The 91,559-nt window shown below is 66.0% G+C and carries 77 protein-coding genes and 1 pseudogene (1 of these 78 only partly in view); 31 read left to right on the top strand and 47 right to left on the bottom strand.

The window, feature by feature from the left end; translation table 11 throughout:
* The 10 genes and pseudogenes from MRBLMU1_RS08740 to MRBLMU1_RS08695 all read right to left on the bottom strand — a co-directional run.
* A pseudogene (locus tag MRBLMU1_RS08740) lies at positions 1-495 on the bottom strand (flagellar hook-length control protein FliK); the annotation flags it as partial.
* 14 nt (positions 496-509) lie between these two features.
* Positions 510-839 (bottom strand): flagellar protein FliT, encoded by a 330-nt coding sequence (locus MRBLMU1_RS08735; protein WP_363499772.1) that lies wholly within the window; start codon positions 837-839, stop codon positions 510-512.
* Positions 840-842: 3 nt separating this feature from the next.
* Positions 843-1,277 carry a flagellar export chaperone FliS gene (gene fliS / locus MRBLMU1_RS08730; protein WP_363499770.1) on the bottom strand — a complete coding sequence of 145 codons (435 nt, stop codon included), beginning with the start codon at positions 1,275-1,277 and terminating at the stop codon, positions 843-845.
* A gap of 27 nt (positions 1,278-1,304) precedes the next feature.
* A complete protein-coding gene (gene fliD / locus MRBLMU1_RS08725; RefSeq protein ID WP_363499768.1) occupies positions 1,305-3,992 on the bottom strand; it encodes a flagellar filament capping protein FliD in 2,688 nt (895 codons plus the stop codon).
* 221 nt (positions 3,993-4,213) lie between these two features.
* Complete coding sequence (locus MRBLMU1_RS08720) at positions 4,214-4,600, bottom strand: flagellar protein FlaG (protein WP_363499766.1); 387 nt, start codon at positions 4,598-4,600, stop codon at positions 4,214-4,216.
* A 92-nt stretch (positions 4,601-4,692) separates the two neighbouring features.
* Positions 4,693-6,303 (bottom strand): flagellin, encoded by a 1,611-nt coding sequence (locus tag MRBLMU1_RS08715; RefSeq protein ID WP_363499764.1) that lies wholly within the window; start codon positions 6,301-6,303, stop codon positions 4,693-4,695.
* Between the two features lie 317 nt (positions 6,304-6,620).
* Positions 6,621-8,201: a GGDEF domain-containing protein gene (locus MRBLMU1_RS08710; RefSeq protein ID WP_363499762.1), complete on the bottom strand. Its 1,581-nt coding sequence runs from the start codon at positions 8,199-8,201 to the stop codon at positions 6,621-6,623.
* Between the two features lie 202 nt (positions 8,202-8,403).
* Complete coding sequence (locus tag MRBLMU1_RS08705; RefSeq protein ID WP_363499760.1) at positions 8,404-9,051, bottom strand: response regulator transcription factor; 648 nt, start codon at positions 9,049-9,051, stop codon at positions 8,404-8,406.
* Between the two features lie 39 nt (positions 9,052-9,090).
* Positions 9,091-10,269, bottom strand: a complete 1,179-nt coding sequence (locus tag MRBLMU1_RS08700) for a sensor histidine kinase (RefSeq protein ID WP_363499758.1) — start codon at positions 10,267-10,269, stop codon at positions 9,091-9,093.
* Positions 10,270-10,297: 28 nt separating this feature from the next.
* Positions 10,298-10,867, bottom strand: a complete 570-nt coding sequence (locus tag MRBLMU1_RS08695) for a hypothetical protein (RefSeq protein ID WP_363499756.1) — start codon at positions 10,865-10,867, stop codon at positions 10,298-10,300.
* Positions 10,868-10,980: 113 nt separating this feature from the next.
* Between MRBLMU1_RS08695 and greB the strand changes: the two genes are divergently transcribed.
* The 7 genes from greB to MRBLMU1_RS08660 all read left to right on the top strand — a co-directional run bounded on the left by greB (position 10,981) and on the right by MRBLMU1_RS08660 (position 18,501).
* On the top strand, positions 10,981-11,547 hold the full coding sequence (gene greB, locus MRBLMU1_RS08690) for a transcription elongation factor GreB (RefSeq protein WP_363499754.1): 567 nt from the start codon (positions 10,981-10,983) through the stop codon (positions 11,545-11,547).
* 140 nt (positions 11,548-11,687) lie between these two features.
* Positions 11,688-13,739: a hypothetical protein gene (locus tag MRBLMU1_RS08685; protein ID WP_363499752.1), complete on the top strand. Its 2,052-nt coding sequence runs from the start codon at positions 11,688-11,690 to the stop codon at positions 13,737-13,739.
* Between the two features lie 262 nt (positions 13,740-14,001).
* Positions 14,002-14,670, top strand: a complete 669-nt coding sequence (locus MRBLMU1_RS08680) for an NF038129 family PEP-CTERM protein (RefSeq protein WP_363499750.1) — start codon at positions 14,002-14,004, stop codon at positions 14,668-14,670.
* 92 nt (positions 14,671-14,762) lie between these two features.
* Positions 14,763-15,707: a hypothetical protein gene (locus tag MRBLMU1_RS08675; protein ID WP_363499748.1), complete on the top strand. Its 945-nt coding sequence runs from the start codon at positions 14,763-14,765 to the stop codon at positions 15,705-15,707.
* Between the two features lie 56 nt (positions 15,708-15,763).
* The gene (locus tag MRBLMU1_RS08670; protein ID WP_363499746.1) at positions 15,764-16,708 is read left to right on the top strand and encodes a hypothetical protein; all 945 of its coding nucleotides are present in this window, start codon (positions 15,764-15,766) and stop codon (positions 16,706-16,708) included.
* A 52-nt stretch (positions 16,709-16,760) separates the two neighbouring features.
* Positions 16,761-17,702, top strand: coding sequence for a hypothetical protein (locus tag MRBLMU1_RS08665; protein WP_363499744.1), 942 nt, complete (start codon positions 16,761-16,763; stop codon positions 17,700-17,702).
* A 196-nt stretch (positions 17,703-17,898) separates the two neighbouring features.
* The gene (locus MRBLMU1_RS08660; RefSeq protein ID WP_363499742.1) at positions 17,899-18,501 is read left to right on the top strand and encodes a transposase; all 603 of its coding nucleotides are present in this window, start codon (positions 17,899-17,901) and stop codon (positions 18,499-18,501) included.
* A gap of 102 nt (positions 18,502-18,603) precedes the next feature.
* Here the strand turns inward: MRBLMU1_RS08660 and MRBLMU1_RS08655 are convergent, their stop codons facing one another.
* The 5 genes from MRBLMU1_RS08655 to MRBLMU1_RS08635 all read right to left on the bottom strand — a co-directional run bounded on the left by MRBLMU1_RS08655 (position 18,604) and on the right by MRBLMU1_RS08635 (position 25,021).
* The gene (locus tag MRBLMU1_RS08655) at positions 18,604-20,946 is read right to left on the bottom strand and encodes a RelA/SpoT family protein (protein WP_363499740.1); all 2,343 of its coding nucleotides are present in this window, start codon (positions 20,944-20,946) and stop codon (positions 18,604-18,606) included.
* Between the two features lie 117 nt (positions 20,947-21,063).
* Positions 21,064-21,267 (bottom strand): DNA-directed RNA polymerase subunit omega, encoded by a 204-nt coding sequence (rpoZ, locus tag MRBLMU1_RS08650; protein WP_008451304.1) that lies wholly within the window; start codon positions 21,265-21,267, stop codon positions 21,064-21,066.
* A gap of 24 nt (positions 21,268-21,291) precedes the next feature.
* Complete coding sequence (gene gmk, locus MRBLMU1_RS08645) at positions 21,292-21,930, bottom strand: guanylate kinase (protein WP_315221645.1); 639 nt, start codon at positions 21,928-21,930, stop codon at positions 21,292-21,294.
* A gap of 108 nt (positions 21,931-22,038) precedes the next feature.
* Positions 22,039-22,857, bottom strand: a complete 819-nt coding sequence (locus MRBLMU1_RS08640) for a DUF72 domain-containing protein (RefSeq protein ID WP_363499738.1) — start codon at positions 22,855-22,857, stop codon at positions 22,039-22,041.
* Between the two features lie 61 nt (positions 22,858-22,918).
* Positions 22,919-25,021 carry a beta-galactosidase gene (locus MRBLMU1_RS08635; protein ID WP_363499736.1) on the bottom strand — a complete coding sequence of 701 codons (2,103 nt, stop codon included), beginning with the start codon at positions 25,019-25,021 and terminating at the stop codon, positions 22,919-22,921.
* 147 nt (positions 25,022-25,168) lie between these two features.
* Here MRBLMU1_RS08635 and MRBLMU1_RS08630 point away from each other — a divergent pair, with 147 nt between their 5' ends.
* A complete protein-coding gene (locus MRBLMU1_RS08630) occupies positions 25,169-25,456 on the top strand; it encodes a putative quinol monooxygenase (RefSeq protein WP_363499734.1) in 288 nt (95 codons plus the stop codon).
* Between the two features lie 44 nt (positions 25,457-25,500).
* On the opposite strand, the gene MRBLMU1_RS08625 is transcribed toward MRBLMU1_RS08630, so the two are convergent.
* On the bottom strand, positions 25,501-25,692 hold the full coding sequence (locus MRBLMU1_RS08625; protein WP_363499732.1) for a hypothetical protein: 192 nt from the start codon (positions 25,690-25,692) through the stop codon (positions 25,501-25,503).
* A gap of 101 nt (positions 25,693-25,793) precedes the next feature.
* Entirely contained in the window at positions 25,794-26,684 is an 891-nt protein-coding gene (locus MRBLMU1_RS08620; RefSeq protein WP_363499730.1) for a YicC/YloC family endoribonuclease, read from the bottom strand.
* Positions 26,685-26,773: 89 nt separating this feature from the next.
* On the opposite strand from MRBLMU1_RS08620, the gene MRBLMU1_RS08615 reads away from it, so the two are divergent.
* From MRBLMU1_RS08615 to hemW, 6 genes are all read left to right on the top strand, one after another.
* Complete coding sequence (locus MRBLMU1_RS08615; RefSeq protein WP_363499728.1) at positions 26,774-27,796, top strand: serine/threonine protein kinase; 1,023 nt, start codon at positions 26,774-26,776, stop codon at positions 27,794-27,796.
* 50 nt (positions 27,797-27,846) lie between these two features.
* Positions 27,847-28,815, top strand: coding sequence for a PP2C family protein-serine/threonine phosphatase (locus tag MRBLMU1_RS08610; protein WP_363499726.1), 969 nt, complete (start codon positions 27,847-27,849; stop codon positions 28,813-28,815).
* A gap of 27 nt (positions 28,816-28,842) precedes the next feature.
* Positions 28,843-29,586, top strand: a complete 744-nt coding sequence (rph, locus tag MRBLMU1_RS08605; protein ID WP_363499724.1) for a ribonuclease PH — start codon at positions 28,843-28,845, stop codon at positions 29,584-29,586.
* Between the two features lie 82 nt (positions 29,587-29,668).
* A complete protein-coding gene (locus MRBLMU1_RS08600; RefSeq protein WP_363499722.1) occupies positions 29,669-30,694 on the top strand; it encodes a substrate-binding domain-containing protein in 1,026 nt (341 codons plus the stop codon).
* A gap of 81 nt (positions 30,695-30,775) precedes the next feature.
* A complete protein-coding gene (rdgB, locus tag MRBLMU1_RS08595) occupies positions 30,776-31,360 on the top strand; it encodes an RdgB/HAM1 family non-canonical purine NTP pyrophosphatase (protein ID WP_363499720.1) in 585 nt (194 codons plus the stop codon).
* On the top strand, positions 31,357-32,625 hold the full coding sequence (gene hemW / locus MRBLMU1_RS08590) for a radical SAM family heme chaperone HemW (protein ID WP_363499718.1): 1,269 nt from the start codon (positions 31,357-31,359) through the stop codon (positions 32,623-32,625). The genes rdgB and hemW overlap by 4 nt, the downstream gene beginning before the upstream one ends.
* A 39-nt stretch (positions 32,626-32,664) precedes the next feature.
* Here the strand turns inward: hemW and MRBLMU1_RS08585 are convergent, their stop codons facing one another.
* The 13 genes from MRBLMU1_RS08585 to pgi all read right to left on the bottom strand — a co-directional run bounded on the left by MRBLMU1_RS08585 (position 32,665) and on the right by pgi (position 51,156).
* Complete coding sequence (locus MRBLMU1_RS08585; RefSeq protein WP_363499716.1) at positions 32,665-34,398, bottom strand: methyl-accepting chemotaxis protein; 1,734 nt, start codon at positions 34,396-34,398, stop codon at positions 32,665-32,667.
* A 141-nt stretch (positions 34,399-34,539) separates the two neighbouring features.
* On the bottom strand, positions 34,540-35,619 hold the full coding sequence (locus MRBLMU1_RS08580; protein ID WP_363499714.1) for a patatin-like phospholipase family protein: 1,080 nt from the start codon (positions 35,617-35,619) through the stop codon (positions 34,540-34,542).
* A gap of 103 nt (positions 35,620-35,722) precedes the next feature.
* Positions 35,723-37,204: an efflux transporter outer membrane subunit gene (locus MRBLMU1_RS08575; protein WP_414646045.1), complete on the bottom strand. Its 1,482-nt coding sequence runs from the start codon at positions 37,202-37,204 to the stop codon at positions 35,723-35,725.
* The gene (locus MRBLMU1_RS08570; RefSeq protein WP_363499712.1) at positions 37,197-40,349 is read right to left on the bottom strand and encodes an efflux RND transporter permease subunit; all 3,153 of its coding nucleotides are present in this window, start codon (positions 40,347-40,349) and stop codon (positions 37,197-37,199) included. Before MRBLMU1_RS08570 ends, MRBLMU1_RS08575 begins: the two co-directional genes overlap by 8 nt.
* A 12-nt stretch (positions 40,350-40,361) precedes the next feature.
* Positions 40,362-41,552 (bottom strand): efflux RND transporter periplasmic adaptor subunit, encoded by a 1,191-nt coding sequence (locus MRBLMU1_RS08565; RefSeq protein WP_363499710.1) that lies wholly within the window; start codon positions 41,550-41,552, stop codon positions 40,362-40,364.
* Between the two features lie 281 nt (positions 41,553-41,833).
* Complete coding sequence (gene tal, locus MRBLMU1_RS08560) at positions 41,834-42,769, bottom strand: transaldolase (protein WP_363499708.1); 936 nt, start codon at positions 42,767-42,769, stop codon at positions 41,834-41,836.
* Positions 42,770-42,896: 127 nt separating this feature from the next.
* Positions 42,897-43,775, bottom strand: coding sequence for an EamA family transporter (locus MRBLMU1_RS08555; RefSeq protein WP_363499706.1), 879 nt, complete (start codon positions 43,773-43,775; stop codon positions 42,897-42,899).
* A 4-nt stretch (positions 43,776-43,779) separates the two neighbouring features.
* A complete protein-coding gene (locus MRBLMU1_RS08550; protein ID WP_363499704.1) occupies positions 43,780-44,184 on the bottom strand; it encodes a response regulator in 405 nt (134 codons plus the stop codon).
* 9 nt (positions 44,185-44,193) lie between these two features.
* A complete protein-coding gene (locus tag MRBLMU1_RS08545; protein ID WP_363499702.1) occupies positions 44,194-45,648 on the bottom strand; it encodes an ATPase domain-containing protein in 1,455 nt (484 codons plus the stop codon).
* A gap of 178 nt (positions 45,649-45,826) precedes the next feature.
* On the bottom strand, positions 45,827-46,681 hold the full coding sequence (locus MRBLMU1_RS08540) for an SIS domain-containing protein (RefSeq protein WP_090315036.1): 855 nt from the start codon (positions 46,679-46,681) through the stop codon (positions 45,827-45,829).
* 19 nt (positions 46,682-46,700) lie between these two features.
* The gene (zwf, locus tag MRBLMU1_RS08535; RefSeq protein WP_363499699.1) at positions 46,701-48,173 is read right to left on the bottom strand and encodes a glucose-6-phosphate dehydrogenase; all 1,473 of its coding nucleotides are present in this window, start codon (positions 48,171-48,173) and stop codon (positions 46,701-46,703) included.
* Between the two features lie 422 nt (positions 48,174-48,595).
* A complete protein-coding gene (locus tag MRBLMU1_RS08530) occupies positions 48,596-49,492 on the bottom strand; it encodes an SMP-30/gluconolactonase/LRE family protein (protein WP_363499697.1) in 897 nt (298 codons plus the stop codon).
* Between the two features lie 14 nt (positions 49,493-49,506).
* Complete coding sequence (pgi, locus tag MRBLMU1_RS08525; RefSeq protein WP_363499695.1) at positions 49,507-51,156, bottom strand: glucose-6-phosphate isomerase; 1,650 nt, start codon at positions 51,154-51,156, stop codon at positions 49,507-49,509.
* Positions 51,157-51,417: 261 nt separating this feature from the next.
* Here pgi and edd point away from each other — a divergent pair, with 261 nt between their 5' ends.
* Both edd and eda read left to right on the top strand, forming a co-directional pair.
* Complete coding sequence (gene edd, locus MRBLMU1_RS08520) at positions 51,418-53,340, top strand: phosphogluconate dehydratase (RefSeq protein ID WP_363499693.1); 1,923 nt, start codon at positions 51,418-51,420, stop codon at positions 53,338-53,340.
* Positions 53,341-53,343: 3 nt separating this feature from the next.
* On the top strand, positions 53,344-53,967 hold the full coding sequence (gene eda, locus MRBLMU1_RS08515) for a bifunctional 4-hydroxy-2-oxoglutarate aldolase/2-dehydro-3-deoxy-phosphogluconate aldolase (RefSeq protein WP_090315029.1): 624 nt from the start codon (positions 53,344-53,346) through the stop codon (positions 53,965-53,967).
* Positions 53,968-54,163: 196 nt separating this feature from the next.
* Here the strand turns inward: eda and MRBLMU1_RS08510 are convergent, their stop codons facing one another.
* Positions 54,164-55,057, bottom strand: coding sequence for a LysR family transcriptional regulator (locus MRBLMU1_RS08510; protein WP_363499690.1), 894 nt, complete (start codon positions 55,055-55,057; stop codon positions 54,164-54,166).
* Between the two features lie 84 nt (positions 55,058-55,141).
* On the opposite strand from MRBLMU1_RS08510, the gene MRBLMU1_RS08505 reads away from it, so the two are divergent.
* Positions 55,142-55,921, top strand: coding sequence for an NAD(P)H-dependent oxidoreductase (locus MRBLMU1_RS08505; protein ID WP_363499688.1), 780 nt, complete (start codon positions 55,142-55,144; stop codon positions 55,919-55,921).
* 11 nt (positions 55,922-55,932) lie between these two features.
* Here the strand turns inward: MRBLMU1_RS08505 and MRBLMU1_RS08500 are convergent, their stop codons facing one another.
* Complete coding sequence (locus tag MRBLMU1_RS08500) at positions 55,933-56,445, bottom strand: hypothetical protein (protein WP_363499686.1); 513 nt, start codon at positions 56,443-56,445, stop codon at positions 55,933-55,935.
* 72 nt (positions 56,446-56,517) lie between these two features.
* Between MRBLMU1_RS08500 and MRBLMU1_RS08495 the strand changes: the two genes are divergently transcribed.
* Positions 56,518-56,736, top strand: coding sequence for a DUF7661 family protein (locus MRBLMU1_RS08495; protein ID WP_363499684.1), 219 nt, complete (start codon positions 56,518-56,520; stop codon positions 56,734-56,736).
* Here MRBLMU1_RS08495 and MRBLMU1_RS08490 read toward each other — a convergent pair.
* The gene (locus MRBLMU1_RS08490; RefSeq protein ID WP_363499682.1) at positions 56,733-58,145 is read right to left on the bottom strand and encodes a cytochrome P450; all 1,413 of its coding nucleotides are present in this window, start codon (positions 58,143-58,145) and stop codon (positions 56,733-56,735) included. The two genes, MRBLMU1_RS08495 and MRBLMU1_RS08490, sit on opposite strands and share 4 nt — an antisense overlap.
* Before the next feature lie 112 nt (positions 58,146-58,257).
* Between MRBLMU1_RS08490 and MRBLMU1_RS08485 the strand changes: the two genes are divergently transcribed.
* Positions 58,258-59,103, top strand: a complete 846-nt coding sequence (locus MRBLMU1_RS08485) for a DUF6597 domain-containing transcriptional factor (RefSeq protein ID WP_363499680.1) — start codon at positions 58,258-58,260, stop codon at positions 59,101-59,103.
* A 149-nt stretch (positions 59,104-59,252) separates the two neighbouring features.
* On the opposite strand, the gene MRBLMU1_RS08480 is transcribed toward MRBLMU1_RS08485, so the two are convergent.
* From MRBLMU1_RS08480 to MRBLMU1_RS08470, 3 genes are read right to left on the bottom strand one after another with little or no spacing between them, the layout of a single operon-like run.
* Positions 59,253-60,221, bottom strand: a complete 969-nt coding sequence (locus MRBLMU1_RS08480; protein WP_363499786.1) for a diguanylate cyclase domain-containing protein — start codon at positions 60,219-60,221, stop codon at positions 59,253-59,255.
* A gap of 12 nt (positions 60,222-60,233) precedes the next feature.
* On the bottom strand, positions 60,234-60,860 hold the full coding sequence (locus MRBLMU1_RS08475; RefSeq protein ID WP_363499678.1) for a chemotaxis protein CheC: 627 nt from the start codon (positions 60,858-60,860) through the stop codon (positions 60,234-60,236).
* Entirely contained in the window at positions 60,857-61,234 is a 378-nt protein-coding gene (locus MRBLMU1_RS08470; protein WP_363499676.1) for a response regulator, read from the bottom strand. The genes MRBLMU1_RS08475 and MRBLMU1_RS08470 overlap by 4 nt, the downstream gene beginning before the upstream one ends.
* A 247-nt stretch (positions 61,235-61,481) precedes the next feature.
* Here MRBLMU1_RS08470 and rpiA point away from each other — a divergent pair, with 247 nt between their 5' ends.
* On the top strand, positions 61,482-62,159 hold the full coding sequence (gene rpiA, locus MRBLMU1_RS08465) for a ribose-5-phosphate isomerase RpiA (RefSeq protein WP_363499674.1): 678 nt from the start codon (positions 61,482-61,484) through the stop codon (positions 62,157-62,159).
* A 99-nt stretch (positions 62,160-62,258) separates the two neighbouring features.
* Here rpiA and MRBLMU1_RS08460 read toward each other — a convergent pair whose 3' ends face one another.
* On the bottom strand, positions 62,259-62,531 hold the full coding sequence (locus MRBLMU1_RS08460; protein ID WP_090315007.1) for an oxidative damage protection protein: 273 nt from the start codon (positions 62,529-62,531) through the stop codon (positions 62,259-62,261).
* 34 nt (positions 62,532-62,565) lie between these two features.
* Complete coding sequence (argA, locus tag MRBLMU1_RS08455; RefSeq protein ID WP_363499671.1) at positions 62,566-63,876, bottom strand: amino-acid N-acetyltransferase; 1,311 nt, start codon at positions 63,874-63,876, stop codon at positions 62,566-62,568.
* A 54-nt stretch (positions 63,877-63,930) separates the two neighbouring features.
* On the opposite strand from argA, the gene hrpA reads away from it, so the two are divergent.
* The 3 genes from hrpA (at position 63,931) to MRBLMU1_RS08440 (ending at position 70,182) form a co-directional block, all read left to right on the top strand.
* Positions 63,931-68,058 (top strand): ATP-dependent RNA helicase HrpA, encoded by a 4,128-nt coding sequence (gene hrpA, locus MRBLMU1_RS08450; RefSeq protein ID WP_363499669.1) that lies wholly within the window; start codon positions 63,931-63,933, stop codon positions 68,056-68,058.
* A 77-nt stretch (positions 68,059-68,135) separates the two neighbouring features.
* Positions 68,136-69,332, top strand: a complete 1,197-nt coding sequence (locus MRBLMU1_RS08445; protein WP_363499667.1) for an alpha/beta hydrolase family esterase — start codon at positions 68,136-68,138, stop codon at positions 69,330-69,332.
* A 238-nt stretch (positions 69,333-69,570) separates the two neighbouring features.
* Positions 69,571-70,182: a pyruvate-binding protein gene (locus MRBLMU1_RS08440; RefSeq protein ID WP_363499665.1), complete on the top strand. Its 612-nt coding sequence runs from the start codon at positions 69,571-69,573 to the stop codon at positions 70,180-70,182.
* On the opposite strand, the gene MRBLMU1_RS08435 is transcribed toward MRBLMU1_RS08440, so the two are convergent.
* Complete coding sequence (locus tag MRBLMU1_RS08435) at positions 70,179-71,183, bottom strand: alpha/beta fold hydrolase (protein WP_363499663.1); 1,005 nt, start codon at positions 71,181-71,183, stop codon at positions 70,179-70,181. The genes MRBLMU1_RS08440 and MRBLMU1_RS08435 overlap by 4 nt on opposite strands.
* A gap of 122 nt (positions 71,184-71,305) precedes the next feature.
* Positions 71,306-72,586, bottom strand: coding sequence for a putative Na+/H+ antiporter (locus MRBLMU1_RS08430; protein WP_363499661.1), 1,281 nt, complete (start codon positions 72,584-72,586; stop codon positions 71,306-71,308).
* A gap of 137 nt (positions 72,587-72,723) precedes the next feature.
* On the opposite strand from MRBLMU1_RS08430, the gene imuA reads away from it, so the two are divergent.
* The 3 genes from imuA to MRBLMU1_RS08415 all read left to right on the top strand — a co-directional run bounded on the left by imuA (position 72,724) and on the right by MRBLMU1_RS08415 (position 75,868).
* Positions 72,724-73,440, top strand: coding sequence for a translesion DNA synthesis-associated protein ImuA (imuA, locus tag MRBLMU1_RS08425; protein ID WP_363499659.1), 717 nt, complete (start codon positions 72,724-72,726; stop codon positions 73,438-73,440).
* The gene (locus tag MRBLMU1_RS08420; RefSeq protein WP_363499657.1) at positions 73,373-74,851 is read left to right on the top strand and encodes a Y-family DNA polymerase; all 1,479 of its coding nucleotides are present in this window, start codon (positions 73,373-73,375) and stop codon (positions 74,849-74,851) included. Before imuA ends, MRBLMU1_RS08420 begins: the two co-directional genes overlap by 68 nt.
* Positions 74,852-75,100: 249 nt before the next feature.
* Positions 75,101-75,868, top strand: coding sequence for an alpha/beta hydrolase family protein (locus tag MRBLMU1_RS08415; RefSeq protein ID WP_363499655.1), 768 nt, complete (start codon positions 75,101-75,103; stop codon positions 75,866-75,868).
* Between the two features lie 16 nt (positions 75,869-75,884).
* Here MRBLMU1_RS08415 and MRBLMU1_RS08410 read toward each other — a convergent pair whose 3' ends face one another.
* Positions 75,885-76,232 carry a hypothetical protein gene (locus MRBLMU1_RS08410; protein ID WP_363499653.1) on the bottom strand — a complete coding sequence of 116 codons (348 nt, stop codon included), beginning with the start codon at positions 76,230-76,232 and terminating at the stop codon, positions 75,885-75,887.
* Positions 76,233-76,302: 70 nt separating this feature from the next.
* Positions 76,303-78,183, bottom strand: a complete 1,881-nt coding sequence (locus MRBLMU1_RS08405) for a M61 family metallopeptidase (protein WP_363499651.1) — start codon at positions 78,181-78,183, stop codon at positions 76,303-76,305.
* 285 nt (positions 78,184-78,468) lie between these two features.
* Between MRBLMU1_RS08405 and MRBLMU1_RS08400 the strand changes: the two genes are divergently transcribed.
* From MRBLMU1_RS08400 to coaD, 5 genes are all read left to right on the top strand, one after another.
* Positions 78,469-78,927: an Hsp20 family protein gene (locus MRBLMU1_RS08400; protein ID WP_090314987.1), complete on the top strand. Its 459-nt coding sequence runs from the start codon at positions 78,469-78,471 to the stop codon at positions 78,925-78,927.
* Positions 78,928-79,160: 233 nt separating this feature from the next.
* On the top strand, positions 79,161-80,690 hold the full coding sequence (locus MRBLMU1_RS08395) for a DegQ family serine endoprotease (protein ID WP_363499648.1): 1,530 nt from the start codon (positions 79,161-79,163) through the stop codon (positions 80,688-80,690).
* Positions 80,691-80,742: 52 nt separating this feature from the next.
* Positions 80,743-81,402, top strand: a complete 660-nt coding sequence (locus tag MRBLMU1_RS08390) for a response regulator (protein ID WP_209716789.1) — start codon at positions 80,743-80,745, stop codon at positions 81,400-81,402.
* Positions 81,399-82,790, top strand: a complete 1,392-nt coding sequence (locus tag MRBLMU1_RS08385; protein ID WP_363499646.1) for an ATP-binding protein — start codon at positions 81,399-81,401, stop codon at positions 82,788-82,790. The genes MRBLMU1_RS08390 and MRBLMU1_RS08385 overlap by 4 nt, the downstream gene beginning before the upstream one ends.
* Positions 82,791-82,821: 31 nt before the next feature.
* Positions 82,822-83,982, top strand: coding sequence for a pantetheine-phosphate adenylyltransferase (coaD, locus tag MRBLMU1_RS08380; protein WP_363499644.1), 1,161 nt, complete (start codon positions 82,822-82,824; stop codon positions 83,980-83,982).
* A gap of 15 nt (positions 83,983-83,997) precedes the next feature.
* Here the strand turns inward: coaD and MRBLMU1_RS08375 are convergent, their stop codons facing one another.
* The 5 genes from MRBLMU1_RS08375 to MRBLMU1_RS08355 all read right to left on the bottom strand — a co-directional run.
* A complete protein-coding gene (locus tag MRBLMU1_RS08375; RefSeq protein ID WP_363499642.1) occupies positions 83,998-84,744 on the bottom strand; it encodes a tetratricopeptide repeat protein in 747 nt (248 codons plus the stop codon).
* A gap of 14 nt (positions 84,745-84,758) precedes the next feature.
* Complete coding sequence (locus tag MRBLMU1_RS08370) at positions 84,759-86,855, bottom strand: bifunctional 2',3'-cyclic-nucleotide 2'-phosphodiesterase/3'-nucleotidase (protein WP_363499640.1); 2,097 nt, start codon at positions 86,853-86,855, stop codon at positions 84,759-84,761.
* Positions 86,856-87,054: 199 nt separating this feature from the next.
* Positions 87,055-88,824: a DUF3443 domain-containing protein gene (locus tag MRBLMU1_RS08365; protein ID WP_363499638.1), complete on the bottom strand. Its 1,770-nt coding sequence runs from the start codon at positions 88,822-88,824 to the stop codon at positions 87,055-87,057.
* Positions 88,825-88,833: 9 nt separating this feature from the next.
* Positions 88,834-89,301 carry a DUF2844 domain-containing protein gene (locus MRBLMU1_RS08360; RefSeq protein ID WP_363499636.1) on the bottom strand — a complete coding sequence of 156 codons (468 nt, stop codon included), beginning with the start codon at positions 89,299-89,301 and terminating at the stop codon, positions 88,834-88,836.
* 147 nt (positions 89,302-89,448) lie between these two features.
* A protein-coding gene (locus tag MRBLMU1_RS08355) for a TonB-dependent receptor plug domain-containing protein (RefSeq protein ID WP_363499634.1) crosses the window boundary here: on the bottom strand, positions 89,449-91,559 show its 3' portion. It continues 292 nt past the right edge of the window; 2,111 of the gene's 2,403 nt are visible here — the last part of the coding sequence; the start codon falls outside the window, past its right edge — the gene reads right to left on this strand; its stop codon occupies positions 89,449-89,451.

The raw sequence follows: 91,559 nt of genomic DNA, 5'->3' as shown, positions 1-91,559 counted from the left end.
CGCCTGGCCGGGAACGGCGTCCGGGTCGGCGGCGCCCGCTTCCGCCTGGCCCGGCTGGCCGGGGACGGTGGCGGCCGGCGGACGGCCGGTGCCGGCGGGCTGGCCGGCCGCTTGCTGCGACGGCAGCGACGGCGAATACAAGGCCTCGCCGCCATCGGCGGCGCCTTCGCTATAGACCACGGTGGGGGAGGCGCCGGGCGTGCCGGTGCCGAGCTGGAAGGTCGGACGGGGCGAGGCGGTCAGCACCGTCAGCGGCACCTGGTCGCCGACGTTGACGCCGGGCGGCAACATCATCCGCACCGCGTTGTCGGCCACCTTGACCAGCGAGCTGCCGTCGTTGAAACGGGACATGACCTCGGCCGTCACCGACTTGCCGACCATGCCCTGCAGCGCGCGCTGGAAGAGGGCCTGGCGGTCGTCGCCGACGGCCGCGCCGGCGCCGACGCCGTCGGCCGGCCGGACGGGCATGACGGCGGCGTCAAAGCGCGGCAGCATGACGCCGGCCCGCTTTAAACGCTGCCGTAGGCGCTAACCACGCGCCGTTCCGTGCCCGTCGAGTTGATCAGTTTGGACAATTGCTCCATCCACGGCATCGTCAGGTCGCGGATCTGGCGGTCGGCGTTGAGCATCTGGCGTATCAGTTCGATCTTGCGCTCGCGCTCGGCGCCACGCATCGGTTGCGGCGCCTCCTGCTCGCGCAGCGATTGCACGTGGACGGCCACGCGCTCCTCGAGCAGCACCAGCATGTCCCAATCGCTGCGGGTGGCGGCCTGCACCATCTGCTCGGTCAGGGCGGCCATGGCGGCGTACACGGATAAAATTTCTTGGCTCGTCATCATGGATCAGGCGCTCGCGAGGTTGGGTTGTTTGATGCCGGTGGCGGCGGGGGTGTCGGCGATGGCGTTCCAGGCGTCGCGCAGTTCGATGAGCAGGCGCTGCACTTCCTCCAGGATCGCCGGCTCATTGGTGATGTTGGCCGTCACCAGGCGGCCGCTCATGTACTCGTACAGCGCGTCGAGCCCCTCGGCGATCTCGCCGCCGGCCTTTTTGTCGAGCGCGGCGCGCAGGCCGCTGTCGATGATCATGATGGCTTTGGAGATCGATTTGCCCTTCTCGGCGATGTTTCCACTGCGCATGCCGTTCAACGCCGTGCTCAGCGCGACCAGCGCGCCGTCGAACAGCATGACGATCAGCTTGTGGGGGCTGGCGGCCACAACGCCTGTTTCCATGCCAACGTTGGCATAGGCATGCACGCCAGTGTGTCGAGATCCGAACATATTCCGTCTCCTGTGTATGGGTTCGCGTTAGCTGTTGGCCGAAAGGGCCGCCAACTGTTGCGTCAAAAACGACGTCGTCGTGTTCATGTTGGAAATGAGGACATCGAGCGCCGAATACTGCTTGCGATAGCGCGCCTCGATATCGACCAGGCGCACGCTGAAGGCGTCGCGCTGCTTGGTGATGTCGGCCACGGTTTTATTCAGGCCGGTGGTGCGGCTGGACAGCGCGCCCTGGGCGCCCAAGTAGCCGGCCGCCAGCGTGTTGAGCTGGTAGGCATAGCCTTGGGAGAAGCCGAAGGTGCCGCGCGAGCCGATGGTGTCGCCCGCCACCGTCAGTTTCAGTCCGTCGACGTCGCCGCCGGGGGCGCCGGTGAGGGTCTGGCCGTCACCGGTGGCCGTGAGCCCGCCGATGGTGCCGGCCACGTCGACCCCCTTGACCGAAGCGCCGCCGCCGAAAACGGTGGAGACCGGGCTGCCGGTGTCGCTCGAGACGGTGATGTTCGATTTGGAACCGTAGCGCGTCGATTCAAGCTTGAGCTTGCCGTCATCGCCGATCGTGGCCGCCACGGTCGCGCCGGCGGTGGAGAACTGGCTCACGCCGTTGATCGCCGACTGCAGCATGGTGGCCAATTGGCTCGGGTTGTAGGTGCCGGCCGGAATGCTCACCGTTTGCGTGTTGGCCAGCGTGGCCGGCACGGTGTCGTTGAGCGTGATGGTCCAGGTGGTGCCGGCGTCGATCGTGGTTTCGGGCGGCAGCGCGGCGGTGCCTTGCAACGTGCCCTTGGTGGCCAGCTGCGTGATATTGACCGCGTAATCGCCGGCCTTGGTCTTGGGGCTGGAGCTGACGAATTTCACGTCGGGATCGGTACTGCGCCCGACCGCCGCGAACAGGCCGGCGATATCGTTGTAGTTGTTGTCGATAGCCTTTTGCAGCTTCGAGGTGTCCAGGGACAGGGTGCCGTCCTTCTGGAACGCGATGCCGATTTGCGATAGATTCGTCAGGCTGGTGCCTTGCAGCCCGGTGATGGTGCTGGACAATTGGGCGCGGATCGACGATTGCAGATTGCGCAAGGTCGGGTCGCCGAGCAGCGGGCCGCCGGTCTTGGTGTCGGCGTTGTAGCCGCCCAGCGCGGTCATCTGGGTGTTCAGTTCGTTGTACGCCTTAACGAAACCGTTGACGGAATTGGTCAAGGCCCCGCTGTCCTTGGACACCGTCAACGTCGACGAGCCGACCTTGAGCGTGCTGATGGTCACACCCTCGATCGCGCCCGAGATGCCGAGGCTGGAGCTGGTGACGTCGATGCCGTTGACGGTGGCCTTGGTGTCCGAGGCTGCCGCCTTCTGGCTCAGGTTCTGCACGCCCTTGGGATCATAGGCCAGCAAGCTCTCCAGCGCCGGATCGGCCGGGTCGCCGCCGGAACCGGACAGCGTGATTTTCATCGTCGAGCTCTGGCCGGTAGCGGTGGACGTCAGGATCAGGCGGTTCGGGGTGGCGTTGGCGCCGGTCGAACCGTCCGAGACGATGCTGGCGGTGACGCCGAAATTGCCTTTGTTGATGGCGTCCCGGATGCCCGACAACGAGTTGTTGGTGCTGTCGATGACGATGTTGCCGCTGGTGCGGTCGGCGTCGGCCGCGAAGTCGGCGCCCAGGTAGGCGCCGCCGGTGCCGGCGGTCAGGCCGGCGCCTTCCGGATTGGTGCCGCCGACCTTGATCGGGCTGCCATCTGCCGACACCAGCGAAATCGCACCGACCGCCGTGGTACTCGAACCGATGTTGGCCGCGCCGCTGTTGCCGATGCCGCCCGTCACCGTGCCGGAGACGGCTTCGGCGATGGCGATGTTGCTGCCGTCGGCATTGGTGAATTGCAAAGTGCCGTCGGCGGCGCTGCCGGTGTAGGTGATGTTGGCGTCGGCCAGCGCGCGCGCGGTGGCCGTGTTGCCGGTCAGGGCAGCGTCGATCGACGCTGCCGTCACGCCGGCGCCGCCGGCCACGCCGGTGGCCTGGACGGCGATTTCCACGCCGCCCACGGACAGCGAATAGGTGCCGCCGCCGCTGGTGTCGACCTGGCCGAAGCTCGAGGCGCCGGCGGCGCCGAACAGGGTGGCGCTGGTGACGGTGGCAGCGGCCTTGGCGGAGACGCCGGTGGTGGTGCTCTTGGCGTTGATGGCGTCGGCCAGCAGACGCGCGCTGCGCGTGGTGCCGTCGGTGGCGATCGCGGTGCCGTTGATGCTCAGCGCGCCCGGCGTCAGGCCGCCGGTGGTCAGGCTGGCGCCGAGCGCGCCGCCGGTGATGCCGAAGGCGCCGCCGCTGACCGTGCCGAGCGAGAAATTGATGGTGGTCTTGGTGCCCAGGCCAATGGCCGACGTGACCGATTTGTAGCCGTTGGAGGCCAGCACCTGGGCCTGGGCGATCTGGGTGACGTTGACGCGGTAGCTGCCCGGTTTGGCGCTGCTGGTGGCGGTGGCGGTGAAAATGGAGGCGTCGCCCGGCGTCGTCGACATGGTCTGGAAGCCGCTCAGCGACGTCAGGCTCGACAGCGAGGACTGGAAGGCGCCGAGCGCGCTCGACAGATTGCCGAACGCCGACACCTGCGCCAGATAGCTGGCCGACTTCTTGTCGAACTGGGTCAGCGGCGCCGACTCCGCCACCATCAGCTTGCTGATGATGTCATTGACCGGAAGATTCGAGCCGATGCCGGGGGATGAGATGGCCACAATGCGCTCCTAAGTAAAGCAATAATATAAGACAATATCGGCAGAATCAAACCGGACTTGAGAGGGGAGATTACCGGCCTGTTCGGGCAAAGCGGAAAAACAGGTGGCAGAGCCGCGTCGGCGGGCGCCAACCATGTCGGCGCGAGGGGAAATGCTGGTCATTGCCTCAAAGAAGCATGCCTGAAAAGAAGAAAAAGCGGCGCGCGCTCGGCGCGGCCGCTTCATGCGGTTTGCTGGATCAGCAAGCCGGCTGTGCTGGATTTCGATTCCAGCGCCTTGGCGATTTCCAATGCTTCCTGGGTCGGAATCTGGCGCAACACTTCCTTGGTGGTCTGGTCGATTACCTTGACGACGGTGCGCTTGCTGTCGTTGTCGATCGAGAACTCCAGGCCTTGCGTCTTGTCTTGGGAGGCCTTGTTGAGCTGTGACACGGCTTCCTTGAGCTGCTCGGAACTGGGCACGTTGGCCGGACCCTTGACGGCGGCGGCCGTTTCGACGGTGGTGGCCGGAGCGCGTGGGGCGCCGAGCGACATAGCCGCATCGCTGCCGCTGGACGCCCGATCGGCCTGGCGCGCCGGGGTGGGGGAGCCTATGGTATCGATAGTCATGATGGTTTCCTTTACGAAAAATCCCCGGCTGACAAAGATCAGCCGGGGAACCTAGTCAGAGTGACGGTACGACGTCAACCCATCCCCGGATCTTAACCACGCAGCAGCGACAGCACGCCGTTCGGCAGCGAGTTGGCTTGCGCCAGCATCGCGGTACCGGCCTGTTGCAGGATCTGGCCGCGGGTCATATTCGCGGTTTCTGCGGCGAAGTCGGTATCCTGGATACGGCTACGGGAAGCCGACAGGTTTTCCGTGGTCGTGTTCAGGTTGGCGATGGTCGAGGCGAAACGGTTCTGGATCGCACCGAGCGCCGCGCGGTTGCTGTTGATCTGGTTCAGCGCCGAATCGATGGTTTTCAGTGCCGCGTTCGAGCCTTCGACGGTGCTGACGTCGAGTTTGGCGACCGATTGCAGATCCGAACCGACCGAGTCGCCGGCGGTGCCGCCGAGCACGGCGGTGCCGGTCGACTTGATCGAGAAGCCGGTGTCCGACGAAAAATCGAGTTTGCCGCCCACGACGGCGAAGTTACCGTTAGGTACGCCGGCGCCATCGACGGTACCTGCCCCGATCGTCTGGGGATTGGCGTCAACAGCAGCCGCGGTGCCATTCGCCGGGGTGGGCGCGCCAGAGATCGTAGCGAGGGCCAGGCCGCCGGCCGCATCGGTCGACGTGTTCCTGACGCTGATGTCGTCGCCGTTGGCGTTGTTCAGCACCAGCGATGCGACACCAGCGCCATCTTTCTTGATCGATGCGGTCACAGCGGTTGTGCCGCTCTGCGAATTGATGGCCTGGGCCAGCGCCGACAGGTCGCCACCGACAACCTTGGCCGTGATGGTAATTGGCTTGGAGGTCGGGTCGTTGGCCACCGAGTTGGCGCCGCGCAGTTCGAAAGCCACCGCGCCGTTGGCGATGCCGGCGATGGTCGCAGTGGTCGACGCTTTGGCCGTGACACCGGTCGAGCCGCTCTGGGCGTTGATGTTCTGAGCGATCTTGGCGGCACTGTCGCCTTCCACTTTCGGTGGAACGGCAGCGGCGTCAGGACCTTTGACAGTGATTTTGGTGGCAACGCCCTTGCCGGACGTGATGGTCAACGTTTCGTCGGTGCTGATGTTGTTGGTGCCAGTGGCGTTGACGCTCGCTTGCGACAGCGCGGTGGTGAGAGTGCCGCCGGTCGCCGATTTCAGGACGTTGTTGCCCAGATCGGTTGCTTTGGCGGATTGCACGCCGACGTTGATGGTCTGGCCCGAGTTGGCGCCGACCTGGAACTGGGCCGAGGTCAGCGAACCGTCCAGCACGTTCTGGCCGTTGAACTGGGTGGTGTTGGCGACGCGGTCCAGCTCTTGCGACAGCGACGACACCTCGTTCTGGATCGACGCGCGGTCCGAATCGGAGTTGGTGCCGTTGGCGGACTGGACAGCCAGTTCGCGGATACGTTGCAGCAGATCGCCAGCAGTGCTCAAGCCACCCTCGGCCGTTTGAGCCAGCGAGATACCGTCGTTGGCGTTACGCGCAGCCGTTTGGTTACCGCGAATCTGCGACGTGAAGCGCTCGGAAATGGCCAGACCGGCGGCGTCGTCCTTGGCGCTGTTGATGCGCAGACCGGAAGACAGACGCTGCAACGAGGTCGACAGGGAAGCTTGCGAGGTGCTCAGGTTACGTTGCGAGTTCAGCGAGGAAATATTGCTATTGATGACTTGTGCCATGATGATTCTCCAGGATACTTCGATTTGGGCTAGGTGCTCATTTCACTTTGGTCTGTCTCCCTGTTCCGAGACAATCAAACCGCTGTTGTAATGATTAACGGTTGCCCTGTGGGAAAATTTAGGGTGGGAAACAGCAGGAAATTTTCATTTTCCGCCCTCAAGTTCGCTCCATGTGCCCGCTTAAACGACCGCGAATCCGGAATCTTTAGGGCCAAAATAATTATTTTTCACCGTGTTTTAGGCGAAAAAAAGCCCGGCGAAGGCCGGGCTTGGGTGTTTGCGGCGGGCCGGGCGCCCGTTTGTGGTCGAATCAACCACTAGTCGGCGATCACCACCCGGTTCTTCCCGGTCTGCTTGGCAGTGTACATCGCTTTGTCGGCGCGCTTGACCAGTTCGGTCTGCTCCTCGTTGGGACGGCGCAACGCCACCCCGGCCGAGAACGTGATCAAGACCTTCTCGTTATCGTGCAGGAAGAAGTGCTTGGTCAGCTCGCGCTGCAGGCGCGTCATCGTCGTGGCGGCGGCCTCGACCGAGGTCTCCGGCATCAGGATCAGGAATTCCTCGCCGCCGAAGCGGGCGATCACGTCCATCGAGCGCAGGGTGTCCTTGACGATCTTGACCAGGTGCTTCAACGCGGCGTCGCCGGCGATGTGGCCGTAGGTGTCGTTGAGCTTTTTGAAATCGTCCAGGTCGAGGATGGCGATGCACAGCGGCGTGCCGCGGCGGTCGGCGCGGGCGGTCTCGCGCTCGAAGACGTCGTCCAGGCCCCGGCGATTGAGGCTGCCGGTCAATTGGTCCTCGCGCACCAGCTCGCTCAAATGCTGCAGCTTGGCCTCGAGCGCGTGGATGCGCGTCTCGGCGTCCTGCACCTCCTGGCGCGCCAGCACCATCTTGTCGCGCGCCTTCAGCGCCTCGCTCTGCACCAGGCGGGTTTCCTTGAGCACCTCGTCGAGGATGCTGTTGAGCTCTGAGATGTTGTCGGCCTTGCTGATCTTTTCCGAGTAGCCGCCGATCTTCTCGTGGAAGTCGCCGGTCGAGGCGGCGACCTGGCCGAGGCGGTCGATAAAGGTCATCATCATGTTCTTGACGGTGAGCTTGACGTCCGACAGGCTGTGCTTGAGCTGGCCCTGCTTATAGATGACTTCCTTGAGGCTGCGCGTGGCTTCCTCCAGCGCGCGCACGTCGAGCGGGCCGGCGATCAGGTTTTGCACCGATTCGATCTGGCCGCGCAGCCAGCTGTCGTCGTCGAGCAGTTCGCTGACGTTCTCCAGCAGCAGCTTGAACAGGCGCAGCAGCAATTCCTGCTGCTCGCCGCTGTCGCCGCCGCGCAGCTCGATCTGGAAGCACAATTGTTTCAGCCGCAGGCCGATCTCGGCCAGCGCCTCCTCGCTGTGGGCCAGTTTGGTGGCCGCGCCCAGGGATTCGGCCTCGGCCACGAGCACCGGCGCGCCGCTCAGCAGCGAGGCGACGGCGAAGGTCAGGGTGCGGCTCAGCAGGTCGCGCAGCACGCGGCTTTGTTCGTCGTCGGCGCCGGCGCCCACCAAGTCGATGCCCTTCCTGGCGACGAAGTGGCGCTCGACCAGCTGCGACAGGGTTTTGGCGTAGCCTTCCCAGTCGCGCGTCTTGACGGCGCGGTTGAAGCGGCGGCCGAACTCGGCCAGGTCGCCGGTGTTTTCGGTCAGGCGCGTGGCGAACTGGCTCAGCACCGATTCCGGGCCGGGATCGACGCTGACCACCGGCGCCGCCGGTGCGGCGGCCGGCTCGGTGATGCCGGCGATCTCGTTATAGATATCCCGGTACGCTTCCGGCGTCGGCGCGATGCGCCGCACGGCCAGGCGCTTGAACGCCTCGCGCGCGATGTCGGCCGGATTCTGCTCGGGAGTGGGTGGTTTGGACATATATGACACGCGGCCTTTTAAAAGGTTTTCTGATTACACCATGATAAGACCGTGTCTGGAATGGCAATGCCCGGAGAAGGGGGCGGAAGACGCCTTTCATCAGGGCATTAAATATGTGCAATCCGTCAACCATGCCTTGGTGCGCGTTCAGCTCATCGATCACCCACTATCTTACCCGCGCCGCCGGCGCGCCCGCGCCCGATTACTCGATCAGTTGGTTTTTGATCGCATAGTGCGTCAATTCGGCACTATTCTTCAGTTTCATCTTGACCAGCAGGCGCGCGCGGTATTCGCTTACGGTCTTGACCGACAGCGACAGTTCCTTGGCGATCATGCCCACCGTCTTGCCCGAGGCGATCATCGTCAAGGTCTGGTATTCGCGGTCCGACAAGCTGTCGTGGGGCGGCGCCTCGTGGTCCTCGCCGACGTGGTTGGCCAGCTCCTGCGCCAGCGCCGGGCTGATGTACTTGAGGCCGCCGGCCACCTGGCGGATCGCCGTCACCAGCTCGCGCGGCGCGCTCTGCTTGGTCAGGTAGCCGGAGGCGCCGGCCTTGAGCGAGCGGATCGCGTACTGGTCCTCGCGGTGCATCGACAGCATCAGCACCGCCAGCTCCGGCTTTTCCTTCTTGATCTGTTTGAGCACCTCGATGCCGCTGCGGTCCGGCATCGAAATGTCGAGCAGCATCACCTGGCACTCGGACTTGCGGAACAGCTTGACGGCGTCGAGGCCGTTCTCGGCCTCGCCCGCCACGACGATGTCGCGCGTCTCGGCCAGGATTTGTTTCAAGCCCTCCCGCACGATGGCGTGGTCGTCGGCGATGAAGACCTTGATGATGGCTTTCTCGTTCATTGTTGTTTTCTCTACGCTTTCTGAATACCCGCCGTGACATTATTTCACAGCAGCAATATTTTCTCCAGCTATTGTAGTGCCGGCCGCCGCCGCGATGAGGGTTTCGCGCGCGGTATCTTGTTTAATCTTGATGGCGACCACGGTTCCGCCCCCGGCGGCGTGGCTCAGCGTTAACGTTCCGCCCAATGCGCGGGCCCGTTCGGCCATGCCGCGCAGGCCGAACGAGGCCGCCTTGGCGCGGTCGGCCTGGCGGATGCCGCGCCCGTTGTCGGTGATTTTGAGCGACACGTGGTGCCGCAACCGCGCCAGCTTGACCGTCACCCGCGTGGCGTTGGCGTGCTTGGCGATGTTGGTCAGCGCCTCCTGGGCGATGCGGAACAGCGCGGTGGCCTGGTCGTTGTCGAGCGCGATGTCGCGCTGGTTGGCGCAAAAGGCGCTCGGCACGCCGGCCTGCTTCTCGAACTCCTTGACCTGCCACTCCAGCGCCGCCACCAGGCCCAGGTCCAGCAGGGCGGGGCGCAGGTCGAGCGAAATACGGTGCACGGCGTCGATGGTGCGGTCGACCAGCGCGTCGACGTAGTCGGTTTTTTCACGCAGCGCCGGATCGGCGTCGTCGAGGCGGGCCGCCAGCATGGCCAGCGCCATCTTGATCGCGGTCAGGTTGCCGCCCAGTTCATCGTGGATCTCGCGGGCGATGCGGGTGCGCTCCTGTTCCTTGACGCGGTCGGTGTGGGCGCTCAGCTCGGCGAGGCGGGCGCGCGACTGGCGCACCTCCATCTGTTCCAGTTTGCTCTCGGTGATGTTGGTCATCATGCCGTCCCAGCGCACGTCGCCGCCGGGCAGCGCATGCGGCGTGGCGCGCAGGTTGATCCATTTGACGTCCTTCCAGGCGTCGACCCAGATGCGGCCTTCCCAGTTCCAGCTCCACATCGCCGACGCCGATGCCTGCATGGCGTCGCGGTAGGAGCGGCGGTCGTCGGGCAGGATCAGGTCGAGGAAGCGTCCCGGCTCGGCGTGCAGCTCGGGCGCCGTCACGCCGAGCAGGGCCAGGCAGCCGTCGCTCAGGTAGGGGAAGGAGACGTCGCCGTCGGCGTGCAGCACGAACTGGTAGACCAGGCCGGGCGTGTTGGAGACGATGGCGTCGAAGCGCGCGCGCATCTCGGCCAGCTCGGCCGCCAGCGCCGCGCTGTCGTGGGAATTGTCGGAAGGTGCGTTCATGGGTAAGCCGTCGATCATGGTGTCGGGATCATGCGCGCCAGCGCGCGCGGAAACGTTTCAGCAGCCGGCGAAAGCGCGCCGTCCAGCTGCCGGGCGCCGGCATCGGCAGCGTCTGGCGCCAGCGTCGCAGCCTGGCCGCCAAGGCGTCGACCCGGCGCCAGGCGGCGGTGGCGCGCAGGCTCGCTATCCAGCGCTGTTTTAAATCCAGGAACCAGTGCAGCAGCCGGGCAAACCAGAGGATGGTCAGCAGTACCGGGCGCGTGAGCAGATACAACCGCGCCACGGCCGCCGCGCCGACGACCTTGGCAGCGATGATGACCAGCAAGCCGGTCATCGCGTGGCCGTTTCCCATCGCCCACAGCGCCAGCAGCTTGACGGGAAACAGCAGCACCGCCGGCAAGGCGAACAGCACCAGCGCGGCGTACGGCCCCAGGCGGCAAATCCACGCCTCGAGCCGGTGCAGCGGCGGCCACGCGGTGAGCTTTTCCATCAGGCGCGCACCGAGCGTCCAGAGCCAGTCTTCCAGCAGCAGCAACACGGCGGCCAGATACACCAGCGGCGCGAACAGTCTGCGTGCGTATCGTCGGAAGGGTTTCATTGTTTGTTATGTTGTTCCTCTGACAGCATGATACGTGAAAGCAGGGCCGGCGCGGGGAATGTCGGCTGTCGTGCGGCGTGGCGGGGTGCGTTACAGGGGGTACAATGGCCCGTATGAATAAAGCATTTGTCAAAGAATCGGACGGGGACGACGACGAGGAAGCCGCCGCGCTGGCGCTGGCCATCCCGGCCGGGTCGAAGAACTACATCACGCCGGCGGGCTACCAGCGCATCAAGGACGAGCTGCTGCAGCTGATCGACGTCGACCGGCCGGAGGTGGTGCGCATCGTGCACTGGGCGGCCTCGAACGGCGACCGCTCCGAGAACGGCGACTATATCTACGGCAAGCGCCGCCTGCGCGAGATCGACCGGCGCATCCGTTTCCTCACCAAGCGCATGGATTCGGCGGCCATCGTCGATCCCAGCGTGCACCATGGCAGCGACCAGATCTTCTTCGGCGCCACCGTCACCTACTGCAACCAGAACGACGAGACCCGCACGATCACCATCGTCGGCATCGACGAGCTCGACCCGCTGAACGGCAAGATCAGCTGGGTGGCGCCGGTGGCGCGCGCGCTGACCAAGGCGCGCGAGGGGGATGTCATCACCTTCCAGGCGCCGCACGGCGTGGAGGAGCTGGAGATTCTGGAAGTGAGTTATCCGGCGCCAAGCGGGGACTGAGCTCGCCGCTGCGCAGCTCATCTCGGCATGGGCTGTTGTAAATTATTCAAAGATGATTATTTCGCATATTATTGCCATATAATAATATTTCCACGTGGAATTCAGATTCCACCCGAAATGACTCTTTGAAGGCCATCATAATGAATATCAAAATTATAGCCAGCGGCCTGCTAGCGGCGAGTCTCGTCGCGGCGGGAGCGGTAAGGGCTGCGCCTGACATCGCCATCCAAAGCATCCCGTTCGAAATGTCCACGGTTGAGACAAACGCCAACATCAGCGCCGATGGACGCTACGTCTCGTTCCAGCTTCAGCCGCGGAATTCGTCTACGGCAACGCCCTCGAATCTATATATTCAGGATCTGGTCACTGGCCAGCGGGTCCAAGCGAATTTAACACTTGCCGGTGTTCCTGCGCCAAGTGACTCGAATTGCCAAGTTCCATCGATGAGCGCAACGGGCCGTTATGTCGTGTTTAATTGCACGGCCTTGTCCATGGGCAGCACGCCCAATGGTAGGGCTTACTACGTCTATGACCGGGAGACAAATTCTACGCAGATGATTCCCGATACAGGCGATGATAGGCCAGCTAACATCGGCACCGGGATCAGTGCCGATGGTCGCTTTGTAGCGTTTCGTACGACGAGTTTACAAAGTATCTATAAGATCTACGTGCGGGATCTTATCAACAAGACCACTAGTCTTACCAATGCACAAATGGTGCAGGCAAGTAATTATCGGCTGTCGATCAGCAAGGATGGCCGTTACATCGCGTATACCGGCCGCGACACCGGCGGCGGCGCACTAAAAGTCTCGGTTTATGATCGGGTGACCGGCGTGACGGAAGCGGTGGACGTAAAACCGGATGGCACCCGGTCAACAGTAAGTACTTCCGAGGTGACGATGAGCGACGACGGGTCAGTAGTCGCGTTCATGTCCACGGATAAGGGATTAGCGGCCACGGCGCCGCTCTCGACGTTCAGCGGCGTGTATGTGCGAGATCGCAAGGCTGGCAAAACCGAAATGGTGAGTAATGTCATTAATTCATCGGTAACACACGCGGGTGTCAGTGGCAACGGGCGTTATGTTGGCTATGTGCAAGCTGGCATCATGTATGTCTACGATCGCACGACCAAGGTCACGCGCAAGATCGTCGAGACTGGAGTGCAGGCCTATGGGCCGCCGCGCTTCTCGACGGATGGGCGTTATGTTGTGTTTACGGGCAACAACACGCGCGGATTCCAGTCGGTAACCATCGCCGACTTGGGCGTGGCACCGGGAGTGATCCTGTCGGCCAATCAGCTGACCTTGACTGAGGGCGGCAACGCAGGCACCTATACCCTGTCACTAACCCAAGCGCCGGATGCGGATGTCAAAATCGAGGCCGGCACCAGCGCGCAGCTTACTTTGGCGCGCAAGGAACTGACCTTTACGGGGACTAACTGGAGCACGCCGCAAGTCATCAGTGTCCAGGCTGTAGCAGATGGCGTTACCGAAGGCAAACATACCGCAACCATCGTCCACACGGTCACCAGCGAAGATCCTAACTACAGCGTGGTGCAGCCGGCGGAGGTGTCCGTGACGATTACGGATGGCATTACCCCGACCATCGTGATCCCCGCAACGAGCTGGACGAAAACGGAGTTGCCATTGACGGGGACCGCCGCGCCGGGCTCGACTGTCTTGGTGACCGCCTCGAACCGCAGCACCGGCTGGATGGCTGCGGTAAGCGTCGTCGCCGATGCCCAGGGTAATTGGAACTACATGCTGAGCGGTTATACCGACGGCGTGATCGATCTGGATGCGCAGGCCGATGGCGTCAAGAGCGTGGTCCGGACGGTAACGGTGAAGCTCACTGTAGCGCCGCCGACGCCGACATATATCGATGTCACCGGCTACATCCGCACGACCGCCTATGGTTTGATACTGAACCGTTCGACGGGAAAATACGCGGGTAACTTCGTGCTGACCAATACCGGCAGCATTCCATTGAAGGGTCCGCTGCACCTGCAACTCGATAATTTGACCGCAGGCGTGACGTTGGTCAATGCAACTGGCAGCCATGATGGCGCGCCTTACATCACGGTTCCGGAAGGCCTGGCGCCGGACGAGTCGGTGACGATACCGTTACTCGTTACAAATCCGGCCAAAGTGACGGTCAGTTACGACGCAAAGATTTTCAGCGGCACATTCTAAGTCGGAAAGGCCGGCGTCAACATTAGCACGGCATCCTCACGCATCAAGCGGTCCCGGCTTTTAGCCTGGGCCGCTTTTTATTTTCATTTTGATACTTTTGTTGTCTCGATAAATTAGAACCGGCATGAACACCCCTTAGTTATTGGATTAGACAACGTTACCAACATGATAAATTACATAAAGGGAATTAGAGTTCCCTATTGGTAATCCATCGCCACCGGGTGGCTTTTGTTCTAACGTTAATCATCACTAAGGAGTTCCCATGTTTCGCAAACAACTGAGCAATACCTTGAATCGCATCCTGCTGGCCTTGGCACTGGGAAGCGCAGGCAGCATGGCCGCAGCCGAGACGCTGCATGTCGAAATCGATACGTCTTCCTTCGGCGGCAAGGGTTGGGCCGATCTCATGTTTACGACGTCCAGCAGCCAGGTGTCGCTTGCCACTGCGGAACTGTCGAACTTTGTTGGATTTGATGCCTCCAGCATGCCGGAACTGACCGGTGCAGTGACGGGCTCGCTTTCTGATGGTTACATGATGAACAATCTACCTGGCTCAACGGACTTGTTTCATGCGGTGAATTTTGGCGGCAAGGTCAGTTTCGATATCGACTTTAGCGGTGCTGTTGGCTCGGCGATCAATCGCTCGTTGTCGACGTTTTCCGTGTCCCTGTATGGCTCTGACCAGACCACGCTGTTGGGCAACGGCGATCCCGCTTCCGGCAGCCTGCTGCAGTTGTACTGGTCGCCATCGACCAGCAGTGCCGTGGCCGGCACGGTGACGACTCGGGTGTTCGACAACCTTGCCAGTGTCGGTCCCGTACCCCTGGCCGCACCGGTGCCCGAGCCATCGACCTGGCTGATGATGGCTGCCGGACTGGGCGTGGTGGCGCTGGCGCGGCGCCGTAAAGCCGGCGAGCCTTTCGCCGCCTGAACAAATGGGTGTGGCGCCGCCACCGGCTTCCCGGCTCGCTGTTGTCTCACGGCAGCAAGTGGCCGGAAAGCCGTTACAATGCCGAAATGAACATGGCATTTGTTAAAAAAACGCACCATAAGCTTGGTGACGGGGCGCTTGGGATCGCCCGCCGGGGGGGCTGGCGCGGGCTGGCGGTATGGGCGATGCTGGCGCTGTGTGGCGTTCCGCTGCACGCCGGGGCGGTCGATTCCTATACGATAGACTTCAACTTCAGCCGGCCCAATTACCGCGATCGTCACGCCTTGCAGGTGCTGCGGGCGGCGTTGCAGGCGTCCAGCGCCAAATATGGTCCTTACGAACTCCATGTTTCGCCGATGGTCATGGAGCGCGACCGCCTGATGCTGGAAATGGTCCGCGGCAAGCTGGTTAACCTGAGCGCGCAAATCTCCTCGCCGGAATGGGAGCGCAAGCTGATACCCATTCGTGTCCCGATCGACAAGGGGCTATCCAGCTATCGGATCTCGCTGATCAATGGCAACCGCCAGGCGCAGTTCAATGCGATCACCAGCATGTCCCAGTTGAAGGCCTTGTCTTTGGGGGCCGGGCGACAGTGGAGCTCGACGGCGGTGTACAGCGGCGCCGGCTTCGACGTGGTGCCTGGCAATTCGACCGACAACCTGCACAGCATGCTGGCGGTGAACCGCTTCGTGCATTTTCCGCGCGGGGTGGACGAGGTGGTCTTCGAGTACGAGAGTCATGTGGCGGCCTTCCCGGCGCTGGCCATCGAGAGCGGCATGGTCGTTTATATGCCGTTGCCGCGCTATTTCTTTGTCGCGCCCGGCTACCAGCGACTGGCGCAGCGGCTGGAATACGGTCTGAATTTGCTGGTCGCCGATGGCAGCTTCGATAAGATGTTTCACCAGGCCTACGATGGCGTGATCGAGAAAGTGGCGCTGCGCAAACGCCGCGTCTTCAAGCTGGACAATCCTCTGCTGTCGCCGCAGACGCCGCTGGCCAACAAGGCGTATTGGTACGATCCGTTCCCGCACAAGTAAGCCATTCTTGCCGGGTTCGCTCATCGGTTCCATGGCGGCGCCAGGAACTCGCTACAATGGCCAAGATGAATACGGCAATTGTTCAGAAGTCGGATCGGCAGGATGACGGGCGCGCCCGCCGTCTGATCCGCCGCGCGCTGTTGGTGTCGATGCTGGCGCTGTTTGGCTGGGCACAGCCGGCGCGCGCGCTCGACACCTATCTGCTCGACCATGTCTTCGGCAACCCCGACTATCGTGACCGTTATGCGCTCGCGGTGTTGACGGCGGCGCTGGAGGCGTCGAGCGCCAAATACGGCCCGTTCGAACTGAGTACCTCGAAGCACGTCATGGAGCGCGACCGCATGATGCTGGAAATGGTCAGGGGCGATCTGGTCAACCTGACCGCGCAGATCACGTCGGTGGAATGGGAGCGCAGGCTGATTCCGATCCGCATTCCGCTCGACAAGGGGTTTTCCGGCTATCGCATTTTCCTGATCGACGGCCGCCGCCAGGCGCAGTTCAGCGCCGTGACGACGGTGCAGCAGTTGCAGGTGCTGCCGGTGGGGTCGGGGCGGCAGTGGAGCGCCACGGCGGTATTGCGCAACGCCGGCTTCGACGTCGTGGACGGCCCCTCGACCGCCGGCCTGCACGCGATGCTGGCGGCCCAGCGCTTTGTCTACTTTCCGCGCGCGATAGAGGAGGCGTTGTTCGAGCGCGATGCCTTCGCGGCGGATTTCCCGGCGCTGGCCGTCGAGACGGATCTGGCGTTGTACATGCCGCTGGCGCGTTATTTCTTTATCTCCCCGAGCCAGCAGCGATTGGCCGCCCGGCTCGAATACGGCATGCAATTGATCGCCGCCGACGGGCGCCTGGACCTGCTGTTCCACCAGGCGTACGATGGCTTGATCGAGAAGGTGGGATTGCGTAAGCGCCGGATTTTCAGGCTGGACAATCCTTTTCTGCCGCCGCGCACGCCGCTGTCGACCAAGGCGTACTGGTACGATCCGTTGCCGCAAAAGTAGGATGGCCTGGCGCCACCACGCCGACCGCATGAGGGAAGCCATTACGATCACTATGATGAACCAGGCAACTGTAAACAAACCGTGCCCCGATGACGGCGGCGGGCCCACGCGGACCCGCCGCCTGATGCGGTGCGCGCTGGTGGCGCTGGCGCTGTTCGGCGCGGCGCCGCCGGCGCGCGCGCTCGATACGTACCGCGGCGATTTCGTCTTCAACAATCCCGATTTCCGGGACCGGTACGCGCTGGGCGTGTTGAAGGCGGCGTTGGAGGCATCCACCGAGAAATACGGCCCCTTCGAGTTGACCATCTCGCCGCTGATTATGGAGCGGGACCGCCTGATGCAGGAAATGGTCAAGGGCGATATGGTCAACCTGACCGCGCAGGTCACCACCGAGGAGTGGGAGCGCAAGCTGATCCCGATCCGCATTCCCGTCGACAAAGGGTTTTCAGGCTACCGTATCTTCCTGATCGACGGCCGCCGTCAGGGCCAGTTCAGCGCGGTGGGCGGATTGCCCCAGTTGCGCGAGCTGGCGCTGGGGTCCGGCCGTCAGTGGAGCTCGACCCCGGTGCTGCTCCATAACGGTTTCAAGGTCGTGACGGGCGTTTCGGTGCACAACCTGCAAGCCATGCTGGCGGCCGAGCGCTTTATGTTTTTCCCGCGCTCGGTGGAGGAGGCGGTGTACGAGCGTGAGGCCTACGCCCCGGGGTTCCCGGCACTCGCCATCGAGAGCGAGCTGGCGTTGTATATGCCGCTGGCGCGTTATTTCTTTGTCGCGCCGGGCGAGCCGAGGCTGGCCCGGCGGCTCGAGCACGGCATGCGGTTGCTGAGCGCCGACGGCCGCCTGGATCGGCTGTTTCATCAGGCCTACGATGATCTGATCGAGAAGGTGGGATTGCGCAAGCGGCGGATTTTCAAGCTGGAGAATCCTTTGCTGCCGCCGCTTACGCCATTGTCGAACAAGGCGTATTGGTATGATCCGGTTGTTGCCAAATGAGGTGGATAGCGCCGTCAAACCCCGCCAGCTTTTAGCGATACGCATGCGTCACCACATAGGGGGCGTATCCCTTAGGGTACGACGGGGATGCCGAGTCCCCGCCCGGCAGTGCGGGGTTCGCGCCATTTGATGAAAGTCACATTGGTTCATTGACAGAACTGATATCTTTGCGGGGTTAAACCTGCAGGGGACCGACATGCCGCGCCGTCACCGAGTCGTACTCCCCGGCGTGCCATTGCACGTCATTCAACGTGGTCACGATCGGCAGCCATGTTTCATCGTCGAAGACGACTACCTGAAGTTTCTGAACGGGCTTCAACTGCATTCCCGTGTCAATCAAGCCAGGGTCCATGGCTACGTCTTGATGACGAATCATGTGCACCTTCTGCTTTCGGTGGCCGACGTCAAAGCACTTGCGTGCTTGATGAAATCCACCACACAAGATTATTCCCAATATTTCAATCACCGCTATCAGCGTTGCGGCGCGGTATGGCAGGGGCGATATAAAAGCTGCGTCGTGCAAACGGAGGATTATTTCCTTGCGTGCCAGCGATATATTGAATTGAATCCGGTGCGCGCGGGTATGGTTGACTATCCCGGGAGTTATCGCTGGTCGAGCTATCGGTGCAATGCCGAAGGACGGGACGATCCCGTGGTCACGTCGCACGAGCTATATCAACGATTGGGGGCAACCCCGGCAGCTCGCCGGCAAGCATATCTTGGGTTGTTCAGCGAGCAAATGACCGACTTGGCGGTCGGACGTATACGGTCCGCAGTCAATGCTGAGCGGACCTTGTAGAGTCAAACCCGCCAGCTTTTAGCGATGCGCAGGCGTCACCACTTAGGGGTCGTACCCCAAGGGGTACGACCCCGCCCGGCAGTGCGGGTTGGCCGTGAGGGTCTAGCTGCGCTCGCGCAGGATGCGGTTGACGCCCACCACGCGGCGCACGTTGCGCAGCAGCCCCGCCAGGTGCACGCGGTCCTTGACCTGGATCGTGAAGCGCAACTGGTGCAGCACGTGTTCCTTGTCCTCGTCCATGCCGACATAGGTGATGTTGGCGTCGGACTCGCCGATCTCCGCCGCGACCCGCGCGAGGATGCCTTTTTCGTTGTTGATCAACAGCTTGATGCGGCTGTCGAAGCGGCGGTTCAGTTCCGTGCCCCACTTGACGGCGATCCAGCGGTCCGGTTCCTTGATCTTCTGGCGCTTGGCCAGGGTGCAGTCGTTGGTGTGCACCAGCAGGCCCTGGTCGCGGCGCAGCTGGCCGACGATCGAGTCGCCCGGGATCGGCAGGCAGCACGGCGCAAGCTGCACCGACACGCCCTCGCTGCCGCAGATCGTCACCGGATCGAGTTCGGCCGCGCTGTTGTGGTCCACCGGTGCGCTGGCCGACTCGCCGCCGCGCAGGCCGAAGATATGGCGCGCCACCAGCGCCGCCATGCGCTTGCCGATGCCGATGTCGGCATACAGTTCGTCGAGCGACTTGGCGCTCGATTCGTTGAGCAGCCGTTCGATCAGGTGGTCTTCCAGGACGGCGCTCATGCCCAGCGACGTCAGCGCCTGCGACAGCAGTTGCTGGCCGAGCGTGATCGACTCGGGCAGGTTGATGGTGCGCAGATGGTGGCGGATCGCCGAGCGCGCCTTGCCGGTGCGGACGAACGACAGCCACGTCGGGCTGGGGCGCGACGACGAGTCGGTGACGATTTCGACGATGTCGCCGTTGCGCAGCTCCGTGCGCAGCGAGGCCGGCTCGTTGTTGATGTTGACCGCGATCGTGTGGTCGCCGATGCCGGTGTGGATCGAGTAGGCGAAGTCGATCGGCGTGGCGCCGCGCGGCAGCGCGATGATCTTCGACTTGGGCGTGAACACGTACACCGAATCGGGGAACAGGTCGACCTTGACGTGTTCGAGGAATTCGGCCGAGTCGCCGGTCTGCTGCTGGATGTCGAGCAGCGATTGCAGCCACGCGTGGGTGCGCTGCTGCAGGTCCGACAGGTTCGATTCGCCGTTCTTGTACAGCCAATGCGCGGCCACGCCCGATTCGGCGGTGCGGTGCATCTCCTGGGTGCGGATCTGGAACTCGACCGGCGTGCCGTACGGGCCGATCAGGGTCGTGTGCAGCGACTGGTAGCCGTTCAATTTGCGGATCGCGATGTAGTCCTTGAACTTGCCCGGCATCGGCTTGTACAGCGAGTGCAGGGTGCCCAGCGCGACATAGCAGTTCGGGAAGCTGTCGACCACCACGCGGAAGCCGTAGACGTCGAGCACCTGCGAGAACGACAGGTGCTTGCTGCGCATCTTCTTGTAGATGCCGTACAGGGTTTTCTCGCGGCCGTAGACCTCGGCCTCGATGTCGGCGATCTGCAGGGTGGTCTTGACCGAGTCGAGGATTTTCGACACCACTTCGCGGCGGTTGCCGCGCGCCGCCTTCACGGCCTTGGCCAGGGTGCGGTAGCGCAGCGGATACAGATGCGAGAACGACAAGTCCTGCAGCTCGCGGTAGATGTTGTTCAGGCCGAGGCGGTGCGCGATCGGCACGTACACTTCCATCGTCTCGCTGGAGATGCGCGCCTTCTTGGCCGGCGCCATGACCTCCATCGTGCGCATATTGTGCAGACGGTCGGCCAGCTTGATCAGGATCACGCGCACGTCCGACGCCATCGCCAGCAGCATCTTGCGGAAGTTCTCCGCCTGCGCCTCGATCTGGCTTTGGAACTCGATTTTTTCCAGCTTCGACAGGCCGTCGACCAGGTTCGCGACCGGCGCGCCGAAGCGTTCGATCAACTCGTCCTTTTTGACGTCCTGGTCTTCCATCACATCGTGCAGCAGCGCGGCCATGATGGCTTGCGCGTCGAGCTTCCAGTCGGCGCAGATCTCGGCCACGGCGATCGGATGCGAGATGTACGGCTCGCCCGACTTGCGCACCTGCCCGAGATGCATCTCGTCCGAGAAGCGGTACGCTTCCTTGACCTTTTTGAGGTCGGCGGGTGTCATGTATTCGGCCAGTTTTTCGGTCAGGTGCGTGACGGAGGCGACACCGGCGGTCAGCGTGGGCGTGGCCAGGGGCGACGAGGAAATCACTGGTTGAACGGGGGCTGGTGCGGAGGAGGCGATGGTGGAGGCTGTGCTGTCGCCCGCGTTGGCGCCCGACGTGGCTGCGGCCGGCGCTTTGGCCGGCTGTTTCGCCGGTTGCGTGGACCGGGGTTTGCCGCTAAGTGTCGGATCGGCGGGGATCAGATTCATACGTGTGCGTTCCGTCGTAATGAGAATGTCAATGTAAATACTACCTGATGGCGTGCGCTATTGCTCAACCGCTGCTAAACCGCATCATTCACATTGTTCGGGAACGCGGGTCCCAACTTACATTGGGACCTTTTTCAACATTTCCAGACCGACCTTGCCGGCGGCGATTTCGCGCAGCGCGACGACGGTCGGCTTGTCCTTGGCTTCCACCTTGGGAGTGTGGCCTTGCAGCAGTTGACGGGCGCGGTAGGTCGCGGCCAGGGTCAGCTGGAAACGGTTCGGAATGGTTTTCAGACAATCTTCAATAGTAATACGGGCCATCATAACTCCTAAAATCTTGTGTATTTATTCAGCGTGGATACCCAATTGGGCAAATAGCGAGGTGTTGCGTGCCGCTTGTTGCGCAAACCGGCAACGGGCCGCTCTGACAATCGCCGTCAATTCAGACAGGGCGACCGCGAATTCTTCATTGATAATAGCATACTCGAACTCGGGAGCGTGGGCGATTTCGCCGCCGGCCGCCAGCAGCCGGCGGGTGATCACGTGGGCCTCGTCGGTGGCGCGTTTTTTCAGCCGTTGTTCGAGCGCGTCGATCGACGGCGGCAGGATGAAAATGCCGGCCGCCTGCGGGAACTGCTTCTTGACCTGGCGCGCGCCCTGCCAGTCGATTTCGAGCAGGATGTCGGTGCCGGTTTTCATCTGCTGCTCGACCATGATGCGCGAGGTGCCGTAGTAATTGCCGTGCACCTCGGCCCACTCCAGGAACTCGCCGGCGTCGGCGCGCGCGACGAAATCCTCGGCGTTGGTGAAGTAGTATTCCTTGCCGTGGGTTTCACCCGGACGCGGCGCGCGCGTGGTGGTCGAAATCGACAGCTTGATCGTCGGTTCCTGCGCCAGCAGCGCGTTGACCAGCGTCGACTTGCCGGCGCCCGATGGCGCCACCACCATGAACAGGCTGCCGGCGAATGCGTTGGATGAGCTCATGTGTTTAACTTTCAAATGCGTATGCGGGCAGCGCCCAAAGACGTATTTTACCAAGAGCAACGGCCGGCATTCAATTCGGCTGTCAATTCGCGTGCGATCGGGCCGCGATCACAGCAATCCGATCAAATGCTGGGCGGCGGCCGGCGCGCGTTCCTTGGCCCCGTTGATGAAGTAGACGAACACCGGGCGCGCCCTGGCGCCGGCCTTGTCCGGCGCGGCCGGCGGCGCCACATACGGCAGGTCCGGCGGCAGCGCGCCGGCCTGCCATTGCTGCGCGGCCGCCGCCCATTTCTTCAGCGCCGGCTTGGTGTAGCCGGTCGCTTGTTCGCTCTGCGCGTTCATCAACCGGGCGTAGACGAAATCGCTGGTGACGTCGGCGAAGGAGGGGAATTTGGGCGAGTCGGTGAACACGCTGGCGACCTTGTACTTGCGCGCAAGCTTGACGTAGTCGGCGCACATGAAGCTGTCGTGGCGGGTGTCGAGCACGTGGCGCAGCTTGCGCGTGCCCAGTTTTGCCGGCAGCAGTTTGAAGAACGCTTCCAGGTCGTCCGGATCGAACTGCTTGGTCGGCGCCAGCTGCCACAGCAGGGGGCCGAGCTTGTCGCCCAGTTCCGCCAGGCCGCTGCCGATGAAGCGTTCGATCGATTCGCCCGCCTCGCCCAGCACCTTGCGGTTGGTGGCGTAGCGGCTGGCCTTGACGGAGAAGATGAAATCGTCCGGCGTCTGCGCGTTCCACGAGGCGAAGTGTTCGGGCTTGGCGGTGCGATAGAAGGTGCCGTTGATCTCGATGCTGGTGACGTGCCGGCTGGCGTATTCGAGCGCCTTCTTTTGCGTCACATCCTTCGGATAAAACGTCTCGCGCCACGGCGCGAAGTCCCAGCCGCCGATGCCCACCCTGATGTTCGATTTTGCGTTCGATGCAGCCATGCGTGCTCCCCGAAAGTCGTTGCGAAGATGGTGGCCGGGTTGCGCGCCGCGCCGACTCGCGTCAGCGTTCCTCGACGATGGCCACGCCCCACGGTCCCAGCTCCAGCGCCTGGCCGCGCTTGACCGCCCGTCCCGACAGCAGCTCCGTGCCGTTGGCGTGAACGTAGTCGACGCGCTGCGGCTTGGCTGAATAGTTTAGCAAGTAACGCACCCGGTTGCCGTTCTGTAGCGTTCCGCCACGGACGATGAGCGGGTAGCGCGCCTTCGGCAACGCGATGCCGGCGCGCTCGACCTGCTCGGCCACGATTTTGCCGATCACCGCGTCGGTCGGCATGAAGCCGACGTAGGTCACTTCGCCTCTGCCGTAGGCGTTGCGCGTGACGGCGGCATAGTTCGGCCACGATGGATGCTTGTAGCGCGCGATCACCTTGGCGGTGGTCGGCGTCAGGAACTCCATCCACCAGCGCGCCTGGTTGTCCTGCTTGCCCACCTTGAACGGATCGCCGTCCAGCGTCACGTCCTTCGGATTGGTGAACTGGTTGTAGCGCACACCCGCCGCCTCGCTGATGGCCCCCGGTTGCACCGCGTAGCGCACCTTGGTGTTCTCGTCCGAGAAGCCGCTGCGGAAGGTGTATAGCACGCGTCCGCCGGCCTTGGCGTAGTCGTTCAGTTTGGCGATTTCGGCGTCGCTGGCCGCGTACAGCGACGGCACCACGATCAGTTTGTAGTCCGACAGCGCGGCGGTGGACGACGGCGACAGGATGTCGGCCTCGATGTTCATGCGGTACAGCGCGTCGTAGTAGGGGCGCACCGCCTCGTTGTAGCTGAAGGTCTTGCCCCCGGCGTTGACCTTGAAGGCGTCGAAGCCGGCCTGCGCGGTGTTGCTGACGTACAGCGCGACTTGGTTTTTCTTGCGCAGGTTGACCAGTTTCGGCCCCAGCCTTTGCAGGTCGGCGCCGATGGTCTTGGCCTCGGCGTACACCTCGTTGGGCCGGTAGTCCTGCGACAGCACGCCGCGCCAGTAGGTCTCGATGGCGTTGGCGGTGGTCGCCCAGTGCCAGTAGGCGACCATGTTGGCGCCGCTGGCCAGGTGGCTGAACGCTTGCAGGCGCAACTGGCCGGGGTAGGGCGTCCAGTGCGGGAAGCCTTGCGCCTGCGTCTCCATCACCAGATAGTTCTGGCCGTTGCGCAGCGAGCGCGTCAGGTCGCCGCCGAAGGCGATCTCGGCGCCGGTCAGCTGGTCCTGGCTGGGGTGGTAGATGTCGATGCCGGCGACGTCGAGCGGTTTGGCGGCCTGCCAGTGATCGACCTCGGGCTGCACACCGTACGAATGATCCTTCCAGCCCAGATCGAAGTTCTGGGTGATGAACTGGTCGGGACGGGCGCGGGCGCGCACCAGCCCGGCCTGCCAGGTCAGATACTCGGTGACCAGGCCGCGCTGGAAGTCGGCGAAGGCATTGGACAGGCTGGCGTTGATGGAGCCGTTGACCGACGGGAAATCCTCCCAGCTGTTGATGCGGTTGCTCCAGTAATCGAGGCCGAAGGCCTTGTTGAGCTGTTCCAGGTCCGGAAACTTTTTGCGCATGGCGGCCACGAAGGCGGCCTGCACGTTCGGGCCGCTGGTGAAGTAGGCCTTGGTCTCGTTGTCGACCTGGTAGCCGATGACGGCCGGGTGGTCCTTGACGTGGTCGATCAGCTTGACGATCACCCGTTCGGCCGCGCGGCGGAACTCCGGGTTGGTGATGTCCATGTTCTGGCGCGGGCCGTAGCCGGCGCGGCCTTTGGACGTGGTCACCAGCACGTCGGGGTGTTGGCGGGCCAGCCAGGTGGGGATCGCGTAGGTCGGCGTGCCGACGATGACCTTGATGCCGGCCTTGTCGAAGGCGGCCAGCATGCGGTCGACGTGCGAGAAGTCGAACACGCCTTCGCCGCGTTCCAGCGTGCCCCAGGTCGATTCGGCGATGCGCACGACCGTGATGCCGGCCTCCTTCATCATGCGCACGTCCTCGTCGATGCGGTCGACCGGGGTGTACTCGTCGTAGTAGGCGACGCCGAACAGCACCGTTTCCGGCAGCTTGGGGGCGGCGATGGCGGCCGAGTGCGGCCATGTCAGCGCGATGGCGATGGCGAGCGCGCCCCGCGTGAATGTTCCTGCGTAGGTCATTCCGTCTCCGATTATTTTTGTTATCGATAACCTGCGAAGATACCACAAAGTATCGCGATTCCGGCCGCGCCGATCGTCGCGGCTGGGGCTTTTCGTTTGGCAAATCGCCCCAATTATAGGAGTCTCCACATACCCACAGGATAGAACATGCCCGATCTGATCGTCGTTGCCACCATTACCGCCCATTCGGGTTCCGAGCTGCTGGTGCGTTCCGCGCTGGACCAAATCGTGCCGCCGAGCCGCGCCGAGGCTGGCTGCATCCGCTACGACTTGCATCAGGATCTGGGCGACCCCGCGACCTTCGTCATGATCGAAGCCTGGGACGACGCCGAAGCGCATGCTCGGCACGAGGCGACACCGCATTTCCTGGAATTGGTCAAGACCATCGGCGAGGTGGCCGATATCAAAATCGCCAAGCTGAATCAGTTGCTGTAGTGCGTTGATGGGCCGGGCGTCGCCTCGGCCCTGCCGAGGGGCGATCAGGCGAGCCGGTCCAGCAATGATTCGACCACGAACGCCGCCCCCGGCACCGGCCCGTCGATGCCGTGCACCTCGCAGATGTTTTCCAGATCCACTGACCACAGCGCCTGTTCCGCCGCCGAGCGCCACGCGATGCCCTCCAAGGAAAGAGCAGGCCGAGTTCCGGTTCGGTCCCAGGGTTTCCGTTTCACGGTCGGCGCCGATGGATCGCTCCACGCGTTCAGCGTCGGGCGGCCGGGTGGGAGCGTCCAAAAAGAAAGGGAGCCGAAGCTCCCCTGGTTCGATGCCGACGTTACTCCAGGTTCTGCACCTGTTCGCGCATCTGCTCGATCAGCAGCTTCAGTTCCATCGAGGCGTCGGCCAGTTCCTTGACGGAGGCCTTGGCGCCGAGCGTGTTCGCTTCGCGGTTGAGCTCCTGCATCATGAAGTCCAGGCGCTTGCCGACCTGGCCGCCCTTTTTCAGGATGTGGCGCGTCTCGGTCAGGTGCGCCGACAGCCGGCCCAGCTCCTCGGCGACGTCGATGCGGATGCCGTACAGGATCACTTCCTGGCGGATGCGCTCGAGCGCGTCCTGGCGCGACAGCGCCGAATTCGAACCCTGGCAGGCCAGGCCCAGCGCGTCCTGCATGCGCTCGACGGCCTTTTGCTGGAAGGCGGCGACCACCTGCGGAATGAGCGGCGTGATACGCTTGACGATCACCTCCATCGCCTCGATGCGCGAGGTCAGCATCGCCTCGAGCGCGGCGCCTTCGCGCTGGCGGCTGACGACGAAGGCTTGCACGGTGGTGGCGGTCAGCGCGGCGACGTCGGCCTGCAGCGACTCCTGGCCGATCTGGGCTTCCTCGATGACGCCCGGCCAGCGCAGCAGTTCGGCCACGGACATGGTCGGCGCGGCGGGGAAATGCGCGCCGACTTCCTGTTGCAGTCGTTGTAATTCGGTCAATAGGGGCAGGTTGAGCGCCTGCGTGCCCGCCGTGGCCGCCTTGCGGCCGAAACTGAGCCTCAGCTCGACCTTGCCGCGGGTGATGGCGGCCATGATCGCCGAGCGCAAATCGGGTTCGAGCGCGCGCAAATCGTCGTTTATTCGAAACTGAAGGTCGAGAAAGCGCGAGTTCACGCTCTTGATTTCGATCGTCAGTGTGCCCGCCGCGCTTTCACTGGTGGCGACTGCGTAGCCCGTCATGCTGGAAATGCTCAATGGATATCCCCGATTTAATCTTTACAAAACAGTGATTTATCCACACAATCCGGTGTGTTGAGGCGAGGAATCCTATGGCTGCACAAAACAACGCCCCGTTACCAGATGGTCTGGAAATTGCTGGATATCGCATTGTAAAGAAAATTGCGTCCGGTGGGTTCAGTATTGTTTACCTCGCGTACGACCCCGACGGGGTGGCCGTCGCCATCAAGGAGTATTTGCCCAGTTCGCTTGCGCTGCGGCGCGACGGCGAGCTGGCGCCGACCGTCCCGCGCGCCAACCTGCCGGTGTTCCGGATCGGCCTCAAGTGCTTTTTCGAGGAGGGCCGGGCGCTGGCCCGCATCTCCCATCCCAACGTCGTCAGCGTGCTCAACTTCTTCCGGGCCCACGACACCGTCTATATGGTCATGGCCTATGAATCGGGCCACTCGCTGCAGGAGCATATCCAGCGCCAGCGCGCCAAGGGCAGCAAAGTGGGCGAGGCCTTCATCCGAACGATCTTTATTCAGGTGCTCAAGGGCCTGCGCGAGGTCCACGCCAACAAGCTGCTGCACCTGGACCTGAAACCGGCCAATATCTACCTGCGCACCGATGGCACGCCGATGCTGTTAGACTTCGGCGCGGCGCGCCAGACCGTCAACAACGACATGCCGACCCTGGCGCCGATGTACACGCCGGGCTTCGCGCCGCCGGAGCTGTACGTCAAAACCGGCGGCCTGGGGCCGTGGTCGGACGTCTACAGCATCGGCGCGTCGATGTTCGCCTGCATGGTCGGTTCGCCGCCGCAGCCGGCCGACCAGCGCAAGACCGAGGATAAAATGGCCGGACACTTTGAAAAGCTCGCCGGCGGCTACACACCGGAGCTGGTGCAATTGGTGCGCTGGTGCCTGATGGTCGACCCGCTGGAGCGGCCGCAAAGCCTGTTCGCGCTGCAGAAGGTGCTGCAGGCGTCGGTGGCGCCGCCGGAGCCGCCGCCCCCGGCGCAGGCACGGCGGGGCATCATCGAAAAGCTCGGCGGCGGCCTGCGTGGCCTGGTCGGACGGCTCGGCGGCGCTGCAGGACCGAAGGCTAAGGCCGGACCGGATACACTTGTCTGATCGGGACTGGGTACTGGTCACGTTAAACAAGGCGACTGCGAAGGCAAACAATGCAATTCTCCGTGTATCAGGAAAGCCACATCGGCGGCCGCAAGGTCAACCAGGACCGCATGGGCTACAGCTTTACGCGCGACGCCTTGCTGCTGGTGCTGGCCGACGGCATGGGCGGCCACCTGCGCGGCGAGATCGCCGCCGCCGTCGCGCTGCAAACCATTTCGGCCATGTTCCAGCAGCAGGCCACGCCCTACGTGAAAAAGCCGCAGCGCTTCCTCGAAGAGGCTTTCATGGCCGCGCACCAGGACATCCACGACTACCGCAAGGCCCACGACATGGCGGAGACGCCGCGCACCACCATCGTCGCCTGCCTGATCCAGCACAACACGGCAACCTGGGCGCACTGCGGCGACTCGCGCCTGTACTGGATGCGCGAAGGCCGCATCCTGGCGCGCACGCGCGATCACTCGCATATCGAAAGCCTGATCGCCAAGGGCCTGGTGCCGGCGTCGGAGCGCGCCACCCACCCGGACCGCAACAAGCTGTATAACTGCCTCGGCGCCGACAGCCTGCCGAAGGTGGAGGTGTCGAACGGCTGCGGCCTGCTGCCGGGCGACCAGATGCTGTTGTGCTCCGACGGTTTGTGGTCTATGCTGCCGGACGATGAAATGGCGCGCCGCATGCACGCGCACACGGTGGTGCGGGCCGTGCCCGATCTGCTGCGGGCGGCGCTGGGCGCCGCCGGCGAAGGCAGCGACAACGTCACCGCGCTGGCCATCATGTGGCAGGGCAGTTCGGTGGTCGACGGCATGGGAGCGACGACGGCGGCCGGCATGCCGACGGTGATCTCGACCGAGGCGCTGCCGCAGGACCTGCACAGCACCACCATCCAGGGCGGGCCGGTTCAGGGACCGGCGGAAGCATCGGCGGCCGACATGGATGCCGCCTTCGACGACGACGAAATTGAAAAAGCCATCGCCGAGATACGCGGCGCGATCGAAAAATCCTCCCAGATTCTCAAGTAAACCCCAAACAATTCACAAGGACACCGTATGACCTTAGCAACACCCACCTTCGCACGCCCCAGCGGCCGCGCCGTCGACGCCCTGCGCACCCTGCGCCTGACCCGCGACTACACCAAGCACGCCGAAGGTTCGGTGCTGATCGAATGCGGCGACACCAAGGTCATTTGCACCGCCAGCATCGAGGACAAGGTGCCCGGCTTCCTGAAGGGCAAGGGCCAGGGCTGGATGACGGCCGAATACGGCATGTTGCCGCGCTCGACGCACACGCGCATGGACCGCGAGGCCGCGCGCGGCAAGCAGTCGGGCCGCACCCAGGAGATCCAGCGCCTGATCGGCCGTTCGCTGCGCGCCGCCTTCGACCTGGAGGCGTTCGGCGAGCGCACCTTGCACCTGGACTGCGACGTGATCCAGGCCGATGGCGGCACCCGCACCGCGTCGATCACCGGCGCCATGGTCGCCGCGCATGACGCGTTCTCCAAACTGGTCGCGCGCGGCGTCGTGCCGGCCATTCCGCTCAAGGGTTTCGTGGCGGCGATCTCGGTCGGCGTGTATCAGGGCGTGCCGGTGCTGGACCTGGACTATGTCGAGGATTCGAGCTGCGATACCGATATGAACGTGGTGATGAACGACGCCGGCCACTTCATCGAGGTGCAGGGCACGGCAGAGGGCGCGGCGTTCGACCGTGCCGGCATGAACCGCCTGCTCGACCTGGCGCAGGGCGGCATCGCCGATTTGATCAAATTGCAGAAACAGGTGCTGGGCGTGGTTTAATGGACGCCGAGCCGCCAATAATCCACGTAGGGCGGATCAGCGCAGCGTAATCCGCCATGCATGCTTCGTCGACGGCTCATAAATGGCGGATTACGACGTCCCGCCCAATCCGTCCTACGTGTTCCGTAGTGAGGCGACCGCCCTGGTGGAGAAGACATTCATGAAAAAGTGGCCGCTCGCGCTGCTGTTGTGGGCGATCTTTCTTTCGGGCTGGCCGCTCGCGGTCCTGTCCAAAGACCTCAATATCGTCTTCATCCCCAAGTCGCGCGACCAGGACTTCTGGACCTTCATGCGCCAGGGCGTCGACAAGGCGGCGCGCGAGGAGGGCGGCGTCAAGCTGACCTGGCGCGGCCCGGCCTATAACGACGATATCGATTCGCAGATCGATATCCTGCGCCTGTATTCCCGGTCCGACGTGGATGCCATCATCATCGTGCCGACCGACCGGGTGCGCCTGATGGAGCCGGTCCGCAAGGCGGCGGCGATGGGCGTGAAGATCGTCGTCGTCGATTCGGCGCTGGGTGGCAGTTGGCACACCAACTTCGTCGGCACCGACAACCACGCCGCCGGCCGGCTCGCCGCCGAGCGCCTGTCGGCGTTGCTGAACGGGCATGGCACCGTGCTGGTGATGCGCACCATCGCGGGCAGCGCGTCGACCGAGGACCGCGCCAACGGCTTCGTCAACTATCTCGCCAGGCACGCGCCGCAGATCACCATCATCGACGAATACGGCGGCGGCACGCGCGGCAAGATCGCCCGTGCCGGTCTGGCGGCGCTGACAAAACACCAGCAGATCGACGGCATCTTCGCCGTCAACGAATCGGCCAGCGACGGCATGCTGCGTTCGCTGCGCCAGACGGGGGCCGCTGGCAAGAAGAAGCTGATTGGCTTCGACACCAGCGATTTCCTGCTCGAGGGCCTGAAGAAGCAGGAAATCCATGGCCTGGTGCTGCAGGACGCGCGCCAGATGGGTTATCAGGGCATGAAGGCGGCGGTTGCGGCGGCCAAGGGCGCGCCCGTCAAGGAGCGTGACATCGTGACGGCGGCGGTGATGGTCACCCTGGAAAACTATCTGCGGCCGGAGATCCAGTCGTTGCTGGTGCCCTAGCGGCGGTTTGCAGGCGGGTGGGGTTCATGCAAAAGGTTTACAATGTCGCCTTCTCCGCATTACTCGATCGCAGCCCACACCATGACCCAACGCCTGATCCTCGCCTCCAACAACGCCGGCAAACTCAAGGAATTCAACGAACTGCTGTCCACCGTGGGCTTTTCCGTCCACGCGCAGGGCGAGTTCGGCGTGCCGGAGGCGGATGAGCCTTTTCACACGTTTGTCGAAAATGCACTGCAAAAGGCGCGCCACGCGTCGCGCCTGACCGGCTTGCCGGCGCTGGCGGACGATTCCGGCGTGTGCGTCAACGCCCTGGGTGGCGCCCCCGGCGTGTACTCGGCGCGCTTCGCGGGCGAGCCGAAATCGGACGCCCGCAACAACGAGAAAATGATCGCCGACCTGGCCGCGCACGCCGACAAATCGGCCTACTACTATTGCGTGCTGGTGTACCTGCGCCACGCCGACGATCCGCAGCCGGTCATCGCCGACGGCCGCTGGAACGGCGAGATGATCGCCACGCCGCGCGGCAACGGCGGCTTCGGCTACGATCCATACTTCTTCATCCCGGCGCTGGGCAAGTGCGCGGCCGAGCTGACCGCCGATGAGAAAAACGCCATGTCCCATCGCGGCCAGGCATTGCGCGCGCTGGTAGAGAAACTGAAATGATCCCGATCAAAATCGTCGGCGCCGGCGGCAAGGCGGCTTCACCGAAAGCGGCAAGCGCCGACCTGGGCGACGCGGCCGGCGTCGCGCTGAAGTATCTGCAAAGCGGCTCGCTGAACCTGTCGGCCCTGCCGCCGCTGTCGCTGTACATCCATTTCCCGTGGTGTGTGAAAAAGTGCCCGTATTGCGACTTCAACTCGCACGAGGCGAAGGAGGGCGGCGCCTTCCCGGAGCAGGAATACCTGGACGCCATGCGGGCCGACCTGGAAATGGCGCTGCCGCTGATCTGGGGCCGCAAGATCTATACGATCTTCATCGGCGGCGGCACGCCCAGCCTGATGTCGGCGGCGGGCCTGGACCGGCTGCTGTCGGACGTGCGCACCCTGCTGCCGCTCGACAGCGACGTCGAGATCACGATGGAGGCCAACCCGGGCACCTTCGAGGCGGAGAAATTCAAGTCCTACCGCGCCAGTGGCGTCAACCGGCTGTCGATCGGCATCCAGAGCTTCAACGCGCGCCACCTGAAGGCGCTGGGCCGCATCCATGACGACGACGAGGCGCGGCGCGCGGTCGATATCGCGCTCGCCAACTTCGACAACTTCAATCTGGACTTGATGTACGCGCTGCCGTCGCAGACGCTGGAGGAGGCGCGGCTGGACGTGGAGACGGCGATGTCGTTCAAGCCGCCGCACCTGTCGCTGTACCACCTGACGATGGAGCCGAACACGCTGTTCGCCAAGTATCCGCCGTCGCTCCCCGACGACGACGCCAGCGCCGATATGCAGGACATGATCGCCGAAGTCACCGCCTCCAACGGCTACCGGCAGTACGAGGTGTCGGCGTACGCGAAGGAGGGCCACCGCGCGCGCCACAATCTGAATTATTGGGAGTTCGGCGATTATCTGGGCATCGGCGCCGGGGCGCATTCGAAGATATCGTTCCCGCATCGCATACTGCGGCAGGCGCGCTACAAGCAGCCGAAGGCCTATATGGAGCAGGTCAGGCTGGGCGCGCCGGTGCAGGAGGAGTACGAGATCGCGCGCGAGGACATGGGCTTCGAGTTCATGCTGAACACCTTGCGCCTGCACGGCGGCTTCGATCCGAACCTGTTCAGCGAGCGCACCGGGTTGAGTTTGAACACGATCGGGAAAAGCCTCGACGCCGCCGAGGCCAAGGGGCTGCTGTATCGGGATTACAAAGTCATCAAGCCGACCGAGTTGGGACAGCGCTTCCTCAATGATTTGCAGCAGATGTTTTTGACCACCTAACCCGGAAGTTCGGGGTCAGACCCCAGCCCTGGTCTGGGGTTAAAACTCTTCCCAATCCTTGTCGTTGCCGACCGTGGCGGGCTTGCGGGCATTGCTGCTGGCGCTGGACGTCGCCAGGCGGGCCGCCGGCTTTTTCGGAGCCGCCGGCGTCGGACGGGCCGGCGCCTTGACTGGGATCTTGCGCGCGGCCGGCGGCGCCGCCAGCGACTGGCGCGCCCCGTCCTCATCGAGCTTGAACGACGACGCCACATCGGCCAGGCGCTCGGCCTGTTCCTGCATGCTGGCCGCCGCCGCTGCGGCTTCCTCGACCAGCGCGGCGTTCTGCTGCGTGACCTGGTCCATCTGCGTGATGGCGGTGTTGACCTGATCGATGCCGATGCTTTGCTCGCTGCTGGCCGAGGTGATCTCGCCCATGATGTCGGTGACGCGGCGCACGCTGTCGACCACCTCGTTCATCGTGCTGCCGGCCTGCTGCACCAGCTTCGAGCCGATGTCGACCTGCTCCACCGAATTGCCGATCAATTCCTTGATCTCCTTGGCCGCAGCCGCCGAGCGCTGCGCCAGATTGCGCACCTCGGAGGCGACCACCGCGAAGCCGCGACCCTGTTCGCCGGCGCGCGCCGCTTCCACCGCCGCGTTCAGCGCCAGGATATTGGTCTGGAAGGCGATGCCGTCGATGACGCTGATGATGTCGAAGATCTTGCGCGACGAGTCGTTGATCGTGCCCATGGTGTCGACCACCTGGCCGACGATCGATCCGCCGCGTTCGGCCACGTCGGAGGCGGCATGCGCCAGCTGGTTGGCCTGGCGGGCGTTTTCCGCGTTCTGGCGCACGGTCGATGTCAGCTCCTCCATCGACGACGCGGTTTCCTCCAGCGAGCTGGCTTGTTCCTCGGTGCGCTGCGACAGGTCCATATTGCCGGCGGCGATTTCGTTGGACGCGCTGGCGATGGTCTTGGTGCCGACCTGCACCTGGTTGACGACGTTGCGCAGCGAGTCGTTCATGCCTTTCAGGGCGGTCATCAGCTCGCCGATTTCGGAGCGCGAGGTGGGGCCGTCGAAGCGGGTGGTCAGGTCGCCGTTGGCGACCGTCGCGGCGATGTCGATCGCCGACTTGAGCGGCGCGGTGATCGAGCGCGAGATGATCCACGCCGCCAGCGAGCCGATGGCCACCATCAGCACCGTCAGCACCAGCAGCAGCGTGTTGCTGCGGGCGTTGGCGGCGTCGATGGCGTGCGCGGTGTCGTCGATGGCCTTGCGCTGGTAGGCCAGCAGCTCGTTGACCTTGTTCTTGTACGCCTCGGCGGCCGGCAGGAACTTGTCGCGGTAGGCCGCTTCGGCGGCGGTGTCGTCGCCGGTCTTGCGGATGTCGCCGACCTCGTTCTTGGCCTTCTGGTAGGCGGCGCGCAGCGCGATGGTGGCGTCGTACAGTTTGCGTTCCTCGTCGCTGGCCAGCAGCTCCTTGACCTTGCCGAGCAATTCGCCGCCGCGCTTGGTGCTGGCGGCGATGGTGTCGGCGAACACCACCGGCAAGGTGTCGTCCTTGCTGCGCGCGATCAGTTCGGTGCGGGCGACGGCAGAGTAGATCAGCACGTACCAGTCCGAGACCAGGCGTTCCTTGGCCAGCGGTTGCTCCATCATTTGTTTGGTGGCGGCGGCGTTGCTGCGGGCGTTGACCAGGCCGGCCGTGGTGGCGACGACCGCCAGCAGCAGGACGAGGGCGAACGCGATGGCGAGGCGGGTGCCGATGCGCGTATGCGACAAGAAATTCATGATGGCTCCATTGACCGTGTGCCTGCCCCGGCGGGAACATAGCGGGGTGACTTAGTTTATGGCTGCAAGTATGCGCCCGGCATCGCGGACGGTCATGTGATAGGTGAAGTTCTGTTGCGAATATGAAACAATGTGTCTTATCTAAAAAAGCAATGTTGCTTTTAAATCGGGTTTTTCACACCAGCGGGCGAAGGCCTCGGCCATGCGTTCGCTTTCGGCGATGGCGCGGGTCCAGTCGCGGATGCGGCCGGCGTGGTTCTGGCCGTAGGCGGTGAAGTCCTTGCGGTCCGGCAGTTTGCCGTTGGGTAGTGTGGCGACGAAGGATGCCGACGGCGAGACCAGGATCAGGTTGTCGAGGGCGGGATCGCCGCCGCCGGCGCGGCGCCACGGCATCGACTTGTCCAGCCAGCCCGGCACGATGTAGTCGCTGAAGTGCGGGTACAGCACCAGGCCGGGGTCGCGCTGGTAGGGCAGGTGCAGGTGGTAGTCGATCAAGCCGCCGTCCCAGTAGGCGCCGTCGGGCGCGCCGGCGATGGCCGTCACAGCCTCCAGCACCAGCGGGATGGAGCCGGAGGCCAGCAAGGCGTCGCGCAGGTTGGACTCCGACAGAGCGACGAAGTGGCCGGCGAAGGCGTCGAACGGGTCGCGCAGCCAGTGCGCCTCGTCGCGGCGGCTGTGGAAGATCACGCGTTCCATCGCGCCGGCCAGGCGGTCGCGCGAGACGGCGTTGCCGGCGGCGGCCAGCAGGAAGCCGGCCATCTCGCGCCAGCGTACGCCGTTGGCCCTCGCCAGCGCGCCGGTGCCGCGCGCGGTCAGCACGTTGACGTGGTGGTGGGGGTGGTCGACCGCGTCGGCGGCGCGGCCGTCGAGCAGTTCGTCGAGCAGCGCGCGGCAGGTCTGGCTCACATAGGCGGCGGTGACCTTGGCGGGATAGCGCTGGTGGACGTACAGGTGGGCCAGGCGTTTGTGCGCGGCGGCCGGATCGTCGAAGGCGGAAGCGGCCATGCGCCAGGCGCCGATCGAGGCGCCGACCAGTTTGCGCGGGCGCGGGGCGGCGCTGAGCCAGGAACCGAACAGCCATTGATCGAGGCCGTTGAGGATCAGGCCTTTGGGGCCGCCGGCGGCGGCCGGGATGATGGCGATGTCGGAGGCGAGCATGCCTTCCTGCGCAATGCGCTGGCGGGCGCGCTGGCCGAGGCGGATGGTGATCGGCGACGACATGCGGTGTATGCGTTCAGTAGGAGTGTTTTAACCCGCACGGCGTGAATCGCGCGGGGTCGCACCCCGTACGGGGTACGACCCCGGTGTGCCGGGGTTCCGGGTGTTATTTTATGCCGCCGCCGAGCGCGCGATACAGGTCGATCGCGCTGGTCGTGCGCAGCAGGCGCGCCTGCACCAGCGACTGCTGGGCGCTGAACAGCTCGCGCTGCGCGTCCAGCACGTCGAGCGAACTGGCGACGCCGTTGTCGAAGCGCAGTTGCGACAGCTTCAGGCGGTCCGCCTGCGCCTCCTGCACCGCGCGCTGCGCCGCCACCTGCTCGCCCAGGTAGTCGCGCGCGGCCAGTGCGTCGGCCACTTCGCGGAAGGCGGTCTGGATGGTCTTCTCGTAGTCGGCCACCGCGATGTTCTTGCGCACTTCGCTCAGGGTCAGGTTGGCGCGGTTGCGGCCGGCGTCGAAGATCGGCAGCACCAGTTGCGGCGCGAACGACCAGCTGCCGGTGCCGCTGTCGAACAAGCCGCCCAGGGTCGGGCTGGTGCTGCCGATCGCCGCCGTCAGGCTGATGCGCGGGAAAAAGGCCGCGCGCGCGGCGCCGATGTTGGCGTTGGCCGATTTGAGCCGCTGCTCGGCGGCGCGGATGTCGGGCCGGCGGGCCAGCAGATCGGACGGCAGCCCGGCCGGCACGGCGCTGAGCGCGTCGATCTGGGCGTCGGTCGGCATCGTGCCGGCGGCGCCGGTGGCCGAAGGCTGGCCGACCAGCAGGGTCAGGGCGTTTTCGGCCTGCGCGCGCTGGCGCGCCAGGGTCAGCGCGGCGGCGCGCGCCGTTTCCATCAGCGTTTCGTTGGAGCGCAGGTCGAGTCGCGACGACGCGCCCGCCTCGGCGCGCTGCTGCGTGAGCTTGTAGGTGCGGGCGCGCGCCTCGTACGTTTGCTGCGCCAGCGCGTACTGCTCGGCGTAGGCGCGTTCGGTGAAATAGGCCTGCGCCACTTGCGCGACCAGGCTGATTTGCGCCGCCTGGCGCGCCTCGTCGGTGGCCAGGTAGGCCGCCAGCGCGGCGTCGTTCAGGCTTTTTACGCGGCCGAAGAAATCGAGCTCGAACGAGGAGATCGACAAGCCGGCGTCGACGCGCCGGCCGATCACGCTCTCGCCGGTTGGCGATACGGTAGCCGGCGTCTTGGCGCGCGTGGCGCCGACGCTGGCGTTCAGGTTGGGCAGGCGGTCGGCCGACTGCACGTTGTACAGTGCGCGCGCCTCCTCGATGCGCAGCGCGGCGGTGCGCAGGTCGCGGTTGTTCTCCAGCGCGGCGGCGATCAGCTGCTGCAGGCGTGGCTCGTTGAAGTACTCGCGCCAGCCGGTATCGACGGCGTCGCGCCGGTCGGCGGCAGGTGTGGGGGCCGAACCGGTCTTGGCGGCCTTGCCGGCGTCGTCGGCCGGGAAGGCCGGAGCCACCGGCGCGTCGGGACGCTGGTAGGTGGGCGCCAGCGAGCACGCCGACAGCAGCGCCGCGCCCAGCATCGCCGTGGCCAACTGCGTGGCCCGCCAGGTCGCGCGCGCGGCGGGGGAGGATGCGCGGGCCGGGTTAGTCATAAGTCTCATGCTTTTTGTCGTCCATTTCGTGAGCGGCCAGCTTGCGCTGGCGTTCGCTGCCCTTGAAGATTTTGCGGATCACCACGAAGAATACCGGCACCAGGAACACCGCCAGCACCGTCGCCGTGATCATGCCGCCCATGACGCCGGTGCCGATCGCGCGCTGGCTGGCCGAGCCGGCGCCGGTGGCGATCACCAGCGGCAGCACGCCGAGGATGAAGGCCAGCGAGGTCATGATGATGGGGCGGAAGCGCAGGTGCACCGCCTCCAGGGTCGCCTCGATCAGGCCCATGCCCTGCGCCTGCAGGTCCTTGGCGAATTCGATGATCAGGATCGCGTTCTTGGCCGACAGGCCGATGATGGCGATCAGGCCGACCTTGAAGTACACGTCGTTGGGCAGGTCGCGGATGTGGGCGCCGAGCAGCGCGCCCAGGATCCCCAGCGGCACCACCAGCAACACGGCGACCGGAATCGATTCGCTTTCATACAGCGCGGCCAGCACCAGGAAGGCGGCCAGCATCGACAGCGCGAACAGCGCTGGCGCCTGCGAACCGGAGGTTTTCTCCTCCAGCGACTGGCCGGTCCATTCGATGCTGAAGCCGGGCGGCAGCTGCGTGGCCAGGCGTTCCAGCTCGGCCATCGCCTCGCCGGTGCTACGGCCGGGCGCGGCGTCGCCGGTCAGCTTGATGGCCGGGTAGCCGTTGTAGCGCACCAGCTGCACCGGGCCGTTGATCCAGCGCGTGCTGGCGACCGCCGACAGCGGCACCATGCCGCCCGAGGCGCTGCGCACGTTCAGGCGCAGCAGGTCCTCCGGCTGCAGGCGCTGCGGCGCGTCGGCCTGCACGATGACGCGCTGCTGGCGCCCGCTGCTGGTGAAGTCGTTGACGTAGCTCGACCCCAGTCCCACCGACAGCAGGCTGTTGATGTCGGCGAAGGCCACGCCCAGCGCGTTGGCCTTGTCGCGGTCGATGTCGATCTGCAGCTGCGGCGCGTCCTCCAGGCCCTCGGGGCGCACGCCCTTGAGGATGTCGCTCTTGCCGGCCAGGCCCAGCAACTGGTTGCGGGCCTCGAGCAGGCCGGCGTGGCCGACGCCGGCCCGGTCCTGCAGGCGCGCGGTGATGCCGGTGGCGTTGCCCAGCTCGCGGATCGGCGGCGGGCTGAGCGGGAAGACCACGGCGTCGGCGATGCCCGACAGCGCCTTCAGCGCGCGCGCGGCGATCTTGTCGGCGGCGTCGTCCGGACCGCGCTCGCTCCAGTCCTTGAGCGGCACGAACACCAGGCCGACGTTCTGGCCGGCGCCGGAGAAGCTGAAGCCGGCCACGGCGATGGTGCGGGCCACGGCCGGCTGCTTGTGCAGGTAGTCCTCGACCTGGGCCAGCACGGCCTCGGTGCGGCTGCGCGAGGCGCCCGGCGGCAGCTGGACGTTGGCGATGATGTAGCCCTGGTCCTCGTTCGGCAGGAACGACGACGGCAGGCGCGCGTACAGCCAGCCGACCACACCGCAGATGAGCAGGAACACGATCATGAAGCGGCCGGTGCGCGTGAGCATCTTGGCGATCATGCCCTGGTAGCCGCTGGCGGTGACGGCGAACTTGCGGTTGAACCAGCCGAAGAAGCCCTTCTTCTCGTGGTGGTGGCCGGCCTCGACGGGTTTGAGGATGGTGGCGCACAGCGCCGGCGTCAGGGTCAGCGCCATCAGCGCCGAGAACACCATGGCCGACACCATCGACAGCGAGAACTGGCGGTAGATGGCGCCGACGGCGCCGCCGAAGAAGGCCATCGGGATGAACACGGCGATCAGCACCAGCGTGATGCCGACGATGGCGCCGGTGATCTGCGACATCGCCTTGCGGGTGGCGTCGCGCGGCGACAGGCCTTCCTCGCTCATGATGCGCTCGACGTTCTCGACGACGACGATGGCGTCGTCGACCAGGATGCCGATCGCCAGCACCATGCCGAACATGGTCAGCACGTTGATCGAGAAGCCGGCCAGCTGCATGACGGCGAAGGTGCCCATCAGCGCGATCGGCACGACGATGGTCGGGATCAAGGTGTAGCGCAGGTTCTGCAGGAAGATGTACATGACGATGAACACCAGCAGCACCGCCTCGAACAGGGTCTTGACCACCTCCTCGATCGAGATCTTGACGAAGGTCGAGGTGTCGTACGGCACCGTGTATTTCAGGCCTGGCGGGAAGAATTTGGACAGCTCGTCCATCTTGGCGCGCACCAGGGTGGCGGTGGCCAGCGCGTTGCCGGTCAGCGACTGCTGGACGGCGACGGCGACGAAGGGCTTGCCGTCGAGGCGCGCGCTGCGGTTGAAGTTGGCGCCGGCCATCTCGACGCGGGCCACGTCGCTCAGACGCACGATGGAGCCGTTGGTGTTCGAGCGCAGCACCACCTTGCCGAATTCCTCGGGCGACGTCAGCTGGCCCTGCACGACGATCGGCGCGGCGTAGGCCTGCGATTCGGGCGACGGCAGGTCGCCCAGGGTGCCGGCGGTGACCTGGGCGTTCTGGGCGCGGATGGCGGCGGTGACGTCGGCCATCGTCAGGCGCAGGCCGACCAGCTTGGCCGGATCGACCCACACGCGCATGGCGCGCTCGGTGCCGAACAGCTGGGCCTGGCCCACGCCCGGCAGGCGCTTGAGTTCATTGACGACGTTGCGCGCCAGATAGTCGCCGATGGCGGCCGTGTCCATCTTGCCGTCGGTCGACGAGGCGCCGACGAACATCAAAATGTTGCTGCGCGCCTTGTTGACGTTGACACCTTGCTGCGTGACAGCCTGCGGCAGGCGCGACTCGACCCGCTTGATGCGGTTTTGCACGTCGACGGCGGCCAGGTCGGGGTTGGTGCCGGGCAGGAAGGTGACGGTGATCGACACCGCGCCGTTGCCCTCGCTGACGGCCTCGACGTACTGCAGGCCGTCGGCGCCGTTCATTTCCTGCTCGATCACGCTGGTGACGGCGTCGTCGAGGATCTGGGCGGTGGCGCCCGGGTAGGTGGCGTCGATGACGATCGACGGCGGCGCGATGGTCGGGTATTGCGCCACCGGCAGCATGGTGATCGACAGCGCGCCGCCGATCAGGATGAACAGGGCGATCACCCACGCGAAAACGGGGCGGTCGATGAAGAACTTGGCCATCTGGTCTCCCGATTATTTGGTGGCGGCGGCTGGCGCGGCCGGGGCCGGGGCGGCGGCGCTGCCGACCGGGCCCTTCCACGGTTCCGGCGCGACGGTGGCGCCGGGCTTGGCCTTCTGGAAGCCCTCGACGATGACGCGCTCGCCGCCCTTGAGGCCGGAGCTGACGACCCAGCTGCCGTTTTGCGCGGCGTCGGCCTTGACCGGCTGGGCCGTGACCTTGTTGTCGGCGCCCACCAGCAGCACGGTGGCGCCGTCGGTGCCGCGCACCACGGCCTGCTGCGGCACGGTGATGGCGGCCTCGTTGACGCCTTGCTCGAGGCGCGCGCGCACGTACATGCCCGGCAGCAGCGTGCGGTTCGGGTTGGGGAACTCGGCGCGCATCGACACCGAGCCGGTGGTCTGGTCGACCGAGACGTCGGCGAACAGCAGCTTGCCCGTCTGCGGGTAGGTCTGGCCGTCCTCGGTCACCAGCGAGACTCGCGCCTCGTCCTTGCCGGCGCTTTTAAGCTTGCCGTCCGCCAGCGCCCGGCGCAGCTTGAGCAGCTCGGTCGACGATTGCGTGACGGTGACGTAGATCGGATCGAGCTGCTGCACCGTGGCCATCGGCGTGGCCTCGCCCTGGCCGACCAGCGCGCCCTCGGTCACCAGCGCGCGGCCGATGCGGCCGGAGATCGGCGCGGTGACGGTGGCGTAGCCCAGGGTCAGGCCGGCGTTGGTGCGCGCGGCCTTGGCCGTGGCCAGGTCGGCGCGGGCCTGCTTCTGCGAGGTGATGGCGTCGTCGTATTCCTGCTGGCTGACGGCCTGGGCGGCCAGCAGCGGCGTGTAGCGTTTGACGCGCAGGTCGGCCTGGGCCAGGTTGGCCTCGGCGCGGCCGACGGCCGCCTGGGCGCTGTCGAACGAAGCCTGGAAGCTGGCCGGGTCGATGCGGAACAGCACCTCGCCGGCCTTGACCTCGCCGCCCTCCTTGAACACCCGTTTCAGCACGATGCCGGCGGTGCGCGCGCGGACCTCGGCGATGCGCGAGGCCTCGGTGCGGCCGGGCAGTTCGCTGGTCAGCGTGACACTGGCCGGCGCCACCGTGACCACCGCCACCTTCGGCGGAGGCGGGGCGGCGGGCGCGGCGTCTTTTTTCCCGCAGGCGCTGAGCACGGCAAGGGTGAGGGCGGCGCAGGCGAATGTGGTGGAACGAGGGACGGATCTCATTGGATGGTCTCTGAAAAGGATAGTGTTGGACGTACGCCAACCGGAGCGGGTGCCGGCTGAGGCTGCAACATTGTAATACAGTCAGTTATGTAACGTTTTGTATATATCGATATGTGCCCAGTTGCGCGAAATTGCTGCATTTTGGTGCGAGATGAACGTGGGGTGGTAGCGTAATTTTGACCATTGGTTGCCGGAACGTCGTCATAAAAGGCAAAGGGCGGGAGGACGGCCGCCGCCGTGCTCCCGCCCCCTCCGGCTCGACCCGGCCCGTCATGCCGGGGTCAGCGCATGCCGGAGATGATCTGTTTCAGTTTGCCCGAATCGGCGCAGAAGGCGCGGATGCCCTCGGCCAGCTTCTCGGACGCCATCTGGTCCTCGTTGAGCTGGAAGCGGAAGGTTTTCTCGTCCTGCGTCAGTTTGATGATGCCCGACGCCGGCACTTTGTCGGCGCTGAGCTTGCGCTCGACCGGAGCGTCGGTGTCGGCCAGCTTCTGCAGCAGGTCCGGGCTGATGGTGAGCAGGTCGCAGCCGGCCAGTTCCAGGATCTGGCCGGTGTTGCGGAAGCTCGCGCCCATGACCTCGGTCTTGTAGCCGAACTTGCGGTAGTAGTTGTAGATGCGCTTGACCGACTGCACGCCCGGGTCTTCGGCGCCTGTATAGTCGAGGCCGGTGGATTTCTTGTACCAGTCGTAGATGCGGCCGACGAACGGCGAGATCAGCTGGGCGCCGGCGTCGGCGCAGGCGATCGCCTGGCCCAGCGAGAACAGCAAGGTCATGTTGCAGCGGATGCCTTCCTTTTCCAGGATCTCGGCGGCGCGGATGCCCTCCCAGGTGGCGGCCATCTTGATGAGTACGCGTTCGCGCTCGATGCCGGCCGCCTCGTACAGCTTGATCAGGTCCCGGCCCTTGGCCACCGAGCCCTCGACGTCGAACGACAGGCGGGCGTCGATCTCGGTCGACACGCGGCCCGGGATGATGCGCAGGATCTGCTTGCCGAAGGCGACCAGCAGGTGGTCGATGGTGTCCGGGATCGAGCGGTCGAGGTTGTCGCGCACGGCTTTTTCCAGCAGCGGCTTGTATTCGTCCTTTTGCACCGCCTTGAGGATCAGCGACGGGTTGGTGGTGGCGTCGCGCGGGGTGTAGGCCTGGATCGACTGGAAGTCGCCGGTGTCGGCGACGACGGTGGTGAATTGTTTGAGCTGTTCGAGTTGGTTCATGTGCGCTGCCAATCAGAGGTAAGGGGATTGCGTTGTCTTATTGTACTCAAGGGCGGCGGGTCCGGAAAGCAAGCGCGCGCAATAGTGGCTATATTTCCCGACAATAAGCCTCGGATTGCACGGCAGGTTACGCCAGGCGCATGACGGCGGCGCCGCAGGCGATCAGCAGCACGGCGGCGACGCGGCCCGGCGCCAGCCGTTCGCGCAGGAACAGCACGGCGATGGCGGCGGCGAAGAAGATCGATGTCTCGCGCAGCGCCGCCACGGCCGCCACCGGCGCGTGCGTCATGGCCCACAGCGCCAGCCCGTAGGAGGCCAGCGAGCCTGCGCCGCCGAGCAGCACCACGCCGGCGTGGCGGCGCGCGTAGGCCGGCAGTTCCGGCCAGCGGCCCGGCGCGCTCGCCAGCAGACCGGCGGCCGTGAGCACGAACAGCCACGTCGTGTAGGCGGCCGGCGCGCCCGAGCGGCGCACGCCGATGCCGTCGATCATGGTGTAGCCGGCGATGACGACGGCGTTGAGCAGGGCGAAGCCGGCGGCGCGGCGGCCCGCATGGCGGGCCGCCGCGTGGTCGGCGCCCGCCATCGCCGCCGCCGCGTGGCGTCCGCGCGGCAGGCACATCGCCAGCACGCCACCGCAGATCAGCGCGACGGCGGCCAACTGCGCCGGCGCCAAGCGCTCGCCGAGCAGCGGCAGGCTGGCCAGCGCCACGATGAGCGGCGCCACGCCGCGCATCAGCGGGTAGGCCAGGCTCATGTCGCCGTGCCGGTAGGCCGCCGCCAGCAGCCGGTTGTAGGCCACCTGGCAGCAGGCGGAGGCCGCCATCCACGGCCAGCTGGCCGGCAGCGGCGGCGTCAGCCACGGCAGCAGCGGCAGCGCCACCAGCGCGGCGCCGCCCGAAACCAGGGTGGTGCTGAGGAATTTGTCGGTGCCGGATTTGACCAGCGCGTTCCAGCCGGCGTGCAGCAGCGCGGCGAACAGGACGACGGCGACCAAGGTGGCCGGCACCGGTTCAGGTCCGTTCCCGTCCGTCGATCAGGCGGGCGATCTCGGCCAGCAGCACTTCGAAGCGGATCGGCTTGCGGAAGAAGGTGTCGTAGGGCAGCACCTCGTCCTTGCGCGGGATGCCGGCGCTGGCCAGGATGAAGGGGATGTCGGCCAGGTGCGGATCGGCGCGCCACCGCAGGCACAACTGGGCGCCGTCCATCACCGGCATCATGTAGTCGGAGACGACGATGTCCGGCCGCTCGCGCGCGGCCAGCTGCAGCGCCTCGGCGCCGTTGCCGGCGGTGCGCACGCGGTAGCCGCGGTATTCGAACAGCATCGTGTACGCCGACAGGACGTCGAACTCGTCGTCGACCACCAGGATGATTTTTCCATCCGGGTTGGCGTCCATGATAGCCGGGGAGTCGCTCATGTCATCTCGCTATAGCGTCTGCGGCGGCACGACCGGACCGAACACGGCGCCCTCGATCGTCATGCCTTGGTCGGTGATGAGCAGGATGTGGTTGGCCGCGTCGTAGCTGTTCTCGCGCAGCTTGAGCACGCCGATCTGGCGCCGGTTGATGCCGCGCACGTCGACATAGCGCAACAGGATGATGTTTTCGAACAACATCGAGGCCGACACCTCGCTGTGCGCCGGTCCGGTGCCGAAGTACGGCAGCTCTTGCGTGAAAAAGCTCGTGACGTTGCGGCAGCGCAGCTCGTTGACCAGCGCGGCCAGGAAGGAGCGCGAGCGGCCCTCGTGGATGACGATCTCGCGCAGGCCGTCCAGCCCGTCCATCAGCAGACGGGTGACGCCGCGCCGCTCGACATTGCGCAGCATGTCCTGGGCCATGGCGTCGACCAGCACCTCGAGCGGCGGGTGCCAGATGATCTCGAGCGCGCCGCTGTCGTAGTAGGGCGTCATGTCCATGCCGACGCTGGCCGACTTTTCCAGCAGCCGCAGCGGCGACTCGTAGAAGCCGGCGATCAGGCAATGCTCGCCGCGCTTCAGGCCCTCGTAGATGAAATGCAGGCCCATCAGGGTTTTGCCGACGCCCGGATTGCCCAGCAGCGCCGTGGTCGAACCGCGCGCCACGCCGCCGTTGGTCAGCTTGTCCCAGCCCTCGATGCCGAAGCCGAGGCGCTGGCGCGAGACGGCCGGGGTGGCGCCGGAGACGGTGCTGACGGCCTCCAGGCGCGGGTAGATGGCGATGCCGTCGGCGCCGACCTCGAACACGTGCCGGCCCAGCAGGTGCTTGCTTCCGCGCAACTTGAAAACCTTGATCTCGCGGATCAGCTGCAAGCCCTGCTCGTACTGGCTCAGCTCGATCAAGCCGTCGACCAGCGTGTTTTCGGAGTCGGCCACGTTGCCCTCGGTGGGCGAGAGCAGGAAGGTGGTGCACTGCATGGTCGCCACCAGCGAGTTCAGCGACAGCATGAACTCGGACAGCGCCACGTCCGACGGCTTGGCCTCGCGCACGGTGCGGAAGCCGTCGATGATCATGATGTCGGGGCGCTGGTCGGCCAGCGTGGCGGCGATCGACTTGAGCAGCTCGCGCAGGCCTCCCTTGAGCAGTTCGTTGTAGGCGCCGAGGAAGACGATGCGCTCGCCGACCAGTTTCTCGTCGAAGAAGGAGAAGCTGCTCAGGTGGTTGAGCATTTTGCCGTGGGTCTCGGCGATCAGGGTCAGGATCAGCACTTTCTTGCCCTGGTGGGCGTGCTGGAAGCCGATCTGGCAGGCCAGCGTGGTCTTGCCGCTGCCGGCCAGGCCCTGGATCAGATACAGGCTGTGGGCCGGAAAGCCGCCGCCGAGGATCTGGTCGAGGCCGGACACGCCCGTCTGCAGCAGCGGGATGCGCACTGCGGGTTGGGCGGTATAGGAGGTAAAGGTAGTCATGTCCACTCTCGGGGGCTCGTCGGCCACGAACGTACTGCGTGTGCAAACTGCAATATTGCGTCTGCGTAAAAAACAGACACACTGTAGCACAGCAAGAATTATAGGAGGGCCAGCGCGAAGCCCACGTACGCCAGCACACCCACGGGAGCAGGTAGTGGTTTTTTTGTAAGGCGAGAGCTTAGCCGATGAAGGAGTCGAATTGCAAGTCGAACTCTTGCAGCGCCTTTTGGGCGTTCTGCATCTTCTTGCGGAATTCCGGGCCGCGCTGCAGCGCCAGGCCGACGGCCAGCACGTCGATGACGACCAGGTAGGCCAGGCGCGCCGAGATCGGCGTGTAGGGGTCGATGTTGAAGATCAGGTCGATCGGGATGAGCACCGTGGCCAGGTCGGCCAGCGGCGTGCCCGACGGCGCCAGCACGATGACGTCGGCGCCGCCGCGGCGGGCCAGCTTGATCGAGCGCACCAGCGACGGGCTGTTGCCGCGTTGGGAGATGGCGACCACCGCGTCGCCGGTGCGCAACAGGGCGGCGGCGATGCTGTGGATGTGCGGGTCGGCGTAGGCCACCGTCGGCACGCCGGAGCGGAAGAACTTGTGCTGGGCGTCGGCGGCCACGATGCCGGAGGTGCCCTGGCCGTAGAACTCGATCTTGTTGGCTTTGGCCAGGATGTCGAGCGCCTTCTGGATCGCGTCCGGATCGAGGTTGTTGCGCAGGTCCAGCAGGGTGTTGATCGAGCGGCTGCAGATTTTGTTGACCAGATCGGCCGCGAGGTCGTCCTGGGTCGGCTGCTCGTTCAGGCCGGGCAGGGCCAAGGCCAGCCCCTGCGCCAGTTTGAGCTTGAACTCGTGCCAGCCGTCGTAGCCCAGGGTGCGGCAGAAGCGCACGACGGTCGGCTCGGACACTTGCGCGCTCTTGGCGAGCGCGGTGATGTTCTGGCTGACCGTCTGGCCGGGGTGGTCGAGCACGGCCAGCGCGACTTTGCGCTCCGATTTGGAGAGCGAGTCGAGCTGGGTGCGGATGGAATCGAGCAGCATCGGAGCGTCAGGCCTGGTCTTAGTCTTCCGGCAGCGCTTCTTCGCGCCACTGCAGGCCGTCGCGGCCGATCAGCGCGGAGGCGGCGGCCGGACCCCAGGTGCCGGAGGCGTACGGGATCGGGTAGCTGTCGTCGGCTTCCCAGTTGTTCAGGATCGGTTCGACCCATTCCCACGCCGCTTCCAATTCGTCGCCGCGCATGAACAGGGTCAATTGGCCGCGCAGCACGTCGAGCAGCAGGCGCTCGTAGGCGTCCATGCGGGGCGACTTGAACGATTCGCGGAAGTCCAGTTCCAGCTCGGCTTGCTTCAAGCGCATGCCGTCGCCCGGCGTCTTGGCCATCAGGTTCATGCGCAGGCCCTCGTCGGGCTGCAGGCGGATCACCAGCGAGTTGGGCTGGAAGCTGTTGGTCGGCTGGGCGAAGATCGAGTGCGGGATCTGCTTGAAGCGCACGACGATCTCGGCCAGGCCGTCGGCCATGCGCTTGCCGGTGCGCAGGTAGAACGGCACGCCGGCCCAGCGCCACGTATCGATCTCGGCCTTCATGGCGACGAAGGTCTCGGTGCGCGAGTGTTCCGGCGCGTCCGGCTCGTCGCGGTAGCTCGGCACGGCCTTGCCGTCGACGTGGCCGGCGCGGTACTGGCCGCGCACGATGTTTTGCGCCAGGGTGGTCGGGGTGAATTTTTTGAGCGAGCGCAGCACTTGCAGCTTGGCGTCGCGCACCGCGTCCGGGGCGATCGAGGTCGGCGGCTCCATGGCGACGATGCACAGCAGTTGCAGCAGGTGGTTTTGCAGCATGTCGCGCAGCGCGCCGGAGGTGTCGTAGTAACCCATGCGGTTGCCGACGCCGAGTTTCTCGGCGATGGTGATCTGGACGTCGGAGATCCATTCGCGGCGCCACAGCGGCTCGAACAGGATGTTACCGAAGCGCAGGGCCAGCAGGTTCTGCACGGTTTCCTTGCCGAGGTAGTGGTCGATCCGGTAGATCTGCGATTCCTCGAAGACCTTGCCCACCTCGGCGTTGATCTGCTTGGCCGAGGCGAGGTCGCGCCCGAGCGGCTTTTCCAGCACCACGCGCGAGTTCTTGGTGACCAGGCCGTTTTCCTTGAGGTTGTCGCAGATCTGCGAGAAGATCGCCGGCGGCGTGGCCAGGTAGTAGACGCGGGTGATGGCGTCGTCCTTGCGCAGCGCCTCGACCAGGTTCTTGTAGCTGCCCGAGTCGGTGGCGTTCAGGGACACGTAGACGATGCGCGCGGTGAAGCGGGTCCAGGCGGCCGGGGTGACGGCGGGCGACTTGATGTGGGGCTTGGAGGTGGTTTCGACCGTGTGCAGGAAGTCCTCCTGGCTGGCGTCCGCGCGGCCGACGCAGATGATGCGCGCGGTCGGGGGCAGGTCGTTGGCCACGTCGCGGGCGTACATCGCCGGCAGCAATTTGCGCATCGCCAGATCGCCGCTGCCGCCGAACAGAACCAGATCAAAATCGGTAAGAGCCATAATTGAGAGTCGTCGCAAGAGTTGGGTGTGCCTGAATGGGAGTCGCTGCGGAGCGCCGCCGCCGGGTTGACACTATAACCGGAGGCGATTTTTCATTGTGTAAATTTACTACGGTAAGCGGTGAATTGCAAGTAATTTTACTACATTTTGTTGGTGTTTTTGTTATGGATTGCTGGTTGGGGCGTGGGGGGTACTATACAGTGCCGCGCCGGTTTTTGCCGGGTGCGGGGCTGGACTGTGGCGGCGCGCGGCGGATTACGGCGTGCCGCCTAATCCGCCCTACGTGGATCCTTGGTTCGTCCATGCCGCGTGCCGCTGTCGTGCGATGTGCGATTCTCCCATGTCACGCGCGGAGCATCGGAGGCACGTAGGGCGGATTAGCGCAGCGTAATCCGCCATGTGTGAGCCGCCCGCGACGCCAATTAATTCCGGTACTGCGGATTCACGCGACCGGCGACATCGACCTTGATCGCCAGCAGCTTGCCGCTGAGCGGGTACTGCGCCAGCTCCGCCGCCGGCCGTTCACCGGCGCTGGTGACGTACAAGGTGCGCAAATCGGCGCCGCCGAAGGCCAGCATCGTCGGGCAGCGCAGCGGCAGCTTGATCTCGTCGAGCAGCTCGCCCTCCGGCGACAACTTGACCAGCCGCCCGCCCTCGAACAGCGCGCTCCAGTAGTTGCCGTCGCTATCGACCGCCGCGCCGTCCGGCCGCCCGCCATAATTATTCGCCTTGTCGGCCGAGAACTGCATCAACGGCCGCTGGTTCTCCACCGTGCCGCCGTCGACGTCGAAGTCGAAGCGCCGCACCAGGTGCGCCGTCGTGTCGGCGTGGTACATGGTTTTGCCGTCCGGGCTGAAACCGAGCCCGTTCGAGTTGGTCATGCCGCCCGACCAGGCCTTGCGGACCTCGCCGCGCTCCAGCACGAACATCTCGGCGGCCGGCCGGTCGCGCGGCTCGTAGATGGTGCCGACCCAGAAGCGCCCGGCCGGATCGACCCGGCCGTCGTTGAAGCGGGCCACCGAGGTGTCGTACGGCGCCGGGGCGATCTCGGTGATGCGCACGTCGTCGGCGCCGGTGTCGAGATGATAAAAGCCGGCGCGCATGGCGACGATCAAACCGCCGTTGTCGCTGACGGCCAGGCTGGCCGGTTCGCTCGACAGCCGCCAGGCGCGGTGCTCGCCGCTGGCCGGGTCGAGCCGGTGCACGGTGAAGGCGGGAATGTCTACCCAGTACAGCGCCTGTTCCCCCTCGTGCCACAGCGGGCATTCGCCCGTTTGCATGACGGCGTCGTAGGCCACTTCGATGTGCGGTGCGCTCATGGTCGTCCCCGGGCTCAAATGTGCTGGGCCGCTTTGGCCATGATGATGAGGCCGTTGGTCGAGCTGTCGTGGCGCTCCGGCTGGACCTCACCCGTCAGTTCGGCGTGGATGTTCTTGGCCAGCACCTTGCCCAGCTCCACACCCCACTGGTCGAAGCTGTTGACGTCCCACAGCACGCCCTGCACGAAGGTTTTGTGCTCGTACAGCGCGATCAGCGCGCCCAGGGTCGATGGCGTCAACTGGTCCATCAGAATGGTGTTGGACGGGCGGTTGCCCGGGAAGGTCTTGTGCGGCACCAGCGCTTCGATTTCCTCGGCGCTCTTTTTTTGCGCGGCCAGGTCGGCGCGCACCTCGTCGGCGGTCTTGCCGGTCATGAAGGCTTCCGACTGGGCGAAGCAGTTCGCCAGCAGCGAGTCGTGGTGGCCCGGCAGGTCGTGGGTGGCGCGCAGGGTGGCGATGAAGTCGATCGGCGTGACGTCGGTGCCCTGGTGTAGCAGCTGGAAGTAGGCGTGTTGCGCGTTGGTGCCGCATTCGCCCCAGACCACCGGGCAGGTCGGCGTGTCGACTTCGGCGCCGTCGCGGGTGACGCGCTTGCCGTTGCTTTCCATGTCGAGCTGCTGCAGGTAGGCCGGGAAGCGGTTCAAATCCTGGTGGTAGGGCGCGATCGACAGCGAGCCGGCGCCGAGGAACTGGCGGTTCCAGAAGCCGACCATGGCCAGCAGCACAGGCATGTTCTGTTCCAGGGGCGCGGTGCGGAAGTGTTCGTCCATGGCGTGGGCGCCGGCCAGGAAGTCGCTGAAGTAGCCGTAGCCGACCGCCAGCGCGACGGCCAGGCCGATCGCCGACCAGACCGAATAACGGCCGCCGACCCAGTCCCAGAACGGGAACATGTTGGCCGGGTCGATGCCGAAGGCCTTGACCGCCTCGGTGTTGGTGGAGACGGCGACGAAGTGGCGCGCCAGGTCCTCTTCCTTGGCCGTTTTGAGGAACCAGGTGCGGGCGGTGCCGGCGTTGAGCATCGTCTCGGCCGTGACGAAGGTCTTGGAGGCGATGATGAACAGGGTGGTCTCTGGATCGACCAGGGCCAGCGCGGCGTCCATGTCGTGGCCGTCGACGTTGGAGACGAAGTGCATCTTCAGGCGCGGGTGGGCGTACGAGCGCAGCGCCAGCACGGCCATCTTCGGACCCAGGTCCGAGCCGCCGATGCCGATGTTGACGACGTCGGTGATCGGCTTGCCGGTGTGGCCGAGCCAGGCGCCGGAGCGGACCTGGTCGGTGAATTCCTTGACGTGGTCGAGCACGGCGTGGACGTCGGCGCCGATATCCTGGTCGTCGACCGTCAAACTCTTGCCGCGCGGCAATCTCAGCGCGGTGTGCAGTACGGCGCGATGTTCTGTAATATTGATCTTCTCGCCACTGAGCATGGCGTCGCGCTTGGCTTCGACGCCACGCTCGCGGGCCAGGTCGAGCAGCAGATCGATGGTGGTGCCGGTCAGGCGGTTCTTGGAATAATCGAGGAACAGGCCGGCCGCGTCGACCGTCAGGGTCGGGAAGCGCTTGGCGTCGTGCGCGAACAGCTGGCGCAATTGCCAGTGTTTGGCGTCGACGGCGTGGGATTCGAGGGCTTTGAAGCTGGCGGTGGTGGTCAGGGCGGGCTGGCGCATAATGGTCGGGCGTCTTCGTCTGATGGGTAGGAGGGATGCGTGAACAAGCTGAGGGAATCATACATGAAAACCCGGTAAATTCACTACGACACTATTGAAAGAATAGAATTTTTATCGCTCTGGAGGTGGTTTTCCCTGCATGCCAGGATGCGTTTCCGGTGCCGGCGGTAGCCAGCGTTTTGCCAGCTAAAAAAGAGAAAAAACAGTCGGTTTTGAGATTTTGTAGTAAAATTTCACGGAATTCATTCATAAGGAACAATTATGGCGTTGCATCCGGTCTTGGAAAGTGTCACCGCTCGCATCATCGAGCGTAGCAAACCTTCGCGCGGCGCGTACCTGGCGCACCTGGAGGCGGCGCGCGTGAAGGGCGTGCAGCGCGGCACCCTGGCGTGCACGAACCTGGCGCACGGCTTCGCCGCCTTCCCCGCCAACGACAAGCTGTCGTTGAAGGAATTGAAGAAGCCGTCGGTGGCGATTGTCTCGGCTTACAACGACATGCTGTCGGCGCACCAGCCGTTCGAGGGCTTCCCGGCGCTGATCAAGGACGCCGTGCGCGAAGTGGGCGCGGTGGCGCAGTTCGCCGGCGGCACGCCCGCCATGTGCGACGGCGTCACGCAGGGCCAGCCGGGCATGGAGCTGTCGCTGTTCTCGCGCGACGCCATCGCCATGTCGACCGCGATCGCGCTGTCGCACAATATGTTCGACTCGGCCGTCTACCTGGGCGTGTGCGACAAGATCGTGCCGGGCCTGCTGATCGGCGCGCTGCACTTCGGCCACCTGCCGGCGGTGTTCGTGCCGGCCGGCCCGATGACGACCGGCCTGTCGAACTCCGAGAAAGCCAAGATCCGCCAGCTGTATGCGCAGGGCAAGGTCGGCCGCGCCGAGCTGCTCGAAGGCGAGTCGCAGTCCTACCACGGCGCCGGCACCTGCACCTTCTACGGCACCGCCAACAGCAACCAGATGCTGATGGAGGTCATGGGCCTGCACCTGCCGGGCGCCGCCTTCATCACCCCGAACACGCCGCTGCGCGACGAACTGACCAAGGCCGCCGCCCGCCGCGCGGCCGTCATCACCGCGCAATCGGACGAATACCTGCCGGTCGGCCACGTGGTCGATGAAAAAGCCATCGTCAACGCCGTCGTCGCGCTGCTGACGACCGGCGGCTCGACCAACCATACCCTGCACCTGGTGGCCATCGCCAAGGCGGCCGGCATCGTTATCGACTGGGACGACTTCGACGAGCTGTCGAAGGTGGTGCCGCTGCTGACGCGCATCTACCCGAACGGCAACGCCGACGTCAACCACTTCCACGCCGCCGGCGGCACCGGCTTCGTGATCCGCGAGCTGCTCAACGGCGGCCTGCTGCACGACGACGTCACCACCATCCTGGGCAAGGGTTTGCGCGCGCACTGCGCCGAACCGTTCCTGGGCGAGGCGGGACAGGGCGTTGTATGGCGCGACGCGCCGGCCGAATCGGGCGACGAGGCGGTGCTGCGCAAGATCACCGCGCCGTTCTCGCCGGACGGCGGCACGGTGCTGGTCAAGGGCAATCTGGGTCGCGCTGTGATGAAGGTGTCGGCGGTCAAGCCGGAGCACCAGACGGTGGAAGCGCCGGCGCTGGTATTCAACTCGCAGGAAGACTTCATGGACGCCTACAAGGCCGGCCAGCTCGATCGCGACTTCGTCGCCGTGCTGCGCTTCCAGGGCCCGCGCGCCAACGGCATGCCGGAACTGCACGCGCTGACGCCGGCGCTGGCCAACCTGCAGGACGCCGGCCGCCACGTGGCGCTGGTGACCGACGGCCGCATGTCGGGCGCGTCGGGCAAGGTGCCGGCGGCGATCCACGTGTCGCCGGAGATTTTGGCCGGTGGTCCGCTGGGCCGGGTGCGTGACGGCGACATCATCCGCGTCTGCGCCAAGAACGGCACGCTGGAGGCGCTGGTGGAGCCGGCCGTGTGGGCCGCGCGCGAACAGGCCACGGCCGACCTGACGCCTAACAGTGTCGGCATGGGCCGCGAGCTGTTCGCCATGTTCCGCCACAGCGTGTGCGAGGCGGAGAAGGGCGCGACCACGTTCCCGCTGCCGTCGCCGATTCCGACGATCGTCGGCCTGCATGACAAAGACCCGGTCGGCAACACCGTGCCGGGTTCCGATGAAGATTTCTCGATGAAGAAAGAAGCGTAAATCATGACCATGACCCTGCTCGATATTATGCGTACCTCCGCCGTGATCCCGGTGATCGCGATTGACGAACCCGAACACGCCGTGCCGCTGGCGCGCGCGCTGGTGGCCGGCGGCATCCGCGTGCTGGAAGTCACCCTGCGCACCAAGCACGGCCTGGGCGCGATCCGCGCCATGTCGGAAGTGGAAGGCGCCATCGTCGGCGTCGGCACGTTGACGCAGCCGGAGGAATTCGCCGCCGCGCGCGACGCCGGCGCGGTGTTTGGCGTGTCGCCGGGCCTGACGGCCGCGCTGATCGCCGCCGCCAAGAGCAGCGGCCTGCCGCTGCTGCCGGGCGTGATGACGCCGTCGGAAGTGATGGCCGCGCGGGAGCAGGGCTTCCGCCAACTGAAGCTGTTCCCGGCGGTGCCGGCCGGCGGCATCGGCATGCTCAACGCGATCAACGGCCCGCTGCCGGACGTGACGTTCTGCCCGACCGGCGGAATCTCGCAGGAGACGGCATCGCAGTTCCTGGCGTTGAAGAACGTCGCCTGCGTGGGCGGCTCGTGGCTGACGCCGAAGGACGCCATCGCCGCCGGCGACTGGGGCCGCATCACCGACCTGGCCAAGGCGGCCAGCGGTTTGCGTTAATACCCGAAACGACGCTTGGACGTCGATGCCGTCCGGCGCAAGCCGGGCGGTTTTTTTTTGCCCAGGTTTACGTAGAGCGGATTAGCGTAGCGTAATCGGCCATGCGTGCGCCTCGTTGACGCATGCATGGCCGATTACGGCGTTCCGCCTAATCCGCCCTACGTGTCTCCAGTGTCTGGTCACGCCACTTCCGCCATTACACCGATTTCTGGATATGCTCACGCAGCCATTGGTGGGCGGGGTCGCGGTGCGAGCGTTCGTGCCACAGCATCGCCATTTCGTAGCCGGGCACTTCGACCGGCGGCTCGACCACCTTGAGTGCCGGGTTGTCGCGCACCAGCCGCTCCGGCAGCATCGCCACCAGGTCCGTGCTTTGCAGGACCGACGCCATGAACAGGAAGTGCGGCACCGATAGAGCCACCCGGCGCGCCAGGCCGACTTGCGCCAGCGCCGCGTCGGTGACGCCGTGGAAGCCGCCGCCATCGGACGACACCAGCACGTGCTCCAGCGCGCAAAACTGCTTCAGGGTCGGTTTCCGCTTCAGGCGCGGATGAGCGCCTCGGCCGGCCAGCACATAGCGCTCGGCGAACAAGGTGCGTCTCCGCATGCCCGGCGGCGAGCCTTCGGCGGTGTGGAAGGCGAGGTCGATTTCGCCTTGTTCCGCTTGCCGCGCGATGCGCGCGGGGTTCATCTCCAGCACCGCCAGCCGGGTGCCGGGCGCCAGCGCGCGCAGGCCGGCGAGCGCGGGCAGCAGGATGGTCGATTCGCCGTAGTCGGTGGCGGCGACGCGCCACGTTTGATCCGCTTTCGACGGCTCGAACGGCTGCGCCGGCGACACCGCGCGCCCGAGCGCTTCCAGCGCCCGCCGCAGGGGGTCACGCAGCTCCTCGGCCCTGGCTGTCGGCTTCATGCCGCGCGGCCCGGGCAACAGCAGCGGGTCGCCGAAGATGTCGCGCAGCTTGGCCAGGTGCACGCTGATCGAGGGCTGCGAAAAGTTGAGCCGCCGCGCCGCGCGCGTGACGTTGTGCTCCGACAGCAGAACGTCGAGCGTCACCAGTAGATTCAGGTCGAGTCGCCGTAAATTATTCATCTTAATACCTGCTATATTGGGAATTCATTTCCAATATACCTGAGGCGGGCCTACGCTGTATGCTTTCCATCAGGAGCCACTGTCATGAACGTCCTTATCGTCTACGCCCATCCCGAACCGTTGTCCCTGAACGGTTCCATTAAAAACTTCACGGTCGACCGCTTAGAGGCGGCCGGTCACAGCGTGCAAGTCTCCGATCTGTATGCGATGAAGTGGAAGCCCGCGCTGGACGCGGACGACAGCCTCGATGGCGCGGCGACCCAACGCTTCGACGCCGCGCTCGATTCCAAGCGCGCCTTCGAGGGCGGCCGGCAAAGCGCGGACATCGCCCTCGAACAGCAAAAGCTGTTGTGGGCCGATGCCGTGATCCTGCAGTTCCCGATGTGGTGGTTCTCGATGCCGGCGATTCTGAAGGGCTGGGTCGAACGGGTCTATGCCCATGGTTTCGCCTACGGCGTGGGAGAGCATTCCGACCGGCGATGGGGTAACCGCTACGGCGAGGGCAGTTTGGCGGGCAAGCGCGCGATGCTGATCGTGACCACCGGCGGCTGGGAATCCCATTATGGCGCGCGCGGCATCAACGGCCCGATCGACGACATCCTGTTCCCGATCCAGCATGGCGTTTTATATTACCCGGGCTTCGAGGTGCTGCCGCCGTTCGTGGTGTACCGCACCAGCAGGGTGGACGAGGCGCGTTTCGACACGATCCGCGATGAGCTGGGGCGGCGTCTCGACACGCTGGCGACGGCCACGCCAATCGCCTTCCGTCCGCAGAACGGCGGTGACTACGACATTCCGCAGCTAACCCTGCGCGACGACGTGGCGCCCGGCCTGACCGGGTTCGCCGCGCACCGGGAGGGCTAAAGTCGCGCCTATCAGGCCGCGTCGCCCTCGAGGCAAAACAGGCCGGCCTTGGCGGCCAGTTCAAGCACCGGCGCGGCCTGCGCCTTGTCGTGGAAGTACAGGATGTTGGTGTCGTCCCAACCGGCGGCGCAGATGCAGCCCAGCTCCGGCATGATCAGGAACTGGGACGGCGGGTGGTGTTTGTCGTAGCGCGACTGGATCAGGAAGCCGTCGCGGTTGGTGTAGCGCTTGATGACGGGTTTGGCCTTGGCGGGCCAGCGGCCGCGATAGCGCAGCGTGTACACCGGCGTCAGGTCGTACAGCGCGGCCCAGTGGGCCAGCATCTTCTGATTCCTGCGCTCGCGCTCCTCGCCCTCGAAACACGCCATCAGGTGCCATTCGGATTCGTCGTCGAGCCAGTGGTCGAACACGGAGATCGCCACGCGCCCCATGCCGCCATCGGCGCCGAGCTGCCAGATGTCGTTCAGGCCGGGGAATTGCCGGGTTATTTGTTCTGCAAGGTTCGCGTCAACGCGAGACAACATCTTCATACCATCCTTTGAATCATACTTGGCGACGCTCGAGTATATACTTCCTTGATCAAAGGGGAGGGCGTGATGAAAGAGTTTCGATTCAATGTCTTCGGGCGGATGATTGCGATACGCGGCGGGGCGGGGGAACGGCGGACGTTCGAGCTGGGCGCGGAGGGCAAGCGCCGCCCGGCCGACTTCATCGTTCCCGACGACGTCGCCGACGAGGAGTTGTGCGAATACCTGTTCGACCTGTTCCACGAGGACGCGACGCCGCGCAACAGCGTGGTCACGCGGATCGCCTAAGACGTAAGACGCATCTTTAGGCCAATCGGCGACATTGTAAACCCCATCAACTCCTCCGGTTCCTCGCCGTCCACGGTGTCGATGGACGCGATATCGAAGCTGCTCAGCAGCATCGCGCTGGCGAGCTTGATCTCCAGCAGCGCCAGGTAGCGCCCGGGGCAGGTGCGCACGCCGGCGCCGAACGGCATCGACAGGTGCTTGTCGATCGCCCCTTCGCCTTCGCGCAGCCAGCGCTCCGGCTCGAAGGCGTCGGCGCGCGGCACGTGCGTTTCGTCGACGCTGTCGTTGCGCATCACGCACCAGATCAATCCCCCCTTGGGGATGCGCACATCGCCGATCACGGTCTCGCGCAGGGCTTCGAGCGGAATGAACGGCGCCACCGGCTTGAGCCGCATCGCCTCCTGCGCGCAGGCGTTCAGGTAGTCCAGGCCGTCCATCTGTGCGATCGTCAGCGCCGCCGGATCGGGCGCCACGCGCGCCACCTCGTCGCGCGCCTTGCGCAACGCCGCCGGATTTTTCTGCAGCAGATACAGCATCCACGCCAGCGTGTGGCTGGTGGTGTCCTCGCCGGCCAGCAACATCGTCATGACGTTGCCGGCGATGGCGCGGTCGTCGATGCCGCCGCCCTCGTCGGCCGCGCAGATCATCGCGTCGAGCAAGTGGGCCGGGTGCTCGCGCCGCGCCGGTTCGGCGACGAGCTTCGCGCGCGCCGACGCGATCAGCGCGTCGATCGAGTCGTTGAGCGCGGCCACGCTGGCGTCGAGTTGCCGGTCCTGCGGCAGGCGCACGTAGCGCCAGTACGGAACCAGCGCGATGGTACGGCGCGCCACCGCCGGCAGGATGATGTCCAGGTGGCGCTGGATGACGTCCTCGCCGCCGTCGATGGTGTTGACGTCTGTGCCGAATGCCAGTCCGGCGATGACGTCCACGCTGAAGCGTTTCAGGTCGTCGGTCAGGTCGATCGCGTGGTTGCCGGCCACCGCCCGCCGCCAGTGCTCGCGCAGGCGCAGCGCCACGGCCACCAGCGCCGGGAAGTAGGCCTTGACCGCGTGCGGCGACAGCGCCGCCATCACCATGCGGCGCTGCTCGCGCCAGGTCGCGCCCTCGGCCACGAACACGCCGGGACGACCGCCCATCTCCTCGCCGACGTCGCTGGTGATCGCGGGCCGGCGGAAGCCGTCGGGCCGGTCGCGCAGCGCCGCGCCGACCAGCTCGTGGCTGGCCAGCACCACGATGTCGGTGCGGCCGAAGCGGATCTTGAACAGCGGGCCGTATCGGCGGCTCCAGGCTTCGACATCCTGGTGGATGCGCAGCGGTGTGATCTGCGGCAGGTTGCCCAACAGCGGCCATGGGGCGGGGCCGGGCAGGTCGTCGATTTCACGCAAGGCAAGCGGTAAGGTGTTGTCCATTATCGGGTATCTCCATGGTTCTGCATTGTCCCACTATGTCCCCTCGCGGAGGCGGTGTATTGAACGTTTGCGACACGCCGCGCGCGTCCGCGCTTTGGGTTAGACTTTGGCGATGTCCACCAACGTTCCCGACCCGACCCGCCTGATCCTGCCGCCCCTGGCGCTGGCTTCCTGCGTGCGCGCCTGCGTCACGCGCAGCACCGTGGAGGCGCCGCTGGCGGAGGGCGACCGCTTCAATCATTTCCCCGCCACGCCGCTGTGCTCCATCAGTTTTTACATGGAGGGCGAGGTGGAGGTGGTGCGGCCAACGGACTTGCCGAAAGGGTCGGTGCGCGTGGCCTTCTGCGGGCCGCAGACGCGGCCCATGCTGACCTACAATCCCGGCCCGGTGCGCTTGTTCGTGGTGTTGTTCTATCCGCAGGCCATGCACGCGCTGGGCGGGATCGACATCGCCGCCTGGGTCGACCGCGTCGCGCCGGTGGACCAGGCGCTCGGCCCGCGCTGGGCGGCGATGGCCGAGGCGGTGCTGGCCGCCGCCGACGACGACGCGCGGATGGTGGTGCTGGAGGCGTTCCTGACGCCGCTGTGGCGGGCCACGCGGTCGACCGGCATGGGTGACATGGCGCGCGAGTGGGTGCGCCATCTGGCCTGGCAGGCGGCCGACAGCGCGCTCGGGCGCGGGCTGCGCAGCGTCGAGCGGCGCATCAAGGCGCGCGCCGGGCAGCCGCTGCGCAAGTTGCTGCGGCTGCGGCGCGCCGAGCAGTCGTTCTTCGAGGCGCGCGACGATTACCTGGCCGGCAGGGTGGTGTGGGCTGACGTGGCCGCGCGCGGCGGGTATGCGGACCAGGCGCATTTCTGCCGGGAGGCGAGGGAGATCACCGGGCATACGCCGCTGGAGCTGGCGCGCGTGCTGGGCTCGGGGGATGAGCGGTATTGGATTTATCGGATTTGGATGTGACGGTGTTGGCGGCTCTTGGCGGATTACGGCGTTCCGCCTAATCCGCCCTACGTGTTTTCACGGTTTTTCCGCAACGTGTCCACGGTGTTCCGTGGTCGGTTCGGGACCGGGGCCGGGATTTGATTGGTCGGCGGCGGGGTGTCTCGCGCTCACGGCAGGCGCGCGGCGCTGCGGTTGCGGCCCGCGTTCTTGGCCTCGTACAGCGCGCGGTCGGCCGCGCCGATCAGCGCCTCGATGTCGACCGGCGCCCCGGGCCGCTGAGACGTCACGCCGATGCTCACCGTCACGTACGGCACCGCGCCGTTGCGCTCGTGCGGGATGGCCAGTTCGAGCGCGCGCGCCCGTATCGTCTCGGCGATCTGGCCGGCCTGTTCGACGTCGAGCTCGGGCAGAATCGCCGCGAACTCCTCGCCGCCGTAGCGTGCCACCAGGTCGCACGGGCGCTGGAGCACGCCGGCCAGCGCGGCGGCCACCTGGATCAGGCATTGGTCGCCCTTCTGGTGCCCGTAGTGGTCGTTGTAGGCCTTGAAACGGTCGATGTCGATCATCAGCAGCGACAGCGCCGCGCCGGCCCGCTTGGCGCGCCGGTGCTCCTTCTCCATGGCGACGTCGAAGTGGCGCCGGTTGGCGATGCCGGTCAGGCCGTCGGCGAAGGTCTGCGAGCGCAGCACCATGGCCTGCTCGCGCAGCAGCTTCTCGCGCGCGACGGCCACGCTGACGTCGCTGATCTGTACCAGGCAGTGGCGCGGCGCGCCCTCGACGTCGATCGGCGTGACCTCGACCGCCTGCTGCAAGCGCTCGCCGCGCGCCGCCGCCGCCGCGTTGGCGTACAGCGCGAACGGCGCCTTGTTCAGGCTTTGCGACAGCACCGACGAGAAGTTGTCGCGCAGCGCCTGGCCGATCGCCGCATCGACCCGGCCGCCGCGCAGGTCCGGGCAGGCGGCCAGGAACTCGGCGCCGACCACGTCCTGCTGCGCCAGCCCCGAATGGCGGCTCATCCAGGCGTTCCACAGCACCACGCGGCCGTCGGCGTCGACCACCACCACGCCCAGATTGACGGCGCCGAACACGCTGCGCAGCACCTTGAGCCGGTGCGCCTCCGGCAGGCTGGCGTCCATCGCGCGCACGGCTCAGGCCTGCCCCATCGCGCGCGCGATGTACTGGTTGATCTGCGCCTTGAGGTCGTCCATGGCCGACAGGTCGAGCACGAAGGCGACATAGCCCTGGATCTGGTGCTTCTCGAGCACGAAGTCGATGTGCAGCATCAGCACCACGGCCTCGGGCGCGCTGCCCGAGGCGGTCAGGATCTGGTCGCTGGTGCCGACGTGGTAGGCCGGCAGCGAGCCGCGCAGCTCGTGCTGGAAGATGTTGGCCAAGGTGCCGACGCAGGAGTTGAGGATGATGTTGCCGATCTCGCACATGGCTTCCTGCTCCATGTCGGTCAGCTCGGCCAGCGGCACGCCCTCGCCGACCATCAGGCGCACGATCTCCAGGCTTTTATCCTCGGGGAACATCAATATCGCCTCGGTCTCGAAGGCGCCCTCGTAGTGCTGGCTCACGCCGCAGATGCGCTCGGGCTCGAATACGCGGTTGCGCAGCAGGCGCGCGGCGTCGGCGCGGTGGATGAAGGTGATCGACGGCACCGACATGCGCACCGCCTCGTTGACGATGTCGCTCATCGAGGCGGCCGCCTGGCCGACGCCGATGTTGAAGATCTCGATCAGCGCGTCGTTCTCCAGTTCGGAGAGCACGATCATGGCCCGGCCTCCTCGAGCGGCGACAGCAGGCGGGCGATGCGCGCCTCGGTGATCGGTTTTTCGACGAAGCCCACGCCGATCGCCTCGGCCTTCTCGCGCGTGGCCGTCTGCACGTTGGCTGTCAGCAGCGAGATCGGCAGGTGGGGGTTCTCGCGCCGCAACTGCTCGGCGGCGGCGATGCCGCCCATGCCGGGCATGTTCACGTCCATCAGCACCAGGTCCGGGTGCACGTCGCGCGACTTGACCAGCGACTCCTCGCCGGTGCCGGCCTCCTCGACGATCCAGTCGGGGTGCAGGCCGGTGATGTACTGGCGCGCCATCAGGCGCGAGACGCGGCTGTCGTCGACGATCAAGACTGTTTTAGCTTGCGGCATGGGACTCCCCGGACGAGCGTTTGGATGGGATCTGCTGGCTTCATTCTCGCACAATCGGCGGCCCGCTGGCGCCGTTCGTGCCGTGCGCGCCGCCCTTGTGCCAGTCTGCGACACCGGGGCCGGGTCGGAGTTGTCCAAGCGCAATTTTTAGCGGAAATCGGCGGCGGACGGGGGTGATCCGTTAAAATGGCGGCTTCGCGGCCACATTCCGGCCACACCGGTTTCCTTTTCATATAGAAATAGCATCATGACTCAAGACGAACTGAAGCAAGCCGTGGCGCGCGCCGCCATCGATTACGTGGTCAAGCACGAGATCATCGGCGTGGGCACGGGCTCGACCGCCAATTTTTTCATTGACGAGCTCGCTAAGATCAAGGCCGACATCAAAGGCGCGGTGGCGTCGTCCGAGGCCACCGCCGCCCGCCTGCGCGGCCACGGCATCGAGGTGTTCGACCTCAACGACGTGCCCGAGATCGCCGTCTACATCGACGGCGCCGACGAGATCACCCGCACCGGCGCGATGATCAAGGGCGGCGGCGCGGCGCTCACGCGCGAGAAGATCGTCGCCTCGGTGGCGAAAAGTTTTGTTTGCATCGCCGACGGCTCCAAGCTGGTCGACGTGATGGGCAAGTTCCCGCTGCCGGTCGAGGTGCTGCCGATGGCGCGCGCGTCGGTCACGCGCGAGCTGGCCAAGCTGGGCGGCGAGCCGAAGCTGCGCCTGAAACCGGGCACGGACGAGGCCTTCATCACCGACAACGGCGGCATGCTGATCGACGTGGCCGGCCTGGCCATCGCCGACCCGGTGGCGCTGGAGGCGAAGATCAACCAGATCGTCGGCGTGATCGCGGTGGGCCTGTTCGCCGCGCGCGGCGCCAACGTGTGCCTGCTGGGCACGGCCGAAGGCGTCAAGACGTTGAAGTTTTAAAAGGCAAACCCCCGGCCAGACCGGGGTCGTACCCATTCGGGTACGACCCCAAACCAGCGGCGGCCGCTGGCCGCAACGCCGGTTTGGGGTTTTTAATACTTACTCGGTCGGCGGCACGTAGCCCATGGCCGCGTCGGCGCCGTCGCCGAAGAAATGCTTTTCCATCTGCTGCGCCAGGTACTTGCGGGCGCGCTGGTCGGCCAGGTTCAGGCGGTTCTCGTTGACCAGCATGGTCTGGTGCTTGAGCCAGGCGGCCCAGGCCTCCTTGGAGACCGACTCGTAGATCTTCTTACCCAGTTCGCCCGGATACGGCGGGAAGTCCAGTCCTTCGGCTTCCTTGTTGAGTTTGACGCATTGCACGGTGCGGGCCATCTGTGTTGCTCCTAAAACGGTCGATAAACCGTGATTATAAAGATTTAATCAGCACCTGGGATTTGCGCTGCCAGTTATACATGCGCTGGCGGTCCTTCGGCAGCGAGTCGACGGTGGTCGGCACGAAGCCGCGCTTCTGGAACCAGTGCGACGTGCGCGTGGTGAGCACGAACAATTTGGTCACGCCGATGGCGCGCGCGCGGTTCTCCATGTGCTTCAAAATGCGCTCGCCGTCGCCCTGGGCCTGGACCTCGGGGTTGACGGTCAGGCATGCCATTTCGGCCATTTTCTGCTCGGGGAACGGGTACAGCGCGGCGCAGCCGAAGATCACGCCGTCGTGCTCGATGACGGAGAAATAATCGATCTCGCGCTCGATCAGCTCGCGCCCGCGCTTGACCAAGGTGCCGTCGGCCTCGAGCGGCTCGATCAGCTTGATGATGCCGCCGACGTCCTCGATGGTGGCCTTGCGCAGCGATTCGAGGTTCTCGTGCGAGATCATGGTGCCCACGCCGTCGTGGGTGAACAGCTCGAGCAGCGCCGAGCCGTCCATCGCGAACGGCACGATGTGCGAGCGTTCGACGCCGTTGTCGCAGGCCTTGATGCAGTGTTTCAGGTAGAACGCGGTCGAATCGGGCAGGAAGCCGGCCTGCAGCACCGCCTCGGCCTGGTGCGACGACAGCTCGCGGATCTCGGTGCCGCCGGCGTCGACCATCATGTCGGTCTCGGTGATGAACACCAGCTTGTCGGCGTGCAGGGCGATGGCGGCGCTGCAGGCGACATCCTCCATGGTCAGGTTGAACGCCTCGCCGGTGGGCGAGAAGCCCAGCGGCGACAGCAGCACCAGGCCGTCCGAGCCGAGGATCGAGTGGATCGTCTCGGCGTCGACCTTGCGGGTCACGCCGGTCAGCTCCAGGTCGACGCCGTCGATGACGCCGAGCGGGCGGGCCGTGATGAAGTTGCCGGAAATGATACGAATGGCCGCGTTCGACATCGGCGTGTTCGGCAAGCCCTGGCTGAAGGCGGCCTCGATGTCGAGGCGCAGCTCGCCGGCGGCCTCCTTGGCGCACTCCATGGCGGCCGTGTCGGTGATGCGCACGCCGTTGTGGAAACGGCCCTCGACGTTACGCAGGGCCAGCTGCTCGGCCACCTGCGGGCGCGAGCCGTAGACCACGGTGACGTTGATGTCGAGCGCGTGCAGCAGCGACAAATCGTGCGCCAGCACCTGCAGCGCGCCGGCGCTGACCAGTTCACCGGGGAAGGCGACCACGAAGGTCTTGCCACGGAAGGCGTGGATGTAAGGCGCGACGGAACGCAGCCATTGGACGAATTGGGTAGGGTTTTCCATTAGCCGCATTATAATTCGGTGCGCGAGTTCCGCGCTCCAATCTTGTAAAAAACAATGTCAGAAGCCAGCAATAAACCGAAAACCGCCGCAAATCGCCCACCCAGCACCCCTGGCAAGCCCCGCAGCCCGCACAACGCCCCGTCCCGCGCACCGCGCCCGGACGGCGAGGGTGGCTCGCGCAGCCAGCCGCGCCGGGAGCCAAGGCCGCGTCTGACACCCGAGGAGCAAGCGGCGCGCGCCGCCGAACGCGCGTTCCGCAACCCGCTGCCGCCGATTACCTTCCCCGAGGACCTGCCGGTCTCCGGGCGCCGCCACGAAATCGCCGAGGCGCTGCAAAAGCACCAGGTGATCATCGTCTCGGGCGAAACCGGTTCCGGCAAGACCACCCAGCTGCCGAAGATCTGCCTGGAGCTGGGACGCGGCCAGAAGGCGCTGATCGGCCACACGCAGCCGCGCCGCATCGCCGCCTCGTCGACCGCCAAGCGCATCGCCCAGGAACTGGGCACGCCGCTGGGCGAGACCGTCGGCTTCAAAGTCCGCTTCGCCGACACCTTGATGAAGGGCGCCTCGGTCAAGCTGATGACCGACGGTATCCTGCTGGCCGAGACGCAGACCGACCCGCTGCTGAAGAACTACGACACCATTATCATCGACGAGGCGCACGAGCGCAGCCTGAACATCGACTTCCTGCTCGGCTACCTGAAGCAGCTGCTGCCGCGCCGCCCGGACCTGAAGGTGATCATCACCTCGGCGACGATCGACGCCGAGCGCTTCTCGCGCCACTTCGGCACGCCGGAGATGCCGGCGCCGGTGATCGAGGTCTCCGGCCGCCTGTACAAGGTCGAAGTGCGCTACCGCCCGATCGAGAGCGACGTGCAGAATCCGGCGGTGGCCAACGCCGAGGGCAAGGGCCAGCGCACCGCCGCCGCCCGCGAAAAGCGCGACCTGATGGACGCGGTGGTCGACGGCGTCGATGAACTGTGCCGCCTCGGCTCCGGCGACGTGCTGGTGTTCCTGCCCGGCGAGCGCGAGATCCGCGACGCCGCCGAGGCGCTGCGCAAGCACCACCCGCCGCACGTGGAGATCCTGCCGCTGTTCGCCCGCCTGTCGGCCGAGGAGCAGGAGCGCGTCTTCAAGCTGACCAACGCGCGCCGCATCGTGCTGGCCACCAACGTCGCCGAAACCTCGCTGACGGTGCCCGGCATCCGCTACGTCGTCGACGCCGGCCTGGCGCGGGTGAAGCGCTACAGCTACCGCAACAAGGTCGAACAGCTGCAGATCGAACCGATCGCGCAGTCGGCCGCCAACCAGCGCGCCGGCCGTTGCGGCCGCGTCGCCGACGGCGTCTGCATCCGCCTGTACGAGGAGCAGGACTTCCTGCAGCGGCCCAAGTTCACGGAACCGGAGATCCTGCGCTCGTCGCTGGCGGCCGTCATCCTGCGCATGAAGTCCCTGCACCTGACCGACGTCGAGACCTTCCCGTTCATCGAACCGCCGCTGGCGCGCGCCATCGCCGACGGCTACCAGCTGCTGCAGGAGCTGGGCGCGGTCGACGAATACAACCAGCTGACGGCGCTGGGCAACAAGCTCGCCAAGCTGCCGCTGGACCCGAGGGTGGGCCGCATGATCCTCGCCGCGCTGGACAACGCGAGCCTGAACGAAGTGCTGATCATCGCCTCGGCGCTGTCGGTGCAGGACCCGCGCGACCGCCCGATGGAGCACCAGCAGGCGGCCGACGAGGCGCACAAGAAGTTCGCCGACGAGAAGTCGGAATTCATCAGCTATCTGAAGATCTGGCAGTGGTTCGAGAACGCCATCGAGCACAAAAAAACCAACCGCCAGTTGATGGACAACTGCCGCACCAACTTCCTGTCGCAATTGCGCCTGCGCGAGTGGCGCGACGTGCACTCGCAGCTGCTCACCATCGTCAAGGAACAGGGCTGGCGCATCAACGAGGCGCCGGCCACGTACGAGAACCTGCACCTGGCGCTGCTGACCGGCCTGCTGGGCAACATCGGCTTCAAGAGCGAGGACGAACCGGGCGCCGGCTACCTGGGCGCGCGCGGCATCAAGTTCAATATCTGGCCTGGTTCCTCGCTGCTGAAAAAACCGGGCAAGTGGATCATGGCGGCGGAACTGGTCGACACCACGCGCCTGTACGCGCGCTGCGTCGCCCGCATCGAGCCGGAATGGCTGGAGAAGGTCGGAGGCCACCTGCTGAAGAAATCGTGGGGCGAGCCGCGCTGGGAAAAGCGCGGGGCGCAGGTCAGCGCGTCCGAGCGGGCCACCTTGTACGGGCTGGTGGTGTACAGCCAGCGCCGCATCAACTACGCGCTGCACAACCCGGCCGAGGCGCGCGAGATCTTCATCCGCGACGCGCTGGTCGGCGGCGACTACGACACGCGCGCGCCGTTCTTCGCCCACAACCACAAGTTGATCAAGGAGATCGAGAACCTCGAGCACAAGTCGCGCCGCCTCGATGTGCTGGTCGACGACGAGTTGATCGCCGCCTTCTACGACAAGCTGATACCGGCGGACGTGGTCAACGGCGCCGGCTTCGAGAAGTGGCACAAGGACGCCACGGCGGCCGAGCCGAAGCTGCTGTATCTGAACCGCGACGAATTGATGCGGCACGAGGCGGCCGGCGTCACGACGGACCTGTTCCCGAAGACGATGTCGGTGACGGGGCTGGAAATGGCGCTGACCTACCATTTCGAACCGGGCAGCGTGCGCGATGGCGTGACGATGGCCGTGCCGCTGTTTGCGCTCAACCAGCTGCCGCGCGAGCGCTGCGAATGGCTGGTGCCGGGCATGCTGAAGGAGAAGGTGCACCTGCTGCTCAAATCCCTGCCGCAAAAGCTGCGCCGCCACTGCGTGCCGCTGCCCGATTACGCGGCCAAGTTCTGCGAGCGCGTGCACGAAGCGGGCACTTTCGGCCGGGGCGACCTGATCGACGCGATCATCGCCGACATCCGGTCGCAGATCACGATTTCGGTGCTGACCACCGACTTCAAGCCGGAGACCTTGCCGGCCCACCACTTCATGAACTTCAAGGTGATCGACGAGCACGGACGCCAACTGGAGATGGGCCGCAACCTGGCCACCCTGCAGGCCGAATTCGGCGCGCAGGCGCGCGAGAGCTTCCAGAAGATGGCCGAGACCTCGGGCACGCAGGGCGTGACGATGCGCGCGCTGGGCACCGGGGGCGCCTCGTCTTCGGCCGCGCCGTCGCGCGCGGCCGGCGGCAACGCCGGGGCGGTGGCTGCGCCGGGCAAGGGCAATGACAAGGCGGGCGGCGCGAAGGAAGCGTCCAGCGCCGCCAGCGGCATCACCCTGACGGGGCTCACCAGCTGGACCTTCGGCGAGCTGCCGGAGCTGCTGGAGATCGTCCAGGGCAAGCTGACCTTGATCGGCTTCCCGGCGCTGGTCGACAAGGGCACGCATTGCGACCTGGAGGTCTTCGACGACCCGACGGTGGCGGCGCGCACGCACCGGATCGGCCTGCGCCGCCTGTTCGCGCTGCAGATGAAGGACCAGATCAAGTTCATCGAAAAGGGCATCCCCGGCCTGCAGCAGATGGGCATGCAGTTCATGAGCATGGGCACGCAGGAGGAATTGCGTGAACAGATCATCAACAAAGCGCTCGACATCGCCTGCCTGCAAGATCCGTTGCCGCTCGATGCCGCCAGTTTCGCCAAGCGCAAGGACGAGGGCAAGTCGCGCCTGGTACTGCTGGTGAACGAGATCGCGCGCCTGCTATCGCAGGTGCTCACCGAGTTCCACGGCCTGCCCAAGCGCTTGCAGGGGCTGCCGGCGGCGGCGGCCGCCGACATGCAGGGCCAGTTGCAGGCGCTGGTCAACAAGCGCTTCCTGTCGGACAACGAGTACAGCCAGCTGGCGCATTTCCCGCGCTATCTGAAGGCGATCAATGTGCGCATCGAGAAGCTGCGCGGCGACCCCGCGCGCGACGCGAAATTGATGGCCGAGTGGCAGTCGGCGGCGGCCTTGTACCAGCGCGCCAACAAGGACAAATCGGCCGGCAAGAACACCGATCCGAAGATGGTCGAATTCCGCTGGATGCTGGAGGAACTGCGCGTGTCGCTGTTCGCCCAGGAGCTGCGCACGCCGATGCCGGTGTCGGCCAAGCGCCTGCAGAAGGTGTGGGAGTCGATGTTGCGTTGATGCCGCGATAAGCGAGGTGGCGAACGCAAGCGGATGGGGTTTCGGGGTAGACTTTATGGCAACAGGAGGTCGATCCGATGAAGAGTGCCGCTGGTTTGCTGCGTAGTCTGGTGCGTACCGGCACACGTCAGAGCAAGTCCGTCAACAAATTGATGACGGCCTTGTTCAAGGCCGCCACGCCGCCGGCGCCCAAGCGCAAGCGGGCGCCGGCGGCCAAGGTGGCCAAGCCCAAGGTCGCCAAGGCCGCGACGGCGGCCGTCAAGCCGGTCAAGGTCCCGCCGGCGAGGGCGGCCGCGCCGCGCGCCGCCACCGCCAAACCCCGTGCCGCCACGCCGGCGCCGCACACGCCGCCCGCGCCGGGCAAATGGCTGGCGTCGCACCACGCGATGCCGGCCGGGGTGGGCACGCCCGCGCACCGCCTCGGTTACTGGCTCTACCTGCCCAACAATATTCCCGAACAGACCGCCCGCAAGGGTTTGCCGCTGGTGGTGATGCTGCACGGCTGCCAGCAAACCGCCACCCAGTTCGCGCAAGGCACGCGCATGAACCAGTGGGCCGAGCAGATGGGTTACGCCGTGCTGTATCCGCAGCAATCGGTCAGCGCGCACGCGCAGCGTTGCTGGAAGTGGTACGACCGCGCCACGCAGGAGGGCGGCGGCGACGTGCCGATGATCGTCGGCATGGTCAACAAGGTCATGGCGGAATACGCGATCGACCGCTCGCGCATTTACATCGCCGGCATTTCGGCGGGGGCCGGCATGGCCAACATCGTCGCGCTCAACCACCCACGGTTGTTCGCGGCGGTCGGCATGCATTCGGGCCCCGTGTTCGGCGCCGGCCACAGCCAGATGGGCGCGCTAGGCGTCATGCAGCACGGCGGCGGCATGCGCGCGGACCTGGCGGTGCGCGAAGTGCTGATGCGCCAGCCGCATTTCCCCGGCATGCCGATGATCCTGATCCAGGGCGAGGGCGACAGCGTGGTGCGCCCGATCAATCAGGCGCAACTGGTCCGCCAAAGCCGGGCGCTGAACGGCATAGGCGCCGTCGCGCAACCGAAGACCACGCTCAAATCGCAGGGCCGGGGCGGGCGCCACAACGCCCACCGCATCCACGACTTCTACGACGGCAGAAAGCTGCTGCTGCGCGTGGCGCAGATCGAGCAGCTGGAACACGCCTGGAGCGGCGGCGACGAAACGCTGGCCTACAACACCAAGGCCGGCCCGGACGCCAGCAAGATGATGATGGAATTTTTCAACCGCCACCAGCGCGCCTAAAACCCCGGAACCCCGGGGGTCAAGTCTGTCATTCGGACACGGGCTGATCGGCCGCGTGCTCGTGTTCGTGTCCGAATGTCAGACTTGACCCCCGATTGGTGGGGGGGCAAACAACACTAAAATGTTGATGTTGGTTCATTTTAGTTATTATATTGAAATAATAGTTTCCAATTGGTACAATGATTGTGTGAGCGCGGGCGCGTTCGCATTGTCATGTTAATAAAAAATAAAGGTGCCAATGTCTATCCGTAAATTCGCCGCCGCGGCCGCGCTGCTCGGCGCCAGTCTTTGCTCCCACGCCGCCGTCACCGTTTTCTCGGATAACTTCGACGCCGATCAGACCACCAACAACGCCACCCGCTTCGTCCATGGCTGGACGGTGACCGATGGCACCGTCGATGTCGATGGCACCGGCTTCGTCCACAACGAGATGCCCGGCAACGGCCATTACGTCGATCTGGACGGCTCGACCAAGCGCGCGGGCGTGTTGAGCAACAGCTTCACCGCCGGCGCCTGGGGACTCTATACGTTGAGCTTTGATCTCGCCGGCAACCAGCGCAACTGGGGCTCGGACACGGTCGAGGTCACCTTCGGCACCACCCGCCAGACCTTTGTGATCGGCCAGTCCGATCCGATCACGACCAGGACGCTGACCTTCACGCCGACCACCACCGGCGTGTATGGCTTCAGCTTCCACAACCTGGGTGGCGACAACCGCGGCGCCTTCCTGCACCAGGTGACGATTTCCGCCGTGCCGGAGACCGATACCTATGCCATGCTGCTGGCCGGCCTGGCGTGCGTGGGCCTGGTGGCCGGCCGCCGCAAGCGCCAGGACCGGCCGTTCCGCTAGTTAATTTGCTTTAGCATCTCCAGCACGGCCGCCGTCACGGCGGCCGGCTGCTCGCTTTGAATGGCGTGCCCGGCCCCCGGCACCACGCGTTGCGCGCCTTTGGTCGACAGCGCCGCGAGCTCCTTGTGGAGCTTTTCGTTTTCATCCTCCATGGCCTTGTTGGCCGCGCTTTGCGGCTTGCTCGGGTCCGCGTACGGGCTCACGCCGCGCGTGAGCACCAGCAGCGGCAGGTCGCCGAAGGGCTTGCGCAAGGCGCGCAGTTGCTCGTCGCTGGCGCCGAAGCCCTGGTATTCGCCCACCACCGTGCTCCAGTACGCCTTCTTTTTCATCGACGCCAGCACTTGCGGGCCCAGCACCGGGCCGTAGAAGTCGACCGGATCGCCGATGCAGCCGGCCATCGCCTTGCCGCCCGGTTTGAAGCCTTTGGTCGCTTCGCGCAGGCATTCCGCGTTGTGCCCGGCCACCATCGCGTAGACCTTGTCGATCATGCCGCCCGAGGCCTTGTTGGTGCGCGTGGTTTCGTCCTCGGTCTGCGGCTCGACCAGCACCATGCCCTTGACCTCGCCGGGATAGCGGTAGGCGAACACTTGCGCGTTGGCGCCGCCGATCGAGTTGCCGACCAGTAGGTAAGGGGGCTTGATGCCGGCGGCGGCCAGCCCCTTGTGCAGGTCCTCGACCACGTTTTGCGACGTGTTGGGGCGCTTGGCCGGGTCGCTGAAGCCGTAGCCGGCGCGGTCGTACACGCAGGCGCGCGTGTGCTTGGCGACCTCGGGCTGGACCTTGAACCAGGCCCAGCCCGCATCGCCGGCCGGACCGTCGAACAGCACGGTGGTCGCGCCGCTGCCGCTGCAGTACAGATTGAGCTTGCGCCCGCCGATGTCGACGCGCAGCTGCGGTTTGGCGAAGGCGCCGTCGGTGGCTTGCGCCTCGGCCGCGTGGGCGAACGACGGCAGGCAGACGGCGGCGCCCAGCAACAAGCATCCCAATGGTGTGGTTCTCATGATGTATCCCATCCCTGATAGTTGGCGGGTGGCAATGTCGCGCCCGTGAAGTTGGATATTAGAATCATTTTAATGATCGGACATCATTTTTTGATAAGTACCGCCACGCGGGACCTTCCGGCCTACAGCAGCAGGAAGGCGGCCGCCGCGACGATGGTCGGTCCCAGCGCGCCGAGCAGCAGGCCGACGGCGCCGATCGATTCGTCGTTGAAGCCGCGCCGCAGCAGCGACGCGCCGGCCGGATTGGGCGCGTTGGCGATGACGGTCAGGCCGCCGCCGGCGACCGCGCCGGCCATCAGCATGTATTGCGACTGCGCGGAGATGCCCTGGATGAGCGAGCCGAGGTAGGTCAGCGCGGCGTTGTCGGTGATCGCCGTCAGTCCCAGCGCGCCGAAGAACAGGGCCACCGGCGACAGGCTTTCGACGATGGGCTGCAACCACCACTGCTGCATGCCCCCGAGTACCACCAGGCCGGCCAGGAAGAAACCCACCAGCAAGCCTTCCTTGATGATCAGCGGGTTCTGGTAGCGCTGGTAGGCCGACGTGAAGCCGAGGAACAGCATGAAGAGGCCGAGGAACAGCACCGGGTGGTGGCCGAGCAGGACCACGCCGGCCAGGAAGGCGAGGTGGATCAGGGTGACCGGCCATGGCACCGGCAGCGGTGTATCGATCGCGACCGCGTCCGCGTCCGCGCCCGGCGCGGCGGCGCCGGCCAGCGCGCGCAGGTGCGGGCGCAGCAGGAAGCCGACGACGGTGGCGTTGAACGCGACGGCGAGCGCCGCCTTCCAGCCGAAGTGGCTCACCATGTAGGCGCTGTCCCATTGCCAGGTCGAGGCGACCATCAGCACCGGCGGCGCGGCGTAGGCGGTGAGCGTGCCGCCGATCGAGACGTTGACGAACAGCACGCCGAGCGCGCCGTACTTGAGCCATTCGGGCATGCCGTCGCGGAAGATCAGCGGCGCCAGCATCAGCGCCGCCAAGGTCATCGCGGCCGGCTCGGTGATGAACGAGCCGGTCAGCGGCACCAGCGCCAGGCCGAACCAGGCCAGCGCCAGTTCGGTGCGCACCGGCAGCGCCCCGGCCATGGCGCCGAGCACGCGGCGGACGATGTCGAGCACCGGGCGCGAGGCGGCCACCACCATCACGGTGAAGACGAACAGCGGCTCGGTGTAGTGGCGCGTCTCGGCGTAGGCGATGGCTTCGTCGGGGCCGGCGAGCAAGGCCAGCGCGACGATCAGGATGAACGCCCAGAAGCCGAAGACGACCTCGACCTCGCCCAGCAGGTGGAACAGGCCGGCGTGGCGCGGATGGCGGCGCGACAGCACCTCGAAGGATTTGGCGGCGAAGGTGTGGAGCAGGGCCAGGCCGAAAATGACCGCGCCGACCAGTTGGATGGTGTGCAAAATAGTTTCCTGATGATGTTTCTTTGATGTCATGTTACAGCATGCCGCGCGCCAAACATATTGGGCCTTGCCAAAACGGGGTGGAAATAGTACTGTGTATTTGTACAGTATTTGCGCTACAATGCGCTGGTGAAATCATGAATCCCTCCGCCCTTATTGCCGCGCCGGAAACCGTCCATCCATCGCTATGGCGGGCGTCGCAACTGGCGCACAGCGCCACGCGCTGCGTCGACACCGGCTTTGCCGCGCTGTCGGCGCAATTGCCCGGCGGCGGCTGGCCGCTGGGCACCCTGATCGAGTTGCTGGTGCGGCAGCACGGCATCGGCGAATTGCGCCTGCTGCGCCCGGCGCTGGCCGCGCTGGGCAAGCGTCCCATCGTGCTGCTGCAACCGCCGCACGCGCCGCAGGCGCTGGCGCTGGCCGCGCTGGGGATAGCGCCGGAGCAATTGATCTGGATCCGCGGCGGCGCCCACGGCAACGGCGGCGGCGACGCCCTGTGGGCGGCCGAGCAGGTGCTGCGCAGCGGCTGTTGCGGCGCGCTGCTGCTGTGGCAGCAGCACGCGCGCGGCGAAACCTTGCGCCGGCTGCACCTGGCCGCGCAAAGCGCGGACACCCTGTTTTGCATGCTGCGCCCGCTGGCGGCGGCGCGCGAGGCCTCGCCGGCGCCGCTGCGCCTGTCGCTCGCGGCGGCGGCCGGCGGCGTCGACATCGGTTTCGTCAAGCGGCGCGGGCCGCAGCGCGACACCCCCTTGTTTTTACCTTTAACCCCTTCCTTGCTACAACGCCATGCGCCTCTGGATCGCCCTACACCTGCCCCGGCTGCCGCTCGAAGTGTTTTGCCCGCGCTGGTCTGACGACCACTGCACCGTCGTGCTCGAGCAGGAGCGGGTGGCGGCGATGTCGGAGTCGGCGCGCGCGGCCGGCGTCGAATTGGCCATGCGGCGCGGCGGCGCGCTGATGCTGGCGCCGCACGCGCGCTTCCAGCAGCGCGCGCCGCGGCTAGAGGCCGAGGCGCTGGACGCGGTGGCGATGGCGCTGCTGCAATTCACGCCGCAGCTGGCCATGGCCGAGGAGGCCACCTTGCTGCTCGACGTGGGCGCCAGCCTGCGCCTGTTCGGCGGCGTGCGCGCGCTGTGCCGGCGGATCGCCGCCAGCCTGCGCGCGCTGGGTTTCACCGCCGTGCTCGCTTGCGCGCCGACCGCGCGCGGCGCCTGGCTGTTGGCGCGCGCCGGCGCCGGGCGCGCGCTGACGGTGGCGTCGATGGCGCGGCGCCTGGCGCGCCTGCCGCTCGGCCTGTTGCCGCCGGCGCGGCCCCACCTGGACTGGTTCGAGGGCATCGGCTGCCCGACCGTGGGCGCGGCGCGCGCGCTGCCGCGTCCGGGCCTGCAACGGCGCTGCGGGCGCGCCTTGCTCGACATGCTGGACGACGCCCACGGCGAGCGGCCCGAATTGCACCAGTGGCTGGCGGCGCCGGCCGGATTCCGCGCCAAGCTTGAGTTGTTCGACCGCGTCGAGAACGCCGAGGCGCTGCTGTTCGGCGCGCACCGGCTGCTGCTGCAGCTGACCGGATGGCTCAGCGCGCACCAGTTCGCCGTCGAGCGCATCGTCTTGTCGCTAGAGCATGAGCGCGGCCGTGTGGCGCGCGCGCCGACCGCGATCGAGGTGGTGCTGGCCGAGCCGACCTGGCGCGACGAGCATCTGGTGCGCCTGCTCAAGGAGCGGCTGGCCAAGCAGGTGCTGGAGGCGCCGGTGATCGGCCTGTGCCTGGAGGCGCCGCGGGTGCGGCCGATGGCGCCGCCGAGCGAGTCCTTGTTCCCCGAGCCGGGCGGCAGCAAGGAGGACTGGCAGCGCCTGCTGGAGTTGCTGACCGCGCGGCTGGGGCCGGAGAACGTGTTGCGGGCGGCGCCGCGCGCCGATTACCGGCCCGAGCACGCCAACGCCTGGGTCGGCGCGCAGGACAAGACACGGCCGGCCGATGCCCGCGCCCAGTTGCCGCCGGACATGCCGAGCCTGCCGCGTCCGGCGTGGCTGCTGGCCAAGCCGATCGCCTTGCTGATGCGCGACCACCGGCCGTTCTATGGTTCGCCGTTGAAGATCGTGTCGACCGGCGAGCGCATCGAGGCGGGCTGGTGGGCCGAGATGCAGACGCGCGATTATTTCATGGCCGAGGGGCAGGACCATGCGCATTATTGGTTGTACCGGGAGCGCGGCGGCAACGACGCCGAGGCCGTCACGCGCTGGTATTTGCATGGGTTATTCGGCTGAGACAACACGTTGAATGCTGAAAATCGCGGAGACACGTAGGGCGGATTAGCGCAGCGTAATCCGCCAATGCGTCTCGGCGGCGCACGCATTGGCGGATTACGACGTGCCGCCTCTTAAGGCCTACCGGCAGGTAGGCCGCCTCCTTCGGAGGGCCCCCGGGGCGGATTGGCGGGCCTCGCCCGCTAATCCGCCCTACGTGTTTCAATGGTCTTTCATGTATTCTTGGGGGAACTCATTCAGGGAGCCAACATGCGATCACAACGACAGGAATTCCCCGGCGCCGACGGCGCCAAACTGGCCGCGCGCCTCGACGCGCCGGACGGCGACGATGCCAACATCAAGGCCTACGCCCTGTTCGCCCACTGCTTCACGTGCGGCAAGGACGTGTTCGCCGCCAGCCGCATCGCCCAAGCGCTGACCGCCCACGGCATCGCCGTGCTGCGCTTCGACTTCACCGGCCTGGGCGCCAGCGAGGGCGAGTTCGCCAACACCAATTTCTCGTCCAACCTGGCCGACCTGGTGGCCGCCGCCGACTTCCTGCGCGCGCACTTCGCCGCGCCGCGCCTGTTGATCGGCCACAGCCTCGGCGGCGCGGCCGTGCTGGCCGCCGCCGACCGGATGCCGGAGGTGGCCGCCGTCGTCACCGTGGCCGCGCCCAGCGATCCGTCCCATGTGACCGGCCTGTTCAGCGCGCACCTGGACGCGATCGCGCGCGACGGCGAGGCCCAGGTGCAACTGGCGGGGCGGCCGTTCCGCATCAAACGCCAGTTCGTCGAGGACGCCGGCGGGCACAATTTAAAGGTCAAGGTCGCGGCGCTGCGGCGCGCGCTGTTGGTGATGCACGCGCCGGGCGACGACACGGTGCCGATCAGCAACGCCGTTGAGATATTCACGGCCGCCAAGCATCCGAAAAGTTTCGTCTCGCTCGACAGCGCCGACCACCTGCTGACCCGGCGCGAGGACGCCGTCTATGTCGCCGACCTGATCGCCGTCTGGAGCGGCCGCTACCTCGAATGAACAGCGTGGTTGAACCTTATTCGTCGCCGAATTCCTCGGCCAGGTCTTTCCAGCCCTTGCCGGCGGCGAAGGTGTTGAATTCGTCGGGCGATTCGAGCACCAGCAATTTGCTCTCCTGCAGCACCGGGTCGCCGGCCGTCAGCGCCGGGCCCTTGTAGCCGACCGTGCGCAGCTGCGCGACGACGGCGTCGATCAGTGACTTGTCCTTGTGCAAGCCGCTGATCGGGCCGGCGAAATCGACGTAGACGTCGATGGCGCCGTAGCCTTCGTCGAAGATACGGATCGCCTTGGCGTCGTGGGCGCGGCCGGAGCCGTCGGTGGCCTTGAAGGGGCCGCTCAGTTGGATGTCGGTGTCTTTGTTCATACCGCCAGCATACACCAAAACCGACCAAAACCGCCCGCGCGCGGGACGCCGGGACGGCGTTGACCCGGGCTTACTTAAGCGGCTTGAGGATGGCCTCCAGCCGGTCCGGCGTGCCCGGGATGCGCTCCAGGCGTGGATATTTCAGGCCGCCGTGGTAGTCGAGCGCGTAGGTCTGGTACAGACCGCCCTTTTTGACCAGCAGCTGGATCGGCTCCTTGCCGTCCTTGGCGGCGGTGACCGCCGCGCGCAGCACCTCCGGCTTGTAGGCGCGGCCGTTGACCGCCAGCAAGGTCGAGCCGCCCGACATGCCGGCCTGGAAGCCGACGCCTTCCCACATGAACGCTTCGAGCTTGCCTTCGGCGCCGACCGAAAAGCCCAGCGAGTACTGGAAGTTGGCCGACTTGCTGAGTTCCTCCTGCGCCTTGAGGAAGGGCGTTTGCTGCTCGGCGTAGACCAGTTTCCAGCCGGCGCGGGCCAGGCCGTCGAGCGGCGCGCCGGGGCCGTGGCTTTCCACGCGGCTGCGCAGGAATTGGGCCCAGTCGTACGGCTGCACCGCGTTCAAGGCCGCCACCAGCTCGTCGAAGGTGTAGTGCCTGGCGACGCGGGCGCCGTCGTCGACGCCGAAGAAGGCGCGCGCGAAATCGTCGAGCGAGCGCTTGCCGTTGGACAGTTCACGGATGCGGGTGTCGGCGTCGAGCCAGATCAACTGGCCTTCCTGGTAGTAATCCTCGCCGCGCTGCCAGTTGTTCCACACCTGCGGGCGGCGGGCGTTGACGATCGGATCGTAGGTGGTGTCCTGCACCGCGCGCCACTCGCGGCCCTTGACGTTGTCGAGCCGCGCGGCCGAGGCGGCCAGCAGGTCGCGCGTGTTCTCCGGCTTGATCAGCCCCGAGCGCGCGGCCAGCACCGCGCCCCAGTACTGGGTCTGGCCCTCGTAGACCCACAGCAGCGAATTGTCGAGCGGGGTGTTGAAGTTGGGCACGTCCTGGCCGGCCGGGCGGCGGAACTTGCCGTTCCACGAGTGCACGAACTCGTGCGACAGCAGCTCGCGCCGCGCCTCGTACTTGGCCCATTCGGTGAAGTAGCCGAGCTTGACGCCGTTCTCGCTCGACTCGTGGTGCTCGCGGCCGATGCCGCCGAATTCGTCGCTGATGGCGAACAGGAAATCGTAGTGGCGGTAGTGTTTGGAGTCGAACAATTTATAGGCTTGCTGGATCAGCGCGCGGTGCGGCGCGATCTGTTCCGGCGTCGCCGCCAGCTGCTCGGCGCTGTCGGCCACCATGTTCAGGTGCACCGGCACCTTGGCGCCCGGATCGAGGTCGACGCGGCGGAAATAACGGCCGGCGAACAGCGGCGAATCGAGCAGGGTTTCCAGGTCGAGCGGCTTGAAGGCGATCTCGTCGCCGTTGCGCGCGGCCGTCTCCAGCGCGCTGCCGAACTGCCAGCCGGGCGGCACGGTCAGGTTCGGCTGCACGGTGATGTTGCGGCTGCGGTAGCCGGCCGGATACAGCGCCAGCGATTGCCACTGCACGCCCAGGATGTCGGCGGTGAAGGTGGTGCGTCCCTGGTTGGGCTCGATCGGCGACAGGTACTGGAATTCGACGTCGACGGCGGTGGCGTCGGCCGGCACGTCGATGGCGAAGGCCCAGACGTTGAGCGGGTCGCGCTTCCAGTCGAGCGGCTTGCCGTTGGCGCTGGCCTTGAGGCCGGCGAACTGGTTGAGCGCGCCGCTGGGCCCGTGGTTGGCCACCACCCACTGCGGATACAGCAATGTCAGCTTGCCGGGCTTGGCCGGGATGGTCTGGCGCACGCGGAAGATTTGCTGGGCGAAGTTGCTGGCGTCGACCTTGAGCACGATGGTGCCCGGATAGGGCTGCTCGGAGATCGTTTCTGCCTGGGCGCTGAAGGCGGTGGCCAACAGGATGGCGAGTGCGGCACGGGTAGGGGACATGAGGCGGCGTAAAAGATTGGACAAGAGAAAGAGTTTAGCACGCGGGCAAGTCGACAAATGCCCCGGGAATCCATGGAGGACGTCGCGTTCGACTGGGCGTCCGGGCGCGGCGTACGGCGAGCGCAAAAAAAATCCAAAAATTTTTCAAAAAAAGTGGGCCGCTGGGGATGTCGAAGGCGTTTTTCAAGGCCTTGAAAGCCCCGAAAAACGACCTATATCGGACTCAGTGGTCGCCCAGATGGGGGCCACGATTCCATATCGCTTAACTTGAAAAGGATATTTATCATGCGTACTTTTGACCTCACTCCTCTGTATCGTTCCGCTATCGGTTTTGATCGTCTGGCACAACTGCTGAACGATGCCCAGCGGGGAGATTCCGCACCAAGCTACCCGCCTTACAACATCGAGCTGGTCTCCGAAGACAAGTATCGGATCGTGATGGCGCTCGCCGGCTTCGACCGGTCGGAAATCGACATCACCTTCGAACGCGATTCGCTGCAGGTGGTCGGCCGCAAGCAGAAGGACGCCACCGAGCGCACCTATCTGCACCGCGGCATCGCGGCGCGCGACTTCGAGCAGCGCTTCCAGTTGGCCAACCACGTCAAAGTGACCGGCGCGTCCTTCGACAACGGCATGCTCACCATCGAACTGGTGCGCGAGATTCCGGAAGCCCTCAAGCCACGTAAAATCGTCATCGACGGTAGCGACAACGTCGCGGCTCTGGAGCAACGCCAGGCGGCGTAATCCGGTTGTAGGGTGTGCGCCTTCGGTGGCACACGAGTAGGACCAACTGGCCGGTTTATCCGGCCAGTTGCACGTCCACCCGTCGGCCACGAGCCGCCACCGGCCCAACCAGAAAATTGCAAAACAAACATTGTTTGTAAGTATTTGTATCGATAACAAAGGTTAAGTGGCGTCTAAGTTTTTTGCCTCATATTGAATACATCTACAACACCTCATTCAATTCAGGAGTGCATATGTCCCCAACTACTTCGTCCGGATCGAAGACCGCCAAACGCGCAGTCGCCGCCGTGGCCGTGCTGGCCGCGATCGGCGCGGGCGGCGCGGTGGTGGTCCACCAGAACAGCGCCACGGCCGCCGGCGGCGGCGCTCCTGTCGCCGCCGTGGCCGCCGCGCCGGCCGCCACCCAGGCCGCGCCGCAGGCCGTGCCGGCGCCCAGCATCTCGCTGCCCGACTTCAGCGTCGTGGCCGCGCACAACGGGCCGGCCGTGGTCAACATCAACGTCACCGGCAGCATCAAGACCTCGTACGACGGCGGACCGCAAGGCCGCGGCGACGCCTTCGGCGACGACCCGTTCATGGAATTCTTCCGCCGCTTCCAGGGCCAGCAGCCGCGCGGCCAGCGCGAGATGCCGACCCACGGCATGGGCTCGGGCTTCATCATCAGCGCCGACGGCATCATCCTGACCAACGCCCACGTGGTGCGCGACGCCCGCGAAGTGGTCGTCAAGCTCACCGACCGCCGCGAATTCCGCGCCAAGGTGCTCGGCTCCGATCCGAAGACCGACGTCGCCGTGCTCAAAATCGACGCCAAGAACCTGCCGGTCGTGCCGCTGGCCAAGACCGACAACCTGAAGGTGGGCGAGTGGGTGCTGGCGATCGGCTCGCCATACGGCCTCGACAACACCGTCACCGCCGGCGTGGTCAGCGCCAAGGGCCGCACCCTGCCAGACGACTCGTACGTGCCGTTCATCCAGACCGATGTCGCCGTCAACCCCGGCAACTCGGGCGGGCCGCTGTTCAACACCCGTGGCGAGGTGGTCGGCATCAACTCGCAGATCTACAGCCAGACCGGTGGCTACCAAGGATTGTCGTTCGCGATCCCGATCGACGTCGCCACCAAGATCAAGGACCAAATCGTCTCCAAGGGCAAGGTCGAACACGCCAAGCTGGGCGTGACGGTGCAGGAGATCGACCAGAGCTTCGCCGAATCGTTCAACCTGGCCACGCCGGAGGGCGCGCTGGTGGCCAACGTCGAGCGCGGCGGCCCGGCCGACAAGGCCGGCCTGCGTCCGGGCGACGTGGTGCGCACGATGAACGGCCAGAAGATCGTCAGCTCGATCGACCTGCCGGCCATGGTCGGCCTGGCCGAGCCGGGCTCGAAGATTAACCTGGAGGTGTGGCGCAACGGCAAACTGGTGCCGCTGACGGCGACCCTGGGCAACGCCAACGACAAGGTCGCCACCGCCGCCCTCGACCGGCCCGACCAGTCCAGCGCCAGGCTCAAGCTGGGCTTGTCGCTGCGTCCGCTCGACCAGATGGAAAAACGCCAGTCCGGCATCCCCGGCGGCCTGGTGATCGAGGACGCCGGCGGCGCCGCCGCCAACGCCGGCATCCAGCCGGGCGACGTGCTGCTGTCGGTCAACGGCCTGGCGGTCAACACCGTCGACCAGGTGCGCCAGGTGGTCGACAAGTCCGGCAAGTCGGTGGCGTTGCTGATCCAGCGCGGAGATGAGAGAATCTTCATCCCGGTGCGACTGGGGTAATCCAAACCGGCTGAACTAGCGGAATTCGACAAAAACAAGAAAGGAACACACTATGCGACTTCTGCTGGTGGAAGACGACACGATGATCGGCGAGGTGGTGCTCGACCTGCTGCGGGCCGAGCACTACGCGGTCGACTGGGTCAAGGACGGCGCCATGGCCGACACCGCGCTGCAAACCCAGACTTACGACCTGGTGCTGCTGGACCTGGGCCTGCCGCGCAAGGACGGCCTCGAGGTGCTACGCTCGATGCGCGCGCGCAAGGAGCTGACGCCGGTGCTGGTGGCCACGGCGCGCGACGCCAAGGAGCAGCGCATCGCCGGCCTCGACGCCGGCGCCGACGACTACGTGCTCAAACCGTACGACCTCGACGAGCTGCTGGCGCGCATCCGCGCGCTGCTGCGCCGCTCGGCCGGGCGCGCCGAACCCGTGTTCGAGCACGGCAACGTCTCGGTCAACCCGCAAACGCGCGAGGTCATCGCCGACGGCAAGCAGGTCAACCTGTCGGCGCGCGAATGGGCCGTGCTCGAAGCGTTGATCGCCCGCCCCGGCATCGTGCTGTCGCGGCACCAGCTCGAAGAGAAACTGTACAGCTGGAAGGACGAGGTCAACAGCAACGCGGTCGAGGTCTACATCCACGGCCTGCGCAAAAAGCTCGGCGCCGAGCTGATCCAGAACGTGCGCGGCCTCGGCTACATGGTGCCCAAACTATGAGGGTGAAGGTCAAGATGCCGTCCTTGCCGCGGGTGCCGGTGGTCACGCACTCGCTGCGCGGCCGCCTGCTGTGGTTCCTGCTGGCGGCCATCACGATGGCGGCCATCGCCCAGGCGCTGATCGCCTACCGCAGCGCGCTGAGCGACGCCGACCAGATCTTCGATTACCACATGCAGCAAATGGCCATGTCGCTGCGCTCGAGCGCGACCCTGACCAACAAGGCCGCCGACGCCGTGGCCGACCCCGAGAACGACGACCTCGTGGTGCAGGTGTGGACGCCCGACGGCGCCCAGGTGTTCCGCTCGCTGTCGCGCGCGGCGCTGCCCCAGCGCGCCGTGCTGGGCTTTTCCAACGTCAAGGCCAACAACACCACCTACCGCATTTTTTCCGTGCAAACCAGTAACCAGACGGTGCAGGTGGCGCAGGACATGGCGGTGCGCCAGCGCATGGCCGGCACCTTGGCGCTGCGCACGGTCGGCCCGATCGCCGTCATGGCGCCCATCCTGATGCTGGTGGTGTGGTGGGTCGTCAGCGGCTCGCTGGCGCCGGTGTCGCGGGTCAAACGCCAGGTGGCCGCGCGCCAGGCCGACGACCTGTCGCCGGTGTCGGAGAACGACCTGCCCGACGAGGTGCTGCCGCTGGTCCATGAACTCAATTTGCTGTTCGGCCGCGTGCGCACCGCCTTCGAGGCGCAACAACACTTCGTCGCCGACGCCGCCCACGAGCTGCGCTCGCCGCTGGCCGCGCTCAAGCTGCAGGTGCTCAGCCTGGGCCGCGCCCAGGACGAGGCCGCGCGCAACGTCGCCATCGGCCGCGTCACGGCCGGCATCGAGCGCGCCACCCGGCTGGTCGAACAATTGCTGGTGCTGGCGCGCCAGGAGGGCTCGGTCGACGACGCCCGGCTCGAGGCGGTCAGCCTGTCGGACCTGGTCAAGCGCACCCTGGGCGACATGGCCGGCCTGGCGCAGGCGCGCCAGATCGACCTCGGCCTGCACCACGCCGACGACGCCGGCGTCGACGGCCAGCCCGACGCGCTCATCATCCTGCTGCGCAACCTGGTCGACAACGCCATCAAGTACACGCCGGCCGGCGGCACGGTCGACCTCGACCTGCGCCGCGTGCCCGGCGTCAAGTCGGCGCCGGGACGCGTGATCCTCAGCGTCGAGGATTCCGGCCCCGGCATCCCGGCCGACGAGCGCGAGCGCGTATTCAACCGCTTCTACCGCGTGCCCGGCAGCGAGGCCGGCGGCAGCGGCCTGGGGCTGGCCATCATCAAGTCCATCGCCGAGCGCCACGGCGCCGTGCTGACCCTGGACCGGTCCGACCGTTTGGGCGGGCTGAAGGTCAAAGTCGATTTTCCCGAGACCGCGAGGCCCACTCCGGTCTAAAATGCCCCTTTGACACAGGTTGGAGCGGCGTATGAAGAAGATCGGCTTTTCGGGGACGCTGGACCCGATCACCAACGGCCACATGTGGGTGATCAACGAGGCGCGCTCGATCGCGGACGAGGTGGTGGTGTTCCTGTCCGAGAACACCGCCAAAAAACCCAAGTTCACGGCCGAGGAGCGCAAGAGCATCATCGCGCTCAGCTGCGCCGAGCAGGGCTGGGACAACGTGCAAGTGGTCATCGTCAAGGGCGACTACACGGCGCGCGCGGCCAAGAAGCACGGCGCCGACTGCCTGATACGCGGCATCCGCACCACCGCCGACTTCGACTACGAAAACCTGATCCAGCAAACCAACGTCGACGTGCTGCAGGGCGCCAAGACCATCTTCGTCATGCCGCCGCGCGACCTCGGTTCCGTCAGCTCGAGCTTCGTCAAGGCGCTCGAGGGGCCGATCGGCTGGAACTGGATCATGAAGAAATTCGTGCCCGGGCCGGCCTACCACGCCTGGGTGCTCAGCTGGCTGCGCAAGGAATGGGAAACGCTGTGGGACTACGCCCACGCCGACGCGCCGGCCATCGCCCACGCCGACCAATGGTTCGTGCGGCTGACCGGCGCCACCGCCTACGGCGGCGCCGAGCGCCACTACCACAACCTCGACCACCTGGTGCACGGCCTGTGCGAGATCCGTGCCTGGGCCGCCAACACCGATCCCGAGCCGGCCGACGTCGACATCGTCAAGCAGGCGTTCTGGTTCCACGACGCCGAGTACGGGCGGCGTGGCGCGCCGGGCGAGCCGACCAACGAGGAGGCCAGCGCCCAATTGTGGCTGGGCAGCCACCTGGCGCAGCAGATGGACGACGCGGCGCAACTGATACGGGCCACCGACCACTTCCAGGAGGCGTCGGTGACGCACCGGCTCAAGGACGTCATGCTCAGCGTCGACCTGGCCATCCTCGGCCAGGACGACGAGGTGTATCAAAATTACGCGCGCGGCATCCGGCGCGAATACAGCCACCTGCCGGACGTCAAATACCGGCAGGACCGGGGCGGCGCGCTGGCGCACCTGTGCCGCAAGGCCGAGGCCGGCCAACTATTCGGCAACGCCTATTTCTCCGACACCTACAACGAGCGCGCCATCGCCAACATGCGGCGCGAGATGGCGACCCTCGACAACTCCGGGGTCAGGACCTGACCCCGGAGTATGGAATTAAAAACGGTTCCAGTTGTTGCGGCGGTGCTCGGTCGCCTCCTTGAGCAGGTAGCCGGCGCGGCGCTGGTCCCTGGCGCTGTGGGCGTCGCCCAGCTGCACCGTCATCGCCAGTTCCTGCAGCGCCGGTGGGTATTCGTGCTCGGCCGCTTCCTCCAGCAGTGCGCGCGCCTTCGCCGGGTCGCGTGCCACGCCGCGCCCCTCGACGTAGAAATACGACAACAGGAACATCGCGTGCGCGTTGCCGCCGTCGCTGGCGGCCTGCAGCCAGCGCGCGGCCAGCCGGTCGTCGCGCGCGACGCCATCGCCGTTCTTGTAGAGCTGCCCCAGCACCAGCGCCGCCCGCGCGTGGTGTTGTTGCGCCGCCAGGGCGTACCACGGCGCGGCCGCCGCCGGCTGCGCCGCCACGCCGGCCGTGCCCAGCCGCAGCAGCTCGCCCAGCTGGAACGCGGCCTCGACGTCGCCGCCGCGCGCCGCCCGCTCGAACAGCTTCACCGCCTCGGCGCGCTGCGCCGGCCGGGTCTTATACAGCAGCGCCAGCTCGCGCTGGGCCACCGGCATGTCCTGCCGCGCCCACGCCATCAGCTTGCGCTCGGCGCTGGCGTCGGCCTGCTGCAGCGCCTTCATGCCCACCGTCTCGATCTGCGCCGGATCGGGCGGATCGCGCTGGATCTGGCAACCCTGGGTGCCAAGCAGCAGCGCCGACGCCAGCACCGCCACCAAGACCGCCGCCGGATGGTGTTTCATCGTCGCCCCCTGGTTTATTTGCTCAGATCGATCGTGTACTTGGCGAAGCCGCTCGCGTCCAGCGCGCCCTCGGCGGTGACGGCGGCGATGCCGCTGCTTTTCGCCAGCGCCAGGTGGCCCGGCGCCGAGCGCAGGATCACCGGCCCGGCCGTGGCCGTCTTGACGAAGCTCCAGCTGCGCGCGCTGCCGTTGCCGGCCAGCGTGACCTTGCCGGTCGACGCCCCCAGCGCCGCCAGGTAGTTGCTGACCACGGTCTGGTTGGCGTCCGGCGACTTGATGATGGTCTTGCTGCCGTCGATGCCGGGCACGGCGCCGCCGCCGCCGGCGCGGTAATCGTTGGTGGCGACGATGAAGTCGTCGCCGTCGGCCACCGGCTTGCCCAGGTAGGTCAGGTTGACGATGCGCGCCCCGGCCGGCTTGGTGACGTCGATCTGGTACGTCAAGGCGTTGTTCTCGGCGTAGAACACGTCGTAGTTATAGATCGTGCCATAGCTCGGCACCAGGTCCTGCTCGGCGGTCTTGGCCGGATCGATCTGGCCGAACTGCTTGGCGGCCGTCTCCAGCCAGGCCTTCAGGTCGCTCCCCTTGATCTTGACCGCCTGCAGGTTGTTGTTGCTGTACAGGTAAAGGTCGCCCGGATTGCGCACCTGCAGCCCGACCGGCGCGGCGGCGCTGGCGCCCGGCGCGACGTCGGTGAAATCGGACGGCCCGTTGCGCCCGGCCTTGAACGGCGCGCTGCACGAGATCACCGGAATGTTCTTGTAGCTGGCGATGGTGGCGTCGGTGCTGGTGGCGATGAATTTCTTGACGTAGTCGAGCTGCGCCTGGTTGACCAGCTGGATCGCGCTGACGTCGCCGGCCAGCGCGAAGTAGGCCGACATCTCGAAGTCGGTGGCCACGCCCAGCGGCTGCCTGGCGTAGGCGATGGTGGCGGCGTGCTCGGCGGCCACCAGCGGCGCGATGGCCGGATCGGCCTTGACGATGGTGGCGCCGTCGGCGTACTTGAAGCCGCGCGACTCGACCGTCGTCTTGGCCGGCTGCACCACCCACTTGCCGCCGGTGTAGGCCAGGGTCATCTTGATGATGCCCAGGCGCCGGCCCCAGCTTTGCGCCATGACGGTCGGCACGCCGTTGACGAAGCCGTTGACGGCGTCGATCTTGGCGCCGGCCGGGAAGGCGGCGAACGAGGCGTCCAGCGCGGCGGCGCCCGGCTCCTTGCCTTTCGGGAAGATCAAGTGCGAATGGCCGATCAGGAGCGCGTCGATGCCGGTGGTGGTCAGGTGGTAGCTGCCGTTCTCCATCTTCGGGCTGTACGGGCTCGGATCGAGGCCGCCGTGCGACAGCGCCACGACCAGGTCGGCGCCCTTGGCGCGCAGCTCGGGTACGTACTGTTTGGCCGCCTCCTGCACGCCGGTCACGGCGACCTTGCCGGCCAGGTTCTTCTGGTCCCACTCGAGGATCTGCGGCGGCACAAAGCTCAGCAGGCCGATGTTCATCTTGACGTCGAACTTGCCGCCGTCGGGCGCGGTGGCCGAGAAGGTGCGCGGCAGCACCACGTACGGCTGCACGATGGGCTTGCCGCTGGCCACGCCGGTGACGTTGGTCAGCGCCAGCGGGAAGGCCGGGGCGCCGCAGGTGCCGGACGGCTTGGCCACGCCGGGGATGCCGAAGTCGGTGTTGGTGATCTGGCTCAGCAGCGGCAAGCCGTAGTTGAATTCATGGTTGCCGAAGCCGCCGCCGTCGTACTTCATGGCGTTCATCGCCTTGTGCACGGCCATCGTCTCGGCGCACGGGATCGGCTTGGTGACGGCCTGCAGGTCGCCCAGCAGCGTGCCCTGGATGGTGTCGCCGTCGTCGAGCAGCACGTTGTTGGGCGTCTCGGCGCGCGCGGCCGCCACCAGGGTGGCGGTGCGCTCGAGGCCCAGGCTGGTGTCCTCGGCCAGCGAGTAATAGTTATAGCTCATCACGTTGGCGTGGATATCGGTGGTCTCCAGCAACGCCAGGGTCACGGTCGAGCCCTCGGGGATCGCCGGGGCCGGATTGGACTCGCCGCCGCACCCGACCACGCCCGCCGCCACCAACGCCGCCACCATCACCGAATTCGTTCTCATCGCACCCTCGAAAATGTATAAAAATCAAGGTGGCGACTTTAACGAAACTACATGACAGCGTTGTGACAAATGCCAAGCCCGCCACATATAAACCTTGGCGGTCTAAACCTTTGGGGTCAAGTCTGGCATTCGGACACGTGCTGATGCGTAATACGGCCGAGCTGGTGTCCGAATGTCAGACTTGACCCCCACTGTTGGGTCAGTAGGCCCACAGGGGGCCGGTCTTGCCGTTGACGGTGTGGCCTTCCATGACGACGAACACGCGGCGCCCGTAGAAGAACGGCAGGCCCCAGTCGAAATAGTCGCTGTTGCCGCCGGCGGTGCCGGTCAGCGTGCCACCCACCTGCGCGGCACGCACCGTCGACGCCAGTTGCACCAGGTTGACGACGTTGAAGTCGACCGTGCCGCTGGCGCTGCCGTCGGCGGCCGTGTTGGTCGCGCTCAGCGCCAAGGTCGCGGCCGGACAGAAGAAGTCGCCCCCCGAGCAGGTGCGGATACTCGTGTCGGTGAAGAAGTAGCCGTTCGAGCCGCTGTCGATGAAGCTCGAGGCGTACGTTCTGCCCTTGTAGGTGGTGCTGAAGTCGCCGCTGGCGTCGGTCTTGAACACCGTTTCGCCGGCGATGGCGTTGTTGGCTTGCGTGCCGACGCCGAAGATCAGGGTGCCGCTGACCGCCGTCAGGCCGGCCGTGCCCACCGCCGGCAGGCTCACCAGCACGCCGTTGTTGTTGACCGCGAACGAGGCGACCGGATTGCTGACCTGCGACGCCAGCGGCATGGCGCTGGCCGTGCAGGCGCCGCCGGCGCACGCGTAGTAGGTGCCGGCGATGGCCGTCCGCGCGCAGGCGTCGCCGCAGTCGTGCTGGAACAGGCCGACGCCGAGGATGCCCTTGGCGCCCAGCGCGGCCAAGGTGCCGAGGTTGTTGCCGGCGCTGCTGCAGCTGGCGGGCGTGGCGGCGTAGCTGGCGCCGCCGTCGCCGACGACCTGGAGCGGGATGCCGGCGGCGACCTCGTCGGCCATCTTGACGTCGGCCCGGCGCACCGCGCCCCAGGTGTAGCCGCTGATGAACTTGCCGCATTCGGCGGCGTCGGCGCCGGACGGGGTGGGCACGGCCGGCAGCGCTAGGCTGGCGTCGAGCGCCGACGCCAGCAGGCGCAGGCCGTAGGAGCCGGTGTCGAGCAGCACGTGGTCGACCGTCTGGCAGGTGGCGGTGCCGGGCCGGCACACCGTCACGTTCACGTACGGCACGTTGATGACGCCGCCCACGCCGGCCGGGCCGCTGTCGACGCTGATGGTGGTGCTGTTCGACAGCGCCGCCGTCACGCTCAGCGCGGCGCTGGCGCTGGCGCTGCCGCCGTCGCCGCTGCACGTCAGGCTGTAGGTGAAGTTGCCGGCGCCGGCCGGGGCCACCGTCAGCGTGCCGGCGGTGGGCTGGGCGCCGCTCCAGGCGCCGCTGGCGACGCAGCCGGTGGCGTTGGCCGACGACCAGCTCAGCACCGTCGTTTGGGCGGTGGTGATGTTGGCCGGCGCCAGCGTCAGGCTGGTCGTGGGGCTGGGCGGCGGGGTGCTCACGACCACCGCGGCGGTGCCGCTGGCGCCGCCGCAGGTGAGCGTGTAGTTGGCCGTGCCGGCGGCGCCGGCGGTGACCGTTCGCGTGCCGCTGGCGGCGACCGCGCCGCTCCAGGCGCCGGAGGCGGTGCAGCCGGTGGCCGGCGCATTGCTCACGCTCCAGCTCAAGGTGACGACCTGGCCGCTGGTGGTGGCGGTCGGCGTGGCGCCGATGCTCACTACGGGCGCGGCGGCGCCGACCGCGTCGGCCTGGGTAGGGGTGGCGGTCGTGGTGGCGGCCGCGCCGCCGCCCCCGCCGCCGCCGCAGGCGGCCAATGCCAGGCAGAGCAGGGCGCCCGCCAGTTGGGTGGTCAGGCGCGGGCGGCCGGTGGGCGGCGTGGCGCCGTGCTGCGGAGCTGTCATGCGGCGGTCCTAGTCGATGGTGGTGGTGTCGAAGCCGGCCGGCAGCGCGCTGGGGATCCAGGCGTGGCCGGCGAACGAGCGCATGTGGCCGTTGGAGACCAGCACGACGTCGGATTGCTCGAGCGCGAGCTGCGAATGGCCGGCCTGGGCGCGCTTGGCGGCGGCGCCGGTCATGACGCCGAACTTGTCGCCAAGCAGGGTGCGCAAGTCCGGCAAGGTGGGACCGCGCCAACTGACGGCGAACACCTTGCCGGCCGTGTCGCTGTATTCGCGCACGACGGTGCCGCTGTCGAGGGTGCTCTGGCTGACCGTGTAGACGGCGTCGGTGGCGGCGGCCGTGGCCGCGCCGGTGGCCGCCAGCCGCCGGGCGGTGACCGGCGTGCCGCCGAAGTCGGACGGCGCGCCGCCCAGCGCCGCGTAGGCGAGCGCGCCCTGCAGCAGCGTGAGGAATAACATGAGTGCGATCGCGTGGCGCATGGCGTGCTCCGTTGCCTAGAATAAAGACAAGTGTAGGCCGCGATCGGGTTGAATTGCGTTAGTGAAATGTAAGCAAACGTAAATCCGATTAAAAGCGCCAATAAAAACGGCGCCCGCAGGCGCCGTCGTCAGGCATGCTGGATTAGATTAGAAGCGCACCCACAGGCGGCCGAAGTAGGAGGCGCCGTTCAGGCCGAACTGCACGCTCTCGTACTTGAAGCCGTTGTCGGTCTGGTCCGGGTCCTGCGAGGTCGGCTTGACGTTGAAGATGTTGTTGCCGCCCAGGGTGAACTTTATGTTCTTGTTGATCGTGTACGTGAAGCTCAGGTCGGCCGAGGTCTTGGACTCGTAGCGCTGGTTCGGTACGCCGTTGGCGGTGCCGTCGAAGGTGCCCAAGGTCTGCGGACCGAAGTGGATGATCTTGAAGTCCGTCTCCAGCGCGCCGGTGACGAAATCGAAGCCCAGGGTGACCTTCGATTTCGGCGCGCCCTGCTCGATGTACAGGCGTTCCTTCTCCGACAGCAGCACGTCCTCGAAGCCGCGCAGCGCGGCCGGCGCGTGGATGCCGGTGACCTCGGTCTTGCTGGCGTTGAGGGCCAGGTAGGTGGTCAGGCGGTTGGCGCCGAAGTTGGCCTTGTGCGAGGCGGTCAGGTCCAGGCCCTGCGTCTTGGTGTCGACCGAGTTGACGAAGAATTGCGCCTCGCCCACACCCAGCGCGGCCAGGCGGTCGGCCAGGTCGGGGTAGTTGTCGGCGTTGAAGCGGCCCGACAGCACGATGCGGTCCTTGATCTTGATGCGGTACAGGTCGGCGGTGACGGAGATGGCGTCGCTCGGGGTCCAGGTCGTGCCCAAGGTGAAGCTGGTCGACTTCTCCTCCTTCAGTTTGGGGATGCCGGCCGCGTTGGCGACCACGCCGCCGTTGGGCGCGAGCACCACTTCCTTGGGCACGCCGCCGATGAAGTCGGTGAAGGTGGTCGACAGGTGGCTTTGCTGCAGCGACGGCGCGCGGAAGCCGGTGCTGGCCGAGCCGCGCAGCAGGGTGGTCGGCAGCACGCGCACCGAGCCGGCCAGCTTGCCCGTCACGGTCGAGCCGAAGTCGCTGAACTTCTCGTAGCGCACCGCCGCCTGGGCCTTGACGGTGTCGGTCAGGTCGGCCTCGAGGTCGAGGTAGGCGGCGTTGCTGTGGCGCTTGGCCTTGGTCTCGTCGCCCGGCTGGAAGCCGGGGAAGCCCTGGCTGCCGGCGTTGCCGCCGTTGCCGACGCCGTCGGCGTCGATGTAGGAGCCGCGCTCGCCGGCGAAGATCTTGAATTCCTCGCTGCGGTATTCGCCGCCGAAGGCGACGTTCAGGCCGCCGCCGAGCACGCCGTCGTAGTAGCGCGACAGGTCGACGTTGGTGGTCAGCTGCTGGAACGAGAAGCCGCCGGCGTCGAAGGCGCTGGCGCTGACGCCGCGGCCGCCGCCGAGCAGGTCCTGGTTGGCGATCGAGGCGTTGATCGTGTTGCTGATGTTGTACATCATCTTGTTGTAGCCGTAGGTCTGCGACAAGTCGGTGTTCCATTCGCCCAGCTTGATGCGGTGGCCGACGGTGGCGTAGCGGTCGTCGATCTTGGCGTTGATGAACGGCACGAAGCCGTTCGGGTACATGGCGGCCGAGTTGCGGCTCGGGATGTCGTCCGAGCCGACGCCGCCGCGCGCGAACGCGGCCGACGAGCCGTCGCGCTTCTGGGCGCCGGCGGTGAAGTACAGCTTGCCCGTGCCGGTGGTCGGCAGCTCGCCGTTCAGATAGATGGTCTGGTTCTCGGTCTTGGTGTCGCCGATGATGCGCGGGTTGTCGGCCTCGGCGCGGTTGGAGCGGCCGCGGTCGAGGTATTCGCCGGTGATGCCGACGCCGCCGCCGTTGCCGATGCTAAAACCGCAGTAGGCCGAGCCGAGCCAGTTCTCGCCGTCGCCGGCCGAGTACTGGCTGTAGCCGGCGACGGCCTCGCAGCCGAGGCTCTTTTTGAGGCCGATGTCCATGACGCCGGCGATCGCGTCCGAGCCGTACTGGGCGGCGGCGCCGTCGCGCAGCACCTGGACGTCCTTGATGGCGAGCATCGGGATGGCGTTGAGGTCGGTGCCGGTGTTGCCGCGGTTGCGCGCGCCGAACAGGTTGACCAGCGCGGTGGTGTGGCGGCGCTTGCCGTTGACCAGCACCAGCGTCTGGTCCGAGCCGAGGCCGCGCAGCGCGGCCGAGTCGACCAGGTCGGCGCCGTCCGAGC

The organism is Burkholderia sp. LMU1-1-1.1, assembly GCF_040675865.1.
In the GTDB taxonomy this organism is placed as follows: Bacteria; Pseudomonadota; Gammaproteobacteria; order Burkholderiales; family Burkholderiaceae_D; genus Rugamonas.
Note: the sequence above shows the minus strand (reverse complement) of the source record. Positions and strands in the feature narration are given on the sequence as shown.

Coding starts and splice junctions, on each gene's coding strand:
- MRBLMU1_RS08415 (WP_363499655.1), top strand. CDS start 75,101: ATGCGATCACAACGACAGGAATTCCCCGGCGCCGACGGCGCCAAACTG.
- MRBLMU1_RS08655 (WP_363499740.1), bottom strand. CDS start 20,946: ATGAATCTGATCCCCGCCGATCCGACACTTAGCGGCAAACCCCGGTCC.
- MRBLMU1_RS08405 (WP_363499651.1), bottom strand. CDS start 78,183: ATGTCCCCTACCCGTGCCGCACTCGCCATCCTGTTGGCCACCGCCTTC.
- tal (WP_363499708.1), bottom strand. CDS start 42,769: ATGAACCAACTCGAACAGCTCAAACAATTCACCACCGTCGTCGCCGAC.
- imuA (WP_363499659.1), top strand. CDS start 72,724: ATGAATCCCTCCGCCCTTATTGCCGCGCCGGAAACCGTCCATCCATCG.
- rpoZ (WP_008451304.1), bottom strand. CDS start 21,267: ATGGCCCGTATTACTATTGAAGATTGTCTGAAAACCATTCCGAACCGT.
- MRBLMU1_RS08485 (WP_363499680.1), top strand. CDS start 58,258: ATGTCCACCAACGTTCCCGACCCGACCCGCCTGATCCTGCCGCCCCTG.
- MRBLMU1_RS08390 (WP_209716789.1), top strand. CDS start 80,743: ATGCGACTTCTGCTGGTGGAAGACGACACGATGATCGGCGAGGTGGTG.
- MRBLMU1_RS08365 (WP_363499638.1), bottom strand. CDS start 88,824: ATGACAGCTCCGCAGCACGGCGCCACGCCGCCCACCGGCCGCCCGCGC.
- MRBLMU1_RS08630 (WP_363499734.1), top strand. CDS start 25,169: ATGCCCGATCTGATCGTCGTTGCCACCATTACCGCCCATTCGGGTTCC.
- MRBLMU1_RS08615 (WP_363499728.1), top strand. CDS start 26,774: ATGGCTGCACAAAACAACGCCCCGTTACCAGATGGTCTGGAAATTGCT.
- MRBLMU1_RS08505 (WP_363499688.1), top strand. CDS start 55,142: ATGAACGTCCTTATCGTCTACGCCCATCCCGAACCGTTGTCCCTGAAC.
- MRBLMU1_RS08695 (WP_363499756.1), bottom strand. CDS start 10,867: ATGAAACCCTTCCGACGATACGCACGCAGACTGTTCGCGCCGCTGGTG.
- MRBLMU1_RS08550 (WP_363499704.1), bottom strand. CDS start 44,184: ATGAGCGACTCCCCGGCTATCATGGACGCCAACCCGGATGGAAAAATC.
- MRBLMU1_RS08500 (WP_363499686.1), bottom strand. CDS start 56,445: ATGTTGTCTCGCGTTGACGCGAACCTTGCAGAACAAATAACCCGGCAA.
- rdgB (WP_363499720.1), top strand. CDS start 30,776: ATGACCCAACGCCTGATCCTCGCCTCCAACAACGCCGGCAAACTCAAG.
- rpiA (WP_363499674.1), top strand. CDS start 61,482: ATGACTCAAGACGAACTGAAGCAAGCCGTGGCGCGCGCCGCCATCGAT.
- gmk (WP_315221645.1), bottom strand. CDS start 21,930: ATGAGCTCATCCAACGCATTCGCCGGCAGCCTGTTCATGGTGGTGGCG.
- MRBLMU1_RS08585 (WP_363499716.1), bottom strand. CDS start 34,398: ATGAATTTCTTGTCGCATACGCGCATCGGCACCCGCCTCGCCATCGCG.
- MRBLMU1_RS08675 (WP_363499748.1), top strand. CDS start 14,763: ATGGCATTTGTTAAAAAAACGCACCATAAGCTTGGTGACGGGGCGCTT.
- hrpA (WP_363499669.1), top strand. CDS start 63,931: ATGTCAGAAGCCAGCAATAAACCGAAAACCGCCGCAAATCGCCCACCC.
- MRBLMU1_RS08400 (WP_090314987.1), top strand. CDS start 78,469: ATGCGTACTTTTGACCTCACTCCTCTGTATCGTTCCGCTATCGGTTTT.
- fliS (WP_363499770.1), bottom strand. CDS start 1,277: ATGTTCGGATCTCGACACACTGGCGTGCATGCCTATGCCAACGTTGGC.
- MRBLMU1_RS08480 (WP_363499786.1), bottom strand. CDS start 60,221: ATGGACGCCAGCCTGCCGGAGGCGCACCGGCTCAAGGTGCTGCGCAGC.
- MRBLMU1_RS08575 (WP_414646045.1), bottom strand. CDS start 37,204: ATGACTAACCCGGCCCGCGCATCCTCCCCCGCCGCGCGCGCGACCTGG.
- MRBLMU1_RS08540 (WP_090315036.1), bottom strand. CDS start 46,681: ATGCTGCTCGATTCCATCCGCACCCAGCTCGACTCGCTCTCCAAATCG.
- MRBLMU1_RS08685 (WP_363499752.1), top strand. CDS start 11,688: ATGAATATCAAAATTATAGCCAGCGGCCTGCTAGCGGCGAGTCTCGTC.
- coaD (WP_363499644.1), top strand. CDS start 82,822: ATGAAGAAGATCGGCTTTTCGGGGACGCTGGACCCGATCACCAACGGC.
- MRBLMU1_RS08665 (WP_363499744.1), top strand. CDS start 16,761: ATGATGAACCAGGCAACTGTAAACAAACCGTGCCCCGATGACGGCGGC.
- MRBLMU1_RS08720 (WP_363499766.1), bottom strand. CDS start 4,600: ATGACTATCGATACCATAGGCTCCCCCACCCCGGCGCGCCAGGCCGAT.
- MRBLMU1_RS08670 (WP_363499746.1), top strand. CDS start 15,764: ATGGCCAAGATGAATACGGCAATTGTTCAGAAGTCGGATCGGCAGGAT.
- MRBLMU1_RS08470 (WP_363499676.1), bottom strand. CDS start 61,234: ATGCCGCAAGCTAAAACAGTCTTGATCGTCGACGACAGCCGCGTCTCG.
- MRBLMU1_RS08530 (WP_363499697.1), bottom strand. CDS start 49,492: ATGAGCGCACCGCACATCGAAGTGGCCTACGACGCCGTCATGCAAACG.
- MRBLMU1_RS08700 (WP_363499758.1), bottom strand. CDS start 10,269: ATGAACGCACCTTCCGACAATTCCCACGACAGCGCGGCGCTGGCGGCC.
- MRBLMU1_RS08395 (WP_363499648.1), top strand. CDS start 79,161: ATGTCCCCAACTACTTCGTCCGGATCGAAGACCGCCAAACGCGCAGTC.
- MRBLMU1_RS08475 (WP_363499678.1), bottom strand. CDS start 60,860: ATGATCGTGCTCTCCGAACTGGAGAACGACGCGCTGATCGAGATCTTC.
- MRBLMU1_RS08545 (WP_363499702.1), bottom strand. CDS start 45,648: ATGACTACCTTTACCTCCTATACCGCCCAACCCGCAGTGCGCATCCCG.
- MRBLMU1_RS08620 (WP_363499730.1), bottom strand. CDS start 26,684: ATGACGGGCTACGCAGTCGCCACCAGTGAAAGCGCGGCGGGCACACTG.
- MRBLMU1_RS08660 (WP_363499742.1), top strand. CDS start 17,899: ATGCCGCGCCGTCACCGAGTCGTACTCCCCGGCGTGCCATTGCACGTC.
- MRBLMU1_RS08680 (WP_363499750.1), top strand. CDS start 14,002: ATGTTTCGCAAACAACTGAGCAATACCTTGAATCGCATCCTGCTGGCC.
- MRBLMU1_RS08420 (WP_363499657.1), top strand. CDS start 73,373: ATGCGCCTCTGGATCGCCCTACACCTGCCCCGGCTGCCGCTCGAAGTG.
- MRBLMU1_RS08705 (WP_363499760.1), bottom strand. CDS start 9,051: ATGAACGAGAAAGCCATCATCAAGGTCTTCATCGCCGACGACCACGCC.
- MRBLMU1_RS08635 (WP_363499736.1), bottom strand. CDS start 25,021: ATGACCTACGCAGGAACATTCACGCGGGGCGCGCTCGCCATCGCCATC.
- MRBLMU1_RS08375 (WP_363499642.1), bottom strand. CDS start 84,744: ATGAAACACCATCCGGCGGCGGTCTTGGTGGCGGTGCTGGCGTCGGCG.
- MRBLMU1_RS08610 (WP_363499726.1), top strand. CDS start 27,847: ATGCAATTCTCCGTGTATCAGGAAAGCCACATCGGCGGCCGCAAGGTC.
- rph (WP_363499724.1), top strand. CDS start 28,843: ATGACCTTAGCAACACCCACCTTCGCACGCCCCAGCGGCCGCGCCGTC.
- MRBLMU1_RS08495 (WP_363499684.1), top strand. CDS start 56,518: ATGAAAGAGTTTCGATTCAATGTCTTCGGGCGGATGATTGCGATACGC.
- pgi (WP_363499695.1), bottom strand. CDS start 51,156: ATGCGCCAGCCCGCCCTGACCACCACCGCCAGCTTCAAAGCCCTCGAA.
- MRBLMU1_RS08565 (WP_363499710.1), bottom strand. CDS start 41,552: ATGAGATCCGTCCCTCGTTCCACCACATTCGCCTGCGCCGCCCTCACC.
- MRBLMU1_RS08570 (WP_363499712.1), bottom strand. CDS start 40,349: ATGGCCAAGTTCTTCATCGACCGCCCCGTTTTCGCGTGGGTGATCGCC.
- MRBLMU1_RS08735 (WP_363499772.1), bottom strand. CDS start 839: ATGATGACGAGCCAAGAAATTTTATCCGTGTACGCCGCCATGGCCGCC.
- MRBLMU1_RS08460 (WP_090315007.1), bottom strand. CDS start 62,531: ATGGCCCGCACCGTGCAATGCGTCAAACTCAACAAGGAAGCCGAAGGA.
- MRBLMU1_RS08715 (WP_363499764.1), bottom strand. CDS start 6,303: ATGGCACAAGTCATCAATAGCAATATTTCCTCGCTGAACTCGCAACGT.
- MRBLMU1_RS08360 (WP_363499636.1), bottom strand. CDS start 89,301: ATGCGCCACGCGATCGCACTCATGTTATTCCTCACGCTGCTGCAGGGC.
- zwf (WP_363499699.1), bottom strand. CDS start 48,173: ATGGCTCTTACCGATTTTGATCTGGTTCTGTTCGGCGGCAGCGGCGAT.
- MRBLMU1_RS08580 (WP_363499714.1), bottom strand. CDS start 35,619: ATGTCGTCGCCGATCACCATCCGCCTCGGCCAGCGCGCCCGCCAGCGC.
- hemW (WP_363499718.1), top strand. CDS start 31,357: ATGATCCCGATCAAAATCGTCGGCGCCGGCGGCAAGGCGGCTTCACCG.
- MRBLMU1_RS08440 (WP_363499665.1), top strand. CDS start 69,571: ATGTCTATCCGTAAATTCGCCGCCGCGGCCGCGCTGCTCGGCGCCAGT.
- MRBLMU1_RS08490 (WP_363499682.1), bottom strand. CDS start 58,145: ATGGACAACACCTTACCGCTTGCCTTGCGTGAAATCGACGACCTGCCC.
- MRBLMU1_RS08410 (WP_363499653.1), bottom strand. CDS start 76,232: ATGAACAAAGACACCGACATCCAACTGAGCGGCCCCTTCAAGGCCACC.
- MRBLMU1_RS08385 (WP_363499646.1), top strand. CDS start 81,399: ATGAGGGTGAAGGTCAAGATGCCGTCCTTGCCGCGGGTGCCGGTGGTC.
- argA (WP_363499671.1), bottom strand. CDS start 63,876: ATGGAAAACCCTACCCAATTCGTCCAATGGCTGCGTTCCGTCGCGCCT.
- greB (WP_363499754.1), top strand. CDS start 10,981: ATGAATAAAGCATTTGTCAAAGAATCGGACGGGGACGACGACGAGGAA.
- MRBLMU1_RS08370 (WP_363499640.1), bottom strand. CDS start 86,855: ATGAGAACGAATTCGGTGATGGTGGCGGCGTTGGTGGCGGCGGGCGTG.
- MRBLMU1_RS08640 (WP_363499738.1), bottom strand. CDS start 22,857: ATGGCTGCATCGAACGCAAAATCGAACATCAGGGTGGGCATCGGCGGC.
- MRBLMU1_RS08445 (WP_363499667.1), top strand. CDS start 68,136: ATGAAGAGTGCCGCTGGTTTGCTGCGTAGTCTGGTGCGTACCGGCACA.
- MRBLMU1_RS08710 (WP_363499762.1), bottom strand. CDS start 8,201: ATGTCCAAACCACCCACTCCCGAGCAGAATCCGGCCGACATCGCGCGC.
- MRBLMU1_RS08435 (WP_363499663.1), bottom strand. CDS start 71,183: ATGAGAACCACACCATTGGGATGCTTGTTGCTGGGCGCCGCCGTCTGC.
- MRBLMU1_RS08510 (WP_363499690.1), bottom strand. CDS start 55,057: ATGAATAATTTACGGCGACTCGACCTGAATCTACTGGTGACGCTCGAC.
- edd (WP_363499693.1), top strand. CDS start 51,418: ATGGCGTTGCATCCGGTCTTGGAAAGTGTCACCGCTCGCATCATCGAG.
- MRBLMU1_RS08600 (WP_363499722.1), top strand. CDS start 29,669: ATGGCGGATTACGACGTCCCGCCCAATCCGTCCTACGTGTTCCGTAGT.
- eda (WP_090315029.1), top strand. CDS start 53,344: ATGACCATGACCCTGCTCGATATTATGCGTACCTCCGCCGTGATCCCG.